At 48.9% G+C, this 115,343-nt stretch carries 110 protein-coding genes, 2 pseudogenes and 1 other annotated feature (2 of these 113 running past the window's edge); of the genes and pseudogenes, 66 read left to right on the top strand and 46 right to left on the bottom strand.

Annotated features, from left to right (window positions below; all coding sequences use genetic code 11):
• The 18 genes and pseudogenes from A8F97_RS07945 to A8F97_RS24975 form a co-directional block, all read left to right on the top strand.
• Nucleotides 1–188 carry the 3' portion of a hypothetical protein gene (locus tag A8F97_RS07945; RefSeq protein WP_015840528.1) on the top strand. Its footprint begins 133 nt before the window's first position, so 188 of the gene's 321 nt are visible here — the last part of the coding sequence; the start codon falls outside the window, past its left edge; its stop codon occupies nucleotides 186–188.
• The gene (locus A8F97_RS07940; protein WP_033071439.1) at nucleotides 185–427 is read left to right on the top strand and encodes a hypothetical protein; all 243 of its coding nucleotides are present in this window, start codon (nucleotides 185–187) and stop codon (nucleotides 425–427) included. Before A8F97_RS07945 ends, A8F97_RS07940 begins: the two co-directional genes overlap by 4 nt.
• An 84-nt stretch (nucleotides 428–511) precedes the next feature.
• Nucleotides 512–1,054 carry a hypothetical protein gene (locus A8F97_RS07935; protein ID WP_082218618.1) on the top strand — a complete coding sequence of 181 codons (543 nt, stop codon included), beginning with the start codon at nucleotides 512–514 and terminating at the stop codon, nucleotides 1,052–1,054.
• A 116-nt stretch (nucleotides 1,055–1,170) separates the two neighbouring features.
• Nucleotides 1,171–1,491 (top strand): hypothetical protein, encoded by a 321-nt coding sequence (locus tag A8F97_RS07930; RefSeq protein WP_033071440.1) that lies wholly within the window; start codon nucleotides 1,171–1,173, stop codon nucleotides 1,489–1,491.
• A gap of 71 nt (nucleotides 1,492–1,562) precedes the next feature.
• Nucleotides 1,563–1,925: pseudogene (locus tag A8F97_RS07925) on the top strand (Gp49 family protein); the annotation flags it as partial.
• A 270-nt stretch (nucleotides 1,926–2,195) separates the two neighbouring features.
• Nucleotides 2,196–2,453 (top strand): RyR domain-containing protein, encoded by a 258-nt coding sequence (locus tag A8F97_RS23105; RefSeq protein ID WP_082218651.1) that lies wholly within the window; start codon nucleotides 2,196–2,198, stop codon nucleotides 2,451–2,453.
• Nucleotides 2,454–2,517: 64 nt separating this feature from the next.
• A complete protein-coding gene (locus A8F97_RS07920) occupies nucleotides 2,518–3,387 on the top strand; it encodes a hypothetical protein (protein WP_033071441.1) in 870 nt (289 codons plus the stop codon).
• 47 nt (nucleotides 3,388–3,434) lie between these two features.
• A complete protein-coding gene (locus tag A8F97_RS07915; protein ID WP_033072021.1) occupies nucleotides 3,435–5,099 on the top strand; it encodes a terminase in 1,665 nt (554 codons plus the stop codon).
• The gene (locus tag A8F97_RS07910) at nucleotides 5,099–7,231 is read left to right on the top strand and encodes a portal protein (RefSeq protein ID WP_050512653.1); all 2,133 of its coding nucleotides are present in this window, start codon (nucleotides 5,099–5,101) and stop codon (nucleotides 7,229–7,231) included. The genes A8F97_RS07915 and A8F97_RS07910 overlap by 1 nt, the downstream gene beginning before the upstream one ends.
• Before the next feature lie 27 nt (nucleotides 7,232–7,258).
• A complete protein-coding gene (locus A8F97_RS07905) occupies nucleotides 7,259–8,086 on the top strand; it encodes a DUF2971 domain-containing protein (protein ID WP_050512654.1) in 828 nt (275 codons plus the stop codon).
• A gap of 228 nt (nucleotides 8,087–8,314) precedes the next feature.
• Nucleotides 8,315–9,364, top strand: a complete 1,050-nt coding sequence (locus A8F97_RS07900) for a hypothetical protein (protein ID WP_033071442.1) — start codon at nucleotides 8,315–8,317, stop codon at nucleotides 9,362–9,364.
• A gap of 60 nt (nucleotides 9,365–9,424) precedes the next feature.
• Nucleotides 9,425–10,648, top strand: coding sequence for a N4-gp56 family major capsid protein (locus A8F97_RS07895; RefSeq protein WP_033071443.1), 1,224 nt, complete (start codon nucleotides 9,425–9,427; stop codon nucleotides 10,646–10,648).
• 61 nt (nucleotides 10,649–10,709) lie between these two features.
• Complete coding sequence (locus A8F97_RS07890; RefSeq protein WP_033071444.1) at nucleotides 10,710–11,093, top strand: hypothetical protein; 384 nt, start codon at nucleotides 10,710–10,712, stop codon at nucleotides 11,091–11,093.
• Nucleotides 11,094–11,149: 56 nt separating this feature from the next.
• The gene (locus A8F97_RS07885) at nucleotides 11,150–11,587 is read left to right on the top strand and encodes a hypothetical protein (RefSeq protein ID WP_033071445.1); all 438 of its coding nucleotides are present in this window, start codon (nucleotides 11,150–11,152) and stop codon (nucleotides 11,585–11,587) included.
• Nucleotides 11,587–12,168 (top strand): hypothetical protein, encoded by a 582-nt coding sequence (locus A8F97_RS07880; protein ID WP_033071446.1) that lies wholly within the window; start codon nucleotides 11,587–11,589, stop codon nucleotides 12,166–12,168. Before A8F97_RS07885 ends, A8F97_RS07880 begins: the two co-directional genes overlap by 1 nt.
• On the top strand, nucleotides 12,168–12,830 hold the full coding sequence (locus tag A8F97_RS07875; RefSeq protein ID WP_033071447.1) for a phage adaptor protein: 663 nt from the start codon (nucleotides 12,168–12,170) through the stop codon (nucleotides 12,828–12,830). Before A8F97_RS07880 ends, A8F97_RS07875 begins: the two co-directional genes overlap by 1 nt.
• Entirely contained in the window at nucleotides 12,827–15,139 is a 2,313-nt protein-coding gene (locus A8F97_RS07870) for a phage tail fiber protein (RefSeq protein ID WP_050512655.1), read from the top strand. The genes A8F97_RS07875 and A8F97_RS07870 overlap by 4 nt, the downstream gene beginning before the upstream one ends.
• Before the next feature lie 146 nt (nucleotides 15,140–15,285).
• On the top strand, nucleotides 15,286–16,614 hold the full coding sequence (locus tag A8F97_RS24975) for a colicin-like pore-forming protein (protein ID WP_269150521.1): 1,329 nt from the start codon (nucleotides 15,286–15,288) through the stop codon (nucleotides 16,612–16,614).
• Nucleotides 16,615–16,685: 71 nt separating this feature from the next.
• On the opposite strand, the gene cui is transcribed toward A8F97_RS24975, so the two are convergent.
• Nucleotides 16,686–17,195, bottom strand: a complete 510-nt coding sequence (cui, locus tag A8F97_RS07860; protein WP_033071448.1) for a colicin immunity protein Cui — start codon at nucleotides 17,193–17,195, stop codon at nucleotides 16,686–16,688.
• Between the two features lie 305 nt (nucleotides 17,196–17,500).
• On the opposite strand from cui, the gene A8F97_RS07855 reads away from it, so the two are divergent.
• From A8F97_RS07855 to A8F97_RS07825, 7 genes are read left to right on the top strand one after another with little or no spacing between them, the layout of a single operon-like run.
• A complete protein-coding gene (locus tag A8F97_RS07855) occupies nucleotides 17,501–19,126 on the top strand; it encodes a hypothetical protein (protein WP_033071449.1) in 1,626 nt (541 codons plus the stop codon).
• A complete protein-coding gene (locus tag A8F97_RS07850) occupies nucleotides 19,123–20,787 on the top strand; it encodes a phage tail tip fiber protein (RefSeq protein WP_050512656.1) in 1,665 nt (554 codons plus the stop codon). Before A8F97_RS07855 ends, A8F97_RS07850 begins: the two co-directional genes overlap by 4 nt.
• A 21-nt stretch (nucleotides 20,788–20,808) precedes the next feature.
• Nucleotides 20,809–21,180 (top strand): hypothetical protein, encoded by a 372-nt coding sequence (locus A8F97_RS07845; RefSeq protein ID WP_033071450.1) that lies wholly within the window; start codon nucleotides 20,809–20,811, stop codon nucleotides 21,178–21,180.
• An 8-nt stretch (nucleotides 21,181–21,188) separates the two neighbouring features.
• Nucleotides 21,189–21,857, top strand: coding sequence for a hypothetical protein (locus A8F97_RS07840; RefSeq protein ID WP_033071451.1), 669 nt, complete (start codon nucleotides 21,189–21,191; stop codon nucleotides 21,855–21,857).
• Nucleotide 21,858: 1 nt separating this feature from the next.
• Nucleotides 21,859–22,239, top strand: coding sequence for a hypothetical protein (locus A8F97_RS07835; RefSeq protein ID WP_033071452.1), 381 nt, complete (start codon nucleotides 21,859–21,861; stop codon nucleotides 22,237–22,239).
• Nucleotides 22,239–22,514, top strand: a complete 276-nt coding sequence (locus A8F97_RS07830) for a hypothetical protein (RefSeq protein WP_033071453.1) — start codon at nucleotides 22,239–22,241, stop codon at nucleotides 22,512–22,514. The genes A8F97_RS07835 and A8F97_RS07830 overlap by 1 nt, the downstream gene beginning before the upstream one ends.
• A gap of 12 nt (nucleotides 22,515–22,526) precedes the next feature.
• The gene (locus A8F97_RS07825; RefSeq protein ID WP_183042261.1) at nucleotides 22,527–23,867 is read left to right on the top strand and encodes a hypothetical protein; all 1,341 of its coding nucleotides are present in this window, start codon (nucleotides 22,527–22,529) and stop codon (nucleotides 23,865–23,867) included.
• A 42-nt stretch (nucleotides 23,868–23,909) separates the two neighbouring features.
• Here the strand turns inward: A8F97_RS07825 and A8F97_RS07820 are convergent, their stop codons facing one another.
• Both A8F97_RS07820 and A8F97_RS07815 read right to left on the bottom strand, forming a co-directional pair.
• Complete coding sequence (locus A8F97_RS07820) at nucleotides 23,910–24,245, bottom strand: hypothetical protein (protein ID WP_127087902.1); 336 nt, start codon at nucleotides 24,243–24,245, stop codon at nucleotides 23,910–23,912.
• Nucleotides 24,246–24,264: 19 nt separating this feature from the next.
• Nucleotides 24,265–24,687, bottom strand: coding sequence for a hypothetical protein (locus A8F97_RS07815; RefSeq protein WP_033071455.1), 423 nt, complete (start codon nucleotides 24,685–24,687; stop codon nucleotides 24,265–24,267).
• 236 nt (nucleotides 24,688–24,923) lie between these two features.
• Here A8F97_RS07815 and A8F97_RS07810 point away from each other — a divergent pair, with 236 nt between their 5' ends.
• Nucleotides 24,924–32,228 (top strand): LPD38 domain-containing protein, encoded by a 7,305-nt coding sequence (locus tag A8F97_RS07810; RefSeq protein WP_050512657.1) that lies wholly within the window; start codon nucleotides 24,924–24,926, stop codon nucleotides 32,226–32,228.
• Nucleotides 32,229–32,233: 5 nt separating this feature from the next.
• On the opposite strand, the gene A8F97_RS07805 is transcribed toward A8F97_RS07810, so the two are convergent.
• A complete protein-coding gene (locus tag A8F97_RS07805; RefSeq protein ID WP_069704173.1) occupies nucleotides 32,234–32,446 on the bottom strand; it encodes a hypothetical protein in 213 nt (70 codons plus the stop codon).
• A 174-nt stretch (nucleotides 32,447–32,620) separates the two neighbouring features.
• Between A8F97_RS07805 and A8F97_RS23095 the strand changes: the two are divergent.
• Nucleotides 32,621–32,800, top strand: a pseudogene (locus A8F97_RS23095) (NADP-dependent isocitrate dehydrogenase); the annotation flags it as partial.
• A 121-nt stretch (nucleotides 32,801–32,921) separates the two neighbouring features.
• On the opposite strand, the gene A8F97_RS07795 reads toward A8F97_RS23095, so the two are convergent.
• The 3 genes from A8F97_RS07795 to A8F97_RS07785 all read right to left on the bottom strand — a co-directional run bounded on the left by A8F97_RS07795 (nucleotide 32,922) and on the right by A8F97_RS07785 (nucleotide 36,075).
• The gene (locus tag A8F97_RS07795) at nucleotides 32,922–34,028 is read right to left on the bottom strand and encodes a 4Fe-4S binding protein (protein WP_033071457.1); all 1,107 of its coding nucleotides are present in this window, start codon (nucleotides 34,026–34,028) and stop codon (nucleotides 32,922–32,924) included.
• A gap of 470 nt (nucleotides 34,029–34,498) precedes the next feature.
• Nucleotides 34,499–34,849, bottom strand: coding sequence for a Mor transcription activator family protein (locus tag A8F97_RS07790; RefSeq protein ID WP_033071458.1), 351 nt, complete (start codon nucleotides 34,847–34,849; stop codon nucleotides 34,499–34,501).
• A gap of 491 nt (nucleotides 34,850–35,340) precedes the next feature.
• Entirely contained in the window at nucleotides 35,341–36,075 is a 735-nt protein-coding gene (locus tag A8F97_RS07785; protein WP_005968919.1) for an XRE family transcriptional regulator, read from the bottom strand.
• Between the two features lie 395 nt (nucleotides 36,076–36,470).
• On the opposite strand from A8F97_RS07785, the gene A8F97_RS07780 reads away from it, so the two are divergent.
• From A8F97_RS07780 to ihfA, 20 genes are all read left to right on the top strand, one after another.
• Nucleotides 36,471–36,728, top strand: coding sequence for a hypothetical protein (locus A8F97_RS07780; RefSeq protein ID WP_014699806.1), 258 nt, complete (start codon nucleotides 36,471–36,473; stop codon nucleotides 36,726–36,728).
• Between the two features lie 383 nt (nucleotides 36,729–37,111).
• Nucleotides 37,112–39,280: a sensor domain-containing phosphodiesterase gene (locus tag A8F97_RS07770; RefSeq protein ID WP_015730407.1), complete on the top strand. Its 2,169-nt coding sequence runs from the start codon at nucleotides 37,112–37,114 to the stop codon at nucleotides 39,278–39,280.
• A 149-nt stretch (nucleotides 39,281–39,429) separates the two neighbouring features.
• The gene (locus A8F97_RS07765; RefSeq protein WP_033071459.1) at nucleotides 39,430–41,175 is read left to right on the top strand and encodes a sensor histidine kinase; all 1,746 of its coding nucleotides are present in this window, start codon (nucleotides 39,430–39,432) and stop codon (nucleotides 41,173–41,175) included.
• Nucleotides 41,172–41,921 (top strand): LytR/AlgR family response regulator transcription factor, encoded by a 750-nt coding sequence (locus tag A8F97_RS07760; RefSeq protein WP_015730408.1) that lies wholly within the window; start codon nucleotides 41,172–41,174, stop codon nucleotides 41,919–41,921. Before A8F97_RS07765 ends, A8F97_RS07760 begins: the two co-directional genes overlap by 4 nt.
• Before the next feature lie 184 nt (nucleotides 41,922–42,105).
• Nucleotides 42,106–43,329: an L-lactate MFS transporter gene (locus tag A8F97_RS07755; RefSeq protein ID WP_033071460.1), complete on the top strand. Its 1,224-nt coding sequence runs from the start codon at nucleotides 42,106–42,108 to the stop codon at nucleotides 43,327–43,329.
• Nucleotides 43,330–43,608: 279 nt separating this feature from the next.
• Complete coding sequence (gene ugpB, locus A8F97_RS07750) at nucleotides 43,609–44,946, top strand: sn-glycerol-3-phosphate ABC transporter substrate-binding protein UgpB (protein WP_082218622.1); 1,338 nt, start codon at nucleotides 43,609–43,611, stop codon at nucleotides 44,944–44,946.
• 30 nt (nucleotides 44,947–44,976) lie between these two features.
• Nucleotides 44,977–45,825, top strand: coding sequence for a glycerophosphodiester phosphodiesterase family protein (locus A8F97_RS07745; RefSeq protein ID WP_033071461.1), 849 nt, complete (start codon nucleotides 44,977–44,979; stop codon nucleotides 45,823–45,825).
• A gap of 163 nt (nucleotides 45,826–45,988) precedes the next feature.
• Nucleotides 45,989–46,870, top strand: coding sequence for a protease HtpX (gene htpX, locus A8F97_RS07740; RefSeq protein ID WP_014699813.1), 882 nt, complete (start codon nucleotides 45,989–45,991; stop codon nucleotides 46,868–46,870).
• A 341-nt stretch (nucleotides 46,871–47,211) separates the two neighbouring features.
• On the top strand, nucleotides 47,212–48,378 hold the full coding sequence (ogl, locus tag A8F97_RS07735; protein WP_005968909.1) for an oligogalacturonate lyase: 1,167 nt from the start codon (nucleotides 47,212–47,214) through the stop codon (nucleotides 48,376–48,378).
• A 215-nt stretch (nucleotides 48,379–48,593) separates the two neighbouring features.
• A complete protein-coding gene (kdgR, locus tag A8F97_RS07730; RefSeq protein ID WP_014699814.1) occupies nucleotides 48,594–49,385 on the top strand; it encodes a DNA-binding transcriptional regulator KdgR in 792 nt (263 codons plus the stop codon).
• Nucleotides 49,386–49,634: 249 nt separating this feature from the next.
• Complete coding sequence (locus A8F97_RS07725) at nucleotides 49,635–49,898, top strand: YebO family protein (RefSeq protein WP_014699815.1); 264 nt, start codon at nucleotides 49,635–49,637, stop codon at nucleotides 49,896–49,898.
• Between the two features lie 122 nt (nucleotides 49,899–50,020).
• Complete coding sequence (locus A8F97_RS07720) at nucleotides 50,021–51,412, top strand: amino acid permease (protein WP_014699816.1); 1,392 nt, start codon at nucleotides 50,021–50,023, stop codon at nucleotides 51,410–51,412.
• Between the two features lie 264 nt (nucleotides 51,413–51,676).
• The gene (gene thrS / locus A8F97_RS07715; protein ID WP_033071462.1) at nucleotides 51,677–53,605 is read left to right on the top strand and encodes a threonine--tRNA ligase; all 1,929 of its coding nucleotides are present in this window, start codon (nucleotides 51,677–51,679) and stop codon (nucleotides 53,603–53,605) included.
• A gap of 2 nt (nucleotides 53,606–53,607) precedes the next feature.
• Nucleotides 53,608–54,150 (top strand): translation initiation factor IF-3, encoded by a 543-nt coding sequence (gene infC / locus A8F97_RS23090; protein ID WP_011093973.1) that lies wholly within the window; start codon nucleotides 53,608–53,610, stop codon nucleotides 54,148–54,150.
• Between the two features lie 113 nt (nucleotides 54,151–54,263).
• Nucleotides 54,264–54,461, top strand: a complete 198-nt coding sequence (rpmI, locus tag A8F97_RS07705; RefSeq protein ID WP_005968897.1) for a 50S ribosomal protein L35 — start codon at nucleotides 54,264–54,266, stop codon at nucleotides 54,459–54,461.
• Nucleotides 54,462–54,504: 43 nt separating this feature from the next.
• Nucleotides 54,505–54,861 (top strand): 50S ribosomal protein L20, encoded by a 357-nt coding sequence (gene rplT / locus A8F97_RS07700; RefSeq protein WP_005968887.1) that lies wholly within the window; start codon nucleotides 54,505–54,507, stop codon nucleotides 54,859–54,861.
• 116 nt (nucleotides 54,862–54,977) lie between these two features.
• Nucleotides 54,978–55,100, top strand: a sequence feature (Phe leader region).
• A complete protein-coding gene (pheM, locus tag A8F97_RS24340) occupies nucleotides 54,983–55,027 on the top strand; it encodes a pheST operon leader peptide PheM (protein WP_106120997.1) in 45 nt (14 codons plus the stop codon). It overlaps the preceding feature by 45 nt.
• 89 nt (nucleotides 55,101–55,189) lie before the next feature.
• A complete protein-coding gene (pheS, locus tag A8F97_RS07695) occupies nucleotides 55,190–56,173 on the top strand; it encodes a phenylalanine--tRNA ligase subunit alpha (protein ID WP_005968885.1) in 984 nt (327 codons plus the stop codon).
• A 14-nt stretch (nucleotides 56,174–56,187) separates the two neighbouring features.
• Nucleotides 56,188–58,575, top strand: coding sequence for a phenylalanine--tRNA ligase subunit beta (gene pheT, locus A8F97_RS07690; protein WP_033071463.1), 2,388 nt, complete (start codon nucleotides 56,188–56,190; stop codon nucleotides 58,573–58,575).
• A gap of 4 nt (nucleotides 58,576–58,579) precedes the next feature.
• Nucleotides 58,580–58,876, top strand: a complete 297-nt coding sequence (gene ihfA / locus A8F97_RS07685; RefSeq protein ID WP_005968881.1) for an integration host factor subunit alpha — start codon at nucleotides 58,580–58,582, stop codon at nucleotides 58,874–58,876.
• A gap of 67 nt (nucleotides 58,877–58,943) precedes the next feature.
• On the opposite strand, the gene A8F97_RS07680 is transcribed toward ihfA, so the two are convergent.
• The 5 genes from A8F97_RS07680 to nadE form a co-directional block, all read right to left on the bottom strand.
• Nucleotides 58,944–59,405: a GNAT family N-acetyltransferase gene (locus A8F97_RS07680; RefSeq protein ID WP_050512658.1), complete on the bottom strand. Its 462-nt coding sequence runs from the start codon at nucleotides 59,403–59,405 to the stop codon at nucleotides 58,944–58,946.
• 32 nt (nucleotides 59,406–59,437) lie between these two features.
• Complete coding sequence (locus A8F97_RS23085) at nucleotides 59,438–59,815, bottom strand: nitrous oxide-stimulated promoter family protein (RefSeq protein ID WP_014699821.1); 378 nt, start codon at nucleotides 59,813–59,815, stop codon at nucleotides 59,438–59,440.
• Between the two features lie 136 nt (nucleotides 59,816–59,951).
• Nucleotides 59,952–61,670: an ABC transporter ATP-binding protein gene (locus A8F97_RS07670; protein WP_014699822.1), complete on the bottom strand. Its 1,719-nt coding sequence runs from the start codon at nucleotides 61,668–61,670 to the stop codon at nucleotides 59,952–59,954.
• Between the two features lie 35 nt (nucleotides 61,671–61,705).
• A complete protein-coding gene (yddG, locus tag A8F97_RS07665) occupies nucleotides 61,706–62,602 on the bottom strand; it encodes an aromatic amino acid DMT transporter YddG (RefSeq protein WP_033071466.1) in 897 nt (298 codons plus the stop codon).
• 217 nt (nucleotides 62,603–62,819) lie between these two features.
• On the bottom strand, nucleotides 62,820–63,644 hold the full coding sequence (gene nadE / locus A8F97_RS07660) for an ammonia-dependent NAD(+) synthetase (RefSeq protein ID WP_014699824.1): 825 nt from the start codon (nucleotides 63,642–63,644) through the stop codon (nucleotides 62,820–62,822).
• A gap of 225 nt (nucleotides 63,645–63,869) precedes the next feature.
• Here nadE and osmE point away from each other — a divergent pair, with 225 nt between their 5' ends.
• Entirely contained in the window at nucleotides 63,870–64,202 is a 333-nt protein-coding gene (gene osmE, locus A8F97_RS07655) for an osmotically-inducible lipoprotein OsmE (RefSeq protein WP_025919037.1), read from the top strand.
• Between the two features lie 190 nt (nucleotides 64,203–64,392).
• On the opposite strand, the gene A8F97_RS07650 is transcribed toward osmE, so the two are convergent.
• The 11 genes from A8F97_RS07650 to kduI all read right to left on the bottom strand — a co-directional run bounded on the left by A8F97_RS07650 (nucleotide 64,393) and on the right by kduI (nucleotide 76,753).
• Nucleotides 64,393–65,787: an L-cystine transporter gene (locus A8F97_RS07650; RefSeq protein ID WP_014699826.1), complete on the bottom strand. Its 1,395-nt coding sequence runs from the start codon at nucleotides 65,785–65,787 to the stop codon at nucleotides 64,393–64,395.
• A gap of 177 nt (nucleotides 65,788–65,964) precedes the next feature.
• Nucleotides 65,965–66,540, bottom strand: coding sequence for a metal-dependent hydrolase (locus tag A8F97_RS07645; RefSeq protein ID WP_015730415.1), 576 nt, complete (start codon nucleotides 66,538–66,540; stop codon nucleotides 65,965–65,967).
• 99 nt (nucleotides 66,541–66,639) lie between these two features.
• Nucleotides 66,640–67,596 (bottom strand): pectin acetylesterase PaeX, encoded by a 957-nt coding sequence (gene paeX / locus A8F97_RS07640; RefSeq protein WP_014699828.1) that lies wholly within the window; start codon nucleotides 67,594–67,596, stop codon nucleotides 66,640–66,642.
• Between the two features lie 332 nt (nucleotides 67,597–67,928).
• On the bottom strand, nucleotides 67,929–68,633 hold the full coding sequence (locus tag A8F97_RS07635; protein WP_033071467.1) for an oligogalacturonate-specific porin KdgM family protein: 705 nt from the start codon (nucleotides 68,631–68,633) through the stop codon (nucleotides 67,929–67,931).
• Between the two features lie 256 nt (nucleotides 68,634–68,889).
• Nucleotides 68,890–70,179 (bottom strand): ABC transporter substrate-binding protein, encoded by a 1,290-nt coding sequence (locus tag A8F97_RS07630; RefSeq protein WP_014699831.1) that lies wholly within the window; start codon nucleotides 70,177–70,179, stop codon nucleotides 68,890–68,892.
• Nucleotides 70,180–70,194: 15 nt separating this feature from the next.
• Nucleotides 70,195–71,322, bottom strand: coding sequence for an ABC transporter ATP-binding protein (locus A8F97_RS07625; protein WP_014699832.1), 1,128 nt, complete (start codon nucleotides 71,320–71,322; stop codon nucleotides 70,195–70,197).
• Nucleotides 71,323–71,335: 13 nt separating this feature from the next.
• Nucleotides 71,336–72,241: a carbohydrate ABC transporter permease gene (locus tag A8F97_RS07620; RefSeq protein WP_005968856.1), complete on the bottom strand. Its 906-nt coding sequence runs from the start codon at nucleotides 72,239–72,241 to the stop codon at nucleotides 71,336–71,338.
• Nucleotides 72,234–73,124: a carbohydrate ABC transporter permease gene (locus A8F97_RS07615; RefSeq protein WP_014699833.1), complete on the bottom strand. Its 891-nt coding sequence runs from the start codon at nucleotides 73,122–73,124 to the stop codon at nucleotides 72,234–72,236. The genes A8F97_RS07620 and A8F97_RS07615 overlap by 8 nt, the downstream gene beginning before the upstream one ends.
• 45 nt (nucleotides 73,125–73,169) lie before the next feature.
• Nucleotides 73,170–74,801 (bottom strand): pectate disaccharide-lyase PelW, encoded by a 1,632-nt coding sequence (pelW, locus tag A8F97_RS07610; RefSeq protein ID WP_015730418.1) that lies wholly within the window; start codon nucleotides 74,799–74,801, stop codon nucleotides 73,170–73,172.
• A 272-nt stretch (nucleotides 74,802–75,073) separates the two neighbouring features.
• Nucleotides 75,074–75,835, bottom strand: a complete 762-nt coding sequence (gene kduD / locus A8F97_RS07605; RefSeq protein ID WP_005968850.1) for a 2-dehydro-3-deoxy-D-gluconate 5-dehydrogenase KduD — start codon at nucleotides 75,833–75,835, stop codon at nucleotides 75,074–75,076.
• A gap of 81 nt (nucleotides 75,836–75,916) precedes the next feature.
• On the bottom strand, nucleotides 75,917–76,753 hold the full coding sequence (gene kduI, locus A8F97_RS07600) for a 5-dehydro-4-deoxy-D-glucuronate isomerase (RefSeq protein ID WP_015730419.1): 837 nt from the start codon (nucleotides 76,751–76,753) through the stop codon (nucleotides 75,917–75,919).
• A 366-nt stretch (nucleotides 76,754–77,119) separates the two neighbouring features.
• Here kduI and A8F97_RS07595 point away from each other — a divergent pair, with 366 nt between their 5' ends.
• Nucleotides 77,120–77,452, top strand: coding sequence for a cupin domain-containing protein (locus A8F97_RS07595; protein WP_005968848.1), 333 nt, complete (start codon nucleotides 77,120–77,122; stop codon nucleotides 77,450–77,452).
• 86 nt (nucleotides 77,453–77,538) lie between these two features.
• Here A8F97_RS07595 and hxpB read toward each other — a convergent pair whose 3' ends face one another.
• On the bottom strand, nucleotides 77,539–78,204 hold the full coding sequence (gene hxpB, locus A8F97_RS07590) for a hexitol phosphatase HxpB (RefSeq protein ID WP_014699836.1): 666 nt from the start codon (nucleotides 78,202–78,204) through the stop codon (nucleotides 77,539–77,541).
• Between the two features lie 286 nt (nucleotides 78,205–78,490).
• Here hxpB and A8F97_RS07585 point away from each other — a divergent pair, with 286 nt between their 5' ends.
• A complete protein-coding gene (locus tag A8F97_RS07585; protein WP_014699837.1) occupies nucleotides 78,491–79,039 on the top strand; it encodes a YniB family protein in 549 nt (182 codons plus the stop codon).
• A 70-nt stretch (nucleotides 79,040–79,109) separates the two neighbouring features.
• Here the strand turns inward: A8F97_RS07585 and A8F97_RS07580 are convergent, their stop codons facing one another.
• The 5 genes from A8F97_RS07580 to A8F97_RS07560 all read right to left on the bottom strand — a co-directional run bounded on the left by A8F97_RS07580 (nucleotide 79,110) and on the right by A8F97_RS07560 (nucleotide 83,730).
• Entirely contained in the window at nucleotides 79,110–79,970 is an 861-nt protein-coding gene (locus A8F97_RS07580) for a fructosamine kinase family protein (RefSeq protein WP_014699838.1), read from the bottom strand.
• A 241-nt stretch (nucleotides 79,971–80,211) separates the two neighbouring features.
• Nucleotides 80,212–81,069 carry a metal ABC transporter permease gene (locus A8F97_RS07575; RefSeq protein WP_014699839.1) on the bottom strand — a complete coding sequence of 286 codons (858 nt, stop codon included), beginning with the start codon at nucleotides 81,067–81,069 and terminating at the stop codon, nucleotides 80,212–80,214.
• Complete coding sequence (locus A8F97_RS07570; protein ID WP_014699840.1) at nucleotides 81,066–81,929, bottom strand: metal ABC transporter permease; 864 nt, start codon at nucleotides 81,927–81,929, stop codon at nucleotides 81,066–81,068. Before A8F97_RS07570 ends, A8F97_RS07575 begins: the two co-directional genes overlap by 4 nt.
• Nucleotides 81,929–82,819: a manganese/iron ABC transporter ATP-binding protein gene (locus A8F97_RS07565; RefSeq protein WP_015730421.1), complete on the bottom strand. Its 891-nt coding sequence runs from the start codon at nucleotides 82,817–82,819 to the stop codon at nucleotides 81,929–81,931. Before A8F97_RS07565 ends, A8F97_RS07570 begins: the two co-directional genes overlap by 1 nt.
• Nucleotides 82,816–83,730 (bottom strand): metal ABC transporter substrate-binding protein, encoded by a 915-nt coding sequence (locus tag A8F97_RS07560; RefSeq protein WP_005968833.1) that lies wholly within the window; start codon nucleotides 83,728–83,730, stop codon nucleotides 82,816–82,818. Before A8F97_RS07560 ends, A8F97_RS07565 begins: the two co-directional genes overlap by 4 nt.
• A 945-nt stretch (nucleotides 83,731–84,675) precedes the next feature.
• Between A8F97_RS07560 and A8F97_RS23840 the strand changes: the two genes are divergently transcribed.
• From A8F97_RS23840 to rlmA, 3 genes are all read left to right on the top strand, one after another.
• The gene (locus A8F97_RS23840) at nucleotides 84,676–84,792 is read left to right on the top strand and encodes a DUF2627 domain-containing protein (protein ID WP_015730422.1); all 117 of its coding nucleotides are present in this window, start codon (nucleotides 84,676–84,678) and stop codon (nucleotides 84,790–84,792) included.
• Between the two features lie 41 nt (nucleotides 84,793–84,833).
• Nucleotides 84,834–85,043 (top strand): transcription antiterminator/RNA stability regulator CspE, encoded by a 210-nt coding sequence (gene cspE, locus A8F97_RS07555; RefSeq protein WP_005968829.1) that lies wholly within the window; start codon nucleotides 84,834–84,836, stop codon nucleotides 85,041–85,043.
• 107 nt (nucleotides 85,044–85,150) lie between these two features.
• On the top strand, nucleotides 85,151–85,981 hold the full coding sequence (gene rlmA, locus A8F97_RS07550) for a 23S rRNA (guanine(745)-N(1))-methyltransferase (RefSeq protein ID WP_033071468.1): 831 nt from the start codon (nucleotides 85,151–85,153) through the stop codon (nucleotides 85,979–85,981).
• Between the two features lie 60 nt (nucleotides 85,982–86,041).
• Here the strand turns inward: rlmA and mntP are convergent, their stop codons facing one another.
• The 5 genes from mntP to manX form a co-directional block, all read right to left on the bottom strand.
• Complete coding sequence (gene mntP, locus A8F97_RS07545) at nucleotides 86,042–86,614, bottom strand: manganese efflux pump MntP (protein ID WP_014699844.1); 573 nt, start codon at nucleotides 86,612–86,614, stop codon at nucleotides 86,042–86,044.
• Nucleotides 86,615–87,028: 414 nt separating this feature from the next.
• On the bottom strand, nucleotides 87,029–87,487 hold the full coding sequence (locus A8F97_RS07540; protein WP_033071469.1) for a DUF986 family protein: 459 nt from the start codon (nucleotides 87,485–87,487) through the stop codon (nucleotides 87,029–87,031).
• A 73-nt stretch (nucleotides 87,488–87,560) separates the two neighbouring features.
• A complete protein-coding gene (locus A8F97_RS07535; protein ID WP_014699846.1) occupies nucleotides 87,561–88,403 on the bottom strand; it encodes a PTS mannose transporter subunit IID in 843 nt (280 codons plus the stop codon).
• 14 nt (nucleotides 88,404–88,417) lie between these two features.
• A complete protein-coding gene (locus A8F97_RS07530) occupies nucleotides 88,418–89,215 on the bottom strand; it encodes a PTS mannose/fructose/sorbose transporter subunit IIC (protein ID WP_014699847.1) in 798 nt (265 codons plus the stop codon).
• A 176-nt stretch (nucleotides 89,216–89,391) separates the two neighbouring features.
• Nucleotides 89,392–90,360 (bottom strand): PTS mannose transporter subunit IIAB, encoded by a 969-nt coding sequence (manX, locus tag A8F97_RS07525; protein ID WP_014699848.1) that lies wholly within the window; start codon nucleotides 90,358–90,360, stop codon nucleotides 89,392–89,394.
• 692 nt (nucleotides 90,361–91,052) lie between these two features.
• Between manX and A8F97_RS07520 the strand changes: the two genes are divergently transcribed.
• Nucleotides 91,053–92,609 carry a TerC family protein gene (locus A8F97_RS07520; protein WP_015730425.1) on the top strand — a complete coding sequence of 519 codons (1,557 nt, stop codon included), beginning with the start codon at nucleotides 91,053–91,055 and terminating at the stop codon, nucleotides 92,607–92,609.
• Nucleotides 92,610–92,719: 110 nt separating this feature from the next.
• Here A8F97_RS07520 and sdaA read toward each other — a convergent pair whose 3' ends face one another.
• The 3 genes from sdaA to pabB form a co-directional block, all read right to left on the bottom strand.
• Nucleotides 92,720–94,084, bottom strand: a complete 1,365-nt coding sequence (gene sdaA, locus A8F97_RS07515; RefSeq protein ID WP_033071470.1) for an L-serine ammonia-lyase — start codon at nucleotides 94,082–94,084, stop codon at nucleotides 92,720–92,722.
• A gap of 341 nt (nucleotides 94,085–94,425) precedes the next feature.
• Nucleotides 94,426–95,019: a CoA pyrophosphatase gene (locus tag A8F97_RS07510; RefSeq protein ID WP_014699851.1), complete on the bottom strand. Its 594-nt coding sequence runs from the start codon at nucleotides 95,017–95,019 to the stop codon at nucleotides 94,426–94,428.
• Nucleotides 95,016–96,446, bottom strand: coding sequence for an aminodeoxychorismate synthase component 1 (pabB, locus tag A8F97_RS07505; RefSeq protein ID WP_033071471.1), 1,431 nt, complete (start codon nucleotides 96,444–96,446; stop codon nucleotides 95,016–95,018). Before pabB ends, A8F97_RS07510 begins: the two co-directional genes overlap by 4 nt.
• A gap of 130 nt (nucleotides 96,447–96,576) precedes the next feature.
• Between pabB and A8F97_RS07500 the strand changes: the two genes are divergently transcribed.
• Nucleotides 96,577–96,819: a YoaH family protein gene (locus A8F97_RS07500; protein ID WP_014699854.1), complete on the top strand. Its 243-nt coding sequence runs from the start codon at nucleotides 96,577–96,579 to the stop codon at nucleotides 96,817–96,819.
• 29 nt (nucleotides 96,820–96,848) lie between these two features.
• Here A8F97_RS07500 and A8F97_RS07495 read toward each other — a convergent pair whose 3' ends face one another.
• On the bottom strand, nucleotides 96,849–97,193 hold the full coding sequence (locus A8F97_RS07495; RefSeq protein ID WP_015730429.1) for a RidA family protein: 345 nt from the start codon (nucleotides 97,191–97,193) through the stop codon (nucleotides 96,849–96,851).
• Between the two features lie 184 nt (nucleotides 97,194–97,377).
• On the opposite strand from A8F97_RS07495, the gene A8F97_RS07490 reads away from it, so the two are divergent.
• From A8F97_RS07490 to rnd, 5 genes are all read left to right on the top strand, one after another.
• Entirely contained in the window at nucleotides 97,378–99,297 is a 1,920-nt protein-coding gene (locus tag A8F97_RS07490) for an ATP-dependent DNA helicase (RefSeq protein WP_014699856.1), read from the top strand.
• Between the two features lie 114 nt (nucleotides 99,298–99,411).
• Complete coding sequence (tsaB, locus tag A8F97_RS07485) at nucleotides 99,412–100,113, top strand: tRNA (adenosine(37)-N6)-threonylcarbamoyltransferase complex dimerization subunit type 1 TsaB (RefSeq protein ID WP_014699857.1); 702 nt, start codon at nucleotides 99,412–99,414, stop codon at nucleotides 100,111–100,113.
• Nucleotides 100,114–100,210: 97 nt separating this feature from the next.
• Nucleotides 100,211–100,834, top strand: coding sequence for a Slp family lipoprotein (locus A8F97_RS07480; protein WP_015730430.1), 624 nt, complete (start codon nucleotides 100,211–100,213; stop codon nucleotides 100,832–100,834).
• A 246-nt stretch (nucleotides 100,835–101,080) separates the two neighbouring features.
• Nucleotides 101,081–102,766 (top strand): long-chain-fatty-acid--CoA ligase FadD, encoded by a 1,686-nt coding sequence (gene fadD, locus A8F97_RS07475; protein ID WP_025919047.1) that lies wholly within the window; start codon nucleotides 101,081–101,083, stop codon nucleotides 102,764–102,766.
• A 210-nt stretch (nucleotides 102,767–102,976) separates the two neighbouring features.
• Entirely contained in the window at nucleotides 102,977–104,101 is a 1,125-nt protein-coding gene (gene rnd / locus A8F97_RS07470) for a ribonuclease D (protein WP_033071472.1), read from the top strand.
• 613 nt (nucleotides 104,102–104,714) lie between these two features.
• On the opposite strand, the gene minE is transcribed toward rnd, so the two are convergent.
• The 3 genes from minE to minC are packed head-to-tail and all read right to left on the bottom strand — an operon-like array spanning nucleotide 104,715 to nucleotide 106,507.
• Complete coding sequence (gene minE, locus A8F97_RS07460) at nucleotides 104,715–104,984, bottom strand: cell division topological specificity factor MinE (RefSeq protein ID WP_005968801.1); 270 nt, start codon at nucleotides 104,982–104,984, stop codon at nucleotides 104,715–104,717.
• Between the two features lie 3 nt (nucleotides 104,985–104,987).
• On the bottom strand, nucleotides 104,988–105,800 hold the full coding sequence (gene minD, locus A8F97_RS07455; RefSeq protein ID WP_014699862.1) for a septum site-determining protein MinD: 813 nt from the start codon (nucleotides 105,798–105,800) through the stop codon (nucleotides 104,988–104,990).
• A gap of 20 nt (nucleotides 105,801–105,820) precedes the next feature.
• Nucleotides 105,821–106,507, bottom strand: a complete 687-nt coding sequence (gene minC / locus A8F97_RS07450) for a septum site-determining protein MinC (protein WP_014699863.1) — start codon at nucleotides 106,505–106,507, stop codon at nucleotides 105,821–105,823.
• A 136-nt stretch (nucleotides 106,508–106,643) separates the two neighbouring features.
• Here minC and A8F97_RS07445 point away from each other — a divergent pair, with 136 nt between their 5' ends.
• The 3 genes from A8F97_RS07445 to A8F97_RS07435 all read left to right on the top strand — a co-directional run bounded on the left by A8F97_RS07445 (nucleotide 106,644) and on the right by A8F97_RS07435 (nucleotide 108,455).
• Entirely contained in the window at nucleotides 106,644–106,901 is a 258-nt protein-coding gene (locus A8F97_RS07445) for a YcgL domain-containing protein (RefSeq protein WP_014699864.1), read from the top strand.
• A gap of 343 nt (nucleotides 106,902–107,244) precedes the next feature.
• On the top strand, nucleotides 107,245–107,901 hold the full coding sequence (locus tag A8F97_RS07440) for a fumarylacetoacetate hydrolase family protein (RefSeq protein ID WP_014699865.1): 657 nt from the start codon (nucleotides 107,245–107,247) through the stop codon (nucleotides 107,899–107,901).
• A 107-nt stretch (nucleotides 107,902–108,008) separates the two neighbouring features.
• Complete coding sequence (locus tag A8F97_RS07435) at nucleotides 108,009–108,455, top strand: YcgN family cysteine cluster protein (protein WP_010275477.1); 447 nt, start codon at nucleotides 108,009–108,011, stop codon at nucleotides 108,453–108,455.
• A gap of 118 nt (nucleotides 108,456–108,573) precedes the next feature.
• Here A8F97_RS07435 and mgtS read toward each other — a convergent pair whose 3' ends face one another.
• Nucleotides 108,574–108,669, bottom strand: coding sequence for a protein MgtS (mgtS, locus tag A8F97_RS24065; RefSeq protein WP_014699867.1), 96 nt, complete (start codon nucleotides 108,667–108,669; stop codon nucleotides 108,574–108,576).
• 101 nt (nucleotides 108,670–108,770) lie between these two features.
• Between mgtS and A8F97_RS24335 the strand changes: the two genes are divergently transcribed.
• Complete coding sequence (locus tag A8F97_RS24335; RefSeq protein WP_154665130.1) at nucleotides 108,771–108,929, top strand: hypothetical protein; 159 nt, start codon at nucleotides 108,771–108,773, stop codon at nucleotides 108,927–108,929.
• A 55-nt stretch (nucleotides 108,930–108,984) separates the two neighbouring features.
• Nucleotides 108,985–109,182 carry a DNA polymerase III subunit theta gene (locus tag A8F97_RS07430; RefSeq protein WP_010275471.1) on the top strand — a complete coding sequence of 66 codons (198 nt, stop codon included), beginning with the start codon at nucleotides 108,985–108,987 and terminating at the stop codon, nucleotides 109,180–109,182.
• A 222-nt stretch (nucleotides 109,183–109,404) separates the two neighbouring features.
• On the opposite strand, the gene dsbB is transcribed toward A8F97_RS07430, so the two are convergent.
• Nucleotides 109,405–109,935: a disulfide bond formation protein DsbB gene (dsbB, locus tag A8F97_RS07425; RefSeq protein WP_014699868.1), complete on the bottom strand. Its 531-nt coding sequence runs from the start codon at nucleotides 109,933–109,935 to the stop codon at nucleotides 109,405–109,407.
• 195 nt (nucleotides 109,936–110,130) lie between these two features.
• A complete protein-coding gene (gene nhaB, locus A8F97_RS07420; protein WP_033071474.1) occupies nucleotides 110,131–111,711 on the bottom strand; it encodes a sodium/proton antiporter NhaB in 1,581 nt (526 codons plus the stop codon).
• A gap of 230 nt (nucleotides 111,712–111,941) precedes the next feature.
• Between nhaB and fadR the strand changes: the two genes are divergently transcribed.
• On the top strand, nucleotides 111,942–112,661 hold the full coding sequence (fadR, locus tag A8F97_RS07415; RefSeq protein WP_033071475.1) for a fatty acid metabolism transcriptional regulator FadR: 720 nt from the start codon (nucleotides 111,942–111,944) through the stop codon (nucleotides 112,659–112,661).
• A gap of 100 nt (nucleotides 112,662–112,761) precedes the next feature.
• Here the strand turns inward: fadR and A8F97_RS07410 are convergent, their stop codons facing one another.
• Both A8F97_RS07410 and A8F97_RS07405 read right to left on the bottom strand, forming a co-directional pair.
• Nucleotides 112,762–114,303, bottom strand: coding sequence for a SpoVR family protein (locus A8F97_RS07410; protein WP_025919051.1), 1,542 nt, complete (start codon nucleotides 114,301–114,303; stop codon nucleotides 112,762–112,764).
• A gap of 240 nt (nucleotides 114,304–114,543) precedes the next feature.
• Nucleotides 114,544–115,343, bottom strand: partial view of a tagatose-bisphosphate aldolase gene (locus A8F97_RS07405; RefSeq protein WP_033071476.1) — the 3' portion only. The gene runs 100 nt beyond the window's last position; the window shows 800 of its 900 coding nt (coding positions 101–900); its start codon lies off the right edge, out of view; it ends in the stop codon at nucleotides 114,544–114,546.

Here is a 115,343-nt window from a genome sequence, read left to right as displayed (position 1 = left end):
GCGCCTGCGCCCACTACCTGACAGGCATTGTTGGCGATTATTTCAATATCAATCCTTCGTCGGCTGGCGGCATTGGCTTTCTTCTGGGGGCGTTCGGCGGTTCGCTGATTGCTGCCGTTATCAAGGCCATTGAAGCTGCCGATCTGTGGGGGCTTATCCGATCCCGATTTGGTGGAGGTGCCCAATGATTTTCACCATCGCCTACGTCACCATTCTTCTGTGGGCTGGGTGGTGCGTGTTCAGTGATCACGTTAAAGATGGGGTAATCGGCAAACTCATGTATTCGGCACTTTCTATTTCGTGCATGGGGGCGCTGATTGGTGGAAGTGGATCAGATAGACAGGCCGATAGCATTATTTTGCTATGTATTGCGATGGTAGGCATTCGGCACTTTGTCCTAAAACAGCTTAATTTGTCTAAAAAATAGTCTTTCTGATGCCGTTTTGGCAACGCTACGTGAAATCTGAATTCCTCCCCTTCATCAATCTGTCCACTTTCTAACAGAGAAACCATGTTAACCACGAAAATGAAAGCGCTGCTGTTATACGGCGGGTTGGCTGCTGCGTTCGGCGCAGGTTGGTATGTGCAGGGATTGCGGTGGGATACGGATATTGCGCAGCGGGATAAGCAGCAATCGAAAGATATCAGCGCCAGCCAGCAAGCGGTTATCGCCGGACAGTCGCTTCAGTTTCATCACTACAACGAAATCGCCAGGCAGGCGAATCAGTATGCCATCACCATCAAGGGTAAATCCGATGAAAAACAGATTATTTACCGAACAGTTATCAAACATCATCCTGCTAGTCGTGAGTGTGTGCCTGATGATGTCGCTACTGGGCTGCTCGACTACGCGCACAGTCTACGTGCCAGCGCAATGCGTGCCACTGCCGGCGGAGCTGACACAACCGGTTCTGGTGCCGCTACCACCGAGTGCAGACTAACGTATGGGCAGGCGGTATATTGGATTGATCCGTTGCTGGCGACACTAGACAGAGCGCTAAATCAGTTGGCGGGGATACGGGAAATAGACTCCCAAAAAGATGATAATAAATAACACATTACTGAGCGTTAAATTTATTTTCTCGGAAAAGACACTTTTTTTGCTGAAACACTTCGGCCTCTTTTTTCATGTGGTAGCGTAGTTATATACCAACTAACAAAGAGACTGATATGACAACAAAACTTTCTGCATCACAAAAAATTATCGAAATGGATGATAAATATACCGCTTCAGTGGCCTTATGCGCCGTTGGTATTTATGCAGCAATTAAAACTTATGAAAATGAATCTTATGTAGCATGTGCACTGGTAATCCTTTGTACAGTGATTCGCGCCTGTGCTTTGGGCCATGTAGTAATTGCCGATTTACAGAGCTTTGTGCCAAAAAGCAGCTCGTGGTATCAAAATATTCAGTTGTTGTTGATGCTTCTTGTGACTGAATTCGGCTTGATACTTGCCTTTGGCCTTGCTTTTACTGGATTATTTAAATAAGACTTTTGATATTCAATATATAGCCTCAGCATCCGCTGGGGCTTTTTTTCGTCCTAACAAAAGGTAATCCCATGACACAAGTCACTGATCAACACATTGAGAAAGAGATTCAGGCGAAGGGCTTAACCGCGCCGCGTGTTACACCTGACCACATTGAAGGCATTATTGTTGCTGAGCACTTTTTTTCAGCAGCAGAAGGGTTGGGGGGCGCTTGTGATGGTCACAAACTCCTTAACCCGATTAACGGAAATCTTCACCTGCTGACCTTCTGCGTCCTGGTATTGCGTAATGGCTTTACCGTCACTGGCGAATCAGCCTGCGCATCACCTGAAAACTTCGACCCTGAGATTGGCCGTAAGATTGCACGCCAGAATGCGGTTAACAAAATCTGGCAGTTGGAAGGCTATTTGCTTAAACAGCGCCTTTATGAGCAATCGCTTTCGGAGCCGTTGCCCGATGATGTTGAATCTACCACCTTGCCTCGTGACCAGTGCGTGAAAATCAATGGTATCCCGTTTTCCCTGCTGGAGGAGGTTAAGGCAATTACAGGTAAAGGCGGAACAGCACTGGCGTTTGAAAATCTGCCGGGTGTCGGTGTGGGTAATTCCGAGGCCGAAGACAGAGGATATAGCATTGACCTGATTGCCAGAATATCTCACGAAATCAACCGCGCCTACTGCGCAGCCCTAGGAGATGGTAGTCAAATGTCGTGGGACGATGCACCAGATTGGCAGAAAGATAGTGCTCGCCTCGGCGTAGAATTCCATCTCAATGGTGAGCACGGCCCAGAAGCGTCACATAATAGTTGGTTGGCTCAGAAACAGGCTGAAGGTTGGGTATATGGGCCAGTGAAAGACGCCGAGAAGAAAGAACACCCGTGCTTTGTCCCGTATGACCAGCTTCCTAAAGAGCAGCAGGTGAAAGATTACCTGTTTCGCGCTGTAGTCCACGCATTCAAGTGATTCATCAGGCATTCCAGAGTCACTTCCCAGAGGTGGCTCGATAATGCTTACTCAGTAGGACGCTATGGCAAAGTACGATTGGAAAAAGCTACTGGCCGATTATGCCGCTGCATATTTAGCAACGGGAATCTCCCCAGTAGAGTGGTGCGCTCAGAATGACGTACCGTATAGCTCTGCGAAGCGTCACATCACGATAAAGGCTGCGACGGATTTTATTAAACAGAATTCGCAAACTCTCTGTTCGCAAGAAAGTGATTCGCACATTCGCAAAGAGAAAAGCGCGAATCGCAAAAGCGAGAAAAAGCGCGGTAATTCTGGTGATAATGACACTCAGGAATCAGCAAACACAGATGCTACCAGCAGCGAGGCCTCAGCACACGAAACGAAAAGGCACGGCAGGGATTCCAGTGGTCGCTTTACTGAGGGAAACCCCGGCAATACGGGCGTGCCGACAAACGCATTTCCGCGCGGTAATCAATTCGCCAGAACACATGGTGCTTATGCTAAATATCTGGATGCCGATGAACTGTTCGATGCAGCTAAGGATTCCGATCTGCGGGATGAGCTGATTTTCACCCGCGCGCGTGCATTATCAGTGACGAAAACGCTGAACAAAATCATGGAGGATTTGCAGAACGCGGAATCGGTCGAAGCGCGTATCGAGCTTTACGATAAGTTCATCAAGGCCGAGCAAGGGCTTGATCGCAACATTGCCCGGATTGAGTCGATCGAGAACAGCCTGAGTAAATTACAGCTGGATGCGGTGAATATTCCGCGCCTGAGTGCTGACACGCTGCGTATTAAGGCGGCTACCGCCAAGCTGAAAGCGGAGACAGAGAAGTTAACGGCGGAAAGCAAGGATGTGACGACGCCGCTAACCGATGTGGTGCGTGATATTCATGCTATGCCGGATGATGGAATGCTGGCGCAATGACGACACCGCACTATGATGCCAGTCTCGCAGAAGACGAGCTGGACGGAATGACCGAGGCGCAGCAGCGCCTTTTTATTTTGTCAAAATTGAGCAATCCGTGGTGGCGGCTCAACAATCTGTACAAGATCGAGAATGAAAAAGGCCAATTGGTCACGTTTCGGATGCGTCCGGCACAGCGTCGTTTGTTCAAGCACATGCATTACCGCAACATCATTCTTAAGGCGCGTCAGCTCGGTTTCTCCACTGCGATTGATATCTACCTGCTCGATCAGGCGCTATTCAACAAGAACATCAAGTGCGGGATCATTGCGCAGGATAAGACCGCCGCGGGCGAAATCTTCCGTACCAAGATATCGATACCGTTCGACAATCTACCTGGCTGGTTACGTTCATCTTTCAAGATTACCGAGCGACGCAGCGGGGCGAATGGCGGCTATATCCTGTTTTCTCACGGCTCCAGCATTCAGGTAGCCACGTCTTTCCGCTCAGGTACGGTTCAGCGTCTGCACATTTCTGAGCATGGAAAAATCTGCGCCAAGTATCCGGCGAAAGCCAAAGAGGTGCGAACCGGTACGCTGAACGCGGTGCATGACGGCTGCATCGTGTTTGACGAATCCACGGCGGAAGGTGTGGGCGGCGACTTCCATACCATGAGCACGAGGGCGCTTGAACTGGCGCAATCCGGCGTTGATCTGACGATGCAGGATTACAAGTTTCATTTCTATCCGTGGTTTGACGATCCGAAATACGTTGCACCCGTTCCGGCCGGAGGTCTGCGCCTGAGTAAATATCATCAGGAATATTTTGCTGCAGTGGAAGCGGCAACGCGTGCCACGCTGAGTGCTGAGCAAAAGCAGTGGTATATCCGCAAAGAGGTCGAGCAGGGTGAGGAAATGAAACAGGAATTTCCTTCCACGCCGCAGGAAGCCTTCTTAACCTCTGGCCGCCGTGTGTTCCCTGCGATCAATGTGATGTATGCCGAAGGGCGTTGTAGCCCACCGCTGATTGTCTATGACGTAGAGCCGGAAACCGGTAAGCGCACAAAGGTGCAGGCACTGCGTGGCGGCGATAAAGAAGAACTTCAGCGCACGTTGCAAAATCATCTACTAGTCTGGGAATTGCCGGATCCCGATGAAGATTACGCTATCGGTGCGGATATCGCCGAAGGACTGGAAAACGGTGACCGATCTTCATTTGATGTCGTGAAGAAATCGACAGGCGAACAGGTAGCGCATTGGTTCGGTCATCTGGATGCTGAATTGTTCGCGCAACTGCTGGCGCACATCGGCAAGTGGTACAACACCGCCTACATCGGACCAGAACGAAATAACCACGGTCATGCGGTATTGCAGAAGTTGCGTGATATTTACCCCGTCCGCGCTATTTATGCCGAGCAGCACCTCGATCGCGATAACGACGATGAAACGCCGAAGCTGGGCTGGCTGACGACCAAGCAGAGTAAGCCGGTGGTAACTGAGGGGCTGAAAACGTTACTGCGTGAAAAGGCCAGCGGCATTCGTTGGATCGGCACAATCAATGAACTGAATACCTATGTCTATGACGCTAAAGGCAGCATGGGCGCACAAACCGGTTGTTTCGATGACCAGGTGATGAGCTATGCCATTGCGCAGGAAATGCGTGCTCGTATGCCAGCCAGACCGAAACTGAAACCTATCGACCGTTCTAAACCTACTCACTGGATGTCACATTAATGAACACAGCCGCTATTGAAGCTGAGGCCAAGCCACAGCAGCAGGATAATCGCGATCGTTTTACGCAGCGTCAATTACTGGATATTTCATCGGATATTGACGCGCAACCGGACTGGCGTACTACGGCAAATACCGCCTGTGCGTATTACGACGGCGATCAGCTTGCACCGGAAGTGGTGGCGAAGCTGCGCGAGCGCGGCCAGCCGCTGACTATGCACAATCTTATCGCGCCAACCATCGATGGCGTATTGGGCATGGAGGCGAAGACACGCACGGATTTAATGGTTATCGCTGACGATCCCGATGAGGAAATGGAACAACTGGCCGATGCGGTCAATGCGGAGTTTTCTGACGTCTGTCGCTTGTCGAATATAAATAAGGCGCGTTCTGATGCTTACGCTGAGCAGATCAAGGCGGGGTTGTCGTGGGTTGAGGTGCGTCGCAATAGCGATCTGTTTGGTTCGCGTTACAAGGTCGGGACCGTTCACCGCAATGAAGTGTTTTGGGACTGGCATAGTCGCGAGGCCGACATGAGTGATTGCCGTTGGCTGATGCGCAAGCGCTGGTTGGACGTGGATGAAGTGAAAGCGACCTTTCCTAATATGTCACAGGTTATCGACTACTCGATCAATGAGTGGCGCGGGTTTGTGGATACTGATATTGCCGAAGGGCAAGAGTCCGCCTTAATCAGTGCTTATGACGAATATCAGCAGTGGAGCCGCAAGGATACGGAATGGGTATCCGCAAACCGTAAGCGCGTTATGTTGCAGGTGATCTACTATCGCACATACCAGCGGGTGCCGGTGCTTGAACTGTCCAATGGTCGCGTTATCCAATTTGATAAAAACAATGTGATGCACGCCGTGGCGCTGGCGACTGGACGTGTGTCGGTGGTGATGTCTCGCGTTAGTCGGATTCGCGAAGCGTGGTTTGTCGGGCCGCACTTTCTGGGTGACCGCTTGTGTTCCGCGCCACAAGGCATGTTCCCGTTAGTGCCGTTCTGGGGCTATCGTAAGGACAAAACGGGTGCACCGTATGGTCTAGCCTGCCGTGCGATCCCTGCTCAGGATGAAGTGAACTTCCGCCGTATCAAATTAACCTGGCTGCTACAGGCCAAGCGCATCATCAAGGATGCTGATGCGACAAATATGACAGATAAGCAGTTGGCTGAAGAAGTTGAACGCCCGGATGGCGTGATTAACCTCAATCCTAACAGGCACAATAAAACGACCGCCGCCGATGCGCTGAATATTCAGCAAGATTTTCAGGTAGCGCAGCAGCAGTTCCAGGTCATGCAGGAAAGTATGAAACTGATTCAGGATGGCATGGGGGTGTACTCAGCATTTCTGGGGCAGGATACCAGTGCTTCTTCTGGTGTGGCGATCAGTAATCTGGTCGAGCAAGGCGCTACAACACTGGCGGAAATCAACGATAACTATCAGTTTGCCTGCCAGCAGGTTGGGCAATTGCTGCTGTCGTATTTGCTGGAGGATCTGACGCGCCGGCGGAATTATTCCGTTGTGGTGAACCGTGACGATCCTCGTCGCCGCAAGTCCGTCACCATCAATGAAGAATCCGAGGTCGATGGCGGCATGACTAACGATATTTCCCGCCTGCGTGCGCATATTGCGCTTGCGCCGATCCAGCAAACCCCAGCCTATAAATCGCAACTGGCCGAGCGTATGTCGCAAGTCATCACCGGCTTGCCGCCGCAGGTACAAGCCACGGTGCTGGATATGTGGGTCGAGTTGTTAGACGTGCCGAAGAAAGCCGAGTTTATCGAACGTATCCGCAGTGCGCTGGGTACGCCGAAAGCGCCGGATGAAATGACACCTGAAGAACAGCAGGCGGCTCAGCAGCAACAGCAGTTGCAGGCGCAGCAGCAAGACCTGGCGATGCGTGAGATAGCAGGGAAGGTGGCAAAACTGGAGGCCGAGGCGCAACGTATTGCGGCGGCGGCTCAGCGTGAGCAAATCTTAACAAGCAGCCAGCGCTTTGATGATGCGAAAACGCAGGCAGAAACGGGTCGCATTCTTCAGGATATGGAGAACACGACGCGGGAGGTTGAGGTATTGAATACGCAGATGATGCAGACCATTCAGGGACAGATTGATTCAATTCCGATAGACTAAATTAGTCTAATGAATAAGGAGATTTTTGTGGGTATTATTTACCATTATTGCAGCCCTGAAGCATTTATTAGTATTGCCAAGAATAAAAAATTGTGGTTAAGCGCTACTAATAATATGAATGATTCGGCAGAGGGGGTGTGGTTGATAGAGACATTAAAAAAAGTATTATCTATCAATGTCAATTCAATTAATCGTTCTTCTCGTGATTATATTTACAACCATTTGTTCTTAAACAATAACATAAAGTTCATTTCGTGCTTCTCTAAAGAAAATGATCTGCTAAGTCAGTGGAGAGCGTATGCCCAAGACGGAGAAGGTGTTGCTATAGGATTCGATGAAGATAAGTTTGAATTGTCTTCTGGGTTTGCATCTAATCATCCAGACCCAAAGGAAAGCATAAAGATAAATGATGTTTTATATTTAAATAATGTCGAGCTAGAGGCCGCGATTATTCAGATATTAAGAAAACACGGCATTATCCTCAGTGATGGGAAAGATGAAATCTCATCAGAGATGTTAGTCAAACTAAGCGCTGAATTAAGTTTTTTATCCACAATAGTTAAAAATGTATCATTTAAAGAAGAAAAAGAAAAAAGAATTACATATTCAACCTTAGTAATGGGGAATGGTGAGGACAATAGTACAGTAATACTCTATCCATTCGGTGAGATGCATTATCGTATATCCGGTTCTTTTCTAACTTCATATTTTGAATTTGGTTTTAAAAATGATGCGATTGTTGAAACAATTCGCGGGCCTAAAAATAAATTCTCTCAGTATGATATTGAAACTTTTATGGGATTAAATGGATTAGGATTGGCACGAGCTCATAGAAGTACTGCAACCTACAGGTAGAGGTTGCTTTGAGCATGAATACGCGCTAAATTCGCGAAAGATACCGGAGTATGCCTTAAAAAGCTGCTCCGGTTTTTTTATACCACAAAATCAGTATCGGCCACCTTCGGGTGGTTTTTTTGTTTGTGCAGATAAGCACTTTAGCAATAGAGCGCTTATTCGCATGGGCAGCGATACGCCTTTTCCCTTTCGGATCTATCCGACAAATAGACATGCAGGAGTAATGACGTGAGTGTTGATATTAATAATTTAACGGGTGAAGAGACAGCGGAAGAGCTGGAAGCATTGCTGAATGGCTTGGGTGATGTGGATATTTCTGATGATACGGTGGGGGAGGTAACCATTACCGGACAAACCACCGCCGATGATCTGAATAAGCAGCAGGAAAATAAGGGCGATACCATCACGCTGACGCCGGGCGTAGCTGCGCAACCACAGACAACCACAACTCAACAGCCAGCCGTTGCTGATGAAGGTAATGGCTCTGCGAAAAGTATTATCAGCCGCGATGGAAAACACACCATTCCTTATGGCGTGCTGGAAGCAGAACGTGCCGAAAAGCAACGACTGTCTGAAGCAAATCAGCGAGCGTCTACGGAACTGGCTGAAGCTCGGCGGCAACTGGAAGTCTTTACGCGCCAGATTAACGCCGCTGGTTTACAGCCTGCTCAACTGCCGGAGAAAGCGCAGATTACACCAGAGCAGATCGCGACAGTTCGCGAGAGCTTCCCCGAGGTGGCGAATGTGCTTGATGCGCTGACGCAGAAAGTGGAATACCTGCAATCTGCTCAGCCAACCCCGGTAGTTCCTCAATCTGTTAATGACAACCCCGTGATGGCGGCACTGGATGCTACGGCAGAACTGAAAAGCTGGCAAAGCAGCGATCCAGACCGTTTCACACTGGCGGTACATATCGATGAAACACTCAAACTTGATCCCGCATGGAAAGATAAACCGTTAGCTGAACGATTCAGTGAAGTCGAGAAGCGAACCCGCGCTGCTTATGGCGAGACTGTGGAGAGTGCACCTCAACAGCCTACACAAGCCGCGCAACAGCAACCGACCACCGCAGAACTTCAGCAAAAAGCAGCAGACCTGCTGGCGAAAGCGAATGCCTCGTCACAACTGCCTGCATCACCGTCCGATGTCGGCTCAACAACGCAACACAGTGCATCGCCACTGGAGCAGGCGGCTAATGCCGATCCTGATCAATTGCAGGCGATGTTTGCTGGCATGACTGATGCGCAGATTGAGGCGCTGTTAGAACAAGCCATCTGACGTTACTTACTCACATCATCCAACCCGCAGTGTGCGGGTTTTTCTTTTTAGGGAATCAACATGACTACCATTACCTCCGCCCAGGCGAATAAGTTGATGCAGGTTGCGCTGTTTACCGCAGCCAACCGCAACCGCTCATTCGTTAACATCATGACGGAACAGCAGGAAGCGCCAAAGGCGGTAACGCCGGATAAAAAAGGCGTGAAGCAAACCAGCTATACCGCGCCAGTAGTGCGCATTACCGATCTGCAAAAATCCAAGGGCGATGAAGTGGATATGCAGATCGTCCACAAGCTCAGCAAGCGCCCGACGATGGGCGATGCGAAGCTGGAAGGGCGCGGTGAAAACCTCGCGTTCGCGGATTTCTCGCTTAAGATCAATCAGGGCCGCCACCTGGTTGATGCGGGCGGGAAAATGTCAGAACAGCGTTATAAGCACAATCTGAACAAAACCGGGCGCACCTTGCTGGGCACGTACTTTAATGACCTGCAAGATCAGTGCGCAACGGTGCATCTGGCGGGCGCACGCGGTGATTTTATCGCCGATGACACCATTCTGCCGCTGGCAGGACACAGTGAGTTCGGCAAAATCATGATCAACGACGTGCTGCCGCCAACCTACGATCGCCATTTTTATGCCGGTGACGCAACCAGCTTTGAAGGTCTGGATGCTGCCGATCTGTTTACGCTGGGCGTGGTCGATAATCTCTCTCTGTTTATCGATGAAATGGCGCATCCACTCCAGCCCGTCAAAATGTCGAAAGACGACATGGCGAACGACGATCCGTATTACGTCCTGAACGTGACGCCACGCCAGTGGAACGACTGGTATACGTCCACCTCTGGTAAAGACTGGCAGGCGATGCTGTCTCGCGTTATGCAGCGATCTAAAGGCTTCGACCATCCGTTGTTCAAAGGTGAGTGTGCGATGTGGCGTAACATCCTGGTGCGTAAATACACCGGGATGCCGATTCGCTTCAACACAGGTTCTCAGGTCGCGGTTTCCAATAACGATCTGGCTGCGACGGTAGCGCAGAAGGAAGCGAAAACCACCATTGACCGCGCCATCTTGCTGGGCGGTCAGGCGCTGGCGAACGCTTACGGTACGGGCGAAGGCGGCGGCCACTTCGGCTACCACGAAGAGAAGGTGGATCATGGTAACGGCACAGAGATTTCAGTTCGTTGGATTAACGGCCTGAAGAAAATCCGCTTCCAGCAGAAAGATGGCCGTATGAGTGACCACGGCATCATCGTCGTCGATTCCGCGATCTCTACGGGTCGTTAATCTATCCCTCTCATAACAGCAGGCTTCGGCCTGCTGCTTTGCTTTATCAGGAGAAAATTTTATGGCAACGATTCAAGCGCCGTCCATGCGTGATGCGGTGTACCAAGGTCCACAGGGCAACCTGTCTTTGGCAGAAAGCCAGATTGTGCTGGCTGCCGCAGCCGTCGGCGATATTGTCGAACTGCTGGAAATGCCGATCGGTATGCGTATCTGTTCCATTGATGTGGTCAGTGAAGCGTTGGGCGCGGGCGTAACAGTGGAAGTAAAAAGCGGTACACATACGCTTATCGCGGCGGCCAGCCATGCCGATGCGGTGGCGAAATCTGTACCTGTAGTACCGTATAGCACGGCGGCCAGCGGTGAGAAAATTACCGCCATGATTGCCGGAGGTGCCGCAACGGGGCGTCTGGTCATCAATGTGAAATATGTCGCGGTAGGCTATTAAGCCACTTCCAACATTATCCAGCCCACTTCGGTGGGCTTTTTTATAAGGATTCAAAGATGGCAGAGATTTCTGTTGTGTACATTGGTGATAAAGATAAAAAGCGCGATACCGTAACAGGTAGCCGCTTGATCTTTCCTCGGCTTAAACCTGTCAGTGTTGAAAGTGGGGTTGCGCATCAACTGCTGGAGTTTCCTACCGTGTGGGTACGTGAAGATCTAGTGAAATCGGTCTTGGCACAATCGGAGGAGGACGAGGCATTAAAAGTTCAACTGGCGGCGGAAGCGTTGGCACGCCAGCAGGCTGAAGCGGCGGCAAATAGCTGGGTAGTCAAAATCGGTAACGATGATGTTGATTTGGCAAAATTGACTTCCGTCCAACTGGCGACGCTGGTTGAAGCGGAGGACCTGGCAGATCTGAAACAAGGTGCTCAGGAAAAAGTTGATGATTTCCGTGCACGCGTGCGTGAAGCTATCAAAGTAAAGGGCGCTGAATAATGGCATCGCTTGACGCATTTCTGCCAGCGATCCGTAAGCATATTAGCGGTCCGCTAGACTTCATGATGCGGCAATCGGTACTGGAAGCTGCTATCACGTTTTGCCGCGAGTCGTTGTTTTGCCGTGAATCACTGGCGCTGGCAGAGATTGAAGCTGGTGTAACGCTCACGCTGACGGAGAGTTTGGAAGTGAAGTGCGTCAAGCGTTTGCGGGTCACCGATACCAGCAACCCTGATGATCCGTCCACACTGGTTGCGGGTGTAGATTTTACCGTGATTTCAGCGAATCACATCGCGTTTACGCGCCCGTTTGGCCACATCATCATTCTCTTTGCTGTGGAGCCCCGGCGTACTGCGGATGCGGTGCCGGATGCGTTGGCTGATGATTACACGGATGTGATTGCTGCCGGTGCGTTAGAAGACCTCTACTTGATGCCGGGCAAACCGTGGAGCGATCCGCAACGAGCCGCCTATTTTAGATCTATCTTCACCGACGGCTATCGACGAGCCTATCGTGATTCGCTTGATAACTCTCCGATAACCGGCTTCCACAACCCCGTCCGTAAACACGAATTCTACTAATGACAACGATTAACGACATTATCGGCAGAGCAAACTCGCAACTGCTGGATTCGCTGTGGCTGCGCTGGCCTAAATCCGAACTTCTGGATTATTACAATGATGCGATTAACGCTGTCATCATCATTCGGCCAGATGCCGGGGCGTCAATTGAGACATTCGATTGCGTGCCGGGTACGCGGCAACATTTGCCTGATGGTGCAATACGGTTGCTGGAAATTACGCGAGTCATCGGAGAACGTGCTATTCAGCCGTTTCCGCGTGACGCGCTCGATTATCAGTATCCCGATTGGCACAGCATTACGGGTCCGATTGAACGCTATTGTTACGACGAGCAGACGCCTAAAAGCTTCTTTGTATTCCCCGGCGCATTGGCGGGTGCCCAGTTGGAAATCAACGTAGCGCGTTTGCCTTCTCCTGCCAATATTGCCGATCTGTCGCCGCAGAACGCCCGGTCATTCCCTCTTGATGAACTATATTTTAACCCTGTTCTTGAATTCATCCTGTTTCGCGCCTACGGCAAAGACGCAGAAAACGGCAATAACGCGATGTTGTCATCCCAGCACTATCAAACCTTTGTCGATCTGCTGGGCGTTAAATCACAAACTGATACCGCTGCCGGGCAGAAAAAGCAGGCGCAATATAACGGGAGTTCGCAAGCGTGAGTGTATTAATCAGTGGCGTGTTAATGAATCCGGCAGGTGTACCTGTTTCCGGTGCTGAAGTTACCTTTAGTGCACTGACCAACGGGCCCTCGGTATTGAACGGTTTCTCTGCATCCGTCATGACCGATCAGGATGGTAATTACTCTATTCCGTTGGAGATCTGCGAGTACGCCATTTCAATCCAGAGCGATGGTTACAATTCGGTCTATGGTTCGGTTTCTATTAATGAGAAGTCGACACCGGCGACGATCAATGAATTATTAAAACTGGCAGCGATGGAACAAACCGTTACGCCAGCGATCATTGTCTATTTCCGCGAAATCCAAACCGACGTTGCCGCGAAGTTGGCTACGATACAGACGTTGGGTACTAATGCGGCAGATGCTGCGAGTACCGCCATTGCAGCCAAAAATGAGGCAGTTCAGTACGCCCAGGCTCTCAGCGCGGCGGTAGCTCAGGCACAGCAAGCCAGCGCGTCAGCGACTGCTTCAGCCAATACAGCTACGGCTGCTAAAAATTCGGCTGAGACGGCGGCGGGAAATGCTCAGGCAACATTTGCTGGTGCAATGAAGAAATCCGCCAACGGGGCTGATATTGTTAACCCTGCCGCGTTTCGTGAAAACATTGGCCTGAGTAATGCAATGCTGAAGGGGGAATTCGGCTGGGGCGGTAGTACGCCAAGCATCACTGCACCGACGTTAAATGATTTTTTCGTCATTAATAAAGCTGCCAGTGGTTTATACAGCGCTGACCCCGCCGTTGTTGCGGGGCTCCCGCCGGGCTACGGACCGTGCATTCTCACGTGGACTTCAGGAACCCTAGGGGCGTACGGCGAGTTAACGGCGGTCGATGTGACCAATAGCAACCATCGAGCCGCAAGAAACGTGCTCACCGCTGAGGTTTGGCAGGGCTGGGATTACATTCCGCAATATAAAAACGATGACCCCGGATTTGTTCGCAATGCACTCGCCAATGAATACCAAACTGAATCAGATTTTATGTATTCATTACGTCTTCAGCAAAACATAGGCAGCAGCTTAGTTAACGGGGATAACTGGAGATCGTTCGTAAATGTCAGGCACCGAGGGGGCCAAGGCACTGATAGTCCCGACTGGGGGTATGCAATTATCGATGAGAATATGACTCAGGGGAATTATAACTCGTTCAAATTGTGGAAGACCCAAGCCGGGGTGTGGCTACCACCAGTAGTTTTATGGCATACAGGGAATTTGGCACCGTTTACGCTTGACACTGATCAGGATATAACAGGGGTGAAATACTTTCGAAGAGATGGCAACGCTTTCAATTTGAGGCCGTCGCCAAACCATTCATCTTATATTTTTTGCCAGGACACCGCCGACAAAAATAAATGGTATATAGGGACAGGTGCAGACAACAGCAACAATGCCGAGTTTTACAATTATATTGGTAGAACAGGTATAGAATTGACTGCGTTTGGTGATGTTAATCTTGTGGCTCCCAGCAATGCTCTCATTAACAATAATATTGTGTGGCATGAGGGGAATCTTCAGAAACCCGCAAACCTAAACACTAGTCAGACCTTTACTGGAGATAAAGTATTCACAACACAGACATCAGTACGCGGGGCTTGGCCTTCATTTTTATTTTTCAATTCAGATATTCCGCCAACAACAGTCGGACATTTAACACGCATTGAAATCAGCATAGACGGAGCTATTACACTAATAAGTAGGAACGCAACAGACACTATCGGGCAGAGGGTTATAACATTCCCGAAAATAACTGGCGGAAACGTTCTAGTCACGGGCAATAACGTGGTAGCTGATTCGGGCGGATTCTATAAAACCGCATCTCCCGTCATCAACATCTACGCCGACGGTTCATTTACTACTACACATGAAGCGATTGGCGTTAATGTCGAACGGTTGAGCGAGGGGGTTTATAAAATCACCGGCTGTCAGGGTATGCACTCGGATGCGGCGTGGAATGGTATAGACGGCGGCGTCAGCAATCCGAAATGCCGGAACGACAAAGCGCTGCTGTGGAACAATTATGAGGTCGCTGAGGACGGTTCCGTCACTGTCTACACGTTCCACCGAGTTCACCCTGATGCGATGCCGTTTGCGCAAAACCGTTTGACGCTGGATAAACAGCCATTTGACGCTAAAAAGGGACACAAACTCGAAGAAACATGGCCGGATCAGTCGCCTATTGATGTTCCACGCGGCGCATTCATTCAAGTCCGCGTGAACATGCCAGGGCGCATCGAGCCGTATCACGCAATCAGCCACAGCAACGTTTACTGCAATACTATATTCCTCGCTTAGTAATGAAAATTAGTTTTTTTAATTAATGGGATAAGAAAGACGTCCATCAATTGACATCAACGGGAATATTACATACAGTTTTTACTGTATGTATGTACAGTGAAATTGTTTTTAATTTCCATTTGACTAATCAAGGATATATTATCATGACACAACCTTCATATTACAAAGATGGCGTTCCCTTTGATTCTACTGGGCAGGTAATTATTACGATCACAGGGGGGCCGACAGGTTCTTATCTAAATCCGTCATCAAATCCTAATGCATCAAGACCGGTATATGTAAACTGGCCAGGAATTAATGTTCCACATGGAGGCGGTGGGATTGTGAATTATAATCCTCGTAATCTACCTTTTTCCGGTTTATATTCCCTCCGAGAAGGGCAGAAGAAAATTAATCAATTTTTGGAGCAAGCTAGAAATGCCTACCCGAAAAATGTTGAGCAAGTAAAAGAAGAAGCAAACACGCTATTAAAAAACTTAAGAGAATCAGGGCTTATTGGTAACTCTGAAATTAATTTAGCCGCAAACTCTCTACAGGAATCTGTCGACTCCTTGCAGGTAAATATTGAGTTAACCAAGTCGGGGGAGCTGCTAGTTAATAGTAAAACAAATGAGACTGAAAAAACTTTCATTGATTTTATGAATAACAATAAACTTTCGAATTTTATCGGAAAACCTGACGATATGATTGATTTGGCTATAGCGACTACCGGCCAATGGTTTCATCGGTTATGGGATAGAACTGTACCACCAACGTTCGTTGAGGAAATTAAAGAAAAAAATAATCTTGTGACTTATCTTGATCGAGTGAAAATCGTAAATGATGATGTGTTAGATAAAAAAGAAAAATTAAATAACATTAAAAATTCATTTGAGGTCGAAAATGAGGTGCTTACAAAAACCAGTGAATTAATTGTAGGGATGGGGCAGGAAGTTGGTAGTCATTTAGGTGATAAGTATAAAGCTATCGCGGATGAAATAGCTGGTGATATCAGAAATTTTCAGGGAAAGAAAATCAGAAGTTTTGATGATGCGATGAAATCATTAGATAAAATCACATCAAATCCAGAAATGAAAATCAATAAATCCGATAGGGACGCACTTATTAATGCATGGAAACATGTTGATGCCCAAGATATGGCAAATAAACTTGGCAACCTTGGCAAGGCGTTCAAGGTAGCAGACGTGGTGATAAAAATCGGAAAGGTTAGAGAAAAAAGCATTGAGGGCTATGAGACTGGCAACTGGAGCCCATTAATGTTAGAGGTGGAATCTTGGGTGTTGAGTGGGGTTGCATCTGGTGTTGCGTTGGGGATCCTTGCTTACGTAGCTCCAGCTATTGCAATGACTGTAGGATTGCCTGTGTCCGCGATAATGATAGCAGGGATTATAGGGATTGGTTTGGTAGCATCATTTATAGATGACAAATTTGCTGATAAATTAAATAATGAACTAATTCGCCCTGTGCATTAAACATTGTGGCAGGTGGCTGACACCTGCCATTTAACATTATCAATGTTTAACTATGACTTTTGTTATCTTTATCACTTTCCTTTGAAAAAAGAAATAATAAAACTAAGATAATATACGGTAAAAATATAACAAACTGAAAATATTGAAATATAGAAAAATGTAAGTAGATAGTCATTTTCCGATATTACCTTTAGCCAGTTCCTTGAATCATTAAGTTCCTTGTTGTGAGCTAGTAATAAAATTGTGATTGTGAAGTACAAAACTGAAAATAAAATAAATACCCAGACTAATTTTTGGGTTGTCATTATTTTCTTGAATTCAAAGTGGCGGTATGATACTGCTATGAATAACAACGCCAGTAATGGTGATGCTTTGCAGTAAATATCCATGGCCTTACTCATTAGCAGGCTTTTATTGGATGTGATTGTTGGGAGGTTTTTGAAAGTTGCAGCGAATTCATTAAGGATTAGAGCATCGGGGTTGTTTAAATGAATGATGAGGATTATGAATAAAGGTATTATTCCAATAATCAGTAAAAAAAACATTCTTTTCTCAATGCTATCGGTTCCTTGTTTACTCATTTTTTAATCCCTCCAAGTATGTAAAGTTTGATGCATGGTTTTTAACTATGAAGAAATAGGATACTATTTTTAGTAAAAAGAAGTAAATTTGAATAATCTCAATGTTTGCATTTCTGATTAAATCTATGGTGCTGCTTGTGATTCATGAAGCAATTGAGCACTTATGCTAACAGGGGAGCACAGAATATGAGTTTATTTAGTGGCTGTTAAGCCTTGCCACAGTGAGTTATACGCGCTAAATTCCCCAAAGATACCAAGCCTCGCCTTAAAAGCGGGGCTTTTTTGTTTTCTGTTTCAGGATACCCATGGCGACCATCGATATCACCACAATGCGCGGAACTATGCCACGCGTTGCTGAACACCTTTTGCCTGAATCTAACGCGACGGTAGCGGAGAACTGTCACTTTCGGCATGGCGTTATCACTCCTATGCTGGATGATACCGACCAGGGCAAGACCTTCACCTTCAAGCCCAAAACGATATTCCACTATCGAGATAGTTTTTGGTTTGCCTGGAGCAAGATCGTTGACGCGATCCGCAGTCCGGTCGCCAATGATGATTATGGGCGCGTTTACTATACCGACGATGAATTTCCAAAGGTTACCTCTGCGCAGGTCGCGACGGGCGGCAACGGCAATTATCCCGCCGCTTTTTTCCGTCTTGGCGTCCCGGTCCCAGCTAACGCGATCGTCATTGGCACAATCACGCCACCGGCTGACGTTAAAGAAGATGATCCTACTGATGATGAAACGCGTTTCTACACTGAAACCTATGTCACGGCATATGGTGAAGAGGGTCCGCCGGGGCCCGCCTCTGCGGAGCTGACGATAAAGTATTCTGGTAGTTCGATAGAACTACATTTGCAGCCGCCCGGACAGCAGAACAACAATATAACCAAACGCCGGATTTATCGTTCGGCGACCAGCAGTCAAGCGGCTGATTTCTTATTGGTGGCTGAACTGGACATTGCCGTTGGCGTATTTGTTGACGGTCTGTCAGATGCTCAGCTTAGCGCTTCACTGGAGACTTACGATTATTACATGCCGCCGGATGGCATGATCGGCTTGTGCATGATGTCTAACGGCATTGCTGCTGGTTTTAAAGGCAATCAGGTGATGTTCAGTGAAGCCTATTTGCCTTACGCATGGAAAGACAGCAACAAGCAGACCACGCAGGATGATGTTGTCGCGATCGCGCCAATAGGCACAACGTTGGTCGTCGGTACGAAAGGCATTCCCTATATTTTTTCAGGCATTACGCCGTCGAATATCACATCAACGCATTCCCTGATCGCGCTGTCCTGCGTCTCACGCCAATCGATGGTAACGATGGATGGCTTTGCTTTGTATGCCTCACCGAATGGTCTTGTTTCTATCAGTGCCGATGGCGCGGCAGCGATTGCCACGGCGAATATCATTGAGGCTAAGCAGTGGCGGAAAGATTTTAATCCGACAACTCTCCGAGCTTGGCGCGTGGAAAATGAATATCTGGCGTTGTATGACACAGATAACGGCGTGGCTGGGTTTATCTTCGATCCTGCCAGCATGGATATTCGCCACATCACGACATCGTTTGATACAGCCTATAACGATCCATCTGGTGACACGCTCTATATCGTGAAAGGGCGGCAGCTATATACGTTTAATGATGGCGCTTTCAACCTGAATATGCGCTGGCGGTCAAAGCAATATCTGGCTCCGGCGAATACGGCCTTTTCCTGCCTGCGAGTGATGAGTAATGCGTTATCGCACGTCGGCGTCATTCTGCATGTCGATGGTCGCGCAGCGTTGCATTTGCCGCCGGGCAGCCTGCGAGAGTCGTTAGTTAAGCTGCCTCCGATTCGTGGTAAACGCTGGCAGGTTGAAGTCTACGGCAGCGTGCAGGTTGACCGGATTACGTTAACTACATCGATGCAGGAAATGACAGCATGACGGCAAAGTTTAGAGCAGGTAAAGATCAGACGGCGGTTTTAGAGAATGTTGAAACGCTGACAGGCCAGCGTGGTGACGGACGCAATCGTGCGGTGACGTATGGTGATTTGGCAACGCTTGGTCTGGCTAATTTGCGTCAGCTCGGGGGTGGAAAGGTTGCTTTGACGCACGGTAATGGTTCGGGTGGTTCAAATGCAGGCGGCGGCGTGCAGAAGCCATCTAAACCTACTAATTTCAAAGCGACAGGCGGCTTCGCTTACGTGTTGCTTGAGTGGGACATGCCTAATTATCGCGGTCGGTCGCTGACGGAAATCTATCGTTCTCCTGAAGACAACCTGGCAAATGCTGTGCTGATCGCCAGCTCTGCGGCTGGTGTTTACGGCGACCCCGTAGATCCCGATTGGAAAGGGTACTACTGGATACGGCATGTTAATTCATTGGGCGATCCGGGACCGTTCAATGATTCAAAAGGTACTTTTGCACAAACACATCCCGATCCGGCGGCCATCATTGATGTTATTAAGGAGCAGTTAAATAAATCGCCACTGATTTCCAATCTTACTGAGAAGCTGGAAACAAATATAAAAAATATTGGCACGGTTGATTCAAACGTAAAAATATTGTCTGAGTCTGTTAACAAACAAAACAGTGCTATGGCAAAGCGGGTAACCGATGTTGAAACGTCATCACAAACCAATGCGTCAGCAGTAAGGGAGTTATCGCAGTCGGTATCTGAACGGTTTTCATCATCAGCAGAACGTGTTGAAAAGGTAGAAGCTGCAACGAGAGAAAATAATGCAGTGGTGCAGACAAACGCAAAAGCCATCACTGAAATAGATAAAAATGGCTCAGCGTCATATCGGGCGATGTGGAGTGCGAAAGCGCAAGCCGGAGATGTGACGGCAGGAATTGGTATTGTGGCCGGTCGTGATGCAAACGGTAATACCATTAGCCAGGTCGCGGTAGCTGCCAATCAATTCTTTATCTTCGACCCTAATCATCCCAACGATAAAACCACCTATGCGATCCCCTTTGCCGTCGTGGATGGCAAAGTGGTTATTGATGAATTGATCGCCAAAGATGCCGTAATTAAAATATTGGCTGCGCAAACTATTATTGCTGACAGCGTGAAGGCAGGAATTGAAATAGTTTCTCCGTTCATCAAAACAGCGCGGATTGAGAGCGGTAATTTCACCGTTGATCAGAACGGTAATATGACAGCTAAAAATGCCAAGATTGAAGGTGAGATAACTGCAACATCGGGTTCATTTACAGGTACGGTAAATGCAAAAGACGGTGTGTTTCGCGGAACGGTTTATGCAACAGATGGAGAATTTAGCGGAACGGTTTATGCAAATAAGATTGTAGGCGATGTCGTTAAGCCCATAATTCATGCAATCGGCTCAACAACGATTATACCGGCTGAGCCCTTTATAAGGCGGATTTTTTCATCTCCTGTAGTTCTGGCGACCAACGCCCCAAATGGTACTGTAAACATTTACTTTAATGGTAATAACGTTATGTCTGCATCTGCTGGCGGCGGAAGGTATAACAATGCGATAGCGATAGGTGTAATTTCTGCTAATGAGGAATTTAAAATAACAAGCGATCGCTGGGGCGAATCTCCACCGCAGGTTGTGTTTACAGTAATGAAATTTTAATGGCTAAATTGAATTTAAATTATGACAGAAATTGTGAAACAACTAATTAGTCGCGTCTCAATAGACAGCCGAGAGCCCAACTTAATCACCAACATCCAAAACGCCTGCCGTAAAAAGCAGGCGTTTTGCTTTGGTACGGATGATACGCGGATTGTTCTGCGGCCACTGAGTTACTACGGAATCCCATACGTGGTTGTGTGGCTGGGTGTCAGCACAAGAAAAGATGCACTGACCTACTGGCTGCCTCATGTTCAAGAGTTAACGCGTATGGCAGGTGGACGTTGGGCTGAGTTCTACACGGCAAGAAAGGGGTTCATTCGGGTAGCGCGGCGTCTTGGATTTGAGCGTCTTCCTGATGAGTTCGGGTTAATGAAATTCAAGATATCAGTATGAGGTGATATGTGGGAAAAGGTGGCGGTGGCAGTACAGAGGTTAAGGAAACATCCCAGCAAGCGGCGGCGGCTGGTGTCGCGCGGCAACAATGGGATCTCTACCAGAACGAGCTGAAACCCTATGAAAACTTGTTCATGGATAAGGTAGAAGGGCTTAACGATCAGCAGAAGTACGACGGCATTGCTGGCGATGTCAATCTGGGCTATCAACAACAGTTTGGTCAGGCCAGACGGCAAGCGGCCGATGGCCTTGCATCGATAGGTGTCGATCCCAGCAGCGGTAAGTTCCAGTCAACGCTTAAGGATGTGGCGACCGATCAAGTAGCTGGCTCAATTGATGCGACGAACCGTTCCCAGACCGACCAGCAGAATAAGTATGTTGCCGGTTTGCAAGATGTTCAGGCAATGGGCGCGGGGCAAAAAGCGGAGGCGATGCAAGGCTATCAGGGGATCGCGGCAGCGTCGCAGCAGAAAGCGATTTCGGATGCACAGAGTTCCCTTTCCAAACAGCAGGCTAGTAAAGGGTTGATTGGAACCATTGGTGGTGCGCTGGTTAGTCAGGGGCTATCTAGCTTACCAAAGAGTACGCCAACGCCAACAGGTGGCAGCTCCAGCGGTGTATTTGGGGTTTCTGATACGCCATTTATGAGTACAAATTTTAGAAATATTGGGGGATAGGATGGGCTACGCATCGGATACGTTCGCTGACGTTACGCGCAAACAATATGCCGACTGGCAGCAGCGATACTTCCCAAAGCTACAAGGCCTGATGGATTTATCAACCAGTGGGCAACTGATGAACAACCAGTTGGTTCGGGCAGATGCGACGCAGCAACAGGCGCTGAATACGGCAACCGTCGGTTCTGCTAATCAGCAGGCTCGTTATGGGGCAACTCAACAAATAAATCAAAATGATAACAGCCTTGGACTTAAATCTGCACTCGCCGCCGCAGGGGCGAAAAACGGTATTCGTGATGCAGAAACGGATCGGCAGATGAGCATCTTGACCGGCGGTTCTACTGGGCTGCGCGAACTTCTCAAAATTGGGAGTGAAACATAATGGGATACGGCCTAATTGATATTGCTGCGCAGACGCGCCAGCAGGGTTTACAGGGTATGCAGCAGGCGGCAGAGCTGGAGCAGCAACGTGAGTCGGCTAACGAACAGCTTAAGACCCAACAGAAGCAGGCCGCCAACCAGATGAAAGGTACGATGGCCGGAATGGGGGCGATGGGTGGCGCTGCGATGGGGGCCTCTTATGGTGCATGGGGGGGACCAATCGGTGCAGGGATTGGCGCGGCGGTGGGTTTAGTCGCGGGTTCATTGTTTTCATAATTAGGGGGCACTATGGCAGATGTAAGAGGACTAGCAGACGGCTTTCTTGCCGGATTCAACACGATGGACAATGCATTACAGCGACGTGAAGAGTCAGAGCTACGGCGCTTGCAGGTTCAGCAACAGCAGCAAAATGAAGATCGGCGTTTTGGATTGGCACAGGCGCAGTTTGATTACGGTAAAGAAACTGGACTGCGTGATCATCAACGTCAGCTTGGGCGGGATAAGAAGCAGGATGAGCAGTGGGGATTAAGCCATGCTCTAAATGCGAAAAATGCCGATCGGTCATACGCTCTGCAAGCGCAGAGTAATAATCTGGCGCAACAGCGATTTAATTTTCAGGTGAATGAGCAGAAGCGGCAACAGCGTATTCAAGATGAAATGCCTGTTATCAAAATGTTTGCGGAACAGTTGGATAAGACTGGGGATGTTGATCCCGAATTGCTTAAGCAAATATCATCCGATAATCCATTACACCCTAAGCGATTTATTGGTGATAAAGCGATTAAGAACGTGACGGAAATCAATCGCATCATGCCAGCCGTTCTCAATGGCGATATGGACTATAACGATCCGGCGGCTATCCGCGTGATGAATGGCGTATTATCCGCTCGTATACAACGTGGCATTGGTGATAAGGACGTGGAGACGGGTAAGACGATTACATCCAAAGAACTTGCCCACATTGGATTAACGGAAGATGGTCGGGGCGTCATTCCAACCTTAAAAGTGACGTATAACGATGGCTCTACCGCGCTAAAACCCATGACCCGTTTTGGTTCGACAGACCCTAACGACACCATTGCACCAATTGCACTGCCTCGTCTAATGGAAGAGTTTAGAGGCTACAGTCAGATGGTCGGTCAGCTAAATTATGGCGGCCGGGCGAAGTTTCTTAACGAAATGGTTAACCCGCCAGATAAGGCGGCAGTTCGTGAAGAAGCCCGTGGGATGCGTAAAGACTTGCTGGATGTTGGCAAGGCGAGAGCAAAAGCATTGTCCGATCCAATGGCGCAAGATCCGCAGACTGCCGCGGGGATTAATGCGCAGTTTGATCAGTTGGAACAGCAGGTGAAAGATTCATATGGGCAGTCTCAGCAGCAACCGAAAGCACAAGGTAGCAGTGGGGTGCAGCAATGGGCTGGTGGCGATCCAGATAAGCAGGCATTTGCCCAAGCTGCGCTTGCTTCTGGTCAGTTGAATGGAGATGTAACAAACAAAGAGTTGGATGACAACTATGCTATCGCCAAAAAAGCGCAGGCTCAGCAACAGAATAGCCAAACTGCCCAGCAGCTACGTAAACGTAATCAGGCGGATCCTCCAGCATATCCGCCGTATTATACTGGGAAGTAAATGGTGAATGCCCCGACCTGTGATTAGTTTCGGGGCTTTTGATTATTTCAACCACGGATTATTTTTGTTGTCATCATGGTTACTGGCTTGTAACTCTGACACGCTTTCCCCTTTTTTATCCTGCTTTATTGTGCAATAAAAAACGTATGCAGCGAGAAATGCAAATGTGAAGTTTGGCGTTGTATGCACGGCTAAAAATGGTTGCCATTCAATAAAATGAACGGTGAAAAATAAATTAGGAATGGCAACGATAGTGGAAAGGATGATGGATAAAACCAACCCAGCGCCGTTGTTTTTTTTGAAAAGAATTTTCTTTATTAGTGTGCCGGAAATAGCAATGAAAAATATCACGATAAAATAGTTAATAAGGTTTAGCATCGTGTTCTCAACCCCTAAGTTATTCACAAATTTCTTTACTAAAGAATAGTGAGTGAATTTCTCCATCCTTATCCATTGCTACTAAGTTAATCGTACCCTTGTTATCGTATAGGATAGATTTGTTATCTGAACTACAGTATTCAACTTTAAGGCCATCACGCAACGTGTTTTTCATATCACGATAGGAGTCAAATAACTCTGAGAATGATGAGCGGAATATGTAAAACTTAGATATAACCCTATATTGAGGTTCAACAACAGTCTTCAGGGAAATAAACGGGCCATAATCTTTTGGTAAGATTTTATTGTTCATTTCAACTATTATTTTTAATTGATAAGATTCCCAGAATTTATTTATTGACTGCTCATCAAGAGATGATGCAGTTGCTGTAAATGAAAAAAGCAGCATTGATAATGCGGCAGCACATTTTACCATTCCCATTAACGACAATCCTTTTTTGTCTATTCTTTATCAAATTTATTATTTTTTCAGTGTGGTGCGGGTGACATCTAAGATCGCTAAGTCAGATGACACTTGTGAATTCATCTTAACATAATCTCAGTGCTTGCAGGTAAGAACACTTCCCATAAGGGAACTTACGCGCTAAATTCCCCAAAGATACCAAGCCTCGCCTTAAAAAGCGGGGCTTTTTTTTGCCCTAAATTCTGGAGTCCGTGATGGTTTACGATCCACAACAGCAGCGCCCCGAACAGCAATTGACGAATAGCAACCGCCAGGCCCTCAATATTCAGCAGCCGGATGAACAGCAGCAATCTGCGGCAGCAGCCAATCCATATCAGCAGTTTTTCGCATCAGGTGGGTGGAACAAGCCGGTTGTCGAACCAAAATCGACTTGGGGTGATGATCTCAAGGCGCTGGCGGCAGCCCCTTTTAACATGGTAGCGAGTGTGGGGCAGTTATTCAAAGCAGACAAACAGGCGTTGGAAGATAGAGAGGTGGAGTTCAGAAGAGACGCAATGGCTAGAGGGATGAAACTCCCGTTCAGTGAGGATGAAGAAAAGTTCATACGGGAGTGGGGTGGCAATCCTCTTGATACTATAGGAACAAAGGTGATTATAGGTGCTGGCGATCTGGCTGAAAGTGCCGCCAAATCTATTTTGGACTCTCGAACCGAAGGTGCAAAGCAGGCGGCGGCTTTGGATTTTGCAACACTTGATCGAGACAGTAACGGCAATGTCACGGGTGCCAGCGTGGGTGAAGGGACATTCAATGCTAGCTCATGGATGCAAAATGCAATTCCTAGTATAGCGACTATGATGACATCCGGTTTGTTATCAAAAATGTCAGCCAAAGCTGCTACGAAAATTGCAGAGCGGGCGACCTTCAACCGCCTTAGTAAAACCATGCCAGAAGAGGCCGCCCGGCAGATTGCCAAAGAAACCGCCGATCGTGCCGCAGTCGTTGCAGGGAAAACGACATTTGTTGGCGCTATGTCAGCAACCGCACAGGGTCAGGGCGGTATCGACATGCGGGAGCAGATCAACAACCTGCCATTCAATGAGTTGATGGAAAGCCCCACGTTTCAATCTGCATTCAGTGCCGTCGATGCCAGCCCCAGCAATGCCCATATGTCCGATACCCAAAAATTAGAATTAGCTCGCAGTCAGGTAGCCGAACAGGCCGCAAGTGCTGTAACTGCCGATCCCCGTCTGTTAGCTGTCAATATTGCTGCATCAATACTGGGTGACCATATCTTGTTGAAGCTGTTAACTCAGAAAAGCGCATCAGGGATTTTATCTGGCATGGCGACAGGGGCTGTGGCTGAAGGCGTTACTGAATTTGCTCAGGGTGCGACGCAACGGTATGCACAGAATGAACAATTGATTGACACTGCAGGGCAAAAAATCGATCCGATGAAAGATGTCTTAGAGATCGGCCTTAATAATGCAGTGGTTGGCGCTGGCATGGGGAGCTCTATCGGTGCTGTCGGCGGTATGCGCGGTCGTAATAACCACTCAACATCGGAACCGAATCCGAACATCGATACCAATCCGGCAACAGAGCAGCAATCGTCAACGCAGGTCGATGTACCCGAATGGCAGTCTTCAGAACAACCCTCTTCCGATGGCTCTGGTTCGTCTATTCCTGTCGTGAAAATGGGAGAAGATTCACCACCTCCAGGTTATGATGGCGAGTGGCGTGATGGCGGTCCCGTGATATCTGTTACTCAGGGGGCTGATAACTCACAATTCAATCCTGAAAATGTTGCTGGCACGCCGCAAAGTCGTATCGATGAGTTTCGTGATACACCAGCCTACCTCCGGCAAGATCCACGTGTTCAGGGGTTTGCTGAAGACAGTGATGTGCAACAAGCCTTATCTGAGCAGCAACCAGCCCCAACCGCAGAGCAACTGATTCGCCAGCAGATTGAGCAGGGCGATCAGGGGTATTCGCCGCAAGAGTTGGAGGCATTGGAGCAGGCTGAAAGCATTATCGCCGCGCGTCGTCCACGCCTTCCCGCACCCGGTCAAACTTCGGTGATTGCTATGCCCGGCGACGTTCGCGCCCCCATTGGTGATGATGCGCAAGCAGGAATTGGCCCACAATTTGATGCAGGGCAGCAGGTGCGCGGGCAAGAATTCATTCCTGCTGAGCGGCCACCGGCTATCAATGAGGTTGGCCGTGCCAGTCAGACATATGACAGTGAGGCTGTGCCAATCAACGCCATTGAGAATAAAAATATTATTTTCTCTGGTTCGCCGACTATCGACGAAGGCCAGACGGCACAGTCGCCGCAGTTTACTGAAGGGGAAACACACAGCCAGCGGCAGGCACGGGAATTTAGTGATGCGATGGGCGTTAACGATCAGGCCGCATTGCCCGATCAGAGCCATCGCGTCGGCGGTGTGCCCGTTGATGCGCAAACGGAAGCCTACGCGCGAGGGGAGCCGGTAGGAGAGTTGGAACTGTTTGCTCCGGGCAGGCCCTATTCCAGCGAACGAGTGGCCAAGGCCAGTAAATGGGGGAAGATGCCAGGCGCAGAAATTGAGTCGGTTGGGGAGGGTTACGGTGTGCGTTTGCCGTCAAAACCTAAAGGTGATGGACAGCCTGCCAGTCAGCGTACAGATCTCGTGGCCAGCGAACCTGAAGCGGCGCTCGGAGAATTGAAACTCTACGCGCCCGACAAACCTTACTCCAGTGAAAGAGTGGCAAAAGCCTCTCGCTGGGGAAAAATGCCTGGCGCCACGATTGAAAAAGTTGACGGTGGCTATGCGGTGCGGTTACCTGCACCCAGGCAATCAAAACCGTATTATTCTCGACAGGTAAATCGCAATGATGGACTTACCGTTCCTGAGACCCGCCGCATTGCCGATGATTTTGTGCGCGAGTACAATGGCAATATTCCATTAGATATTCGGGTATATGCCCGACAGGAGGATGCTTATGGCCCGCAAGCAACGCGAGAAAACGTCGGCAGAATCAAGGGTGCGTATCATGCCGCCGGAGAAGGAAGGATCGTACTTAACGCTGCCAGCATTCGTGACGCGGGCGACGGGAGAAGAACACTCCGTCACGAAGTGCTTGGCCACTATGGGCTCAACACCTTTAAGCCAGCGGATAAAAGACTGGTTCTTGATGCGATTCTTAAAGCACGGCAAGACCCAAAATTCCGAACGCTCTGGGAACAAATAGACAAACATTACAGCGATAAATCTGATTCTGTTCAGGCCGAAGAAGTCTTTGCTCATGCTGCTGAACTTGAGCGTGGCGAACGAGGTTCCCGTACTCGCCGCCGCGTTATCCCTGCCTCTGTTTTACACGCTTTCCAGATGGCGCTGCGCCATAGTGGTTTGGTTAAAGGGCCGATGAAAATCAGCGAGCTTTACGATGCAGTGGATGCGGTCGCTGATGGTATTCGTAATGGCCGACGAAAGCAGCAGACCTTTCCTAAAACCGATCAGGATCAGTTCCGACGGGACAATAAACACAAGCAAAACGCCTCCAAATCTGGGGGCGTTTCTGTTTCTGGTGCTGATATCGGCGGCGGCAACATCATTTACGATGGTAGCTTTAGCCGTGATGGCAGTAAGCCAGAAAGCGGTATGTCGCGCGACCGCGTACAGTTGGCCGCCGATGGGTTTGTCTCCCACCTTAACGGAGCGGCCAAAATTAAAGTGAAAGCGGTGCAGACGCAGGCCGAAGCCGCCGCGATGATGCCTAACGGCATTTCTGCGGAATTCGGCACAGTTCATGCCATTTACCAGCCAGAGTTGAGCCGTGTGATTGTCATCGCGGACAACATCGCAAACGCCCGTGAACTACGTGCCAAGTTGCGTCATGAAGTGATTGCGCACCATGGCTTAGCGTCAGTGATTGGCGATGTGGAATACGACCGCATCATGCGTGTGCTACACCAGACGCGGGACAGCCAGAATAAAACCATTCAGGATGTTTGGCAGCAGGTTGAGCAATCCTATGGGCAAGAGTCACTAGAAACGCAGGCGAATGAGTTTTTGGCGCACATGGCGGAGCGTACCGAGCTAACGAAGTTGGGTGGTGTGTGGGATCGTTTCGTTACGCTGTTGACCAATGCGCTGCGCAAAGCTGGTGTGCTTAACCCTATGGATATCACGCCAGCGGAGATCAGCAACATTCTGCGCACCATCACCGGCCGCTTCCAGAAAACGGCGATGTATGCCAACGAGCAGCCAGGCACCCGCGAGTTCGATAACACTTTCTCGCGCACCGATGCGCTGTACTCAAAAGCGGATGAGGATGTTGACCCTCTGCGGCCATTATCGCAGGAGGCGGAACAGTACCGCGCCGATCTTGACCGAGCTATGCGGTCGTTGAAGTCTGGTGAGATTAATATTGGATTGGGTCGAACCCCCGCCGTATTGCTTGCAACGGGAGCACCAGATTTGCCTATGGCTATATCACGAGATGTCGTGAGGAAAGCAAGTAATGGCATCAAACATGATGTACCGATGGATGTTATTTCACGATTACCAGAGCTTCTCCACGATCCAGAGGCTGTGTTCGAGTCGAAGACTCAGAACAATGGAGCTGCTGTATTACTAAACGCTAAAGATAGCTCAGGGCGGCAGGTGATGGCCGCAGTTCATATGCAGGTGCAATCAGGACGTTTAATTATTAACCGCATTGCCAGTGTGTATGGACGGGATGCTAAACAGTACCAAGGCTGGATCGAGGAAGGGTTGCTGCGTTATCGAAGGGTGAAAAAGAAAAACCCTGATAACCCTCATTCACAGGGGCTCCAATTGCCCAAGGAGGAGCGTTCTTATCAGGGTTCTAAACCCGAATCCGGTACGACCCAAGGGCTGCAATTGCCCCAGCGTGGTTCTCCGGATCAAGGTTCAAGTAAAAATATACTCTCTTCTGCCGACATCCGCAAGAATAAGACGCTGTACTCCCGCTCTGGCAATCCAGCACTGGACGCCGAAACCAGCCGCAAAATGGGCTTCAACGTCGAAAAAGGCTGGTTTGATAAAGCCAAAGACTTCTACCAGATGGCTGCCGACAGCGATCGGACGGAACTGAAGCAGTGGTGGCAAGAAACCTTCCGTAAGCTGAACACCAAGACCTTTGACGGGCTTGCCCCATTAAAATATGCCGAAGATGCGGTGGGTAAATCTGATGCGATGGTTTCCGGCTACACGGCGGCGCGTATGTCAGCAGGTGCAGGCTCGGTGACATCGGCAGTTCTTGAACATGGCCTGGTGCGCTATAACAAGAAAGAGGGGATTACTGAACGCATTCCGGGTACAGGTAAGGCTGATTCTTTGATGGGCATTCTGGACGGGCTCGGTAACCACCGTGAAAACTTCCTCAAGTGGATCGCCGGCCACCGCTCTGAGCGCCTCATGTCCGAGGGCAAAGAGAATAATTTTACCGCTGATGAGGTTGCCTACATGAAATCGCTGAACCATGGGAATGAGCAACTGTTTGCCGATCAAAAGATAAAATACGATGCGTTTATCAAGTCCATCATCGATCTACAGCAGGACATGGGGTTGATTGATGCGAATAGCCGAGCGACATGGGAGGATGCCTGGTATCTGCCGTATTACCGTGAAGCAGAAAACGGCGAAACACACGGCCCGTGGACGACACGCGGCATTGCCAACCAGAGCAGCACCATCCGTAAACTGAAAGGCTCCGACCTCACTATCAAAGACCCGATTGAAAACCTGTTCAACTACGTTGCTAAGTCGGTTGATGCGTCGATGAAGAACGAGGCTATGCGCCGTTCTGTCACGAATCTGGCCGATACTGGGGTCATCGATATTATCGATAGCCCCAACGAGATGGATTACCAACGCCTAAAGAAAGACACAGTGAAGGTATTTGTTGATGGCAAAGAGCAACTGGCTCGCGTCAATGATCCCGACCTTTATCGCGCTTTCACTATGATTGATCTGGAACGTAGCAATTCTCTGTTCATGCGAGCTGCACGGCAGGCCAAGCGCGTGTTGACCATCGGCACCACATCTATGCCTGATTTCATTATTCGCAACTTCATGCGTGATGCCGTCCATTCATGGGCGATCAATAAAGATGGCTTCAAGTCCGCGATTTCCTCATGGCAGGGGCTGAAAAAGGCGATGCGCACAGATGATACGCTGGTTGATATGATGTTTGCCGGCGCTACGTTTGGTGGTGGCTATTCCAATGTTTACGATCCGGCGGGTACAGCTTCCAGCATCCGTAAGGTGCTGCGGCGTAAAGGTTATCACGACAGCCAGATCCGAGAATTTGAATCATCGATTGTGCGCAATAGCAAAGAGGTGATGGATAAAATCGGAGCTGGGCTGAGCAAATATCAGAAGGTTAGTGAAGGGGCAGAGAATGCGAACCGTATCGCGACTTACGATGCGGCGCTAAAGGCAGGAAAGAGCAAGGCACAGGCTGCCTTTGAATCTCGCGATCTGATGGATTTCAGTATGCAGGGATCGAGCAGTGTTGTTATCGCGCTATCTGATATGGTTCCCTTCTTCAATGCACGCTTGCAGGGTATGAGCAAACTTGGGCGCGCCATTAAAGCCGATCCGCGTGAAGTGTTGAAACGTGGTGGTTACATAGCGGGTTTATCACTGGCGTTGCTGGCGATGAACTGGGGCGATGAACGCTATGAAGAGCTACCTGATTGGGATAAAGACGCCTACTGGCATGCATGGATTGGCGATCAGCATTTTCGCATCCCTAAACCGTTTGAGATCGGTTTGATGTTCGGCACTCTGCCAGAGCGTTTTACTCGAGCGCTCGGCGGTGAGGACACTCCTGGGAAATTTGGGAAAGTGGTAGCACGTAACTTCTTTGAAACGATGGCATTCAACCCGATACCGCAGGTGACGCGCCCCATTCTGGAAGCGTTCGTGAATTACGACTTCTTCAAAGGTGGCCCGATTGAGAACATGGCTGATAGCAACGTCATTGCCGGAGCGCGTTATAACGACCAAACCACGCTGTTGATGCGCGAAATAGGCGGTGCGATGAATCTTTCTCCTAAAATGATGGATCACATCATTACCGGATATACCGGCACGCTAGGTTCATACATTCTCGGCGCGACGAATATTATCATGCGTAACATGGGTGATAACGGTGCGTCGCCGTCGATGCGGCTGGATGAAATGCCTGTCATCAAGGCGTTCGCCCGTGGGGCCGATCCGGCGAAATCCACCCAGTTCACTGAGGACTTCTACCGCATGATGACGGAAGCCAACCAGATAAACAGCACGATTAATGATTATCGGAAGCAGGGGAAACTGGGTGAGGCTAATGAGTTGCTGCAAGACAACCGTGAAAAACTATCGCAGCGCAAGGTATTCACGGCAACACAAAAGCAGGTGAAGCAACTCAACGACCAAATCGAGCTAACCCGGATTGATCGCATCTTAACGGCAGACCAGAAGCGAGAGCGTATTGATCGCCTGATGGGTAAGCGGAATAAACTGGTTCAGCAGACCGTGAAGCGGATACATCCGTATTTTGACTAATCAGATTACCTCAGCCAACTCCTGATGCACATAATGAGTGTCAGGAGTAACAGAAAGCCGGTAATACCGATAATGATGCTGGTCGTGCTATCCAGGTGCATGCGAGATTTGCTGGTTATCAGGCACGCGCCAATGATAAATGGCACTGAGAAAGCGGGATACACCAGCACCATAACGGCAGCAAGGATCAGGAAAATAATGAAGGCAGTAGATGGCATGCTATTAGTCCGTTAAATTTGTTAAGAGGTGAAATTGCAGGCAATTTCTGGGGGAAGGTATTCAGTAAAATACAAAGTAGCTCACTGTTTTCTATCGATATTTATCTTAACGAAAACGATGCTACCCAATGCGCTATTTTGTATTTTTCTTTATATGATTCATTATGTTGTGGTTTATCTTTCAATCTACTGCTGCGTCACCTGCAATGGTTCGAAGCGGCTGACCTGATTGTTAAGGGCGTTGAAGGCGCGATCAAGAACAAGACCGTGACTTACGATTTCGAACGTCTGATGGAAGGCGCTAAGCTGCGGAAATGTAGCGAGTTTGCGCAGGACATCATTGATAACATGTAATCTGCTGTTCAGTGTAGATTAACAATAGGGGCCAGATTCGGCCCCTTATTTTTGTGCTAAAAATCTTTCCCCAAAACTCTCCTGTTTTGTATTAATCCCCGTTGACCCTATCCGCCATTTATTAATGGCTAATGTTCTGTGAATCGGGAATGAGTCGGAAATACATATGCTCGGGAATCGGGCTGTCCCAGCCGCCGGTATACATCGCAAAGCCGATCATGCCGAAAAGGATACCGAGTACCAGTACGGTCATCGTAATACCGGACAACGCGGTTTGTCGCCATAGCGGTTTGGCTGTGGAACTGTCTTTTTCCTGCGATCCTGATGGTTTCATCAGTGAGAAGTGGAGCGTCGATGTCACCGGGCAGGATTCGACGCAGGTCATGCAGGCTGTGCATTCTGCGGTTCTTACCTGAATCAGTTTATCCACTGGGATGTTAGACGGGCAGGCCTTAGCACACTTGCCACAGTCAATACAGCTAGTGGCATTACGACGAATTTTGAAGGGAGACAGCAGCGAAAATACGCCTAAAAGTGCGCCGTAGGGACAAAGGTAGCGGCACCAGAAATGGCGAATAAACAGGCTGGCAAACATAAAAAGAAAGACACAGGCCAGCGTAATGGTGCCGACATTGCGGAAGAAGCCGAGCATTTTAACGTCAGCGATCAAACCGTAGGGTGACATCAGGAACATATAAATGCCCTGTGCTGGCATTGATAACGCAATGTAGAGAAAAAAACTTAATAATAGATATTTCAGGCTACGCAACGGAATGTCTAGCCACTTCGGAAGAATGAAGTGGCGGCCAAACAGTTTTTTCCCCAGTATACCGACCCACTCGGATAACGTACCGATAGGGCACAGCCAAGAACAAAATGATTTCTTCAGTAACAGGCTGGTGAGAATAAAGGCGAGAAGTAACAGCATTGATGCAAGGTGGATAGGGGGAAGATTGCCCGTTTCCCATGTGAACTTAACGTTCATTAATCCTGCAATCGGTAGCCAGCCCTCAATACCGCCAGGTCTCGATATATAAAGACTTGTGCCGCCAGTTTCAAAGTAGCGTACCCAAAAATAAAAAGTGATGCCGATATAGATGTTGATCGCCAGCAGCAGAAATTGTATTGCTCTGCGCCAGGTCAGGGCGTTGCGCCAGTCGTTCCAAGGGAGTTTGCCGCCAGTTGTTCCGGGGCGACGTTGCCACCGTTTCCTTGCTTTCTCACTCATTGCTCTCAATTGCCCCTATTTATTTTTTCACTCGGTGCTTTCAACACACCGAAGGGATCGTGGGGCAACGTTATCATGCTCTCAGTGGTTAAAAATTGATTTGTGCATTGTAAATGCATGTTTCTGGTTTTTTTAGCTGATTGATTTACATAAGGAGATGGGAAGTCGTGTGCTTGTCATAGCCTGATTGAATATCGTACTAAAAGAGGGGGGGATTAAGGTTAAAGGTGGTAATAGGATGAGTACAAAATGCACTCATCCTATTAATTACCTTCCGGTATTGTCTTTGAGTATATATTTAATATTTCAAACAGCGTGTGTTGGCTGGTGTTAGCGCATCGAAATCTCTTGCTGCATTTGCCTCAATTCGGATTGATATAAGTTATATTTTATTAAAATAAGAAATTATTATTGTTATTAAATTATCTGCTTTTATTATCTCCTGAGTTTTTAATTTATGGCCTTTTGCATTACTCCTGCATTTGTTGTTTTGCCTGCAACTCATCTTTTCTCATGGTCCTGACAATTTTATAAATCCATTGCAGCGAGACATTATATTTCTTCGCCAGAGCGCTATGATTGCGGCCATCAAATTCTTCATAGATTTGAAGATCGCGTTGAGAGGCACGCCAGGAAATTCCCATCGGGAAATAAACGTTTTGTCCACCCCATACGCTCATCATATGTTTGGCAACGGCATTACCGACCAGTTCGGCGGTTTGTAGATCCAACTCTGTGACGTTTTTGACCGTATCGGCAACGTGTTGGGAAAGCTCGACCAGAAGTTCGGGACCTTTACTGCGAAATTGTGGCTCAGTCATAAATCACCTTATCCTTAAAGAAAATAATTACTGCTTATGTGAGAGTTCGAGTATTGGTATCTTGAGGGATAACAACCGCGCTATGTGTTCATTTAAAACTATAGTTGTTGTTGTGTCAACATCTTTAGTTTTAATTTGGGTTGTTTTTGGTTGTAAAGCGAAATGGCGGTCTGCGGGCTATACACTAAAAAAGTTCGATGAAGGGGTAAAAAAATCCCGCCATAGGGCGGGAAAGCAACACATAGACAGGAGGAATAACACAACATCAACAAGGGGTGATGAAACAATAGCACGATGATTGTATAAAACTGTGACGTGTGGGTAAGGTTATCTGGGTGAGGGTAAACGTTTTTTAGTGGTAAAATTTTTATTGGTAGGGCTGTTATTGATAAGACGGCTATCAATAAAATGAGGCCGGCATCTGTATCAATCAACCGGCTTTGGGGAGAGGAAAAGAACGCGCTATGGCGTGGGATACCGCCAGTATCGGGTTATAACAGGACCGAATACCAGAATACGCGACCAATGATTTCGACCTCTGATTCGTCGGTCTCTTCATCGGTATCTCGATTAAAACTGTGAATGACGAGAAGGCCGCCTGGTTTGCGGTAAAGTTGTTTGATTCGCTTGAGCTTATCGTTACCGCCTCCTTCCTGAGCGATGGCGTACAGTTTTCCATCAATGATGCGCTTGTTGTTGGTATCAACGGCGACGGTGGTGCCATCCGGGATGATGGGCTCCATGCTGTCACCCGCTGCCGGGAAACAAAGAACACCTGAACCATCGGTATTGGCACCGACTTTGCGCAGTGTAGCTTTGGAAAAACGGAGCTTAAAGCCGTTATAATCCTCGCTTTGAATGCGCCCATCGCCGCAGGCAAACTCAATATCTTTTAAAAAAGGCACTTCAACCTCGTCCTTTGATAGTTCTGTCGTGCTGTCCCAAGCTGATACAGTGCCCCATTCTGATGTTGGTGGAATGCTCGATTCCTGAAGTGATCGAACCACCCTGTCGCTACGCATCGGGCCTTCGCCATTTGCCAGCCATTCAGGGCGAATATGGAGGGCATTGGAAAGCTCAACAATTTTAGTTGTCTGTGACGCTTTTCCCCCCTCTATCTTCTGTATGGCGGCCTGAGAGACGCCAACCATGTCGCCAAGTGCTTTTTGACTAAGCCCTTGTGAAGTTCTGACTGTTTTTAATCGTTCTGCAAGTGTCGTTTTCATTTGGTCAATGTACAACCTTAGTTGTCGTTTATCAAGTGAGTATTAATCTGTTTTAAAAAAACCAAAGTAATGTCGCGTTGAGGCACGTGTGATGTGATCGCAAATACAACCATGGAACAATTAAAGTTGTTGTTTCACAAAAGGAGTCCACGTGAATGTGTGGGATAACATCAAAATAAACGCTATCGTCTGATCATCAAAAATCCTAATAAATGTCAGGCGGTCATAGTATTGTCTTATTCTATCCTCTGATTTGACTTAAACCTGTGTGTCATTTGATCTAAATCACAATCTGGCCGTAACCATTTTGCTCTTATGGAAATCCCGCTGTGGGAAATATAACCAATGAAATCGTTTTATTAAGCATGCGCATGACTGCGTGTCGCGGAGGATGTATGTCTGTAATTCGCACGTGTTTAAGTCTGTTTGGTGGTGATACGGTAATTGTCCGGTGTGCTAATACGTTTGAAGTCAAAATGAGCAATAGTGAGCAGGAAACAATGACGGAAGATAATAACGATATGCAGGGGGCTATTTGCCGTTATGCTGAAGGTGAAGTGTATTTAACTGTCCCTTACACAGGGGTTTGGGATGTCGTTATTAGAGCAAAGAATGACACCCCTGAGCATTCAATAACCTATTTTCCCGCTTGATGATTCTTTGGTTGGTTATATTCTGTTAATAACTTGATACCATATTGTCGCTATTCGGTAATGAGTATTTGAATATGCCAACCTTCATCTGTCTTTTTTGTCCTCATCACTCTACGTTGTGAGTACATCGATATTTTTCTATTTCGCTTTTCATCTATCATCTTAATTGATGCTTCTACTTGTTATTATTAATGATTTGAAGGGATGATCGAGTTCGGATCTTTTGCCATACTCAACACTCAGGCACTACTTGGCGAGAGAAAGGGTCTTGGTTTACTCACGTTGGCCTGGTTGCTCTTATCGTGCTCATTGCTGCAACATTTTGGATTTACAGCTAACCTTTTTTCTAACCTGAACATGAATACGATGGGAGGGGGGAACCCATGAGTCGTGCCCCAATAAGCAAAGATGAAGATAAACGTCTTGCTGCTCTTCGTGAGTATGGAATTAAGAACGCACTATTCGATCCGAGTCTGAGCAACCTGATTAGTCTGGCTGCCAACATTTTTAACGCGCCCATCGTTTTAGTCTCGTTGGTGGAAGCTGAGCGCCAATTGTTTGCCGCCAGCGTAGGGGTTCCTTTTTGCGAAACACCACGCGATATCTCCTTTTGCGCCCATACGATCTTGAAGAAAAAGATCATGGTGGTGCCTGATGCACTCAAGGATGTGCGATTCAAAAATAATCCGCTGGTTGTGGGAATTCCCTATATCCGTTTTTATGCCGGGATACCCTTAATTACCTCGTCTGGGCATGCCATTGGCACGTTATGTATTATTGATTTGAAGCCTAGAGCAGCATTCACCAAGCGTGATGAGCACAATTTGCAGGATCTGGCATCACTGGTCATGGACAAGCTGGAAATGCGGCGTCTGGAATTGGCGCGTAAGGCCAGTCAGGTGCGTTTTGAAAATATCGCTAATACCTCGCCAGATACGATTTTATGCGTTAACGAGAAGGGAATGATTACCTTCTGGAATGCAGCCGCAGAGAAGATGCTGGAATACCGCGACGATGAAATTATCGGCCAAAATATTAATCGCATCGTACCTGATGCCTTTATCGTGCAGCTTAACCATCTGGTCACTGACCGTGATTCCCTGATGAAAGGGGTGACGCTGGAGCTGAACGTACAAGCCAAAAGCGGTAGCCTGGTTCCGGTTGAATTGTCGGTTTCTATGTGGGAAGACAACGACAATGTTAGCTATGGCGCGATATTGCGCGACATTACCGAGCGTCGCCGCAACGAAGAGCGGCTGTTTTTACTGGCGCACATGGACCCACTGACGGGGTTGGCAAACCGGACATTATTAACATCAAATCTGGAAACCGCGCTCAAGAATGAGCCTGCAGTCTGCATCATGATGGTCGATCTGGACGGATTTAAAGATGTTAATGACAGTCTGGGGCACTCTAGCGGCGATGATATTTTGGTGCACGTTGCCAAAAAAATAAAAGCGACGGTTCGTTCCGGTGATGTAGTCGCGAGAATGGGCGGAGATGAATTTGCGCTGCTGTTTCCGGGTCTGAGTGATAAAAAAGTTGCAGGTAAAATTGCCGAACAAATTATCCATGAAATTTCGCAGGCAATGATTATTGACGATCACCAAATCAATATTAGTGCCAGCATTGGTGCTGTGCTGTACCCGGAATATGGCGTCACTGTGCAGGATCTTTTGACCAGTGCAGATTTAGCTCTGTATCAGGCGAAATCTGAAGGTCGGAACTGTTATCGTTTTTTCACGCGCGAACTACTTGAAGTCTTTCAGGCTAAGCATGCCTTCCAGTTAGAGTTTGTACGAGCTTATGAGCAACATGAATTTGAAATGTTCTATCAACCACAGGTAAAACTGGCAACAAATGAGATTGTTGGTGCGGAGGCATTGTTACGCTGGCGTCACCCAGAGAGAGGGCTACTTGGGCCTGCAGCATTTCTTACCGCACTGGAAAATGGCCCGTGGGCGGAACGAGTAGGGGATTGGATCGTAGAAACGGCCTGTCGGCAAGCGGCAGAGTGGTGTCAGGTTAGCAACAGCTATTTTCGTATCAGCATTAATCTTTTCAGCGCGCAGTTTCGTACAGGCATGTTGGCGCAAAAGATTATGGGTGCCCTCGCTCGTACCGGGTTACAGCCAAGCTCGCTGGAACTGGAGATCACGGAAAATATCATTCTGCGTTACGATGAAAATATGTTACAGCCATTGAAAACGCTGCGTGATGCGGGGATCGGGATTGCCTTTGATGACTATGGGACGGGCTATGCGTCTCTCAGTATGCTGAAAAATTACCCGGTGACTCGGCTTAAGATCGATCAAACCTTTGTCAGGACCATGTGTGAGTCTCCGCCGGATGCGGCGATTGTCAGAGCAATTCTCTATCTTGGGAAAAGTTTCGGTCTCGGCGTGATTGCAGAAGGGGTTGAGACTTTGGAGCAGAGTGAACGACTGCGAGGCAAAGGGTGTGAAGAAGCACAGGGATATCTGTTCGGGCATCCGATGCCCGCAGAAGAGTTTACCCAGCTACTAAAATTGAATAAGCCAATAGACGTGTAAATTGTTGTGCTACAGCCATCTTTCCTAAAAGCCAGCGTTTGCTGGCTTTTATACGTTTACACATAGTCGAGTGGTTAACAGACTAAAAAGTGGAATATAGATCACATTTTTCCTATAGTGCAGGCTCGTAACCCAGTACCGGATGTCCCGTGCACGAAATATTTGAGATGCTCCTCGCAGTCTTTGACCGCGCCGCCTTGATGCTGATTTGCCTGTTCTTCCTCACTAGGACGCGCCAGTTCCGGCAATTGCTGCAAAAAGAGCAACATTCGCCGAGAGAGCGGGTGACGGTGACGGCCATCTTTTCACTGTTTGCGCTGTTCGGCACGTATTCTGGCATTAATGTTGAAGGATCGCTCGTCAACGTGCGCGTGATTGCGGTGATGTCCGGCGGAATCCTTTTTGGCCCTTGGGTCGGTATCGCGACTGGCATCATTGCGGGAGCGCACCGTTATTTAATTGATATTGACGGCATTACCTCAATACCTTGCCTGATTACCAGCATCATCGCGGGTATCACTTCCGGCTACATCAATAAGAAAGTCAAAAAAGAGCAGCAATGGAGCATCGGGATTCTGGGCGGAATGCTGTGTGAGTCGTTAACGATGCTGCTGGTTGTGGCGTGGGCGACGCCGATCGAACTAGGGTTGGATATTGTTTCAAAAATTGCGGTGCCGATGATTCTTGGCTCTGTGTGTATTGGCCTGATCGTGTTACTAGTACAGAGTGTGGCGAATGAAAAAGAGGTGATTGCCGCCAGACAAGCCAAACTCGCGCTGGATATTGCACACAAGACACTGCCGTATTTCCGCAACATTAACAGTGATTCACTGACGGCCATTTGTAGAATTATTCGTACTGAAATTAATGCGGACGCGGTGGCAATAACAAACACGCAGCACATTCAGGCTTACGTGGGGATTGGGGAAGATAAATATAATATCGGCCACGACATTATTAGCCCGATGACACAGCAGGCGATTCATGATGGGAAAATCATCATTAAAAATAATGATGAGCAGCATCTAACGCCGGAAATCCATTCGATGATTGTCATCCCGCTATGGGAGCACGGGCAAGTGACGGGCACATTGAAAATCTATTACCGCCACGCCCATAAAATAACCTATTCGTTACGTGTGATGGCCGTCGGTTTATCACAAATTATGTCAACGCAAATTGAAGTCTCCCGCACAGAACAACTGCGTGATATGGCAAATAAAGCGGAACTGAGGGCGTTGCAAAGCAAGATCAATCCGCACTTTCTTTTTAATGCACTAAATGCGATCTCCTCATCTATTCGTATTAATCCTGATACGGCGCGCCAGTTGGTGATCAATCTGTCCCGCTATTTGCGCTATAACCTCGAACTCAACGATGATGCGCTGATCGATATAAAGAAAGAGCTATACCAAATTCAAGATTATATCGCGATTGAGCAGGCGCGATTTGGTGACAAGTTAACAGTGATTTACGATATTGACGACGATTTAGCGTATAAAATTCCTAGCTTATTAATTCAGCCTCTGGTGGAAAACGCGATTGTTCATGGTATTCAGCCTTGCCGAGGCAAAGGAACCGTGGTGCTGTCCGTGAAGGAACAGGGCGACAAACTGCTCGTCGCGGTAAAAGACACCGGGCATGGCATTAGTCAGGAAACGATGGATCGTGTTGCGCGCAACGAGCTGCCGGGGAATAAGATTGGCCTGCTGAATGTCCATCATCGGGTGCGTTTGCTTTATGGTGATGGTCTGCGTATTCGCCGTTTGGAACCCGGAACCGAGATTTATTTCTACATCCCGCGAGCAGATAAAACACCGTCGGCATTGCCAGATAGCATTCAGGTGCCAGCCTCGACCTATTCTGCTGCTGAACACCGAGGAGGAAACCCATGAAAGCCATTATTGTTGAAGATGAGTTCCTCGCGCAGCAGGAGCTGAGTTACCTCATCAAACAGCACAGTAATATTACGATTGAGGCGACATTTGATGACGGGTTGGATGTCCTGAAGTATCTGCAACATAACGACGTCGATGCGATCTTTTTGGATATCAATATTCCGTCGTTAGACGGCGTTTGGTTGGCGCAAAATATCAGCAAATTCGCACACAAGCCTTACATCATTTTTATTACGGCGTACAAAGAACATGCGGTCGAAGCTTTTGAAGTCGAGGCCTTCGATTACATTCTCAAGCCGTATCATGAATCTCGCATCATCACGATGTTGCGTAAGCTGGAAGCGACCTGGCAACAGCGGCAAATTGCACCGACTGCTGAAACAGGCGCGCATATGGGGGCACCCAGAGGCGCACAGCAAACGATTAATTTAATGAAAGACGAGCGGATTATTGTCACGGATATTAATAATATCTACTACGCTGCCGCACAGGAAAAGGTCACGCTGGTGTATACCCGGCGTGAGGAATTCATCATGCCGATGAATATTACGGAGTTTTGTAGCCGCCTGCCGGAAGACTATTTCTTCCGCTGTCATCGCTCTTACTGTGTCAACCTGACGAAAATCCGTGAAATTGTGCCCTGGTTTAACAATACCTATATCCTGCGATTGAACGATCTGGATTTTGAAGTTCCGGTCAGCCGGAGCAAGATAAAGGATTTCAGGTCATTGATGCGCCTTTAAAGGCATTTCATTCCGCATTTCAGGCATCTCATTCCCCATTCGATCAACCACTGTCAGCCCGCTTGTATACTGGCTTCAGCCCATAAGCTGACAGTGTTTTTGATGGATTTTTTCTTCTCCACATCAGCTTATATTTTTAGCGTGCCGAGTGAATCGGACCCATTTTTGATGTAGGGGAAAGCCCATGAATACTAAACCTGTTAATCGGGGATTGATTGTCCTCGGTACGATTATTACCCAAATGGGACTCGGTACGATTTACACCTGGAGCCTATTCAACCAGCCGCTGGTGGACAAATTCGGCTGGGCACTAAGTTCCGTGGCGACAACGTTTTCAATTACCAGTTTCTGTCTGGCATTTGCAACACTGTTTGCCGGTAAGTTTCAGGAGCGTATTGGCCTGCGCCGCTTGACCATGATCGCAGGTATCGCGCTGGGTGCGGGTCTGATGGCGAGCGCGGTTAGCCCATCGCTGACGCTGATTTATCTGCTAATGGGTGTTGTTGTCGGTTTTGCTGATGGCACAGCTTACATCACGACGCTATCCAATTTGATTAAATGGTTCCCTAACCGCAAAGGGCTGATCGCGGGTATTTCGGTTGGCGCATTCGGTACAGGAAGCCTGTTGTTCAAATATGTAAACAGCTTTTTGATTGCCGAAGTGGGCGTGTCTGAAGCCTTTTTCTACTGGGGAATTATCGTTATGGCGATGATTCTGGTCGGGAGTTCCTTGCTGAAAGAGCCTGCTCCAGTGCCAGTACAGCAGGCTGCGCTTCAGGGGCAGGCGCGTGATTTCTCGCTGGCCGAGATGTTAGCAACCAAAGAATCGTATTTGCTGTTTATTATCTTCTTCACCGCATGCATGAGCGGTCTGTATTTGATCGGTATTGTGAAAGATATTGGTGTGCAGATGGCCGGAATGGATATGGCGACGGCGGCGAATGCGGTGTCTGCGATTGCGATTTTTAATACCGTTGGGCGTATTGTGCTTGGGGCGCTTTCCGATAATGTCGGACGTATGCGAGTGATTAGCTTTACGCTGTTTGTGACTATTCTTGCCGTGTCCGTGATGACCTTTCTGCCGCTTAGTCCAATTCTGTTCTTTACCTGTGTCAGCGCGATAGCCTTCTGCTTTGGTGGCAATATCACGGTATTCCCAGCGATTGTCGGCGACTTCTTTGGCCTGAAAAATCACAGCAAAAACTACGGTGTAATTTATCAGGGATTCGGTATCGGCGCGTTGTCTGGCTCGTTTATCGCCGCACAACTCGGGGGCTTCCATGCCACATTTATGGCAATCATCATTATGTCTATTATCTCGCTGCTGATTACCCTGTGGGTCAAACCTCCTAAGCATCAGCCTGTTGCTGCCTCAATGCATGCGGACATGGCACATGCACAAAGTTAATAAAATCCCACGCTAACAGAATATCGCGCTGGGCGACCACACACCGCTCAGCGTAACGTGTTTCCTCTTTCTTGCCACATAACTCCTTTTATTTACCGGCCGAAATATCGCGATACAGTTCACTACCTTCACCGTCATCCACGTGTCACAGGCGAACCCTAGCGTCGTTATCGGTACGTCTTTTTCTGAAGCGGGCTTCCTTAAAAGCAACTGTTCTTAAAAATAACTTTCCTTAAAAACGACTTTCCTTAAAAACAAAGAGTAACCGGAGAAAACACCATGATGATTCGGTTTAGGTTCATATCTGTTTTTTTGATGTTGTTGAGTATGGTTTTGCTCGTCCCTCTGTCTGCCAGAGCGGCGGTTGAACTGACATTCTGGCATGGCATGGATAGCAACCTGAACACGGAATTAATACGGCTGGTTAATCGGTTTAATGAATCTCAGACGACGTATCATGTTGAACCTATCTACAAAGGCAGCTATGAGCAGACGCTGGCTGCGGGTATTGCCGCTTATCGTACTGGTAACGCGCCGGATATTTTGCAAGTTTATGATGTCGGTACGCCGAATATGATACACAGCGGGGCGATTGTCCCAGTGTATGATTTGTTTAAGCAGGTCGGTATCGACAATGATGAAAAGGCCTTTCTGCCTGCGGTGGCGCTGTTTTATAGCGACAGCCAAACCGGGCATCTGATTTCCCAGCCGTTCAACAGTTCAACCCCCGTTCTCTACTATAACAAAGATGCTTTTATCAAAGCGGGGCTCGATCCCGATAAGCCACCCCGAACGTGGAATGAGCTGGCGTATGATGCGGCGCGACTACGTCAAAGTGGGATGACATGTGGCTATACGAATGCGGGGCAGCAGGGCTGGATATTGCTGGAAGCGTTTAGCGTGTGGAACGGACTGCCGATCGCGACAAAAAACAATGGGTTCGACGGTGTCGATACACATTTGCTGGTGAACGGCCCGTTGCAGGTCGCACATATCAACCAGCTTGCGGAGATGATGAAGAAGAAGGAATTCAGCTATTTCGGTCGCAATGATGAAGGGACTACACGTTTTTATAACGGCGATTGCGGCATATTGACGACCTCATCGGGTGGGCTACGAAAGATTCAAAACTATGCCAAATTTCATTACGGTGTAGGCATGTTGCCTTACAGCGAAGAAGCTAAGGGGGCACCGCAAAATACGTTTATCGGAGGGGCGAGTCTCTGGGTTATGAAAGGGAAAACGGCATCGCATTATCAAGGGATTGCTGAATTCTTGCATTTCCTGACGCTGCCGGAAAATGCCGCCGAATGGCATCAGATGACGGGCTATCTGCCAGTGACACAAGCTGCTTACGATCTGACGCGCGGGCAGGGGTTTTATGCCCGATATCCCGGCAGTGATGTTGCCATGAAACAGATAACCAATAAGCCACCATTGCCTTATACACGCGGATTTCGATTAGGCAATATGCCGCAAATTCGCACTATCATGGACGAAGAGTTAGAGAAGGTCTGGGCTGAGCAGGAAACGCCGCAGCAGGCGTTAGACAATGTCGTTTCGCGTGGCGACCTTCTGTTGCAGCATTTTGCGCAGTCGGTTGCCCGTCATTCGTGATATTTCCCGTCTATGTGGAGTTTTCGACTGATGACAAAGCAAAGTAAAGGCCTGACTCAGGAATTGATTGCAGCGCAAAACATGACGGTCCTGACAGTAGCACATCGCGGTGTCTGGGCATCGGCGCCGGAAAATTCACTGCTGGCGCTGCGCGAAGCCATTCGATTGGGTGTTGATATCGTGGAGATGGATGCGCAATTAACGGCTGATAGCCACGTTGTCGTGATTCATGATGATACACTCGATCGCACAAGCAATATGAGGGGCGAGGTTAGCAAAATGACGCTGGCGGATATTCGCCAGGCTCGTCTACGTGGGAGTGACGGCAGCTCTGCATGGCCGTTAAGTAACGAAAAAGTCCCTCTGCTGTACGAGGTTCTTGAAGAGGCGCGTGGGCGCATTGTTATTAATGTGGATGTTAAACATGAGCGCGAATTTGGTGTTATTGCCCGCGATATTCGCGATAAAGGTCTCAGTGCGGGCGCGATCATGAAAAGCCCGGTTAATCTCGCTTCTGCCTGTTTTCCGCTTGTTTCTCCGTCGCCGGATCCCCTGATACCGTACATGCCGTTGATCCAACTCCAACGGGGAGAAACCGTCGATATTCTGCGGCAGATTGACGACTTTGGTGTTGCCATAGTGGAGGCCAATTTTGATCATATTGATACATTGATGGAGGCGCATGTCGAATTTCAACGGCTTGGCGTGCGGATCTGGGTGAACACGCTAGATTGCGCACATCCGCTTGATTACAGCGATACGCGCGCCTTAGTCGATCCTGATGCCGTATGGGGAGCACTCATTCGGGCTGGTGTCGGCGCGATTCAGGTCGATCACGCCGCAGCATTTATCGATTTTCGATCAACGCTATTGCGCTGATCTATCAGGGTTACCAGCAGGCAGGATGCCGCTTTCCTTTTGAAAAATGTAAAGTTATGTGGATTTAGTAACTGAAAAGTTAAGAATACTTGAAAATACCACGACAACCCATACGATGTAGGTGTTGCAACTTTATTTTTCTGCGAGAGGAAATCAGACCGTTATGATGCGTATTGCGCTTTTCCTGATCACCAACCTGGCGGTGATGTTGGTTTTCGGGCTGGTACTCAGCCTGACGGGAATTCAGTCCAGCAGTGTCCAGAGCTTAATGATCATGGCTGGGCTGTTTGGCTTTGGCGGTGCGTTTGTTTCACTGCTGATGTCTAAATGGATGGCGTTGCGGTCCGTTGGCGGCGAGGTCATTGAACAACCACGTAACGAAACTGAACGGTGGTTGGTGGAAACGGTCCGTTTACAGTCACAGCAGGCTGGGATCGCGATGCCACAGGTGGCTATTTACCATGCGCCAGACATCAATGCGTTCGCGACGGGAGCTCGTCGTGATGCTTCGCTGGTGGCGGTGAGCACCGGTTTGCTGCAAAACATGAGTCGTGATGAGGCTGAAGCGGTTATCGCGCATGAAATTAGCCATATCGCGAATGGTGACATGGTGACAATGACGCTGGTTCAGGGAGTAGTAAACACCTTCGTTATTTTTATCTCTCGCCTGATCGCTCAGGTTGTTTCTGGCTTCCTGTCCGGTAGCCGCGATGAAGGGGAAAGCAGCAGTGGCAACCTACTGGTTTATTTTGCAGTCGCCACTGTGCTGGAACTGGTGTTTGGTATTCTTGCCAGCATTATCACCATGTGGTTCTCACGCTATCGTGAATTCCATGCGGATGCCGGTTCTGCCAAGCTGGTGGGGCGTGAAAAAATGATCGCCGCACTGCAACGCTTGAAGACCAGCTACGAACCGCAGGAGGAAGGTAGCATGATGGCTTTCTGCATTAACGGAAAATCGAAATCCTTCAGCGAACTATTCATGTCACACCCGCCGTTGGATAAGCGTATCGAAGCGCTGCGTTCCGGTGAGTACCTGAAGTAATTCACGATATTTTCCTTCCAAAGGCCCATTCGGGCCTTTGTTATTTCTGCGTTTCTTGATTCATTGTTCCTGTGCTTTCTCTGCCTGAGTATTTTCATTAGATCTGAAACAGGTGGCGAAAATAGGAAGAATGTTTTATAAAATAAAACCACGATCACGGAAAAATGAAACATTGTTTCTATAATGCCGATATAACAGGCGTCTCGCGTGAGATTGGTGGCCTGATTTTTGAACAACCGGTGTCGGAGTAATCGGCTAGCTGGGCGAGCGGAATATCAGGTTATCGGAGAGTATGCGCGTGTGGCGTCAGATTCTTCATGATAAGTTCTAAGGATTTACGGATGGCCAAAGGTAACAAGATTCCCCTAACGTTTCATACCTATCAGGATTCAGCAACTGGCACCGAAGTTGTGCGTTTAACCCCGCCCGATGTTATCTGCCACCGCAACTATTTCTACCAGAAATGTTTCTTCAATGACGGCAGCAAACTGCTGTTTGGTGCGGCATTTGATGGTCCATGGAATTACTATCTACTGGATTTAAAAGCGCAGAATGCCACGCAGTTGACGGAAGGCAAAGGCGACAATACTTTCGGTGGTTTCCTGTCCCCGAATGACGATGCGCTGTATTACGTTAAAAATACCCGTAATCTGATGCGTGTCGATCTGGCTACGTTGGAAGAGAAAACCATTTATCAGGTGCCTGACGATTGGGTCGGTTACGGTACGTGGGTTGCCAATTCCGATTGCACTAAGATGGTCGGTATTGAGATCAAAAAAGAAGACTGGAAACCACTGACTGATTGGAAAAAATTCCAGGAGTTCTATTTCACTAATCCTTGCTGCCGCCTGATTCGCGTCGATTTGGTAACAGGCGAAGCGGAGACGATCCTTCAGGAGAATCAGTGGCTGGGTCACCCAATCTACCGTCCGGGTGATGACAACACGGTCGCTTTCTGCCACGAAGGCCCGCACGATCTGGTTGATGCCCGTATGTGGTTCATCAACGAAGACGGTACCAACATGCGTAAAGTGAAAGAGCATGCTGAAGGCGAAAGCTGTACCCACGAATTCTGGGTACCAGATGGTTCCGCGATGATTTACGTCTCTTACCTTAAAGACGATACTAACCGCTACATCCGCAGTATCGATCCCGTGACGCTGGAAGATCGTCAATTGCGCATCATGCCACCGTGTTCTCACCTGATGAGTAACTATGATGGCACGCTGTTGGTTGGTGACGGTTCCGATGCACCAGTCGACGTGCAGGATGATGGTGGCTACAAGATTGAGAACGATCCGTTCCTGTATGTTTTCAACCTGAAAACTGGCAAAGAACACCGTATTGCACAGCACAATACATCCTGGGAAGTGTTGGAAGGCGACCGTCAGGTTACTCACCCACACCCTTCTTTCACGCCGGATAATAAACAAGTCCTGTTTACTTCTGACGTAGATGGAAAGCCTGCGCTGTATCTGGCGAAGGTTCCTGATTCAGTCTGGAACTAATAATACGAATAAGTCCGCGTCACATTTTATGACGCGGATTATTTTAAAATATTTACTTACATATTATTTTATTAAGTCTCTGACGCGGTTATTTCTCAAACTTAACTTGATTATCGTTATTGCTCCATTGCCATAATCAAAGCGTTCCCTTTATACTAAAACCATTGTTCTATTTTTTTTAAAACAAAAAAAACCTGAGTAGGGTAACCACAAAAATGGCTATTGCAGATTTAGATAAACAACCCGATTCCGTGTCGTCCGTTTTAAAGGTTTTTGGTATTTTGCAGGCATTAGGTGAAGAGAGAGAAATTGGTATTACCGAGCTTTCTCAGCGCGTGATGATGTCCAAGAGTACCGTTTACCGCTTCTTGCAGACGATGAAATCCCTGGGCTATGTTGCGCAGGAAGGTGAATCGGAGAAATATTCGCTGACGCTCAAGTTGTTTGAACTTGGTGCAAAAGCATTGCAGAACGTAGATTTAATCCGCAGTGCGGATATACAGATGCGAGAGTTGTCTGCGCTAACGAGGGAAACGATCCACCTCGGCGCGTTGGATGAAGACGGCATCGTTTATATCCACAAAATTGACTCGATGTATAACCTACGCATGTATTCGCGTATTGGTCGTCGTAACCCGCTGCACAGCACTGCAATTGGTAAAGTGCTATTAGCATGGCGCGATCGTGGTGAAGTAGAAGAAGTCCTGTCGACCGTCGAATTCACTCGTAGTACACCGCATACGCTGTGTTCTGCTGAAGATCTTCTTAATCAATTGGATATCGTACGTGAGCAAGGCTTCGGTGAAGATAACGAAGAACAGGAAGAAGGGCTACGTTGTATCGCTGTGCCGGTATTCGACCGCTTCGGTGTTGTGATTGCTGGGCTCAGTATTTCTTTCCCAACCATTCGTTTTTCAGAAGACAATAAACACGAATATGTGGCTACGCTGCACACCGCAGCCAGAAATATTTCTGAGCAGATGGGTTACCACGATTACCCTTTCTGATATTTTCTATCTCTTGCTAAGCCTGTCCTTGTCGACAGGCTTTTTTATTGCGAGCCATCTCTGACCGCTACCCTGTGGGCCGTCGCAAGCGACGTTGAAAAACGTTCCCCACTTTTTTTGCACCAATACGATAGCGATGTGCAGCAACATGCTGTGGATAACGGACGGCGCCGGGTATCGAATTTGGCTACGCCCTGATGTTAAGATAGCCCATAGATATTTGTCTACGTAGTGATAAGTGGAGTCGTTGTGAACATACTAGAAGTCGTTTTTGTCTTGCTGGTTGTGCTACTGGCCGCGCTGGTCTGGTTTTTTGTCAATCGGGCGAGCGTCAGAGCAAATGAACAAGTGAAATTGCTGCAAGAGATCGCAGAGCAGCAACGTCAGCAGTTAGCGTTATTGAAAAAATTATTGCCCCAGAGTGTAGAGAAGAGTGAGCCTGAAACGCTTGTCGCTGAGCTCGATCGTGATGATGTGGAGTTAACGTTTAAAAATGTCATTCCCGAACGTTGATAGCCCAATCACCGTGTAGTACTTAAATACACTTCTTTTGCCTGTCTGCACCTGCTTTCATGCTGATGCTGCAAGCATAGTTATAAAAATGAAGAAGGCTTTACAGGAAGCATAAAAATAATATGGCAAATGCTCAAAACAACATGGCAAACGATCACCAGGAACTGGTTTTAAAACGAGGGTTGAAAAATCGACATATTCAGTTGATAGCGCTGGGTGGTGCTATCGGTACTGGATTGTTTTTAGGGATATCGCAGACCATCCAAATGGCTGGTCCGTCCGTCTTATTGGGCTATGCGATCGCCGGCATGATTGCATTTCTGATTATGCGGCAACTGGGTGAGATGGTCGTTGAAGAGCCGGTAGCGGGGTCATTCAGCCATTTTGCTTTTAAATACTGGGGCGATTTTGCGGGTTTCCTCGCGGGTTGGAACTACTGGGCGATGTTTATTCTGGTAGGGATGGCAGAGTTGACCGCCGTGGGTATTTATATCCAATACTGGTGGCCTGAGACGCCAACCTGGTTGTCTGCGGCGATCTTCTTTGTACTGATCAACCTGATTAATCTGGTTAATGTGCGGATGTTTGGGGAAACGGAATTTTGGTTCGCCATTATCAAAGTACTTGCCATTGTCGGGATGATTGTCTTTGGCAGTTGGCTGTTGCTGAGTGGCAATGGTGGCGAGACCGCGACGGTGCGTAATTTATGGATCCATGGCGGATTCATGCCGAATGGTGCAAGCGGCTTGATCATGGCGATGGCGGTGATCATGTTTTCATTCGGCGGCCTAGAGTTGGTAGGTATTACAGCCGCAGAAGCAGCCGATCCGAAACGTTCTATCCCTCAGGCGACCAATCAGGTGGTATACCGCATCCTGATTTTCTATATCGGCGCGTTGTCTATTTTATTATCGCTCTATCCATGGGGGAATGTGGTCAGCGGTGGTAGTCCATTTGTCCTTATTTTCCAGGCGCTTAACAGTAATATCGTGGCGAATGTGCTCAACGTGGTGGTTCTGACGGCGGCGCTATCCGTGTATAACAGCGGCGTATACTGCAATAGCCGGATGCTGTACGGTTTGGCAAAACAGGGAAATGCGCCGAAGTCTTTGGCGAAGGTTAACGCACGCGGTGTGCCCGTTCGGTCTATCGCGCTGTCGGCGTTAGCGACATCACTCGGTGTAGCGATTAACTACCTGATGCCAGGCAAAGCCTTTGAGCTGCTGATGGCGCTGGTGGTGTCTACGCTGGTGATTAACTGGATTATGATCTGTTTTGCCCACCTGCGTTTTCGTCAGGCGATGATAGAGAAGGGCGTGGTGCCCGCCTTTAAAGCGTTCTGGTATCCGTGGGGTAACTATCTGTGCTTGGTGTTTCTGGCGGGGATTCTGGTGATTATGCTGCTATCACCGGAGATTCGCATATCGGTCGTGTTAATTCCGTTCTGGATCGCTGTTATTTGGCTTGGTTTCCGTTTCTCCCGCAAAAATAACGCAGCACTGAAGTCGGCATAGATACAGTAAACTTTCTGGCCTGCTTATTGCGATACAACGATGAGCAGGCTACCCATCCGGCTTTAACACACCGGTTATAAGGTGTATTATCGCCCTGACGTTATTCATGTCACGCTAGTGCGTACCTGTCGTGTTCGCATCATGTGTATATATTTCACAGAGTACAGAGAAATAGCATGGATAACACTTTTGATTTTCAATTGAAATGCGATTTTTTGCATGTGAGCTTTCGTGTGGCTCACCACTGTAAATAAGGGAATTATAATGCCAGTTATCACCCTTCCTGATGGAAGTCAGCGTCACTACGACCACGCCGTTTCTCCCCTGGATGTTGCACTTGATATCGGTCCCGGTCTGGCGAAAGCCTGCATCGCCGGACGCGTCGATGGCGAGTTGGTTGACGCCAGCGATAAAATTGACACCGATGCACAGTTAGCCATCATCACTGCCAAAGATGAAGCGGGTCTGGAGATTATTCGCCACTCTTGCGCGCATCTGTTGGGTCACGCGATCAAGCAACTGTGGCCAGATACCAAAATGGCGATTGGTCCGGTTATCGATAACGGTTTCTACTATGACGTTGACATTGACCGCACTCTGACTCAGGAAGACATTGAGCTGCTCGAAAAGCGTATGCATGAGCTCGCTGACACTGACTATGACGTAATCAAGAAAAAAGTCAGTTGGCAGGAAGCGCGTGACGCGTTCGCTGCACGCGGTGAGACCTACAAAATGGCGATTCTGGATGAAAACATCAGCCACGACGATCGTCCGGGTCTTTATCATCATGAAGAATACGTCGATATGTGCCGTGGTCCGCACGTACCGAATATGCGTTTCTGCCATCATTTCAAATTGCAGAAAACCTCCGGTGCTTACTGGCGTGGCGACAGCAAAAACAAAATGCTGCAGCGCATCTACGGCACCGCATGGGCGGATAAAAAGCAGTTGGCTTCTTACCTGCAACGTCTTGAAGAAGCGTCTAAGCGTGACCATCGCAAGATCGGCAAACAGCTTGACCTGTATCACATGCAGGAAGAAGCGCCAGGTATGGTGTTCTGGCACAACGACGGCTGGACGATCTTCCGTGAGTTGGAAGCGTTTGTACGGATGAAGCTGAAGTCGTACCAGTATCAGGAAGTAAAAGGTCCATTCATGATGGATCGTGTGATGTGGGAAAAAACCGGCCACTGGGAAAACTACAAAGAAGCGATGTTCACGACGTCGTCAGAAAATCGTGAATATTGCATCAAGCCGATGAACTGCCCAGGCCATGTACAGATTTTCAATCAGGGATTGAAATCCTATCGCGATCTGCCGCTGCGTATGGCTGAGTTCGGTAGCTGCCACCGTAATGAACCGTCAGGCTCTCTGCATGGTTTAATGCGTGTGCGCGGCTTCACTCAGGATGATGCACACATCTTCTGTACGGAAGAGCAGGTTCGTGATGAAGTGAATAGCTGCATCAAGATGGTGTATGACATGTATAGCACCTTCGGTTTTGAAAAAATCGTGGTGAAACTGTCTACGCGTCCTGAAAAACGCATTGGTAGCGATGATATGTGGGATCGCGCTGAAGCCGATTTGGCAGCGGCGTTGACTGAAAATAACATCGAATTTGCCTATCAGCCGGGTGAAGGGGCATTCTATGGCCCAAAAATTGAATTTACCTTGCATGACTGTTTGGATCGTGCGTGGCAGTGTGGTACGGTGCAGCTCGACTTTTCATTGCCGGGTCGTCTGAACGCATCCTACGTTGGTGAAAGCAACGAGCGTCAGGTACCGGTTATGATTCACCGGGCTATTTTGGGATCAATGGAGCGTTTCATCGGTATTTTGACCGAAGAATTCGCAGGCTTTTTCCCAACCTGGTTAGCGCCGGTTCAAGTGGTGATTATGAATATCACCGATAGTCAGGCTGATTATGTCAACGAATTGACCCAAAAATTGCAAGAAGCGGGCATTCGTGTGAAAGCAGACTTGAGAAATGAGAAAATAGGCTTTAAAATCCGCGAACACACTTTACGACGCGTTCCCTATATGCTGGTTTGTGGCGACAAAGAGGTCGAGGCAGGAAAAGTTGCTGTCCGCACTCGTCGTGGTAAAGACCTAGGGAGCTTGGATGTCAGTGAAGTTATCAGCAAGCTGCTGCAAGAGATTCGCAGCCGTAGTCTTCATCAATTGGAGGTATAGGTATTAAAGGCGGAAAACGAGTTCAACCGGCGCGTCCTAATCGCATCAACAGAGAGATTCGCGCAAATGAGGTACGCCTGACAGGCGTCGAAGGCGAACAGCTTGGCATCGTAAGTCTAAATGAAGCATTAGAAAAAGCCGAAGAAGCAGGTGTTGATTTAGTTGAAATCAGTCCGAACGCCGAGCCTCCGGTTTGCCGAATTATGGATTACGGCAAGTTCCTTTATGAGAAGAGTAAGGCCACAAAGGAACAGAAGAAAAAACAAAAAGTTATTCAGGTCAAGGAAATCAAATTCCGACCTGGTACCGATGATGGCGACTATCAGGTCAAACTACGCAACCTGATTCGCTTTCTTGAAGATGGTGACAAAGCTAAAATCACATTGCGTTTTCGCGGTCGTGAAATGGCACACCAACAGATTGGTATCGAAGTGCTTAACCGCGTTCGTGACGATCTGAGTGAACTGGCAGTGGTCGAATCCTTCCCATCGAAGATCGAAGGCCGTCAGATGATCATGGTGTTAGCACCGAAGAAGAAACAGTAAGGCATTCAAGTAGCGGAACCGCACTGCTTTTATTTTGCGTTAAGCGATAAATTCGTGTGGTTTTGTTCGCCTTATCTGATTCGTTTTATTAACAATGCGAAGTGGAAATAACAATGCCAAAGATTAAAACAGTACGTGGCGCCGCTAAACGCTTTAAAAAAACCGCCGGCGGTGGTTTCAAGCGTAAGCATGCTAACCTGCGTCATATTCTGACTAAAAAGTCGACTAAGCGTAAACGTCACCTGCGTCCAAAAGGTATGGTCTCCAAAGGGGATCTGGGCCTTGTTATCGCATGTCTGCCATACGCATAAGTAACCTTTTTTTAATTCAGAATAAGACTTTAGGAGAGAGCATATGGCTCGCGTAAAACGTGGTGTAGTTGCCCGTGCACGTCACAAGAAAATATTGAAACAAGCGAAAGGTTACTACGGTGCCCGTTCGCGCGTTTATCGTGTTGCCTTCCAGGCAGTAATCAAAGCTGGTCAGTACGCTTACCGCGACCGTCGTCAACGTAAACGTCAATTCCGCCAGTTGTGGATTGCACGTATCAATGCAGCAGCCCGTCAAAACGGCTTGTCTTACAGCAAATTCATCAACGGCTTGAAAAAAGCCTCTGTTGAAATTGACCGTAAGATTCTGGCTGATATCGCGGTATTCGATAAGTTAGCGTTCAGCGCGCTGGTCGAAAAAGCGAAAGCAGCACTGGCGTAAGTCAGTTGAGAGAGGGAGCTTTGGCTCCCTCTTTTCGTCAAGCACTAGAGTTTTTGTTATTTACAATGCGATTTGTTATTCACGCATTTTTTCGTGGTTCTCAACACAAGGTAACGCAAGTATGAACGCTGCTATTTTCCGTTTCTTTTTTTACTTTAGCGCCTGAATTCAGGGGGCTTGCGCGTAAGAAAAGAAACGAAAAGTAGCGCTTAAGCCTCCCTAAGGGAGGCTTTTTTATTTATAATTATCGGTTTTTACTATCGTTTTTAGTGAAACGACATTCTTCAATCATGACCGTTGGCCGCATAGGCAGAAAAAGAGGAACACAATGCCACATCTCGCAGAACTGGTTGCCAAAGCCAGAACAGCTATAGAAGAGGCCCAGGATGTTGCCGCACTGGAAAATGTGCGTGTCGAATATCTGGGTAAAAAAGGTCACTTAACCCTTCAGATGACCTCGCTGCGCGAGTTGCCGGCTGAAGAACGCCCTGCTGCTGGTGCCGTTATTAACCAGGCTAAGCAAGACGTCCAGGACGCGCTGAATGCCCGTAAGCAAGTGCTGGAGTCCGCTGAGTTAAATGCGCGTCTGGCGCAAGAAACCATCGATGTGTCCTTACCGGGTCGCACTATTGAGAATGGTGGTCTGCATCCTGTAACACGGACTATCGATCGCATCGAAACCTTTTTCGGCGAGCTGGGTTTTTCGGTGGTTACCGGGCCAGAAATCGAAGACGATTACCACAACTTTGATGCGTTAAATATTCCAGGGCATCACCCCGCACGTGCTGACCACGACACGTTCTGGTTCGATGCTACGCGTCTGCTGCGTACACAGACTTCAGGTGTTCAGATCCGTACCATGGAAAAGCAGCAACCGCCTATCCGTATCATCGCGCCGGGCCGCGTTTATCGTAACGATTACGATCAGACCCACACGCCGATGTTTCATCAGATGGAAGGGTTGATCGTCGATAAAGACATCAGCTTCACCAATCTGAAGGGCACGCTGCATGATTTCCTGCGTAATTTCTTTGAGGAAGATTTGCAGGTTCGTTTCCGCCCGTCTTATTTCCCGTTTACCGAGCCGTCCGCAGAAGTGGATGTCATGGGTAAAAACGGAAAATGGCTAGAAGTGTTGGGTTGCGGCATGGTGCATCCGAACGTCCTGCGTAATGTTGGCATCGATCCCGAAGTGTATTCCGGTTTCGCATTTGGTATGGGTATGGAGCGTCTAACGATGCTGCGCTATGGCGTGACCGATCTGCGTGCGTTCTTCGAAAACGATCTGCGTTTCCTCAAACAGTTTAAGTAAGGCGGGTATACATCATGAAATTCAGTGAACTCTGGTTACGCGAGTGGGTAAACCCGGCGGTCGATAGCGAAACGCTATCCGAACAAATCACGATGGCTGGCCTGGAAGTGGATGGCGTTGAACCTGTTGCTGGCGCATTCCACGGTGTGGTTGTCGGTGAAGTGGTTGAATGTGGGCAGCACCCGAATGCAGATAAACTGCGTGTGACAAAAGTGAATGTTGGTGGCGATCGCCTGCTGGACATCGTTTGCGGTGCGCCGAACTGCCGTCATGGTCTGAAAGTAGCGGTGGCGACGGTAGGTGCCGTGTTGCCAGGCGACTTCAAAATCAAAGCCGCCAAACTGCGTGGCGAACCATCTGAAGGCATGCTGTGCTCATTTTCCGAATTGGGCATTTCCGACGATCACGATGGCATCATTGAACTGCCAGCAGATGCACCGATCGGTACGGATATTCGTGACTATTTGAAGTTAGATGATAACGCGATTGAAATCAGCGTGACGCCAAACCGTGCGGATTGCTTAGGCATTATCGGCGTGGCGCGTGACGTGGCGGTGTTGAACCAACTGACGTTGAATGAACCGACTATTGAGCCGGTTGCCGCGACAATTCAGGATACCTTCCCGATTCGGGTTGATGCGCCGCAGGCATGTCCACGTTATTTAGGCCGTGTAGTGAAAGGTATCAACGTTAAGGCAGCAACGCCGCTGTGGATGCGTGAAAAACTGCGCCGTTGCGGCATTCGCTCTATCGATCCCGTGGTTGATGTGACCAACTATGTTCTGCTGGAACTTGGCCAGCCGATGCACGCATTCGATCTTGACCGTCTCAACGGCGGCATTATCGTGCGTATGGCAGAAGAGGGCGAAACGCTGACGCTGTTGGATGGTAACGAAGCGAAGCTGAACGCTGATACGCTGGTTATTGCTGACCAACAGAATGCGCTGGCGATGGGTGGCATCTTTGGCGGCGAGCATTCTGGCGTTAACGACGAAACACAAAACGTTCTGCTGGAATGTGCCTATTTCAACCCGCTGTCGATTACCGGACGCGCACGTCGCCACGGTTTGCACACCGATGCTTCTCACCGTTACGAGCGTGGCGTGGATCCAGCGTTGCAACATAACGCTATTGAGCGCGCGACGCGCCTGTTGATTGACATTTGTGGCGGTGACGCCGGTCCGGTAGTGGATGTCACCAGCAAAGCTGATTTGCCGACACGTGCAACAATTACGCTGCGTCGTGAGAAGCTGGATCGTCTGATTGGTCATGTAATTGCCGATGAGCAGGTGATCGATATCCTGCGACGTCTGGGCTGTAACGTAGCGAAAATTGACGCAGGCTGGCAGGCGACGGCTCCGAGTTGGCGCTTCGACATGGAAATTGAAGAAGATCTGGTTGAAGAAGTCGCGCGTATTTACGGCTACAACAACATTCCGAATATTCCTACTCAGGCTCCGTTGATCATGACCGCGCATCGCGAAGCGTCATTGTCATTGAAGCGTGTGAAGACATTATTAGTCGATCACGGTTATCAGGAAGCAATTACTTACAGTTTTGTTGACCCGAAAATTCAAGGATTAATCCACCCTGATGAAGCCTCACTGAGCCTGCCGAGCCCGATTTCAGCAGAGATGTCAGTGATGCGTTTATCGCTGTGGAGCGGCTTGTTGAGCGCTGCTGTGTATAACCAAAATCGCCAGCAAAGCCGTCTGCGCCTGTTTGAAAGCGGCCTGCGTTTTGTGCCGGACACCAGTGCTGACCTGGGCATTCGTCAGGATCTGATGCTAGCGGGTGTGATGACTGGCACGCGTTATGAAGAGCATTGGGATCTGGCGCGTCAGGCCGTTGACTTCTATGATTTAAAAGGTGATTTGGAAGCGGTACTGGCATTGACGGGCAAATTCTCTGAGGTTGAATTCAGGGCTGAAAATAATCCGGCATTGCATCCGGGGCAAAGTGCTGCTATTTATCTGTGCGGAGAACGCATTGGATTTATTGGCGTTATTCACCCAGAACTGGAGCGCAAGTTGGATCTTAACGGGCGCACCGTTGTGTTCGAATTGTTGTGGGATAAGGTCGCAGACCGCGTATTGCCTGATGCGAACGAAATTTCCCGTTTCCCAGCGAACCGTCGTGATATTGCCGTTGTGGTAGCCGAAAATGTCCCTGCGGGTGATATTTTGGCCGAGTGTAAGAAAGTTGGCGCAAATCAGTTAGTTGGCGTAAACTTATTCGATGTGTACCGAGGGAAGGGCGTAGCGGAAGGTTATAAGAGTCTGGCTATCAGCCTGACCCTGCAAGATACCACGCGTACACTGGCAGAAGAGGAAATTGCCGCTACCGTTGCTGAGTGCGTAGCAGCATTAAAACAGCGATTCCAAGCATCCTTGAGGGATTGAACCTATGGCGCTTACTAAAGCTGAAATGTCAGAATACCTGTTTGAGAAGCTCGGGCTGAGCAAACGGGATGCCAAAGACCTGGTCGAGCTATTTTTTGAAGAAGTTCGTCGTGCTTTGGAAAATGGCGAGCAGGTCAAGTTGTCAGGTTTTGGCAATTTTGATTTGCGAGACAAGAACCAACGTCCTGGACGTAACCCAAAAACTGGCGAAGATATTCCGATTACGGCGCGCCGCGTGGTCACGTTCCGCCCGGGGCAAAAGCTGAAAAGCAGGGTAGAGAACGCCTCTCCCAAAGAGTAACTGTGTCACTCAAAAAGGCCGCGCAAGCGGCCTTTTCCTCTTTGAGCCTTGACTGATAACACGCTTTTTATGAGAAAGTTTGTTGTTCCATGTGAATAATGGGAAAAGGCTTGCCATAGGAATCTTGCGCCGAACGGTGCTTGGCGATAAATCCCATTTTTTCGTAAAATTTTCTGGCTCTTTCATTTTGCTCGTTAACATCAACTTTTGTTATCGGAAAGTGTGTGAGCACGAACGTTACCAGTTCACTACCAACGCCACTACCGCTCCAGTGAGGCGCTACAAATAGCATCTCGATAGTGTCGTCCGAGAGACCGATAAAGCCCTTTATTTCACGTTCATTTGCTCGTATAACCCACACATTCAATGCGGGTAGATAATCGTTCAGAATGCGCGGACGAAAAAAATGGATATCCTCTTCACCGAGAAAAGTATGTGTGGCGCGAACGGATGACTCCCAGAGCGCGGCTAATGCGGGAAAGTCTGTTGGCGTGACTGACTCGATCATGTTCATGGATAATAATTGCATTCTCGGTTGCTAGATTAATGTGTCTGAATAGGTTATTCAGCGACTTTTTTACTATTTTCCGATGTTACGCTCTTTGGTCGAGGACAGTCCGGCACGGGCCGATGATCGTCAATTAAGTGACGTATTGCCAAAATAGGGTGGCGTAGCAGCATCCGTGGCCCAGACCAGCGCATAATTGCTTTAATCGCTTCACGTCTGGCTGGTTGATAGCAGTGAATAGGACAATGCTTACACGCGGGCTTATCTTCACCGAACTGGCAACGCTCCAGACGTTTGATGGCGTAGCTGAACAAATCTTTATACTGCGCGCTGTCGTCGGTTTCTGGGTGGTACTTTTCATACAATTCGATCATCAACCCGACGGTACGGATCTCCCGCTGTCGGTATTTTCCCAGGGGTTTTCTCGCCATATGCGTCATGTCCTGATGAAATCATAATAGATGCATTTTAAATGCAATTTATTGCAAGGGAAACCTCTTAGGTCACATCAATGTGTAAAAGGCAGATAGAAAAGGCGAGGAGCACCCTCGCCGAAGAAAAAAGGTATCAAGCCTGACCGAACTGTGCCTGATGCAACGTCGCATAAATACCACTTTGTTCCAGCAACGTTTGATGGCTGCCTTGCTCAATGATACTGCCGTTATCCACTACCACAATACGTCCTGCGTTCTGTATGGTTGCTAGTCGATGCGCGATAACCAGCGTGGTGCGTCCAGTGGATAGTTCGCTAAGTGATTGCTGTATTGCCTGCTCCGTCGCTGTATCCAGTGCGGATGTCGCTTCGTCAAGAATTAGGATCGGCGGATTTTTCAGGAATATCCGCGCGATAGACAAACGCTGTTTTTGCCCACCCGACAGCTTAACGCCGCGTTCGCCAACTACGGTATCTAGACCCTCAGGCAGGGTTTCGATCAGCTCATCTAATCTGGCACGCCGTGCGGCTTCCATGATTTCGTCATCGCTGGCCCCCAGTTTGCCGTAGGCGATGTTTTCTCGAATGGTGCCGCCAAACAGGAAAACATCCTGCTGTACGATGCCGATTTGGCTGCGTAACGACGCCTGCATCATCTGGCGAATATCCATGCCGTCAATGGTGATGCTCCCGTTGGTTAAATCGTAGAAGCGGGGCAACAGGGAACAAAGCGTGGTTTTACCCGCGCCGGACGGGCCAACAAACGCTACAGTTTCTCCCGCGCGAATTGATAGGTCGATATTGCGCAGAATTGGGCGATCGGCAGAATAACCAAAGCCTACCTGTTTGAACTCGATATTACCTTTCAGAGGCCCTACATCATGTGCATCAGGGGCATCGGCGATTTCGGGAACCGTATCGATCAGTTGAGTAAAACGCTTGAATCCCGCAATGCCCTTGGGATAACTCTCCAGCACAGAGGTAATTTTAGCAACAGGACGGAAGAAAACCTCAATCAGCAGCAGGAAACCGATAAAACCGCCGTAGGTGAGTTCGCCCTGAATGACATACCAGATGCCCGCCAGCATCACGATAAGCTGTATCAGGCGCGTGCTGAGGTAGCTGAGCGTCATGCTGGCAGTCATGATGCGGTAGGCCTGTAATTTGGTGCGGCGGTAGTTTTCGTTATCGTTAGAGAACAGTTTCTTCTCATGAGCTTCATTAGCAAAAGCTTTAACGACACGGATACCACCCACGCTCTCTTCAATGCGGGCGTTGAAGTTGCCTACCTGACCAAAGAGTTGGCGCCAGGTTTCCGTCATGCGTGCGCCATAACGGCTGACGAGATATCCCATGAACGGTACGATAATAATCGTCAGCAGCGCCAGGTTGAGGTGAACCGTCGCCATCAGAATAAATGCGCCAATAAACGTCATGATAGCGAGGAACAGGTCTTCCGGGCCGTGGTGGGCGATTTCACCCACTTCTTCCAGATCTTTGGTGACGTGGGTGATGATATGCCCGGTCTTCATATTGTCGTAGTAACGGAACGGCAAATTTTGCAGGTGTTCAAATGCCTGCCGCCGCATATCAGTTTCAATCCCTACGCCCAGCGCATGTCCCCAATAGTTGACGATGGCCATCAGCGCCGTATTCAACAGGTATACGGCTAATAGCGCCACCGACGCTAACAGGATCAGTGACCAGTCTTGAGCCGGTAATAGCTTGTCGATGAATGCCTTAATCGCCATCGGGAAACCGAGCTCAAGCAGGCCAGCGATAATGGCGCAGCCAAAATCGAGGATGAATAATCCTTTATAGGGAGAATAGTACGAAAAGAAACGGCTTAACATGTGTGGCTTTTTTAGGTAACGAAATGTGGCAGATACTATAACAGGTTATCGCGGCAGGGGCGCGTTGCGTACCAGCAGAGCAGCGAGCCTATTGTGACCATTGCGACGCCTTGCCAGAATGAAATTGCGGGCGTGATGTTAAGCCAGATTGCCGCCAGTAATGTGGAAAGCACGGGCGTAAAGTAAGACGCGGTTGCCAGCAACGTCAGGTTGCCATACTGAATACCCGCATTCCATGCCGAATAGGCCAATGCGGCTGAGGCACCCATAAACAGCAATTCCAGCAAACTCGGCAACGTCAATGAAATCGGCCCTTCGGCACTGAAGGAATACTGGATCCATAGCACGAGTGACGCGATGAAAAAGAACAGCGATACGCCACTTTTTCCTTGCCCATAGCGCTTGGTGATATTGCAGTATAGCGCCCAGGTCAAGGCCGCAGAAAACGCCAGACTGTAGGCCAGCGGGTTAGCAAGAATGTTGTTCCACAGGAGTTCTGGCGTCCAGTCGCTTTCCCCTTTCATAATCCACACGATACCGCCTAGTGAGAGCGTGAGACCGGGCCAGAGCAGCAAACGGCTTTTCTGCTGATTGATAAAAAGAGAAAAGAGTATGGTTAAACTGGGCCACAGATAGTTAATCATCCCGATTTCCATCGCCTGCATACGGCTATCGGCTAATCCGATGGAAAGCGATAAAAATATTTCATAGCTGACAAACAGCGCACCGCCTGCAAATAAATAGATTCTGGGGAGCGTTTTAATGCGTGGCAGGCCATAAAAGGCCAGCAGGCATAGTGTGCTGGTGGAATAAATCATTGCCGCGCCCCCGATGGGGCCGAGCGCTTCTGTCAGGCTACGGATAAGCCCAACGGATGTGCTCCATAGAATGATGGCCAGTAAGCCCGTGAGCGTGGCGCGCTGTGGCGTCATATTTATTCCTATTATTCTGTAAATTGCCCGTGCGTTAGTTGCATTACCCGCTCCTTGCATGCCCATTGCCCTGATGGGAAAACGCTTCAGGTTGTTAAAAACGCTAACGTTTTACCCTGGCATTCGAATGAGTGAGGATGCCGTAAAGCGCGTGCAGAAAGAATCAAGAGCGAACCGGACGCCGTTGTCCGCGTCCGGTGATGTTCATCGCGATAGTTTACTGCCAGAAGTCATCAAATACGGTAATGGGGGGACGACGCTTGTGCTCCGTTTTACGATACCAGTTCTCGATCGTGGCCGCGTCGTTCGCTTCGATCTGCTTGCCTTCCAGATAATCATCGATCTTTTCATAGGTCACGCCCAGCGCGACTTCATCGGGAAGGGAGGGACGATCTTCTTCCAGATCGGCCGTTGGGGCTTTCGTATAAAGATGAGCGGGGCAGCCTAGTTCGCGTAACAGCGCTTTGCCCTGACGCTTATTCAGTCGGAAAATGGGGTTGATATCAGTACCGCCATCTCCGTATTTGGTGAAAAAGCCCGTTACCGCTTCTGCCGCATGATCGGTGCCAACGACAAGTCCTGCATTCATACCCGCGATGCTGTACTGTGCTTTCATGCGTTCCCGGGCTTTTTCATTGCCTTTGACAAAATCAGAAAGGTCCACGCCAATGGCGTGTAATGTGGCTTCACTGGCTTCGATAGCCGGCTTGATGTTTACGGTGAGTACGCGATCGGGTTGGATAAAGGCAATGGCATCCTGACAGTCAGCTTCATCAGCCTGTACGCCGTATGGTAACCGGACAGCGATGAACTGATAGCGAGAATTTCCCGTTTCGTTGCGCAATTCCGTGATAGCCGTCTGGCACAGTTTGCCTGTCAGCGTAGAATCCTGACCGCCGCTGATGCCCAACACTAACGACGTAACAAACGGGTGAGCATTCAGATAATTCTTTAAAAAATCAACGCTAACACGGATTTCCTGTGCTGGATCGACGCTGCTTTTCACTCCCAACGCCGTGATAATGTCGTTTTGTAATGACATGCCATCTCCCTCCTGAACTTATTGATACTGCAAAAGAATTATTACGATTGCCTGAGTGTAAAACGAATTGGCGTGAAGAAAAAGAGCAAGCTGTTAGGTAGTCATTTTCCCTATAGCTAACCGATTTTTAACTATCGGCCAATAGGTTACTACCTGCATTTTGATTTGAAAAAGAGGTCGCCGCCGACTAGCCTTAGTGTGACCCATTAATAATGAGGTGGTGAGATGAAGAATAACAGATTCCTGATGTGTATTGCGGCAGCGGGTGCTGTCATGTTGGCGGGATGTTCGGCTTACAACAAGGCAGAAAGCTATGTTAATGAGCCTGTGGTGAAAGATGTGAAGGTGGGAATGACGAAGCAGCAGGTCCACCAGATTGCGGGGAGTGGCGGCACCGAAAAACGGCTGGTGAATGCCAAGGGCTCCTGTAGTGATTATCTGCTGAAAAACCGCGATGGCACCGCGCAGAACTATTTTGTGAGCTATAGCGATACGGGACATGTTCTCAATAAAGGTTTCCAGAGTTGCCAGGCTTATGACACAAATCCACAGCGTTAAGTAACCTGGTTGCACTGCATTGTTATAAAAAAACATTGTTATAAAAAAACATTGTTATAAAAAAACGTAGGGAACGTTTTTCAACGTTGCGCAGCAACGGCCCGCAGGGTGACGGACAAGGATATCCGTCATAAAAAAACGCCGACAGCCTCAGCCGTTGGCGTTTTTTTATGCAGCAGTATGGCTTAGCTTAGCGGTGTGTTAACTCTGCGTCATCCTGTGCGTTGAAAACTGTCTTATCCGTCTGCTTCATCAACTGGCTGGTGACAGTTCCTGCCGTCATCGATCCGCTAACGTTGAGCGCGGTACGTCCCATATCAATAAGCGGTTCAATGGAGATCAGCAGAGCAACGAGCGTCACTGGCAACCCCATCGCGGGCAGGACGATGAGTGCGGCAAAGGTGGCCCCGCCGCCTACACCTGCGACACCCGCAGAGCTGATGGTGACAATGCCGACCAACGTTGCGATCCAGACAGGATCCAGAGGGTTAATTCCCACCGTTGGTGCGACCATTACGGCTAGCATCGCTGGGTAAAGCCCTGCACAGCCGTTTTGACCGATTGTCGTACCGAAAGACGCCGCGAAACTAGCGATAGATTGCGGCACCCCGATGCGGCGCGTTTGCGCTTCGATGCTGAGAGGAATGGTTGCCGCACTGGAGCGACTGGTAAACGCGAATGTCAGTACCGGCCAGACTTTGCGATAAAAACGGGCCGGATTGATGCCGGTGAAAGACAAAATCAGCGCATGGACGCCAAACATTATTGCCAGCCCTAAATAGGATGCAATCACGAAGCTACCCAGTTTGAGGATGTCTTGCAGGTTAGAGCTAGCAACCATTTTGGTCATTAGCGCCATGACGCCGTAAGGGGTTAGCTTCATCACCAGACGAACGAGTTTCATTACCCAGGATTGCAGCGTGTCAATCGCGGTTAACACACGCTCACCTTTTACTGCATCATCTTTTAGTAGTTGTAACGCCGCAACGCCAAGGAAAGCCGCGAAGACGACGACGCTGATGATGGACGTGGGGTTAGCGCCGGTCAGTTCGGCAAACGGGTTTTTAGGAATGAATGACAGGATAAGCTGAGGAACGTTAAGATCAGCGACTTTGCCTGCGTAGTTGCTTTCAATTGCCGTTAATCGTGCGGTTTCTTGAGCCCCCTGTACCAGCCCGGTTGCCGTCAGGCCAAAAAGATTGGTGACAAACACGCCGACCAGTGCAGAAATCAGCGTGGTGATCAGCAAGGTAGACAGCGTCAAGACGCTGATTTTCCCCAATGATGAAGCATTATGCAGTTTGGCAACGGAATTAAGGATGGAGATAAACACCAGCGGCATCACGATCATCTGTAACAGTTGCACATAGCCATTACCGACGATGTTAAACCATGAGATGGACTGCTTAACGACCGGGTTGTCGCCGCCATAAATCAGATGTAGTGCCAGACCAAATAGCACCCCGACAACCAAACCCAGCAACACTTTCTTTGCCAGACTCCAGGATGGATTGCGGCTGGTGTAGCCTAATCCGAGCAGCAATGCGACAAATAGCAGAATATTTATAAGTAGCGGAAAATTCATCCGACCTTTCTCCCGATTAGTTAATCGCGTTACATCACACAGGCCATAAACTCACACGGCAACGGTGTGGTTTGATGGTAAAGAATGATTTTTCGCGATAAGAAATAACAAACGCGCACAGAATAGCAGTTCTTTTGCCATGATGTTACTCAGACAAGGCCGTAGCAAATAACACTGCTATTTCACGTACTGAAAAAGGTAGGTCTGCGCGGACTGCAAAAAGCGAAATGACTGTTCGTAGGTACAGCAATCCAAATTTTTTTGCGGTTGATACAGCGAAAAGCCGATACAAGCAAGGCACAGGAAGCGCTCTAATTGATTACCTTTTTGGCTGTTTAAAATCGGCAGGCGGAAACGCCAGCGGCAGGGCCAGAGTAGGGGAACGCCGGAGGGAGTCAACATGTCGGCGAGAATATGGCTAAGATAACCGACGATCATGGCATGGTAGGCATCAGTCGGAATCGGCCAACTCGGTGGTAAGCGCGTCTGAATAAAGAAAATACCCGTAGCGATAGCAAGGAGGCTGTGAGTAAATCCCCGATGACCAAAAAGCCGTGCAATAGGTGTAGAAAGCCATTTCAGGCGTTGTCCAAGAACGGATTTTGGGTGATCGATATCGGGCAGCAGCGCGGTAAGGAGTGCTCCAGGGATAATGTGCCACCAGTCTCCGGTAGCCAGCGCTGGCGATAGCTCAACTTTTTTAGCCAGAATCGCGCAGGCAACAGAAAAAAGCAGGTGTCCTTCCGCAGTCATGAAACATCTCAAATGAAACTGTTATTTTATACAGTATAAGAGATTATCTCTGTCTGCGGAAGCGGTGACGGCGTAACGATTTATTACGCTATGTCTCTATTATTGCGCGGCTTTAGGCTGTTCTACGGGCAAAGCTTGCAACCAATTGTCCAGTAGTTGAGGCCATGTCGCTGCGGGAAGCCCTTTGGTACCACGTAGACCGAAGCCGTGTTTACCTTTCTCAAAGAGATGCATTTCAACCGGAATTTTCTCCCCTCGCAGTGCGCTAAACATCACCAGACTGTTATCAACCGACACTGACGGATCGTCAACGGCATGTACCAGAAACGTAGGAGGCGTTTGAGCCGTAACCTGTTTCTCTGGAGAATAGCGGGTCACCTGCGCTTCCGTTGGCTGTTCGCCGATTAATTGTTTACGCGAACCTGCGTGCGCAATATCGGCTTGCATTGAAATAACGGGGTACATTAACACCATGAAGTCAGGACGTGCGCTAACGCTGTCAATGGCATCCATCGCGGGGTAAACGGACTGTGAGAACCGGGTTCCGAGGCTAGCGGCAACGTGACCACCGGCAGAGAACCCCATAATACCGATGCGCTGCGGGTTAATGTGCCACTTCTCAGCATTGGCTCTCAGTGTTCTTATTGCTCGTTGGGCATCGGCCAGCGGGGCATCAGCGCCTTCTTTATGGCCCTCGCCGGGCATACGATAGGTCATCACGAAAAGGGTATAGCCCTGCTGATTAAAGAACGGTGCCAGATCGCTGCCTTCCTTATCCAATACGACGCGCTGATAAGAACCACCGGGTGTAATGAGCAACGCCATACCATTGGGTTTCTCTGCCTGATAAACGGTAATTTCGGGGCTGCGGATGCCCATTGCTGCTCGGTCAGGGAGAGCGGCGTCTTTACTTCGTTCGACCATTTGCGGCTGTGCCGTTGAAGAAGAGGCTCCCGGTGCATCACCGTGTGGCCAGATAGGAAAAACAGGTTGAGCGTAACTTAATCCACTTACAGACATCATAATGGCTCCGACAAGCAGAGAACGAACAATCATGATAGATCACCTGGCAAAGGGAAAGGGGGGATGGTAAAAAATAGGGTAGCCATTACATCGGAGAAAAAATGACTACCCTGAACCGCAAAACTTAATAAAGAAGTAACATTCATACACGAAGAGGGTAAATCAGACACAGCAATTGCAACAGCTAAAACGCATGCAACTAAAAAACATTAACTCGATCGTATGTAACAAAGAAACGTAACCAACTTGCTTAACCAACAACAGATATCGTAATCAAGGGATGTTAATGATAAAAGAAAAATCAAATAAACAATTAACATCCCTTTTGCCAACTAATAACGCTTATTTAAATAACAAGGCCGTTATTAGAAGTTGTATTGCACACCAACACGGTAACGAGTCTGACGTTCATCAGTGAGTTTATCAGCGGCAATGTTTCCGACTTCTACATAAGGAGTCCAGTTTTTATCCCACTTGTAAGACAGTTTGACGTTGTGATTAATTAACCATGTTTCATTATCGGCCTGGTAGTTATTAGCTCTGTTTGATTTTTTATAATCAGTTTCATAACTGATGCCAAAATCTTTCAGGAATTTATAACTTAATGTACCCGTGAGGTTATATCCATTCTCGGATGTATTAGCCTTGCCAATGTTCCCGCTTGTACGGGCATAGTAAGGGCGATAACGTAATGAGTAAGACAAATCTTTAATAATGTTAACTTTACCGGTTATGTATGGCTTGTAGGTGCTGCTCGTGTTGTTTGACTCAAACGTTAAACCTGGTTCAACAGAGAATGTGTCATTGATTTTGTAGGCATAGCTAGCTTTTACTTCTGTGCCGTTACTTACTGGCTCATTAAGCGGTTTATCTGGTGTTTTGTCACCATTTTTCCATTTAGCTTCGACGGAAAGACCAAAGCCATTATCAAAACGGTGAGACATTGAAAGACGATCTTTATGATCACCTTTAGCAGTGTCTTGCATTTCATGACGGTAATCGATAGTTACGGCCATTGCATTTACACTGATTAATGAGGTCACTGCCAGAGCTAGTAATTTAAATTTCATTGTTATATTCCCTACTGGTTAGGATGTCGCTTAATACTTTAATTCGAAAGGCGCATTATGCTTTTTGGGACAAGTTCTATTCTATTTATTATTAAATTACGTTCTGTGATCGAGATCGTCTTGGGTAACAAAAAGTAAAATAGGGTTTCAAAATGTGAGGGAGATCGAATTGAATATAGAGGATGTTTTAATTTAAATGAAAAATCCCTGCCGACGATGCGGCAGGGATGAATTACAGAATAAATCGAGTGCTACATTATTTCATTGCGCGTTTCAGAATACGCTCAGATTGACGCTGGAAGTATTTCGCTGCGTCTTCAACAGATTTCTGACCGTAATCGATAGACTGGATGGTATCACCAAACAGAGAAACGATTTGCGGATCGTCGAAATAAGGAGAAACAGCAACGTCATGCGGCAGAGACAGCGCCAGCTTCAACCCGGCAACCGCTGGTGCATCATCTTTGATGACGCCGTCAGCAGTTAACTGAGCCACAGCGGCTTTACTTAACGGTACACCACGCTCCAGACCCAGTGCTTGAGCACCTTCTTTGCTGTTCAGCAGGAAGTTGATCAACTGAGCAGACTCTTTAGGATGCTTGCTTGACTTACCGATAGACAGCATCTGTGCAGGTTTGAAGAACAAACCAGCATCTTTCGCACTAGGCAGCATTGGATAGTTACCCAACGCCAGTTTTGCTGGTGGTTGCAGGTTGTCAGAGTACTTGGTGATGGTGGAGTTCCACATGTAAGTACCAGACCACTCGCCATTGATCCATGGCTTCATCTCATACATGTTGCTCTTACCGAAAGAAGCATAGTATTTCGCATCAGGCATGACATGGCTGTCGATCAATTTCTTATACATGCCAAAGAATTCAACCCATTGTGCATCGGTATAGGCGAATTTCTGACTTTTTACATCAATAGCAGGAATGTTGTATTTCTGAACCATGTAAGAGTTCAGTAGCGCCAGAGAATCCTGGTGTTCCAACACGATAGGGTAGTATTGGTCGCCCAGTTTTTCTTTGAACACTTTACCGGCATTCAGCAGCTCGTCCCACGTTTTCGGGTATTCCAGACCTGCTTTTGCCCAGCTTTCGGTGTTGAAGTAGAACACACGAGCGGTAACAGAGATTGGAATACCGTTCAGCTTGCCGTTGACCGTGGTGTTTTGCAGTTCTTTTGCATCGAACTGTGTCAGATCCAGAGAATCTTTCACTTTGTTCAGATCGTAAAAACCATCGCCGTTTTTGGAGAAAATCGGCAGCCAGTTCCAGTTGGTCTGCATCACATCTGGCTCAGTGTTACCGGCAATCTGTGTTGTCAGACGAGACAGGTGACCATCCCAACCGGTGTATTCCGCTTTCACGGTAATATCTGGGTGCTGCTTGTGGAACTCTTCAATGGCCTTGAGCGTCTGTTGGTGACGGCTGTTGCCGCCCCACCAGGACATTCTCAATTCAACCTGATCGGCTGCCAGAGATGGCATTGCAACTAATGCCAAGGATGAAGCTATTAACGTGTGTAGGATCGCTTTTTTCATCGGTTACTACTCCTGTTAAAGAGAGATATTTTTTTCTGTTTTTGCATCAAAAATATGGCATTTTTCCATGTCGAACTGGAAATATACCGGACGATGCAGTCCCTTCTCGATAATCAGCCGACCTTCGTCATAAGGAATACGGCTGGTTAATTCAAAGCCATCGACTTTAATGTACATAAAGAATTCGTGACCCATGTTTTCTACGCGAACCAGTTCACCCTGTGAGTGGCTGCCTTCAAATGGCGTATCTGACACGGAAACATAGTCTGGGCGAACGCCGAAGAATACATCTTGTCCGACATAGCTGCGCACTTTATCTTGTTTTTCAGCATTTAACACCAGCGCGTTATTACCCACAACAACGCCAATCTGACCGTCTTTCTCGACCAGTTTGCACGGCTTAATGTTCATTTCTGGTGAGCCAATGAAGCCAGCAACGAACATGTTGACAGGGAAGTGGTACAGGTTATCCGGCGTATCGACCTGCATGATGTGACCGAGTTTCATCACGCAGATACGGTCACCCATGGTCATTGCTTCAGTCTGGTCGTGAGTAACATATACCGTTGTTGCTGCTTTACCGCTTTTCTTCAACTGCTTATGCAGGTCAGAAATACGGATACGCATGGAAGCACGCAGTTTGGCATCCAGGTTAGACAACGGTTCGTCAAACAGGAACACATCTGGTTTTTTAACGATGGCGCGGCCTACGGCTACACGCTGTGCCTGACCACCAGACAGTTGGCGTGGCAGACGATCCATCAGGTCTTCCAGCTCCAGAATTTTGGATGCTTCAGCGACCTGCGCTTCAATTTGCTCTTTAGGCAATTTGCTCAGCTTCAGACCAAACGCCAGGTTCTCTTTTACCGTCATGTGAGGGTAGAGCGCATAGTTCTGGAACACCATGGCAATCCCGCGATCTTTCGGTGCCAGATTGTTAACAACGCGCTCACCGATACGTACTTCACCGCCGCTGATGGTTTCCAGACCCGCCAGCATACGCAGCGTCGTTGATTTCGCACAGCCAGACGGGCCGACGATAACCATGAATTCACCGTCTTTAATCGTCAGGTCGATGCCGTGAACGGCTTTGAAACCGTTGGAGTATACTTTTTCCAGTTTATTGAAAATAACTTCAGCCATGATAAATCCTCTATTAACCTTTAATTCCGCTGCTGGTCACGCCTTGTACGAAGTAACGCTGTGCCAGGAAGAAAACAATAATGGATGGCAGAATGGAGATGCTGGACATGGCCAGAATTTCATTCCACGGAGCGCCTTCAGTAACGTCGATAGACATTTTCAGCGCCAGCGCAATCGGATATTTATCCACGCTATAGACATAAATCAGCGGACCGATGAAGTCGTTCATTGACCACATGAACTGGAACAGCGCAACAGAGATGATGGCTGGTTTCAAAATCGGTACGACCACATACCACAGAACCTGGAAGGAGTTACAGCCATCGATCTGAGCGGCTTCTTCCATATCACGTGGTACACCACGCAGGAACTGGATCAGCATGAACACAAAGAACCCTTGTGTTGCAAACGCCAGCGGTAAGTACAGCGGCAGATAGCTGTTCAGCATGCCCATTTCGCGGAACATAAGGTACTGCGGAATCAACAGTACGGTGCTTGGCAATAGCATGGTGGTGATCAGTGTCGCGAACCAGAAGCCCTTCCACGGAATGTCAAAGCGAGCGAAGCCATAAGCCACAATCACCGAGGAAATAACGGTCAGAGCCACTTTCGGAATCACGTACTGGAAAGTGTTAATCATGTAGTGACCGAAATTGTATTCCGTACCGGTTTTCCAACCGTTAACGAAACCGTCCCATGTGGCGTGTTCTGGCCACAGGCCCAGTGTCGTGAAGATCTCATGGTTCGGTTTGAACGAGGCTGAGAACATCCACGCCAGTGGGTAAAGCATCAGTAAACCAACGAACAGCAGTATCACGTAACGGATAACGGCACTGAGTTTCTCTTTACGCAGCGTGCGGCGTACTTCTGCAGCAGCAATTTCTTGTGCTGTAGTCAGGTTTGAATGCATGTCAGCCATTTTTTCCTCCTTTATCAGCGGAGTAGAACACCCAGTATTTCGACGACTTAAAGGAGATCGACGCAAATACTGCAACAACCAGGAACAGAACCCATGCTAACGCAGCACCATAGCCCATATCGAAATACTTGAACGCCGTATCATAGATATAGAGCGAGAACAGGTAGGTGTAGTGCGTTGGACCGCCGCCGGTAATGACGTAAGGTGCCGTAAACTCCTGAAATGCCTGAGTGGTCTGCATGATAAAGTTAAAGAAAATAACGGGCGTAATTAGCGGTACTGTTACTTTCAGGAACATTTGCCATTTGGATGCACCGTCGATCATGGCGGCTTCATACTGTGATTGCGGAACGTTCTGCAATGCAGCCAGGAAGATAACCATCGCGGAACCGAACTGCCATACGCGCAGCAAGGTTACCGACATCAGTGCCAGAGAAGGTTCGCCCAGCCAGTTGATAGCGTCAAAGCCAAACACGGCGAGGAAGCTGTTTAACAAACCATCGATGGCGAACAGTGCACGCCACAAAACGGCGATTGCCACGCTGCTGCCCAGAATAGAAGGCACATAGTAAGCAGTACGGAAGAAACCGATACCACGTAATTTGAAATTAAGTACAAACGCAATTAACAGCGCGAAGATTAATTTCAGTGGAATGGTCAGAAATACATAGGCAAAGGTGACGCCCATTGATTTCCAAAAGAGATCATCCTCCAGGAACATGCGGTGATAGTTTTCTAACCCCGTAAATTCAGGTGGATTTATCAAATCATACTCAGTAAAACTGAGGATAAATGACGAAACAAAGGGGAAAGCGGTAAAAACTATCAGCCCTATAATATAGGGGGAGATATAGGCTAACCCCAGCATTCTGTTTTCATTCATAATGCTTACCTATTTGTAATTGTGAATCATTAAAAAAATATAAAATTAAGCCGTTAATAACTCTGGATAAATTAACTCCACGTCATAAACAATTCTATTTTCCCCGTTAACGCAAAAATCACCGTGAACATATCCACCTTGCGTCAAGAACGGTGGAATAGCGTTTAATTTGTTGCGACAAGCGGCAACGAAAGTCAGTAGAGCCAGCGGATAAGTATCATCCAGACGAACATAACGATGCTGTGCAGAGCGAACAAACAAACCATGATGGAAGTGTTGTTCAAACAGAATGCCCGCCAACTGTGCGGCGTAATGTGCCCAGGATTCTGATTGTTTGTGATCGGCTAGCTCAATAACGGTCAACAGAAGCATTGGGCTGGCGATGTCCTGAATATTTTCTTTATTCAGTCGCGTCAGCATCGTGTTAACCAGCGCATACAGATCCTCATCGCCGCTCAGGCGATAGGCACGAACCAGTGGTAATAGATAATCGCCTTCTAATGCAAACGGTTTTAATTCTGTTCCCGCTTTGCCGTAATACCCATCGCGTTGAAAACGGTAGCCTGTCATATCTTGACCGTTATTCCACATTGGCCGCAGCGTATTGCTGGTGACATCGTAGGCATACTGATAATAATTTTTTAATCCAGAGATCACCCAATCCAGCATTTCAGCATCAGGCTGAGTGCGGAGGATATCCAGCATGGCCAGTGGGTTATCAATCAGCAGTGGGCGCATATCGCGGAACAGCACATTGGCTTCACGCGCAATTTTGCCGAACTCAGGGCCAAACTGGCGTTGAGCACGATCGCCAAACCAGGATTGCGTCTGGTTATCATCCTCTGGTACAGGCTGGCGCTGCTGTGGTGAGCTGAACTGATACACCGGCATGCCGGTTTCTGGGTTGCGAGCCAGAACATATTGGCGATAAAGGTGCTTACCCCAAGCCGCTGCATGGCTATCACCCGTGTATTCTGCATATTTGAATGCAGCGTAAATCAGGTCCGTGCCAGCATTAACAAACGTCAATCCTTTCGTTAATGGCAGGGTAGGCCACTGTGCTGGATCGACAACATCATGACGGTTATGCAGGAACACATTGGGATCGCGTTTTTTGCTGTAATCGCCATGGCGACCCAAGTCCAATGATTCCCAGTTTTCAACGTGCGCGTTCCAGAAACCCTGAAAGAAATTCAGCGTCTTTTCCGCATTAACGCGATGTAACAGCGAATAATAAGGCAGGTGATGCTTTAATTCATGCACCTGCGCTTTGGATTCTGGGCCTTCGCCTTCTAACGTATCCAGATTAATAAAGCGGTGGCCGCCCCAGTAGAATAGGCCACTATTATTATCAACAAAGTGTTCCAGAAAATATTCGCTTTGTGCAATAGCGTATTGTTGGTAACTATCATCATCGGTAACGGCGCTCATGGCACACAGTGTTCTTAGCCAATTTTGCTGGCTGGCAAAATTAGAAATAGGTGCGCTATGTCCATCAGGGAATTGCCATACTACAGGCGCATAATTTTCCACATCAAAGCCATCAGCCAGCAATGGCGTAGGTTGACTCTGGCTGCGACCTTTATCCTGTACGCAAGCGATGTGGCTATCAAGCGCGGCAACCCATTCGTCGAGCTGCGATTTCCTGCTGGTGTATAAATTTTCAAAAATACTCATGGAGTACCTTCTTATGGAACCGTGGAACAGTTCCTTATAAATAGAAACACTGTTTTGATTGATTATATTGCGCTATTAACCTTGTCGTCATGCACGCAATCTCGAAAGTGTGATCAAAGTCGGAACGTTGTTTTGATTTTTTTTAAGAAAGGATTTTGGCAGGAGAAAGAATGATGAGAAACAAAATAACAAATTGAAAAATAAATAAAAAGCACAACCGGAATTGTGCTTTTTATCGCAGATTGGCGAAATGCCGCTAAGAACAATTACGCTTAGCGAGCCAACCAGCCACCGTCAACGGCAATAGTGTAGCCATTGATGTAGTCAGATGCGCTGGATGCCAGGAAGACGGATGGGCCCATCAGGTCCTGTGGTAAACCCCAACGGCCAGCGGGGATACGATCCAGAATTTCTTTGCTACGATCTTCATCAGCGCGCAGTTGCTGAGTATTGTTGGTGGCCATGTACCCTGGAGCAATCGCGTTGACGTTGATGCCGTGTTTTGCCCACTCGTTAGCCAGCAGACGGGTTACACCCATAACGGCGCTTTTTGATGCAGTGTAAGAAGGCACGCGGATACCGCCCTGGAAGGACAGCATAGAAGCGATGTTGATGATCTTGCCGCCTTTACCTTGTTTGATGAACTGGCGCGCAACGGTCTGAGACATAAAGAAAACGCTCTTAATGTTCAGGTTCATGACGTCGTCCCAGTTTTTCTCGCTGAACTCGATGGCATCTTCACGACGAATGATACCGGCGTTGTTGACCAGAATGTCAACGTGGCCAAATTCAGCAACGGCTTTTTCTACCAGTTCGGCATGACCAGATACATTGCTCATGTCAGCGGTCAGGCTGAGAAAACGGCGTCCCAGTGCGGTGACTTTTTCGATGGTGTCTTTTGGTTCAACGATGTTGACGCCGACGATATCACAGCCGGCTTGCGCCAAACCGATAGCCATACCCTGACCCAAACCGGTATCACAACCAGTGATAAGAGCAACTTTACCTTGCAAATCAAAAGAATTTAAAATCATATCTATAATCTCTCTGTAAGCGACAATACTTAGTCGTTAGCTGTTACTGTAGGGAACGCCGGTAATTCCGGTTGAAAGCGATTAACGCAACTCGCTAACCTTGACGTGATCCATGTCATCGAAAACTTGATTCTCGCCAACCATGCCCCAGATAAAGGTGTAGCGTCTGGTGCCAACACCGGAATGAATTGACCAGCTCGGTGAAATCACCGCCTGCTCGTTTTTTATAACTATGTGACGGGTTTCTTGCGGCTGACCCATCATGTGGAAAACGGCCGTTTCTTCATCCATATCAAAATAGAAATAGACTTCCATCCGGCGCTCATGCGTATGACAAGGCATGGTGTTCCACAGGCTGCCTTCAGCCAGCTTGGTTAATCCCATCGTGAGCTGGCAGGTTGGCAATACATCGGGAACAATGTATTTGTTAATTGTGCGACGATTACAGCTAGCATCCTCTCCCACGGTTTGTGGCGAGGCGTCAGCTTGAGTAATCTTGCGGGTAGGGTATGCAGTATGTGCTGGCGCGCTGTTGTAGTAGAACTTGGCTGGGTTAGCCGCATCGACGCTGGTAAACTGCACGTCTTTCACGCCCATACCTACATAGATGGCTTCTTCATTACCCACGTCATAGCGCACGCCATCGATAGTCACGATGCCTGCACCACCAATGTTGATGGCGCCGAGTTCGCGACGTTCTAGGAAATAGCTGACGCCGAGTTGTTTACCTACTTCAGCGCCAATTGCTACAGCACTGTGTACAGGCATGATGCCACCGACGATGATTCGGTCGATGTGGCTATAGGTCATCGTGTAGGCATCGGCAGAAAAAATCTGTTCGATAAGAAATTCACGACGCAGGCCAGCGGTATCTAGCTGCTTCGCATGATCGCTGTGAATGCTTTGACGAACTTGCATTTCTTAGCCTCTCTTTCAGAGAAAAACAAAAATCAGGCGTTGTTCCTGAAACAGGAATCATTCCTGGCGAAAGCGCCGGGCGAAACAGATGATGTCGCGTGGCAGTGACAACGTCACCTATTCCTCAACGTGCCCGATTCTTTCTTGTTATGCCGGATGATAGTTTGGATGGGATGTGAATTCAATAAAAATGAAATAATGTTTTATTTATTTCTTGAGGGCCGTCATGGTTTTACTTATTTTATGTTTCTTCTGGTACTGATGTGGCTAAAATGTCGCAATCCATAATCATACACTCGTTGTCGTGCACAGTTTGTTGACGCAATAGAAGGTATGGGCAATAAAAGCGTTAGAGGAGAGATGATAATGAGAAGATACTTTATTGATGATGAAACGCCATGGGAAGAACTGGGCGGTGGCATTAAACGTAAAATCATGACGTGGAGCGATGAGCTGATGATGGTTTACGTGCACTTTGATAAAGGTGCGATTGGTACGCCGCACTTCCATGAGATTCACGATCAGATTGCTTATGTTGCCGCTGGCAGTTTTGAAGTGGAGATCGAAGGTGATAAACGTATCCTGAAAGCAGGCGATGCCTATCTGGCGGTGAAACCTGAGATGCATGGCGTAGTTGCGCTGGAAGACGGCAGCGTTCTGATCGATGCTTTCTCACCTAAGCGAGCTGATTTCCTGTAATGCCTCAAAGCGTGGTCGACATATCGTCGGCCACGCTTTCACAATATCCTGCGATGTCTGTTTTCTCTCTTTCCGCTTCTTTATTCTTACATCAAATGCTCAGCAGTCAGTTGATTCAGTGAGTCCAGCTTATAGTCGGCCAGTGCCCAGCGTGCGTCAGCACGACATTCAGTCTGTGGAATAACGATGGAGCGCATACGCGCTGCTTTGGTTGCAATCATGCCATTCACCGAATCTTCCAGCGTAACGCACTGCGCAGGAGAAACACCGAGTCCGTTTGCTGCATTTAAATACACTTCGGGATGAGGTTTGCTATACGGCAATGTCTCGGCTGACATCAGGACATCAAAGTAGCGATCCAGGTTAAACATGCGCAGCACCTGCTGTTGCATGTGGAGTGGTGAAGCGGAAGCCAGTCCAATTTTAAGATTCTGCTCACGGCACAGTTGCAGTGCATATTCTACGCCGGGCAGGAGAGGACGCCGCTCGGCAACGAGTTCGATAGCGCGTTCTATAATACGGCGAACAACTTCATCTCTACCTGGTGCAGTCCAAGGAGAACATTGATACCAGAGTTCGACCACCATATCGATGCGTAAGCCCAGCGTATCTTTCATGGATTCCCGTAGTGAAATATCAATGCCTAGCGAAGCGATCACTTCCAGCTCGGCCTTATCCCACAGGGGCTCGGAATCAATCAGCAGGCCATCCATATCAAAAATTGCCGCTCGTATAGAGGAATCAAAGGACATACCACGGGCTCCGTCAGCAAAGGAAAAGAATGTTTAGTGGTAAACTATACCCTAATCAGTCGAGTTGCAGGATAAAACGCTAGCATTTTGAGTAATACATGGTCTATGCAAGAGCTGAGTCATAGCCAACACTCAGGCAACCTGAAGCAGGATGGTGGCAAGTGGTCATTGTGGCTTATCAGGCGGTGTGGGAGATAAAGTGTTGACTGCACGTAAACTTACAGTAGGCTACCCGTCGTACTAAAACGATATATTATCGATGTTGCGTCGCTAAGAAGGGGTTCTCATGACGTATCAACAGGCTGGCCGTATTGCCGTGGTTAAACGCCTTGCTGGATGGATACTTTTTATCCCCGCGCTGCTTTCAACCTTCGTCTCGCTGGCTAACTATCTCTACGCCTATACCCAGAAAAAGCAGGGTATTGATGCTGTACTTCTGGATTTTGTGCATTTGATGGTCGACATGGTGCGCTTTAATACGCCTTTCCTGAACGTTTTTTGGTACAACTCACCCGTACCGGATTTCACGCGTTTTTTCAGTGCGGCGACGCTGATGTTTTGGCTGATCTACATCCTGATTTTTATTGGCCTTGCGTTGCAGGTTTCGGGTGCCCGCATGTCTCGTCAGGCGAAGGTAATTAAGGAAGGTATTGAAGATCAAGTCATTCTGGAAAAGATGAAAGGTGAGGGGGGGAGTACGCGAGAGATGCTGGAATCGCGTGTCATTGTCCCAGCGCATACGATCTTTGTGCAATTCTTTCCGCTATATATTCTGCCGGTAATTATCGCGGGTATCGGCTACCTGGTGTTGCGCTTATTAGGGCTACCAGTCTGAGTAACGGTCTGGCGCAGTGGTTGCGCCAGACGCTGAAACATCCTTCTTACCTGAGATAAAGCGCCTCGCATTAGAGCAAAAATTGCTGCTCGATCAGGTGGTGCGCCTCAACAATATGCTTGCCCCCGAAAAGATTGGCGCGGTTAAGCAGATAGTAAATCTGATAAATGGGTTGGCGATCGATAAAGCCTTTATCCAGCGGCCACACACTCTGATAGCCATCATAAATCTGCGCGGGTAGGGCCGGATAGCGAGGCAGCATGGCTAAATCGCATTCTCGGTCCCCCCAATAGCAGGCCGGGTCGAACAAATAACTGCCATCCTGACTATTTGCACAATTATCTGGCCACAGGTCACCGTGTAAGAGTGACGGTTGCGGCTGATGCCCGGCGAGACGTTCCTCAACGCGCGCAATCAGCGTTTCAATGTGGCCAAAGTGCATCCCCTTTTCCGCCGCTAGCTGTAGTTGCCACCCAATACGCTGTTCGGCAAAAAAGGTCGCCCAACGCCGTTGCCAGCTATTGGGTTGTGGCGTTGTCGAGAGGTCGTTATCGAAATCCAGCCCAAATTGTGGCTGATCGCTCCATTGGTGCAAGCGTGCTAGCTGTTCGCCCAGACACCACGCGCTGTGGGCATCCAACGGTTTTACGGGCAGATATTGGAGAAGCAGGAAGCTGTGATCGCGTGAACTGCCGACACCATAGACTTTAGGTACTCGCACGGTATTACTGCGGCTCAGTAAGTGAAGCTGATCGGCTTCAGCAGTGAACTTGGCTAGCATTTCACGGCGATCGCACTTTACGAAGACGTCATGTTCGCCGTAGCGGATGTACCAGGCCGGATGTATTTCACCGCCGGACAATTCGCGGTGCTCCTGAATGTCCGCAGTACCGTGATGCTCTTCCAAAAGTCGGCTGATAGCTTGCCACATAAGGTCATCCTCCCGTTGATGTTACCCGATACCCTGCTGTTCACTGGGTGATTCGTTTACGGTAACCCATTGAGCGCAGTAAAAATGGAATCTATAGCACAGTGATAACCGATAGATAGCGAGAGACAAGTATAGTCGCAATTGAAAATAACGGCGTTAGGATGCCGCTCAATCCGTTAGATAATGACGCAACCGGCAGTGATGTTCCGGTTACGTCATGTTGAGGCAGAGAGGTGAAGTACTACAGCGCGTCGCTGGCAATCTGAGATGCTGCTTGACGACGCAGTTTAAGCTGGTGGTAAATCAGGGCTAACGTGAAGAACAGTGCCTGAACAATCACGATACAAGGGCCCGTCGCACCATCGATATAAAAACTGATCAGGGTGCCAGCAATACAGGAAATGACGGAAACTAGCGTGGCGACAAGCACCATACGCTCGAAACGTTTACAGACCATAAAAGCAATGATCCCTGGCGCAATCAGCATCGCGATCACCAAAATAACGCCGACGGCCTGTAATGATGCCACGATGGTCATTGCCAGTAGGCTCAGTAATCCGTAGTGCAGCAGCTTAACGGGCAGGCCAATGATGCGGGCATGATTGGGATCGAAGCAATACAACATGAAATCTCGCCGTTTTAACAAAATGACGGCCAATGTCACTCCCGCAATCAGCAATATTTGCGTCAGTTCTTGCCGGGTGATGCCTAGCACGTTACCAAACAGAATATGGTTCAGGTGCTGATCGGTATCGATGCGTGCAAACATGACGAGCCCCAGCGCAAACATGCCGGAAAATATGATCCCCATTACCGTATCTTCTTTGACCCGGCTGTGCTCTTTCACATATCCCGTTGCTATCGCACAAAAAATACCGGAAACAAAAGCGCCAATGACCAGCGGAATTCCCAGTAGAAACGCGACAACGATACCGGGCAATACGGCATGAGAAATGGCATCGCCCATTAGCGACCAGCCTTTCAGCACCAGATAGCAGGACAGTACCGCGCAAACCGTACCCGTGACGACGGCGGCGAGTAATGCTCGCTGCATGAATGGATAAGACAGGGGATCGGTTAGCCAGCTAATTAGCATCATAAAGCATCTCCTGATTGATCGCGCAATCGCAGCCGGCGTGATGCCAGTAATCCATGCTTGGGGGCGAAGACAAATGCCAACAGGAAGACAACGGTTTGCAACGTGACAATCACGCCGCCAGTCGCACCATCAAGGAAAAAGCTCAGATAGGCTCCCACCGCACTGGTTAGTGCACCAAGCACAATGGAAATCACAACCAGGCGACCAAACCGGTCGGTAAGCAGGTAAGCCGTGGCTCCCGGCGTGATCACCATCGCGATCACCAAAATCGCGCCGACGGTTTGCAATGCCGCGACAGTACAGGCGCTCAGCAGCGTAAAGAACAGAATTTTCAGCTTCAGCGGAGAAAGGCCAATCGAACGAGCATGGTTCTCATCAAAAAACACGGCCAGCAGATCCTTCCACAGCAGACAGAGGATCACGAACGTCACGCCGATGATGATCTCAACTTGCAGGATATCTTCGTCGGCAATACCCAAAATATTGCCGAAAATGATGGATTGCACGTTAACCGATGTTGGGTTGAGCGAAATAATCAGCAGGCCGACAGCAAAAAACGTTGAGAAAATAAAACCGATAATCGCATCTTCGCGCAATCGGGTAATGTGACGGATGAGGGTCATCGCCAGCGCAGCGAGCATACCAGTAAAAAATGCGCCGGCTGCGTAGGGTAGGCCCAATGCATAGGCCCCCGCAACGCCGGGAACGACGGAGTGTGAGAGCGCATCACCCATCAGCGACCAACCTTTCAGCATTAGGTACGCGGAAAGAAAAGCGCATACGCCACCGACAATCGCGCTGACCCAGATCGCCTTGACCATGTAGTTATAGTTGAATGGCTGCAGCAGGATATCGATCATCAGGGTTTCTTCTCCTCCGGTATCGTGCGTGACGCAGGAGGGTCGCTTTTAGTCGAACCATAGAACACCGCAGGACGTTCATCGTCGGTTAATACCGTCACCGAGCGAACGTCGTCGTCGTCGTGAAGATGTGCTCCCCCGAGGTTGATGTGTCGCAGGACGCCCCCGAACGTTTTCTCCAAATTACTTTGGGTAAAGGTACTGTGTGTCGGCCCAGCGGCTAACACGGTGCGATTGACCAAAATAACATTGTCGCAAAACTCGGGAACGCTGCCGAGGTTGTGGGTTGCTACCAGAATCAAATGCCCTTCGTCGCGCAAGGTGCGAAGTAGCTCGATGATGGCATTCTCCGTTTTGACGTCGACCCCCGTAAAAGGCTCATCCAACAGCAGAACGCTGCCTTGTTGCGCTAACGCACGGGCCAGAAAGACGCGCTTTTTCTGGCCTCCGGACAGTTCCCCAATTTGGCGATGTTGCAGCGTCGACAGCCCGACGCGCTCCAATGATTCGGCTACAATCGCGCGGTCTTGTTTACTGGGGATACGCAGGAAGTTCATCCGCCCGTAGCGGCCCATCATGACCACGTCGGCAACCAGAACGGGAAAATTCCAGTCCACATCCTCTGTTTGTGGAACGTAGGCAACCAGATTCTGTTTCAACGCCTGGTAGATGGGGTGCTGATTGAGCAGTACCTGCCCTGAGGTTGGCTTGACTAACCCCATGATGCTTTTGAATAACGTGGATTTTCCGCTACCATTTACGCCGACCAGAGCGCAAATCGTACCGCCAGCCAGAGAAAAAGAGGCGTGGCGAATAGCCTGATGTCCGTTGCTGTAAGTAACCGAAACATCATTGACTTCTAGTGACTGCTTTGTTCGATCACGACTCATTGATTAAATCCTTTCGCGATGGTTTCCACCGTCACTTGTAACAGGTCGATATAGGTCGGCACGGGGCCTTTTTCCGTAGACAGAGAATCAACATACAGCACGCCACCATATTTCGCCCCTGTTTCTTTGCTGACCTGTTTTGCGGGCTTATCGGAAATGGTGCTTTCACTAAACACCACAGGGATTGCCTTTTCACGCACGGTATCAATCACCCGACGTACCTGCTGCGGTGAACCTTGTTCGTCGGCATTGATTGGCCAGAGATAGACTTCATTGAATTGATAATCCTTCGCCAGATAGCTAAATGCGCCTTCACTGGTGACCAACCAACGTTGCTGCTCTGGAATGCGGGAGAGGCGCTCACGCAGTGGTGCATCAAGTGCCTTAATTTTTTCCGCATAGGCCTTGGCGTTACGGTTATAGGTCTCTGCATTAGCAGGATCGGCTTGAACCAAACCTTTGCGAATGTTTTCAATATAAATTAACGCATTGGAAGGGGACATCCAGGCATGCGGATTCGGATTGCCATTATAGGCACCTTCGCGAATAGGGAGCGGCGTAATGCCTTCCGTCACCACGACGGCGGGCACATTTTTGACATTTTCAAAAAAGCGCGTAAACCAGCGCTCAAGGTTCATACCGTTCCACAGCACCAGTTGTGCAGATTGTGTTTTAACGATGTCGCGCGGTGTTGGTTGATAATCATGAATCTCTGCACCCGGTTTGGTTATGGACTCAACCGTTGCAGCATCGCCAGCGATGTTTTGGGCGATATCCTGAATAATGGTAAAGGTGGTGATAACTTTTAGTTTTTCAGTTGCCTGAACGGATGTGCTGGCTAAAAGCAGCAAGGCGCACGATAGCGCAATACGGCGGAACAAGGCAGATAAAAGGGTGTGAAAACCAATCATGCGGATATCCTTACAAACCGTGAAATATTATTTGAGAATAATTATCAATATCATTTAAGTCAATAGGTAGAAAAGCGCAGGGGGTTGTTGTTGGAGGGGATTTAATGACACAAGCAATCACTGTTCGCAGGCTTGTTGTACGCACTTGCATGGCTAAGGAACGCATCATGCTCCTTTCGTAACAAAAATATTGCTTTAATTTAATGAATCGTACTTAAGGTTACAACGAAAGTCTAACGGTAACGAAGGTGAACTGTCGTGCGGCTTCTGCATTGCGATACGGATGGTGAAATTTACACCAAAAAAAGGAAAAATCGGAGGTAACCTTAAAAAAATTCTGGAGACTGCCGATAAACCATAAAGTATGTGAGAGATGTCTCTATTTTATACAAAAGGATTGTAAGTGATATGAGCACAAAATCAGAACGACGTTGGAAGTTGGCAAGTGTAGTTTTATTGACTTTCTTGGCTGTATTATTAGTTCTGCTGGTTCAAACAAGTTAATTTCCCGCGTAACGAAAGGTTAGATTATAAATAATTTCTATTATGCAACGTATTAATGCAAGAGATAGAGATAGCATAAAAGTGATAATCGTTTTTAAATATTGATATAAGCGTGGTCGCGGTCGACACGCTTCCATTAATGCTCAATATCTCATGATAGTAGAACGCTAATTATAGCTTTTTGTTATGATTGCAAGTGTAGCTGTGTCAGAAATGCGACATTTGTCGCGTATTTTTTTGCATAATAAAATCTGAAATGCACTTATTGTGTAATGTCAGATACGGCTTGTGAATATAGGCGTCAGCGTGCGCTATCGTGTATTAATGAATCAGTGATGATGTGAATTTGTGCGGCGTGTCCATGACTGATAAAAAAGGCCTTGCCATCGTTTGCATAGTGTGTAATAACGCTTCTGGGTAAAACGAGGTACAGTTCTGTATATGAATGGCATTTTCAGTAAAGAAGACTTAGGTACAACCTTTAGCGTTGCATGCTACTTCTCTGCCGATCCTTATCTTAGTGCCTCAAGCAGTAACGACTTTGGTTTGTCTGTATAACGCCTTTTGGGCGGTTTAAACAATTAAAGGAAATATTTGAAATGGCAAAGATTAAAGGTCAGGTTAAGTGGTTCAACGAGTCTAAAGGCTTTGGTTTCATCACTCCTGCTGACGGCAGCAAAGATGTATTCGTACACTTCTCTGCAATTCAAGGCAACGGCTTCAAAACTCTGGCTGAAGGCCAGAACGTAGAATTCGAAATTCAGGATGGCCAGAAAGGTCCTTCTGCAGTAAACGTCACTGCGCTGTAATTTTACAGTTCTGTTGCAAAACCCGCCATGGTGCGGGTTTTTTGTTGTCTGCGTTTTATCTGCACCCGTGATGCAATGAAGACGTGCTTAATGAGGAATATGTGCCGATGAGTTATCAGTGTCCGCTATGCCAGTTACCTCTGGAGCGACACCCGCGGCAATGGACGTGTGGTAAACATAGCTTTGATTGTGCGAAAGAAGGGTACGTTAACCTGTTGCCGGTACAGTTTAAGCGCTCAAAGCAGCCCGGCGATAGTGCTGAAATGATGCAGGCCCGGCGCAGTTTTCTTGAAGCTGGTCATTATCAACCGCTACGCGATGCGGTGGCGCAACATATTGATAATATTGTGGCGGATGACGCAACCGCACTGCTGGATATCGGCTGCGGTGAAGGGTATTACACCGCAAAGTTGGCCCATCGTCTCACATCGCGCAAGGCGATGGCGATATACGGACTAGATGTTTCCAAAGCAGCGATTCAACGTGCGGCAAAGCGGTATGATAACGTGGAGTTTTGCGTTGCATCCAGCCAGAGGCTGCCTTTTCGCGATGCATCCCTTGATGCAGTGGTAAAAATCTATGCGCCGTGTAATGACGCAGAACTACAGCGCACGGTTAAGGTTGGCGGTTGGGTGGTGACGGTGTCCCCGGGGCCACGTCATCTGTATCAACTGAAGGCTGAAGTTTACGAGGAGGTGTTATTACATCCAAGTAAAGACGAAATGCTTGCCGGCTTTCAGCTTATGGAACAGCAGGTGCTCGCGTATCCCATGCAGTTATCTGGGAACGAAGCGGCGGCTCTATTGCAAATGACCCCCTTCGCCTGGCGGGCAACGCCAGAAGTCAGCCAACGGTTACAGACAACCACCCAGTTTAGTTGTGAAACGGATTTCATTATCCGACTACATCAGCGTGTTGATATTGATGTTATAGATTGATCGAGAAGAATGAAAACGGGCAGCGCGATAGCCGGCTGCCCGTTGATGTAGATGTGTTTATCAGGCTGTGTAGCCGATATGTTCATACAGGATATTACAGCCGATACCAATCAGCACCAGCCCACCAATAATCTCCGCTTTTTTACCGAAAATCGGGCCGATATAGCGGCCAATCATCATACCAAGCGTGACCATAATCATGGTGGCGCAGCCAATAACCATCGCAGTATGGAGAATATTGACCTGGAGGAAAGCCAAACCAACACCAATCGCCATGGCATCCAGGCTGGTGGCAATCGCGGTGCAGATTAACAGTGCCAGACTATGATTTTTGACCTTTTCGCAGCGGCAGTCTGAAGAGCCTTTGAATCCTTCAATGACCATGCGGCCACCGAGGATCAATAACAGCGTAAAGGCAACCCAATGATCCCATTCGAGAATATATTGGCTGGCAAAAAAACCAAGCGCCCAACCGATGAGTGGGGTAATCGCTTCGATAACGCCAAAAATGAGACCCGTCCAGATCGCATCACGGAAACGGGGGTTATGCAGGACGGCACCTTTACCGATTGACGCGGCGAAGGCATCCATTGACATACCAAATGCTAGGATAAGTGTTGCTGACATATTCATTGTAAAATAGCCTCGGCTGGACGATTAACCATATACACGCAGATCATCCCCAACCCGAATGATGATACTACGTGTCTATGGTCTCGCCTTCCAATCGTGCTTGGCCGCCCGCACCACGTTTTATACTCCAATAATATGGAGATAGAACGAGTATGTTGATACGAGCATTTCTGAAAATTGACTAATCAGAAACCGGCTACTCCCCAATGACGGCGCAACCTTACCATATTATTTATGTTGCAAACAACACCAAAAGTTTTAAGTGTTAATAATGCAATTGATAATTATTTTCATTTGGTTCTTTGCGACAAAATGTTGTGTGAAATAACACCAGATTTATTGAGGTTAAAATACCATCGAAATGGAAGGTGTATATCTCAGGCTATTTTAAATAATTTGAATGGAAAACTGAATTCATTGATTATCAACCATAAATTTATATATTTTTTCTAAATCGTCGAGCTGAGTAACCTGTATCAATAAACGACGTTTCTCAAGATCGATAACTAATACGCCATCCTCAGATAAATTCATATTCTTAATTCTGGTATAAGGAATGAATAAATTTGCATAAAAGAAACCGGCTGATTTAAAAATTAGTTTTGGGCGACGAATATAAGCCAGATAGCACGCCATGAAGGCCAGTGAAATCAAAAGATAAGTTGTGATAATGGCACCATTACTCATCACATTTTGATAAATAAGAATACCCACTAAGCCGATGAAAATCAGGGTGTCGAGTCGATTAATCCTCTTCAGGGGGATGATCAGTTGTGTTTTCCCTTTGAGTTTATCCATGATGAATTCGTCATAGAGGGCATAAACCAGTGCTAAAACAATCAACCCCATCAGCGTGATGTCTGTCATCGTCATCCGTATTATCCTTATCCGTTACATCTCAGAGAATAAAGCCTAGCCAGGCACATTTGTGCCTGGCTAGTAAACATTACACGCCGAGCAGGCCAATCCAATATCCGAAGATACCAATGGCGAAGAAGCCCATAATCAACCACAGCGCGTTCACCTTGCGCCGTAATAGCCACATACAGCCGAACGTCAGCAGTAGGGGAACGAGCCCCGGCATGAGTTGGTCAAGGATGGATTGAACCGTGGTGACGGTGGTTTCTCCATTCTGATTCGTCACCGTCGACACCACCATCGGAATGTTGACGTGAGTCCATTTATTGACCAATGCCCCCATAACGAACAAACCGAGGATAGACGCAGCTTCGGTCATTTTTTGCAGGAAACCGCCACCCATATCACTGACGATATCGATCCCTTTACGGTAGCCGTAGGCGACGCCATAATAACGCACTAATAGGCGAACCAGATTAAACAAGACGAAGAAGAGGACGGGTCCCAACAAGCTGCCGCTCATGGCAATCCCCGCGCCTAACGCCGCGAATACTGGGCGCGCGGTGCCCCAGAATATCGGATCGCCAACGCCCGCCAATGGCCCCATTAACCCGACTTTCAGGCCGTTTATCGCCGCGTCGTCAATCGGTGCGCCGTTTGCGCGTTGCTCTTCCATCGCCATCGTTACGCCGAGTACCGGCGCAGCAACAAAAGGCTGCGTATTGAAGAACTCAAGATGGCGTTTAATCGCTTGTTTACGCTCTTCCGAATTTTCAGGATAAAGACGGCGAATCACTGGCACCATGGAAAAACAGAAGCCGAGTGCCTGCATACGTTCAAAGTTCCAGGAGCCTTGAAACAGGTTGGAACGGATAAACACCGCGCGGATGTCGCTGTCAGTGAGTTTTTTGACATTCGTATTTTCGACCATTTCTCTCACTCCTGTTAATCCAGTTCATTATCAAGACCGTTATTGCCTGATGTAACAGACTGGCCTTGAACCTTGTTATATTTCGGGCTGAGCTGGATATACAGCACTGCCATCACAATACCGATTACGCCCAGCGCCACCAGGTTGAACTCTGTGAACGCCGCGGTAACGAAGCCAAGATAGAAGAACGGCATCAGGTAGCCCGCGCGCATCATGTTGATGACCATCGCGTAACCGACGACGACAATCATCCCACCCGCGATATTCAAGCCGTTGGTGACAACGTCCGGGATGGAGTTCAGCAGGGCGTGAACGGCGTCAGTACCGACAGAGACCGCGACAATAACCGCCGGGATGGCGATACGCATGGCTTGAAGCAGCAGAGCGGATACGTGAATCCAACTGATGGCCGTCAGGTTACCTCGCTCAGCCGCGCTGTCTGCCGCATGCTGGAATGCCACCGTGATGGTACGGACAATAATGGTTAAGACCTGGCCAGCAGCGGCGAGCGGGATCGCCAGAGCAATCCCTGCACCGATTCCCTGACCACCGGCAATTACCAGAATGGTTGAAATAATGGAAGCTAGCGCTGCATCGGGTGCCACTGCCGCACCGATGTTCATCCAGCCTAATGCGATCATTTCCAGCGTACCGCCAATAATGATCCCGGTTTTTAAATCACCTAATACTGCACCAATTAGCGTACAAGCGACGAGTGGACGGTGGAACTGGAATTCATCGAGAATCGAACCCATCCCCGAAACACATGCGACGAGAAATATCAGCACAATTTGAAGTGTGGTGATCTCCATCGTACTTCTCCTATAAAATGTGTCTGAGTAAAATAAATCGCCATCCCCATTGATTTTCTATGTCGACGTAAAGCGTATCAATATCGATATAAAGGCATATCTTGAAAATCGTCAGGTCTATAAAACTATTATTGATGGTGATGTTAGCGTTAATAACCTTCACATCGTGACGGGTATCAACGCGGCATTTTGTTAATCAAGTCCATCATTTTAATTCGGGAGTCGGTTGATACTTTCCGAACTTCCAGTTCAATCCCGCGTTTATCTAATTCACGGAATGCTGCAATATCCTTTTCATCGATAGAGACAGCATTATTTACCTGCGTTTTCCCCTGTTTGAATGCCATCCCGCCAATATTGACTGAGGGGATTTTTACGCCATTTTCGATCAGCGTTAATACATCGGTTGGATTGGTGAACAGCAACATTACGCGATCGGCGGCATATTTCGGGTTGTCATAGACACGAACGGCTTTTGCCACATCCACGACGTGTGCGGTAACGCCCGGTGGCGCAACCTGAGTCAGCAACGTTTTACGCACGTGATCGGCAGCGACTTCATCGCTGACAACAATAATGCGCGAAACATTGGTTTCTTTCGTCCAGCGGGTGGCGACTTGGCCATGAATCAGACGGTCGTCGATACGTGCCAACCCGATCTTCATATGTTCACCGGACCCTATCGGTGTGGGGACGGTGTTGGCTTTGGAGGGAGGTGGAGGAGAAGGGGGGACTGTTTTGGGTTTTTCCTGGTGCTTCAGCGCTTTTACGCCATCCCTGCCAGCTTCTAGTGCAATAGCAACCAAATCGGAGAAGGACGGATTATCATCCCGAGCCATAAAGGTTTCCGCCAGCATGGGGATATTTACGCCAGCGATAACATCATGGTTTTCCTTGTCGGTGACGAGGCGACTGGCGGCGTTGAACGGGCTGCCGCCCCAGGTATCAACGAGAAACAGCACGCCCTGCGATGTGTCTAATTGCGTGAGTTTTTCCTGATATTTTTCTATCAAAGTTTCGGCGTTTTCTCCAGGGACGAAATCGATCCAGGCGACATTACTTTGTTCGCCAAGAATCATTTCTGCTGTCTTTAACAGCGGTCCCGCAGTGGCGCCGTGAGTGCATAACATAATGGCAATACTCACTTGCTACCTCCTCACGTTCACGATCAAAAAGAGTCAATGTGTCAGGAAACAGGGTTAACGTCGGAGCTACTGAGCGTTAACCGTCGCGGTATTTTCGCGTCATACTTCAAGTTGCTTGTGCGTTGGCTTACTCGTTCACCTCAGTCACTTACCTATGTAAGCTTCCGAGGATTCACTGTGTTGCCGCCTCCCTGCAACTCGAATTATTTAGCGTATAGTATGGCTGCAAGAAAAAATTTTACCGTGGATTCATGACATTTCACCGTGTTCCTCCAGGTTGTCAGGCGAGAAATCGTGGCTGACAGATTTATTTTAGTTATCGAAAAAATAAATAGTGTGATGATGCTCTAATGCTGACCAGTTAAGCAGGGGACTAAAAGGGGGCAAAACGGGAAAATTTGAGCGCCTTATCAATGCGAAGCCAGTCTAAGAAATTCTTTGTGAAAAATGGTAACAACCTGTTAAAGTAAACGTCCCTTAAATTGCTTAGGAGCACCGGGCATCAGCCCTTCCCATGGACTGTCACCGACAAAACGTTCTCTGTTTTCCCGCTAATGCTGGCGGTTTTCTGTACCCAGTTGGTCACTCAGACCACATTCAGAATCTCTCTGATTCACACCAACTCTTTTTATTACCATTCAATGCGGCTCATGCATTGATGTCATCTGCTCGTTCATTTTCTGGAGTCTGACATGGAATTTTTGCTAGATCCTTCAATCTGGGCAGGCCTATTGACGTTGGTGGTACTGGAAATTGTTCTTGGTATCGACAATTTGGTGTTTATCGCCATTTTGGCAGATAAATTACCCCCCAAGCAGCGAGATAAGGCCCGCATTATCGGTTTAAGCCTGGCGTTGTTCATGCGTCTGGGCCTGTTGTCTTTGATTTCCTGGATGGTCACACTGACGCGCCCACTGTTTAGCGTTGGTGACTTCAGCTTCTCGGGTCGTGACCTGATTTTGCTGTTCGGCGGTGTATTCCTGCTGTTTAAAGCCACGATGGAGTTGCATGAACGGCTAGAAAATAAGACGCATGAAGGCAATGGCAATCGCGCTCATGCTAATTTCTGGGCCGTCGTTGCGCAGATCGTCGTGTTGGATGCCGTGTTCTCGCTGGATGCTGTGATTACCGCAGTAGGGATGGTGAATCACCTGGGCGTCATGATGACGGCGGTGATTATCGCGATGGGCGTTATGCTGGTTGCGTCTAAGCCGCTGACCAACTTCGTCAACGCGCACCCCACGGTGGTGGTTCTGTGCCTCAGCTTCTTGTTGATGATTGGTCTGAGCCTGATGGCGGAAGGCTTTGGCTTTCACATTCCGAAAGGTTACCTGTATGCCGCAATTGGTTTCTCTATCCTGATCGAACTGTTTAACCAAATTGCCCGTCATAACTTTATGAAGCATCAGTCGCACCGTCCTTTGCGTGAACGTACCGCAGAGGCCATTCTGCGCCTGATGGGCTCACGGAAAAATACGGACGATGTGGAGGCGGGTGAACCACAGAAGAAACTCACGAAAGAGGAATTCGCCGAAGAAGAGCGCAATATGATCAGCGGTGTGCTGACGTTAGCCTCACGTTCGCTGCGTAGCGTGATGACACCACGTACCGAAATTTCCTGGGTGGATAGCGCCAGTTCGGTCGAACAAATCCGTATGCAATTGCTGGATACGCCTCATAGCCTGTTCCCAATATGTCGCGGTTCTCTGGATGAAATTATCGGCGTCGTCCGTGCTAAAGATCTGCTGGTGGCGCTGGAAACACAAACCGATGTGGAAAATTTTGCCGCCGCTAATCCGCCGATTGTCGTACCGGAGACGCTGGATGTGATTAATCTGCTGCCGGTTCTGCGCCGCGCGAAAGGCAGCCTGGTCATCATCGCCAACGAATTTGGCGTGGTGCAAGGGTTGGTGACCCCGTTGGACGTGCTGGAAGCCATCGCGGGTGAGTTCCCGGATGAAGACGAAACGCTGGATATTATCCCAGACGGTGAAGGCTGGCTGGTGAAAGGCGGAACAGATCTGCACGCGTTACAACAGGTAGTGGATAGCAGCGATTTGGTTGATCCAAAGGAAGAGTATGCGTCATTGGCAGGCATGCTGCTGGCGCACAGCGATGAATTCCCGAAAGTCGGCGAGGTCATCGAGTTGTACCACTTGCGCTTCCAGATCATTGACGTCTCCGAATACCGGATTGAACTGGTGCGAGTAGAACGCATTGTCGATCGGGAAGAGGATGAAGACGCGTAATTAGCGCTTTGTGAGTTGATGGTAAAATGAAGCCCCGCCAATGTGGTGGGGCTTTTTTATGATGGAAGTAATCCGGATCGGGGTGAAAACGGATTAATCACTCTGCACTGTTAATCACACTGTACTTTGATCGCCAGCCCGCCTCGTGAAGTTTCGCGGTATTTGGCGTTCATGTCTTTCCCCGTTTCATACATAGTTTCAATCACCTTATCCAGCGAGACGCGTGGTTCACTGGTGCGGCGGGTGGCCATACGTGCAGCGTTAATCGCCTTAACGGAAGCTATCGCGTTACGTTCGATGCACGGAACTTGTACCTGACCCGCAACAGGATCGCAGGTTAAGCCTAAGTTGTGTTCCATACCGATCTCGGCGGCGATACAAACCTGTTCTGGGCTCGCGCCCATTAGCTCTGCCAGTCCAGCCGCGGCCATGGAGCAGGCCACGCCCACTTCACCTTGACAACCCACCTCGGCACCGGAGATGGAGGCGTTCATTTTGTACAGAATGCCGACCGCGCCAGCCGCGAGAAAATAACGAATATAAATGGTCGGGCTAACCGGCTCGATGAAGTGATCGTAATAGGCAAGAACAGCAGGAACGATACCGCAAGCGCCATTTGTTGGTGCGGTAACCACGCGGCCACCTGCGGCGTTTTCTTCGTTCACCGCCAGCGCGAACATATTAACCCAGTCCACTACGTTCATCGGGTCGTTGGACAATTTATCGGAAGACACCAGCATACGACGTAACGGAGATGCACGGCGTGGTACGCGCAGTGGCCCAGGCAACACGCCTTCGGTGTTCATGCCGCGATCGATACAAGCACGCATCGTTTGCCAGATATCGGCAAAATACGCCTCAATCTCCTGCTGGCTGTGCAATGCCAGCTCGTTACGCATCACCATTCCGGAAAGTGACAGGCCGCTCTGTTTGCAGTGTTCCAACATCTCTTTGGCAGAATGGAAGGTATAGGGAACGGATACGTCAGTGGTGGCGTCTTTGCCAAAATTCTCGGCATCAACGATGAATCCCCCCCCGATGGAGTAATAGGTTTTGCTATAAATTTCTTTATTGCTGGCAAAAGCGGTGATCGTCATGCCGTTTTCGTGCAGCGGTAAATTCTCGCTGCGGAAAACCATACCGCCTTCGCGGGGGAAATCCACCTCGTGCTGCCCGTTAGCCAGCAGCAGGCGTTCGTGTTGTTCAACATCGCGGATAAAGCCAGGAATGGCATCAATATCAACGGTATCAGGCATGTTGCCCGCCAGACCCATGATGATAGCGATATCCGTGTGGTGGCCTTTACCCGTCAGCGACAGCGATCCATAAACGTCGACGGCAATACGCGTGGTCGCGTTCAGTAAATTTTGGTTGATCAATTCATCGACAAATTGCTTGCCGGCTTTCATCGGTCCAACCGTATGAGAGCTAGAGGGGCCAATACCGATCTTAAACATGTCGAAAACACTTATCACACCAAACTCCTCTGAGACTCAGAGCCGTACCCGCTATTTTCTGGCCGCCAGTTTTCGCTTCTGGCGAGACATGACCTGAATTGTAGTGGAGATATGCCCAAATATTAGAATAAAACTCGTTAAAACGCGCTATTGTAGTGTGGAATATGTTGCGTGGCTTTCTTTTTCGCATGAAATAAACTTATGCCAATGCATAATTTAACTTATCTCAAACACGACGTAAGCCATTGTATATAATATGAATGAATGATTTTTGAGCGAAGGGCCAGTTTTTAACGTAAGGATATTTGGTGAAGGAAAAGAAGTGACGCGTTAAAAAGCCGCCGAGCACGGCCTTGAGCTTAGGGCCTGTCGGAAATCTGTAACGCAAGCTGGTGGATGATGGCGGCAGTCAGTCCCCAGACAAACTGCTGCTGATACCAGGAGAGATAAACTCGGTGCCGTTGCTGCTTGCGCTCAATATCCAGCGGGTAGTAGCGCGTCAGCGCGAAAGCTTCATCCAGTGGCATTTCAAACAGCTCGGCGACTTCATCTTCATTGGGGTGGAAGCGAGTCTGTGCGGCGATCAGCCCGACGACAGGCGTGACCTGAAAGCCACTGACGCTGTCCAACGGCGGTAAGATGCCCAACACCTGAACATTCTCCGGTGGGATTGCCACTTCTTCCTGCGCTTCACGCAGCGCGGTTTCGATGATCGAACGATCCGTTTTATCTGCCGCACCGCCGGGGAACGCCACTTGCCCGGCATGCTTACGCAGGTCGGTAGACCGCCGGGTCAAGAGCAGCGTGGGGGTAGGGTGACAGATAATCGGCACCAGAACCGCCGCCTGACGTTGTTGATGCACTGGCCGCAGCGGTGGAGGAAGCTGTAACTGAAAGCGCGTAATAAAGTCATTCAGCGCAAACGACGCTGGCGGCAAGGCGATCTCACTCATTTATTTAGTACCTGAATTATCTGGGAATCCTCCAGCAGGGGAAGAATACGGCCCACTTTATCAAACGTTTCCTGATATTCCGCCTGTTCCTGACTGTCGGCAACAATACCGCCACCCGCCCAGCAGTAGATTCTGCCGCGTTCGGTTAATAACGTCCTGATGGTGATATTGGTGTCCATGGTTCCGCACAGGCTAATGTAGCCAATGCTGCCGCAGTAGGCATTCCGACGCTGAGGTTCCAACTCTTCAATAATCTGCATGGCACGGATTTTTGGTGCGCCAGTGATCGACCCGCCGGGGAAACAGGCGCGTAGCAGCGTGGTCGCAGGGCAATTTTCTGGTAGCTGTGCTTCAATCGTGCTGACCAGATGGTGTACTGCGGGAAAAGGCTCAACGACAAACAGTTCTGGCACGCGAACGCTACCCGGAACCGCAACGCGACCGATATCGTTACGCAGGAGATCGACAATCATCAGGTTTTCTGCACGATCTTTCTCTGAACGGGCGAGCCGGTCCGCCTGTTGCTTATCTGCATCCGGGTCTGGGAGTCGCGGTAATGTGCCTTTAATCGGGCGCGTTTGGATGCGGTTATTTTCCAGCCAGAGAAAGCGTTCCGGCGACACGCTGATCACGGTATTTTCCGGCAGGCACAGAAAAGCAGAAAAGGGGGCTTTATTTCCTGCGGACAAGCGTAAAAACGCCTGCCATTCATCGCCAGCGTAAGCCGCAGAAAAACGCTGTGCCAAATTGACCTGATAGCAATCGCCCGCCAGAAGATAGTCCTGTATTTTGCGGAATTTTTCGCCGTATTCGGCGCGTGACATATTTGGCTGCCAGTTGCTGTTCAGGCTGAAATTGACTTGCGTCTCGTTGACTGGCGAGGTTGCTAACCAATCGAGTCGCGCCTGAAGGGAATGATGTACGATCAGCGTTAATGTTTGCCTGTGGTGGTCGGCAATCAGCGCCCAATCGTATAAACCAATCGCCATATCCGGCAGGTCAATATCCTGGTCGGCCTGAGTGGGCAACGTTTCAATCTGACGTCCCAAATCATAACCGAACAGACCTAATGCGCCGCCCTGAAAGGGAAAATCAGGATGTGCTTCGACGGGTAATGACAGCGTATCAAGCTGCTGTTGCAGCAGGATAAATGGGTCACCCTCTACGGTGTTCGTTACGCCGTCACTTATGATTTCGGTCTCGCTTCCGCGGGTACACAGCGTGACGCGCGGGTCAGCGACCATGATGTCAAAACGATTGTGCGGATGATCGGCAAACCCAGAATGCAGCAACATAGCCCACGGCTGTTGGGAAAAGGGGGCAAAGCGATCGAGCAGAACATTCGGGTAATATGGCAGCGCGTGATAGACAACGGCGGAGCCCGAATCGCTGGTATTGGTCACGTGAATCGTGTTGGCGGCAGTCATGTTTTCGTGTGGTGTCTATAAAGTATCGTGTCGATTTTACTGGCTACAGCGTACCACAAAGCAGAAATAGTGGTGTATCTCAAAGCGGGCGTGCGATGATACGCAAGAATTTATCAACCAGGAAATTATCATGATTGCAGGTATGCCCGCGCTGACACATAAACAGCAGCAAGATGCGGTAGAGCGCATTCAGGAACTGATGTCTGAGGGCATGAGCAGCGGTCAGGCGATCGCGCTCGTCGCGGCGGAAATTCGCGAAAACCATAAGGGTGGCAGCGTTGCGATGATGTTTGACGAAGACGATGATGACATGGTTAATGACGGTGATGATGAATATCATTTTGACGATGGTGAAGAGGAGGAAGAGCAGTAAGCGCGCTTCCCCTGTAAAAAGCTGGCGGTTTATATCGCCGCGATTGCTTTTATTTCGACTTTAAATTTCGGATGCATCAGCTTCGCTTGCACGGTGCAGCGTACTGGTGCGCTGCCAGCCACGACCCAGGCATCCCACGCGGCGTTCATCGCGGCGAAATCATCGGCATCGGCGAGAAAAATCGTCACGTCCAGCAACTTGCTCTTATCCGTTCCCGCCTGTTGCAGGATCGCATCTAACGCCCCCAGTGCGTTTTCCGTCTGCGACTGCGCGTCGTCATCCAGATTCTCTGGCACGCTGGTGTAGTAGAGTGTGTTGTTATAGATAACGGCGTCTGACCAGCGTGCTTCTGGATTAATTCGTGTGATTGCCATGGGTGAAGTTCCTCCTAACGTAATAAAAGCGAATCGCCAAGCCTAACACAGCAGGCATCGACCCGCTTTCCCGATTTAAGGTGGTAGCGCCGAGTGACTCTTGGCATAATCAGCGCGATATTTTTGCCGCAGCCTGAAACGGTTAGGGGCTTATAGCTTTAATTCCTTTGAAAAGAGAGCAGGCGTGACGAACGATCGGGTAATCGATGATTTTGCTAATGACGGCGCGCTGGCGAAGGCGATCACGGGCTTCAGGCCTCGTGAACCACAGCGGCAGATGGCGCAGGCCGTCATGCGGGCTATCGACGATAAAACGGCGCTAGTGGTGGAAGCGGGAACCGGAACCGGCAAAACCTATGCTTACCTTGCGCCAGCCTTGCGTTCGGATAAAAAAGTCATCATCTCGACCGGTTCGAAAGCGCTACAGGATCAGCTCTATAGCCGCGATTTACCGACGGTTGCGCAGGCGCTGAAGTACAAAGGCAAGTTAGCGCTGCTGAAAGGCCGTTCTAACTATCTCTGTCTGGAACGGCTTGAACAGCAATCGCTGGGGGGCGGTGATTTACCCGGCGAAACGCTGAGCGAGCTGGTCAGGCTACGCGGCTGGTCGTCGGAAACGACAGAAGGCGATGTCACGACCTGTGCAGGCGTGGCGGAAGACAGTACGATCTGGCCACTCGTGACCAGTACCAACGATAACTGTCTGGGCAGCGATTGCCCGCATTATAAAGAGTGCTTCGTGGTGAAGGCACGGCGCAAAGCGATGGATGCCGATATTGTGGTGGTTAACCATCATCTTTATTTGGCTGATATGGTGGTGAAGGAAACGGGTTTTGCGGAGCTGATCCCGGAAAGCGACGTCGTGATTTTCGATGAGGCCCACCAGATCCCCGATATCGCCAGCCAATATTTTGGTCAGCAGCTTTCCAGCCGCCAACTGCTGGATCTGGCAAAAGACATCATCATTGCTTACCGCACCGAAGTGCGCGATGCCTCTCAGCTACAGAAAAGTGCCGATCGCCTGACGCAAAGTACGCAGGATTTTCGGTTGGCGCTGGGCGATCCGGGGTTTCGCGGTAACTTACGCGATGTGCTCGAACAGCCGCCGCTTCAGCGTGCGCTGCTGTTGCTGGATGACGCGCTGGAACTGTGCTACGACGTCGCAAAACTGTCGCTGGGGCGTTCAGCATTGCTGGATGTGGCCTTTGAACGCGCCACACTTTACCGCAACCGACTAAAACGGCTGAAAGACGTCCAGTTGCCGGGATATAGCTATTGGTATGAATGTAATTCTCGTCATTTTGTGTTGGCGCTGACACCGTTGTCCGTCGCCGATCGCTTTCGCGAATTGATAAAGGAGAAGCCTGCGGCCTGGGTGTTTACCTCCGCCACCCTGTCTGTTAACGATCAACTTTTCCACTTCACCGATAGGCTGGGGTTGGATAATGCAAATACGCTCTTGTTACCCAGCCCGTTTGATTATGCCAATCAGGCGCTGCTCTGTGTCCCTCGCAACTTGCCGGAAACCAATCGCCCCGGTGCGGCGAAAAGGCTGGCAGCGATGCTACGGCCGTTGATTGAAGCGAATCAAGGGCGCTGCTTTATGCTGTGTACCTCTCATCAGATGATGCGTGATTTAGCCGCCGAGTTCCGTGCTACGCTGACGCTACCGGTGCTGTTACAGGGCGAAACTGGCAAGGCGCAGTTGCTGTCGCAGTTTGTCTCGGCGGGTAATGCCTTGCTGGTGGCGACCAGCAGCTTCTGGGAAGGTGTGGATGTGCGCGGTGATACGTTATCCTGCGTCATTATCGATAAATTGCCGTTTACTTCGCCGGACGATCCGCTGCTGAAGGCGCGTATAGAAGATTGTCGTCTGCGCGGCGGCGAGCCGTTCGACGATGTGCAAGTCCCTGATGCGGTAATTACCCTGAAACAAGGAGTAGGACGCCTCATCCGTGACGTCGAGGATCGTGGTGTGATTGTGATTTGCGATAATCGACTGGTGATGCGGCCATATGGTGCGGTGTTTCTTAACAGTTTGCCGCCGACACCGCGTACGCGTGATATTCAGCAAGCGATTACCTTCCTGACGCGTAGCACGTAATCCCAATTGGCGATTGCCGTATGGCCTGACCAACGGCGGGAATGGCTGCGGCACGACAGGGGCTTATGCTATGATGCCGGTTATTAAGATTTATTTATCCTGCCTGAGGTTGGCATGTCTACGCGAATTCTAGCGCTTGATACCGCAACGGAAGCCTGTTCCGTCGCACTATGGAATGAAGGTGAAATTCATTCTCTGTTCGAAATTTGTCCCCGTGAACATACACAACGTATCCTGCCGATGGTTCAGCGGGTGCTGGCCGACAGCGGCCTGACGCTCAAGGATCTTGATGCGCTGGCCTTTGGTCAGGGGCCGGGAAGTTTTACCGGTGTGCGGATTGGTATCGGCATTGCGCAAGGGTTGGCGCTGGGTGCAGATTTACCGTTGCTTGGTGTATCGTCACTGGCGGCGATGGCGGAGGGTGCTTTCCGCCAGAGGCAGGCGACGCAAGTGCTGGCTGCCATCGATGCGCGGATGGGAGAAGTCTACTGGGGCTGTTATCAGCGCGATGCTGACGGCGGCTGGCAGGGGGAATCTGAAGAAGCGGTATTGAAACCTGAACAGGTGCAGGCGTTAACGGTTGCGCTGTCAGGCGAATGGACCACGGTCGGAACTGGATGGGAAACCTATCCAGAATTGGTCAAGCATCCATCGTTGGTATTAACGACGGGTGACATGCTGCTGCCGCAGGCGCAGGATATGCTACCGCTGGCCTGTCGGCTCTGGCAGGCAGGAAAAGCGGTCAGCGTTGAGAATGCGCAACCGCGCTACCTGCGCAATGAAGTGACCTGGAAAAAGCTACCCGGCCGCGAGTAGTAGAGCGCACATTCGGCGTGATGTATCGCGGGAATAAACAGCAACTTATTCGATGCTGAGCAGTCTAACTGTCAGATATCTGAGAGGAGGTTGTGCCATGTTTGTACAAATAAAAAGTATGCGCATGAAGAGAATGCATCTGAATCGAAAAAGCGCACGCCTTTCTATGATAGCTGCGGCAGCGCTGTTGCTTTCAGGTTGTGTCACGGTGCCGGATGCCATCAAAGGCACGTCGCCAACGCCACAAGACGACTTGGTACGAGTGATGAATGCGCCGCAGATTTATGTCGGTCAGGAGTCTCGTTTTGGCGGGCGAGTGGTCAGCATCCGCAATGAAGCGAATAAAACCCGTCTGGAAATTGCCAGTATGCCGCTGGATAGCGGGGCGAAACCGCTGTTGGATATGCCGTCAGAAGGGCGCTTTATCGCCTATGTGAATCGCTTTCTCGAACCGGTCGATTTTAAAGACCAACTGGTGACCGTTGTTGGCCCGATTGTTGGCACAGAACAGGGCGCTATCGGTGATAAACCTTATCGCTATGTCGTGATCGATGCGCAAGGTTACAAACGCTGGAATGTCGTGCAGCGTCTGATGGTGCCGCCTGGCGGCTATGGCCCGTGGGGATGGCGTGCAGGTTACGGTTATGGCTGGGGGCCAGGATGGGGGTTTGACGGCGGTTGGCCTGGCCCGGCCCGGATTGAGAATATCGTGACAGAATAAGAATAGGGCTATTTTACTTGTCATTTTGAACCTGGGTAGGTTCTAAAATTATTTCGTTCGACGTAAAGAGATCAGGCGACGCAGGTCGCCTGATTTTTTTTGAATAAAGAATAAATTAGTGATCGTTCTCGCAACCTTAACATTGTTTGTTAGCTAACTGGTAGGCTGAGTTAAAATAATGTTAATAACTATATGCCTATGAGGGCGACGACGATGCCACTAAAAAAATATCTCGGGAGTGACGTCTTGGAAAAAATTTGGTTATCACGTTATCCGGCAGACGTTCCGGCGGAAATTGATCCCGATCGCTATTCGTCGTTGATTGACATGTTTGAAAATAACGTAAGGCGTTACGCCGATCGACCTGCATTCATCAACATGGGTGAAGTGATGACGTTTCGCAAGTTGGAAGAGCGGAGCCGGGCGTTTGCGGCCTATCTGCAAAACCAGCTTAAATTGCAGAAAGGCGATCGCGTAGCGTTGATGATGCCCAACCTGTTGCAATACCCTGTTGCGCTGTTTGGTGTGCTGCGTGCGGGTATGGTGGTCGTCAACGTTAACCCGCTGTACACGCCGCGTGAACTGGAACACCAGCTAAAAGACAGCGGTGCCAGCACGATTGTTATTGTGTCTAACTTCGCGCATACGCTGGAAAAAGTTGTTCATAATACGGCAGTGAAGCACGTTATCCTGACCCGTATGGGCGACCAGCTATCCACGGCAAAAGGCACGTTGGTTAACTTTGTAGTGAAATACATTAAGCGACTGGTGCCCAAATATCATTTACCGGATGCCATCTCGTTTCGTCGTGTGTTGCAAGAAGGGCGGCGTCAGCAGTATGTTCGGCCTGACATCATCAATAGCGATCTTGCCTTTCTGCAATATACTGGCGGTACGACGGGCGTTGCCAAAGGCGCGATGCTCACGCACCGCAATATGCAGGCGAATGTGGCACAGTGTCTTGCGGCTTATGGCCCGGTGTTGAGGGAAGGGAATGAATGGGTGGTCACGGCGTTACCGCTGTACCACATTTTTGCTTTGACGGCTAACTGTCTGCTTTTCTTTGAACTGGGCGGACAGAATCTGTTGATCACCAATCCCCGAGATATTCCCGCGGTAGTAAAAGAACTGAAGCAATATCCTTTCACTGCGATTACGGGCGTCAATACGCTGTTTAATGCGTTGCTCAATAATAAAGAGTTCCATGAGCTTGATTTCTCGACACTGCGGTTATCCGTTGGCGGAGGTGCGTCAGTGCAACGGGCTGTGGCGGAACGCTGGGAGAAACTCACGGGCAAACATCTGCTTGAAGGATATGGCTTAACCGAAAGTTCCCCTCTGGTGGCTGTGAACCCCTACGATCTCAAGCACTATAGCGGCAGTATCGGACTGCCAGTAGCATCAACAGATGTCAGAATTATCGACGATAACGGCAACGATGTGGGGCCGGGCGAGTCCGGTGAATTGTGGGTGCATGGGCCACAGATAATGTTAGGGTACTGGCAGCAGCCTGCCGCGACGGATGAGGTACTGAAAGACGGTTGGTTGGCAACGGGTGACATTGTCACTTCTGATGATGAAGGATTCCTGCGGGTAATCGATCGTAAGAAAGACATGATTCTGGTTTCCGGCTTTAACGTCTACCCGACGGAAATTGAAGATGTGATCAGCCGTCACCCCAAAGTGTCCGAATCGGCGGTGGTTGGGGTAGAAAGTGAGGTCTCCGGTGAGGCAGTAAAAGCCTTTGTGGTAAGGCGTGATAACTCGTTAACGAAAGAGGAGCTCGTTACCCACTGTCGCCGTAATCTTACGGGCTATAAAGTGCCGAAAGAGATCGAATTTTGTGAGGATTTACCGAAATCCAACGTCGGGAAAATTCTGCGCCGCGAATTACGTGAAGATAAGAAGGCGAAGAAAGACGCTGCCGCCTGACGATTTTCCACGAAAACGACTGCCAGAGAGAGGCAGGACGCGATATGATGTTTTCACGCCGGTTTATCCGGCGTTCTTTTTTATGACGGACGAACAGCCGTCACCCTATGGGCCGTCGCTTGCGACGTTAAAAATTTCCGCCGGGAATTTTTTACGGCGATACGGATTTGACCCAGAACCGTAAAGTAAAACAACCAAGAGAATGACGTTTTGAATTATCAGTTGATCACTTCCGACATCGGGTTACAACAGATCTGCGCCCAGGCGCAACGCTTTCCGCAGGTGGCATTGGACACGGAGTTCGTCAGAACTCGCACGTATTACCCGCAATTAGGGTTGATTCAATTGTATGACGGTGAACAGCTTTCGCTTATCGATCCGTTAACGATTACCGACTGGGCTCCTTTTCAGGCGTTGCTGCGTGACGAGCAGGTCACTAAATTTCTGCATGCAGGCAGCGAGGATCTGGAAGTGTTTCTCAATACGTTTGGAACACTGCCGACGCCTTTCATTGATACACAGATTCTGGCCGCATTTTTAGGCAAGCCACTTTCTTATGGCTTTGCTGCGCTGGTGGCCGACTACATGGGCGTGACGCTGGATAAAAGCGAGTCGAGAACGGACTGGCTCGCCCGTCCGCTGAGCGAAAAACAGTGTGATTACGCGGCCGCTGATGTGTTCTACCTGCTGCCGATGGCCATTCAACTGGTGACGGATACCGACGCTGCGGGGTGGATGAACGCCGCGTTGGACGAGTGTCTCCTGCTTTGTCAGCGTAAACAGGATATTTTAGCCCCGGCATTGGCCTATCGTGAATTTGGCAACGCCTGGCAGCTACGTGGCCGGAATTTGGCGTGTCTCCAACGTCTGGCTGAGTGGCGTTTGCGCAAAGCGCGTGAGCGGGACAGCGCGGTGAATTTTGTCGTGCGTGAAGAGAATCTTTTGCAAGTGGCGCGTTGCCTGCCGTCTTCGCTGGGGGAGCTGAGTTCTCTGGGGCTAAGCGGCCCGGAGATCCGCTACCACGGAAAAACGCTGCTGGACTGTGTGGCACAAACGGACGGCATTGCTGACGTGGATTGCCCACCGCCAGTGATTAATCTGATCGACCATCCCGGTTATAAAAAAGCGTTTAAAGATATCAAGGCGTTGGTACAGCGGGCGAGTGAACAGAGCGGCTTATCCGCCGAATTATTGGCATCACGTCGTCAAATTAATCGCCTGCTGAACTGGCACTGGAAATTAGCGGCGCAAGACGGGAACACACCGGAAATGTTGTCCGGCTGGCGTGGCCAGATATATGGCGATGAACTGCGTGACATCGTACAGGGCTATTAATTACCTGCAAATGAGTATTCTCAATACGCCTTATTTGTTGCTGCGGTTCAATTCTGGAAAAAGCAGCAGATGGGGCGAAGGGAAAGCGGTAGAGAACCGCCGTAGAAATAAAAACTGCGTCTTCCCCTGTTGTGGCGGGAGACCCAGAGACAACACCGAATTCAATAATTACCAGCCGACGGCTCTCCCACAATCGACGCTGTTATCTTCACAACCTCTGTTTCGGATCTTCTCCATACGTCTGTCTATTATTAAATTTCCTTTATCGTTAACTTTATATTGAGGTCTGGAGTGGCTTGTTGTGGATTTCTTCTCTTGATCTGCATCGTAATCGTATTGAGCACAGGATGCGAGGATCGTAGAGAGTAGTACCGGAAGCAGCGACTGTAAATTCATCATGTTAACTCCGCATTAACGTTGGTCTATGTGAACCGAGCATATTAACGATGCTAACATATTTTCAGATTGAAGGAGATAAAGACGGAGGCGGTTGAATGTTTGTTTATGTCTGTCGTTCAAGGATTGGGTGAGTGATAAAGCCAACGAACATAAAATTTGAAGGCTGAAGAATGGTATCCCCTGCATAAAAGCAGGGGATACTAAAGCAGAAAAATCATTTAGGCGTTTCTTCCGCTTCCGGTAATGTAACGTTCAACTCAAGTACGGAAATATCATCTCCTTTTTGCTCAAGTTGAACCGTTACCATCTCAGGATCAATCTGTACATATCTACAGATAACCTCAAGAATGTCTCGCTTTAATTGCGGCAGATAATGGGGTTCGCTATCTCCCCGGCGTCGCTCCGCGACAATAATTTGCAGCCGTTCCTTGGCAATATTGGCTGTCGTTTTTTTGCGGGACAGAAAGAAGTCCAGTAAAGCCATAATTTATCCCCCAAAAAGTCGTTTAAGGAAACCCTTCTTCTCTTCTTCAATAAAACGGAAAGGACGCTCTTCGCCAAGCAAGCGATCAACGGTATCCGCGTAGGCTTTACCCGCGTCGGCTTCAGCATCCAGAATCACTGGTTCGCCTTGGTTAGAGGCGCGCAGTACGGATTGGTCTTCAGGAATAACGCCAACCAGCGGGATCCGCAGGATTTCAAGGACGTCTTCCATACTCAGCATGTCGCCACGGCTTACCCGGCCTGGGTTATAGCGCGTCAACAGCAGATGTTCTTTGATAGGGTCTTCAGAACGCTCAGCACGGCGTGATTTTGAGGACAAAATGCCCAAAATACGGTCAGAATCGCGAACGGAAGAGACTTCCGGGTTCGTGGTGATAATCGCTTCGTCAGCAAAATAGAGCGCCATCAACGCACCGGTTTCAATCCCGGCTGGCGAATCACACACGATAAAATCGAACGCCATATCGCCCAGATCGTTGAGTATTTTTTCCACGCCCTCATGCGTTAACGCATCCTTATCGCGCGTTTGTGATGCAGGCAAAATATAGAGGTTGTCCGTTCTCTTATCTTTGATCAGCGCCTGATTCAGCGTGGCATCACCCTGAATCACGTTCACGAAGTCATACACCACGCGACGCTCACATCCCATGATGAGGTCGAGGTTACGCAGACCGATGTCAAAATCGATGACAACCGTCTTTTTTCCTTTCTGGGCTAAACCGGTAGCAATGGCCGCGCTTGATGTGGTCTTGCCAACGCCCCCTTTACCCGATGTAACAACAATGATGCGTGCCATAAATGTTTCCTTGGGAGATTCTAGTCTAGAGGTTTTATCGTTAACACATTGTCCAGCAGGTTCAGGTTGATCCGTGCTGGCTGCCCAAAATACGCTTCAGGTATCTGGTCGCTCAGCCAGTAACGTCCGGCGATAGAGACCAGTTCTGCGGCCAGATGCGTACAGAATATCTGGCTTTGAACATCGCCAGAAACGCCCGCGAGGGCTCGGCCACGCATCATGCCGTAAATATGAATATTGCCATCAGCAATCACCTCTGCCCCTGCGCTGACGCTGCTCATGACGATTAAGTCACTGTTCCGGGCATAAATCTGTTGGCCGGAGCGAACAGGTGTGTTGATGATTTTTGTTTTCACTACAGCAGGAACGGCAGCAACGGGTTCAACGGCCCGCCGTTGTGCTTTGCCTTCACTCAAAAGAGGAAGTCCTGCCTGCGCAATGGCTTGTTTTAATACGTCGTCGCTGCATCCGCTGACGCCGACGACATGCAGGCCGGTTGATGAAATGGCCTGCTGCAATTTTATCCAGTCGGTTTCCGCAGTTAATGCAGCAACATTAATGACAACGGGGGCATTTTTCAGGAAAGCAGGCGCTTGCTCTATTTTTTCCTGTAGTGCCTGGTAAATTACCTCAGGTTGGGGATCATGCAAATGAACAACCGATAAGGTAAAGCTGCTGCCTTTTAGCTCTATTGGCGTTTGTGACATCTATCTTGACTCAGTTTCAGCATCTTTTAATCCCTAGAGTAACATTTAAGGCACGATATTCCAGAGCGCTGTAAGCATGTTATAGTTACAATTATATACAGGCAAGATGGCATTCCCATCAAATAGAGTAAAAAAAATGTTTTGTGTGATTTATCGAAGTGTGAAACGCGATCAGACCTATCTTTATGTTGAAAAAAAAGACGATTTCTCACGCGTGCCTGAAGAATTAATGAAAAGTTTTGGCGCACCGCAGTTAGCCATGGTTTTACCGCTGGATAAGCGTAAAAAACTGGCGAATGCCGATATAGAAAAAGTGAAATTTGCGCTACAGGAGCAGGGGTTTTATCTGCAGGTTCCGCCACCTGTTGAAAGCTTATTAACCACGCCAGTGTAAGTGTAAAAAAATAATACCAAGGCGCACTTTCAGATAAAGCCGCACACATAATTTGGCGTGGAATATTTTGATTGTTTGCATGATATTCCGCGCGATAAATATTCACATTTTGAGTTTTCCCCCTGCCATCATTTAATTGTTTCTATTCTTGATTGGTTATGAAGCCTTCTTCAGGCTACGCGATCGGTAACCTTGCGTTCCTGAAATCTGTTGGGGTAACCCCTGTTACGATGATATAACGATGGTTTTGCACCATCGTGTTCTTATATAGCGGCTTTCCTTTTGGGCGAGAACGGTGCCATGAAAGCAGCGATAATCCAACAGACAGGGCAGGAGAATACCCATGTATCAACACAGAGACTGGCAGGGCGCGCTGCTTGATTTTCCGGTAAATAAAGTGGTTTGTGTCGGGAGCAACTACTCAGAACACATCAAAGAGATGGGAAGTGCGACCCCGAGCGAGCCGGTTTTATTCATCAAACCTGAAACCGCACTGTGTGATTTACGTCAGCCCGTCGCCATTCCGAAAAACCTGGGCTCGGTTCACCATGAAGTCGAACTGGCAGTGCTGATTGGTACGCCGTTAAAGCAAGCGAATGAAGAACGCGTCGCTCGTGCAATCGCGGGTTATGGTGTGGCGCTGGACTTGACGTTGCGTGATTTGCAGTCTGAATTCAAAAAAGTGGGCCAGCCGTGGGAAAAAGCCAAAGCGTTTGATGGCTCCTGCCCGATCTCCGGTTTTATTCCGGTTGCCGAGTTTGGCGATCCGCAGCAAACCGAGTTGGGTGTAAAAGTGAATGATGAAGTGCGCCAGCAGGGCAACACGCGTGATATGATTACGCCGATTCTGCCGCTGATTGCTTACATGAGCCGTTTCTTTACGCTGCGCGCGGGCGATATTATTTTAACGGGTACCCCAAAAGGGGTCGGTCCGATCCTGTCTGGCGATATGCTGACGATTACGGTAAATGACCGGACGCTGAGCACACGTATTATTTAACGCTCTGGCTGCCCGTGTTGAACGACGGGCAGCAATATTTCCCCGCAGTGCCTGCCAGAATCACGCATCTTTATTTACAACGCTATAGATTTACAACAGGAAGAAACATGACTGAACGCCCTTTTTGGCAGCAAAAAACGTTGTCTGAGATGTCTGACGATGAATGGGAGTCGCTGTGCGATGGCTGCGGTCAGTGCTGTTTGCATAAATTGATTGATGAGGATACGGAGGAGATCTACTTTACCAACGTCGCCTGTAATCAACTGAATATTAAAAGCTGCCAGTGTCGTAACTATGAAAAACGCTTCGAGTACGAACCGGACTGCATCAAACTAACGCGAGAAAACCTGTTGACGTTTAACTGGCTACCGGCGACCTGTGCTTATCGTCTGATCCATGAACGTGAAGATCTACCGCAGTGGCATCCGCTGGTTTGTGGTACCAAGACGGCAATGCACCGCGAACGTATCTCAGTCCGTCATATTGCCGTGCGTGAGAGCGAGGTGGTGGACTGGCAAGATCATATATTGAACAAACCGGAATGGGCGCGGTAGTTTTTGTTCGATGCGGGTTGTTGCGTGACGAAAACAAGTTACATGCCTAAAACAAGAAGCCCCTCAATCTGAATCTCTCAGAAGAGGGGCTTTTTATCGGGGGGAGCGTCAGTATTCATTAGTCATCCCATTTAGGACTCAGGTACGCAGCCAGAAAGCTAAGAAAAATGATGCCGCCCAACACGGCGATGAAAATATTGATATTGCCTAACATGATTGTTTCTCCTGAATAAATTAATTGCGATAGAAATACCTCATAGGGTGATAAGTCGTCGTCGACCAGCGATATGTACTATAGGCATAAGGAGAGTGCTAGTGAAGAAAAAACGCTCAGAAAGAGCGGGTGGTTTACATCTCGTTGAAGTAAAAAACGCCACATCTCACGGTTGGAATCGAAACGCTCATCCGCTTTTTGCCTACTACTTCACATTTTCCTTTTTCCTTGTGCGAATCATGCTGTCGTCTCCGGCATAAATCGTGGCGTGTTGTATAATTTTAGAGCAACCAAACCAGCAGAGGGGGAGAGCATGTGATTAACTTTGAGAAAATCATTCTTGAATACAGCGAGCAGTACACCGACTTTGCTGCCTCCACGATTGCTTTCATGGAAAGTCAGGAAAAAAAGATCGACGCAGATGAAATATCACGCAGAATTCCGCAGGAAAAGAGACCTTTTTTCAACGAGCGATTAGGCCACTATCGCGATATCTACAGGCCACAGCAGTGACGGTTGGCGCGAGCCTGTGAAGCGTAGAGGTAGAAACGGTTACCAGAAGCCCGACATATCGTCGGGCTTTTCGGCCTATACCCGTCATACTTCAAGTTGCATGTGCGTTGGCTGCGTTCAAATACTCGGCCCGTCGTGGGCCTCGCCCTGAAGAGCCAACGCTTTGCGTTGTTCAAAACGTTAACGTTTTGTCCTGAAACTTGAATTATTTAGGGTATATCATTAACGGCTGAAGAGGTCGCGGCGTTTGGGACGGAAAGGCTGAGCGATCAGCACCAGCACCGAAATCAGCAGATAAGCAACAAAGATACCTAGCAGCCATTGTGGCATTTCCATCGAGAGGAATGACCACTGACGCTCAGAACAATCACCTGTCGCATTGAAAATGGCGGGAAGCCATTTGTCTAAAGGCAGCCATGATGGGAAGCTGACAAAGAAATCACAGGTGTTAAACGGCGACGGATTCAACAAGATATCGGTGTGTTTCCATGCTAATCGAACCCCTTCATACGAGCTGTATATCCAGAGCGCGATAGCCGGATAACGCAATAGACTTGACGGAGCCATAGCACCGACAATACCTGCTGCGAACACACCCCATAGCGCACTGCGCTGATAGATACACAGCACGCACGGTTTTAATAGCATAACGTGCTGAAAATAGAGCGCGGTCAATTCTAATGCTAAAGCAGTAAACGCCAGCAGCAGCCACGCACCACGTCCGCGTGAGCAACGATTAAGAAATCGCAACATAAAAATATTCCATGCTAAACATGACTAAAGCAGCAGTGTAAACCGTTCTGGCTTCACTGCCATCATTTCACTGTGCAAAACGTAACGATATGTTTATTTGATGCTTTTCTGTCATTTTTTCGGCGATAACGTCCCTGTTGATAACATCATCAGCAGGGAAATTGTCGTCACCGTAATGACTATACACGATCGTGATTATGAGTGACTGCCCGATACGGTCAAATTTGGCAAAGAAATCCAGTGATTATTCATTAAAAATTCCGTAAACGGCACCAGCGTGAATTCGATGCAAAGCAACCCGACCAACGTCATCACAATGGTATAAGGCAGCGCCATGATCACCATCCGTCCGTAGGAGAGGCGGATAAGTGGTGCCAGCGCGGACGTCAGCAAGAACAGAAACGCAGCTTGCCCATTCGGCGTAGCGACGGAAGGCAGGTTGGTGCCGGTATTGATCGCCACAGCGAGCAGCTCAAACTGAGGTAAGGAGATTTTTCCGCTCTCAAACGCGTTGCGGGCTTCGTTAATGTAAACCGATCCTACAAAGACATTATCCGATATCGATGATAGCAGGCCATTGAACAGATAAAACTGTGTCAACTGGGCGCTGTCAGAAGATTGCAAGACGTAATGGATAATCGGTGAGAACAGGTGCTGATCGATAATCACTGCGACGATGGCAAAGAAGACGGTCAACAGCGCGGTGAACGGCATGGCATCTTGAAACGCTTTACCGATAGCGTGTTCTTCGGTCACGCCGCAAAACGTTGTGGCCATAATAATCACAGAAAGGCCAATCAACCCGACTTCAGCCAGATGAAACGCCAGCGCGACGATGAGCCAGACGCCAATTACCGCCTGCACGAGTAATCGCACGTTATCTTGCGGCGTGCGCTTTTCTGTCATATCCCGATCGTAATCTTCAAGTACACGGCGCACGTTGTCCGGCAGGCTTACGCCATAGCCGAATAGTTTAAAACGTTCGACCAGCACGCAGGTCAGGATACCGCAAATAAACACAGGAACGGTCACCGGTGACATGCGCAGGAAAAAGCTGACGAAATCCCAGCCAGCGCTCTTCGCAATAATCAAGTTTTGAGGTTCGCCGACCATCGTCATCACCCCGCCGAGAGCCGTACCGACGCCTGCGTGCATCATCAAACTACGCAGAAATGCACGGAATTGCTCCAGTGTACGATGATGTTCCTCGCCGTTTAACGCGCTGTCATCGCTGATATCGGCCTCGTCTTCACCTTGCTGAGAGGCAAAGCGGTGGTAAATACCATAAAATCCGATAGCGACGCTGATAACGACAGCAATCACGGTCAACGCGTCTAAGAAAGCGGAGAGAAAGGCGGCAGCCATACAGAAGGCGAGTGAGAGCAGGGGCTTGGAATGGATGCGCAACAATAGTTTGGTAAACACAAACAGCAGCAGTTGCTTCATGAAATAGATACCTGCCACCATAAACACCAACAGCATGAGAACTTCAATATTCCCTGTGACTTCATGCCACACCTGCTGTGGGCTGGTCATGCCGATGACGATTGCCTCTAGCGCCAGCAGGCCACCGGGCTGTAGCGGATAACATTTCAGCGCCATGCCGAGTGTAAAAATAAACTCCACGACCAATAACCAACCGGCCCAGAACGGGCTGACAAAATAGAACAGCAGCGGGTTAATCAGCAAGAAACCAAAAATAGTCAGTTTGTACCAGTCTGGCGCGTATCCCAGAAAATTTCTTAACAGCGCACGATGGAGAGGCATAGCGATCATAATAGGTAGAGAATCCTTATGCGTTAGAATAGCTTGATGGTTTTTATCATATAGTAAAAACTTTACAAACGGTCATAAGTCTACCGTTCTGCGCTGTGAGAGGGCGGTTTGTAGTCACAATTTTTCATTGAAATGGTTCGGGGCCTGAGTACGGCGCTATATCATGATTCTTTCGTCTGGTATTATGATTCGGCTTTTTTCGGCAATCACCGCTACGGATTATCAAACACATGGTTATAAAGGCGCAAAGTCCGGCTGGATTCGCGGAAGAATACATTATCGAAAGTATATGGAATAACCGCTTTCCTCCTGGCTCTATTTTGCCCGCGGAAAGAGAGCTTTCCGAACTGATTGGCGTGACCCGTACTACCCTGCGCGAGGTGCTTCAGCGCTTAGCCCGCGATGGCTGGCTGACGATACAGCACGGGAAACCGACAAAGATTAACAATTTCTGGGAAACCTCTGGACTCAACATTCTGGAAACGTTGGCTCGGCTCGATCACGATAGCGTCCCGCAACTGATCGATAACCTGCTGGCAGTGCGCACCAATATTGCCGCTATCTTTATTCGGACGGCGTTACGGCATAATCCTGAAAAGGTGCGCGATGTGTTAACACAGTCAAGCGCGGTTGACGACAGTGCAGATGCTTTTGCGCAGCTTGACTACAACGTGTTCCGTGGTTTGGCTTTCGCCTCTGGTAACCCGATTTATGGCCTGATCCTAAATGGTCTGAAAGGGTTATATATTCGCGTAGGGCGATATTATTTCTCCAACCCAGAAGCCCGTAAATTGGCGGTGAATTTTTACAGTCGGTTGGAAACGTTGCGCAGCGAAGAGTTGTACGATCAGGTTATGGATGTCGTCAGACATTACGGTAAAGAAAGTGGAGCGATCTGGCACAGTATGCAGAGCGCCATCCCGCGAGATATCGCGGAAGTGCGCCGCTAAATCGTCCTACGCTTCATGGTGAATGCGTGAAAAGGGGATTCAGGTTGCTGCCTGAATCCCCTTTGTCTTTGTCGCTTTGTACTGGTGTAGCCGTGTTCTGCTATGCGGATGCTGCTCCGTTACGCGGCGGACAGCGTTCAATCAGCTCAATGCTGCCATCCGAGTTAGCCTGCTCCAGATAAACGTCAAACCCCCACAGGCGATGGACGTGTTTTAACACTTCCTGACTGCTTTTATCTAAGGGGGCGCGGTTATGCGGAACGTATCGCAGTGTCAGCGCTCGGTTGCCGCGCAAATCCACGTTCCAGACCTGAATATTGGGCTCCAGATGGCTCAGATTGTACTGTGCAGACAGCTCTTGTCGGATCAAACGATAACCTTCTTCGTCGTGAATCGCGGCAATTTCCAGATAGTTGTTTCGGTCATCGTCTAGCACGGTAAATAGCCGGAAGTCGCGCATCAATTTAGGTGATAAGAACTGGCTGATGAAGCTCTCATCCTTGAAATTCTGCATCGCGAAATGCAGCGTATCAAGCCAGTCTTTACCCGCGATATCGGGGAACCAGTAGCGATCTTCCTCTGTCGGCGACTGACAAATACGCTTGATGTCCTGAAACATCGCGAAGCCCAGTGCATACGGATTGATGCCGCTGTAATACGGGCTGTTGTACGGCGGCTGATAAATCACGTTGGTATGGCTGTGCAGGAATTCCAGCATGAATCGCTCGGATACCCGGCCTTCATCATAGAGATGGTTCAGAATGGTGTAGTGCCAGAAGGTGGCCCAGCCTTCATTCATTACCTGCGTCTGTTTCTGCGGATAGAAATACTGGCTGACTTTCCGCACGATGCGTAACACTTCTCTCTGCCAGGGTTCGAGCAGCGGGGCATTCTTCTCCATAAAGTAGAGCAGGTTTTCCTGCGGCTCTTGCGGAAAGCGTCTCGCTTGTTCTGGTGCTGCACCCTGTTCGCGGCGCGGTAAGGTTTTCCAGAGGTCGTTGACCTGGCTTTGCAGATAGGCCTCGCGGCTTTTCTGGCGAGATTTTTCCTCTTCGAGCGAAATTTTCTGCGGACGCTTATAGCGGTCAACGCCGTAATTCATGAGCGCATGGCAAGAGTCTAACAAGTGCTCGACCTCATCCACGCCATAGCGCTCTTCGCATTGCGCAATATACTGCCGGGCAAAGAGCAGATAATCAACGATAGAGCTGGCGTCGGTCCAACTGCGGAACAGATAGTTGCCTTTGAAGAACGAATTATGTCCGTAGCAGGCGTGTGCCATGACGAGCGCCTGCATCGGTAGCGTATTTTCTTCCATCAGGTAAGCGATACAGGGATCGGAGTTAATGACGATTTCATATGCCAACCCCTGCTGCCCGTGCTTGTACCGCTGTTCGGTTTCGATAAATTTTTTCCCGAACGACCAATGGGCATAGTTGATCGGCATACCTATGCTGGAATAGGCATCCATCATTTGTTCTGAGGTGATTACCTCGATCTGATGAGGATAGGTTGCCAGACGATACAGCTTGGCTACCCGATCAATCTCGTCGAGATAAACCCGCAATAACTCAAATGTCCAGTCCGGTCCATCACTCAGGCGAAGTGTTTTTTTTACCTGATTATCCGTCGATATAGCCATCAGCGCGCCCCCTAACATAACAAGCCTGTAGATGAGATCCCGTGTGCTGCCTTCCCGCTGGCTCCTGTCAAAAAATCATCGTGGTTCATTTAGTTATAGCTGAGTTTTGGAGGCGCGGCAATTGACGAATCGACTGTGTTCGATGGATAAAGATCGCCGATGGGATAAAAAAGAACGGTGTTTTGCCGTCTATTAATAGGGAAGTGCGCTCCCCTGAGAGAGCGCAGCATTTCGTCTGAACTAGGGGCGTTGATACCGTTTTAACAGCGCCTGAATATCGTTGAGACGGGAGACGGCAACCGTGGAGAGCTTCTCTTTAGAAACGTTGCGATCGAGCGAGATGCAATCCTTCCAGAGAGAGCGGCCAGCAATGACGCCAGAAGCGCCATTTTTTAACGCGCTCTCTACCTGAGGGAGAAAGGTGGCGTGATCGACGCCCGCAGACAGTACGGCCCAGGGTATTTCACCGCAGAGTGTGGTCACGCGCGCACAGGCTTCATCCGATCCAGGATAAGGAATTTTCAAGACTTTTGCTCCTTGATCGATACAGGCCTGACAGCCCGCCGGAATGAGCTCGGGCAGGCGGAGGGTATAGGCTTCGCGGGATTCATTTTCCAGGGAATAGGTGAGAAATTCGACGACGAGCAGTAAATCTTCCTGTGCAAAGTCCCGAATCACGGCACGAAGTGTTTCAAGATTACGGGTATTAGCGTCTGGGATATCTGGGCGAAGGTAGATCATGATTTTTCCGCCAGTGGCACCCCATTCACGTACTTTACGGGCCGTTACGCCCTCAACCATAGTGGAGATCCGATAGCCTTCCGGGCTCGTTTCCCAGCCAGAAGCATCAAGGCCGATGAGCAGGCCAGTATCGCGAGGCAAAATATTTTCGTCTATCAGGCCCGGTATGGCGCAGATCGGGTCAACCAGCACACAGCCCGCCTCAGCCGCCAGATAGCGAGTGATGTCATATTTTGTTTTTCCTAATGTTTCATTGGTAATCGCAGCCTGCGCATCAGATGTTGGTGCTAATAATGTTC

It is taken from the genome of Pectobacterium parmentieri, from assembly GCF_001742145.1.
Taxonomy (GTDB): domain Bacteria; phylum Pseudomonadota; class Gammaproteobacteria; order Enterobacterales; family Enterobacteriaceae; genus Pectobacterium; species Pectobacterium parmentieri.
This window is presented reverse-complemented; position numbering and strand designations above follow the sequence as displayed.

Bases quoted from the DNA above. Each gene is read 5' to 3' on its own strand.
- A8F97_RS07940 (WP_033071439.1), top strand. From the start codon at position 185: ATGATTTTCACCATCGCCTACGTCACCATTCTTCTGTGGGCTGGGTGG.
- A8F97_RS07935 (WP_082218618.1), top strand. From the start codon at position 512: ATGTTAACCACGAAAATGAAAGCGCTGCTGTTATACGGCGGGTTGGCT.
- A8F97_RS07930 (WP_033071440.1), top strand. From the start codon at position 1,171: ATGACAACAAAACTTTCTGCATCACAAAAAATTATCGAAATGGATGAT.
- A8F97_RS23105 (WP_082218651.1), top strand. From the start codon at position 2,196: ATGTCGTGGGACGATGCACCAGATTGGCAGAAAGATAGTGCTCGCCTC.
- A8F97_RS07920 (WP_033071441.1), top strand. From the start codon at position 2,518: ATGGCAAAGTACGATTGGAAAAAGCTACTGGCCGATTATGCCGCTGCA.
- A8F97_RS07915 (WP_033072021.1), top strand. From the start codon at position 3,435: ATGACCGAGGCGCAGCAGCGCCTTTTTATTTTGTCAAAATTGAGCAAT.
- A8F97_RS07910 (WP_050512653.1), top strand. From the start codon at position 5,099: ATGAACACAGCCGCTATTGAAGCTGAGGCCAAGCCACAGCAGCAGGAT.
- A8F97_RS07895 (WP_033071443.1), top strand. From the start codon at position 9,425: ATGACTACCATTACCTCCGCCCAGGCGAATAAGTTGATGCAGGTTGCG.
- A8F97_RS07890 (WP_033071444.1), top strand. From the start codon at position 10,710: ATGGCAACGATTCAAGCGCCGTCCATGCGTGATGCGGTGTACCAAGGT.
- A8F97_RS07885 (WP_033071445.1), top strand. From the start codon at position 11,150: ATGGCAGAGATTTCTGTTGTGTACATTGGTGATAAAGATAAAAAGCGC.
- A8F97_RS07880 (WP_033071446.1), top strand. From the start codon at position 11,587: ATGGCATCGCTTGACGCATTTCTGCCAGCGATCCGTAAGCATATTAGC.
- A8F97_RS07875 (WP_033071447.1), top strand. From the start codon at position 12,168: ATGACAACGATTAACGACATTATCGGCAGAGCAAACTCGCAACTGCTG.
- A8F97_RS24975 (WP_269150521.1), top strand. From the start codon at position 15,286: ATGACACAACCTTCATATTACAAAGATGGCGTTCCCTTTGATTCTACT.
- cui (WP_033071448.1), bottom strand. From the start codon at position 17,195: ATGAGTAAACAAGGAACCGATAGCATTGAGAAAAGAATGTTTTTTTTA.
- A8F97_RS07855 (WP_033071449.1), top strand. From the start codon at position 17,501: ATGGCGACCATCGATATCACCACAATGCGCGGAACTATGCCACGCGTT.
- A8F97_RS07850 (WP_050512656.1), top strand. From the start codon at position 19,123: ATGACGGCAAAGTTTAGAGCAGGTAAAGATCAGACGGCGGTTTTAGAG.
- A8F97_RS07845 (WP_033071450.1), top strand. From the start codon at position 20,809: ATGACAGAAATTGTGAAACAACTAATTAGTCGCGTCTCAATAGACAGC.
- A8F97_RS07835 (WP_033071452.1), top strand. From the start codon at position 21,859: ATGGGCTACGCATCGGATACGTTCGCTGACGTTACGCGCAAACAATAT.
- A8F97_RS07830 (WP_033071453.1), top strand. From the start codon at position 22,239: ATGGGATACGGCCTAATTGATATTGCTGCGCAGACGCGCCAGCAGGGT.
- A8F97_RS07825 (WP_183042261.1), top strand. From the start codon at position 22,527: ATGGCAGATGTAAGAGGACTAGCAGACGGCTTTCTTGCCGGATTCAAC.
- A8F97_RS07820 (WP_127087902.1), bottom strand. From the start codon at position 24,245: ATGCTAAACCTTATTAACTATTTTATCGTGATATTTTTCATTGCTATT.
- A8F97_RS07815 (WP_033071455.1), bottom strand. From the start codon at position 24,687: ATGGGAATGGTAAAATGTGCTGCCGCATTATCAATGCTGCTTTTTTCA.
- A8F97_RS07810 (WP_050512657.1), top strand. From the start codon at position 24,924: ATGGTTTACGATCCACAACAGCAGCGCCCCGAACAGCAATTGACGAAT.
- A8F97_RS07805 (WP_069704173.1), bottom strand. From the start codon at position 32,446: ATGCCATCTACTGCCTTCATTATTTTCCTGATCCTTGCTGCCGTTATG.
- A8F97_RS07795 (WP_033071457.1), bottom strand. From the start codon at position 34,028: ATGAGTGAGAAAGCAAGGAAACGGTGGCAACGTCGCCCCGGAACAACT.
- A8F97_RS07790 (WP_033071458.1), bottom strand. From the start codon at position 34,849: ATGACTGAGCCACAATTTCGCAGTAAAGGTCCCGAACTTCTGGTCGAG.
- A8F97_RS07785 (WP_005968919.1), bottom strand. From the start codon at position 36,075: ATGAAAACGACACTTGCAGAACGATTAAAAACAGTCAGAACTTCACAA.
- A8F97_RS07780 (WP_014699806.1), top strand. From the start codon at position 36,471: ATGTCTGTAATTCGCACGTGTTTAAGTCTGTTTGGTGGTGATACGGTA.
- A8F97_RS07770 (WP_015730407.1), top strand. From the start codon at position 37,112: ATGAGTCGTGCCCCAATAAGCAAAGATGAAGATAAACGTCTTGCTGCT.
- A8F97_RS07760 (WP_015730408.1), top strand. From the start codon at position 41,172: ATGAAAGCCATTATTGTTGAAGATGAGTTCCTCGCGCAGCAGGAGCTG.
- A8F97_RS07755 (WP_033071460.1), top strand. From the start codon at position 42,106: ATGAATACTAAACCTGTTAATCGGGGATTGATTGTCCTCGGTACGATT.
- ugpB (WP_082218622.1), top strand. From the start codon at position 43,609: ATGATGATTCGGTTTAGGTTCATATCTGTTTTTTTGATGTTGTTGAGT.
- A8F97_RS07745 (WP_033071461.1), top strand. From the start codon at position 44,977: ATGACAAAGCAAAGTAAAGGCCTGACTCAGGAATTGATTGCAGCGCAA.
- htpX (WP_014699813.1), top strand. From the start codon at position 45,989: ATGATGCGTATTGCGCTTTTCCTGATCACCAACCTGGCGGTGATGTTG.
- ogl (WP_005968909.1), top strand. From the start codon at position 47,212: ATGGCCAAAGGTAACAAGATTCCCCTAACGTTTCATACCTATCAGGAT.
- kdgR (WP_014699814.1), top strand. From the start codon at position 48,594: ATGGCTATTGCAGATTTAGATAAACAACCCGATTCCGTGTCGTCCGTT.
- A8F97_RS07720 (WP_014699816.1), top strand. From the start codon at position 50,021: ATGGCAAATGCTCAAAACAACATGGCAAACGATCACCAGGAACTGGTT.
- thrS (WP_033071462.1), top strand. From the start codon at position 51,677: ATGCCAGTTATCACCCTTCCTGATGGAAGTCAGCGTCACTACGACCAC.
- rpmI (WP_005968897.1), top strand. From the start codon at position 54,264: ATGCCAAAGATTAAAACAGTACGTGGCGCCGCTAAACGCTTTAAAAAA.
- rplT (WP_005968887.1), top strand. From the start codon at position 54,505: ATGGCTCGCGTAAAACGTGGTGTAGTTGCCCGTGCACGTCACAAGAAA.
- pheS (WP_005968885.1), top strand. From the start codon at position 55,190: ATGCCACATCTCGCAGAACTGGTTGCCAAAGCCAGAACAGCTATAGAA.
- pheT (WP_033071463.1), top strand. From the start codon at position 56,188: ATGAAATTCAGTGAACTCTGGTTACGCGAGTGGGTAAACCCGGCGGTC.
- ihfA (WP_005968881.1), top strand. From the start codon at position 58,580: ATGGCGCTTACTAAAGCTGAAATGTCAGAATACCTGTTTGAGAAGCTC.
- A8F97_RS07680 (WP_050512658.1), bottom strand. From the start codon at position 59,405: ATGCAATTATTATCCATGAACATGATCGAGTCAGTCACGCCAACAGAC.
- A8F97_RS23085 (WP_014699821.1), bottom strand. From the start codon at position 59,815: ATGGCGAGAAAACCCCTGGGAAAATACCGACAGCGGGAGATCCGTACC.
- A8F97_RS07670 (WP_014699822.1), bottom strand. From the start codon at position 61,670: ATGTTAAGCCGTTTCTTTTCGTACTATTCTCCCTATAAAGGATTATTC.
- yddG (WP_033071466.1), bottom strand. From the start codon at position 62,602: ATGACGCCACAGCGCGCCACGCTCACGGGCTTACTGGCCATCATTCTA.
- nadE (WP_014699824.1), bottom strand. From the start codon at position 63,644: ATGTCATTACAAAACGACATTATCACGGCGTTGGGAGTGAAAAGCAGC.
- osmE (WP_025919037.1), top strand. From the start codon at position 63,870: ATGAAGAATAACAGATTCCTGATGTGTATTGCGGCAGCGGGTGCTGTC.
- A8F97_RS07650 (WP_014699826.1), bottom strand. From the start codon at position 65,787: ATGAATTTTCCGCTACTTATAAATATTCTGCTATTTGTCGCATTGCTG.
- A8F97_RS07645 (WP_015730415.1), bottom strand. From the start codon at position 66,540: ATGACTGCGGAAGGACACCTGCTTTTTTCTGTTGCCTGCGCGATTCTG.
- paeX (WP_014699828.1), bottom strand. From the start codon at position 67,596: ATGATTGTTCGTTCTCTGCTTGTCGGAGCCATTATGATGTCTGTAAGT.
- A8F97_RS07635 (WP_033071467.1), bottom strand. From the start codon at position 68,633: ATGAAATTTAAATTACTAGCTCTGGCAGTGACCTCATTAATCAGTGTA.
- A8F97_RS07630 (WP_014699831.1), bottom strand. From the start codon at position 70,179: ATGAAAAAAGCGATCCTACACACGTTAATAGCTTCATCCTTGGCATTA.
- A8F97_RS07625 (WP_014699832.1), bottom strand. From the start codon at position 71,322: ATGGCTGAAGTTATTTTCAATAAACTGGAAAAAGTATACTCCAACGGT.
- A8F97_RS07620 (WP_005968856.1), bottom strand. From the start codon at position 72,241: ATGGCTGACATGCATTCAAACCTGACTACAGCACAAGAAATTGCTGCT.
- A8F97_RS07615 (WP_014699833.1), bottom strand. From the start codon at position 73,124: ATGAATGAAAACAGAATGCTGGGGTTAGCCTATATCTCCCCCTATATT.
- pelW (WP_015730418.1), bottom strand. From the start codon at position 74,801: ATGAGTATTTTTGAAAATTTATACACCAGCAGGAAATCGCAGCTCGAC.
- kduD (WP_005968850.1), bottom strand. From the start codon at position 75,835: ATGATTTTAAATTCTTTTGATTTGCAAGGTAAAGTTGCTCTTATCACT.
- kduI (WP_015730419.1), bottom strand. From the start codon at position 76,753: ATGCAAGTTCGTCAAAGCATTCACAGCGATCATGCGAAGCAGCTAGAT.
- A8F97_RS07595 (WP_005968848.1), top strand. From the start codon at position 77,120: ATGAGAAGATACTTTATTGATGATGAAACGCCATGGGAAGAACTGGGC.
- hxpB (WP_014699836.1), bottom strand. From the start codon at position 78,204: ATGTCCTTTGATTCCTCTATACGAGCGGCAATTTTTGATATGGATGGC.
- A8F97_RS07585 (WP_014699837.1), top strand. From the start codon at position 78,491: ATGACGTATCAACAGGCTGGCCGTATTGCCGTGGTTAAACGCCTTGCT.
- A8F97_RS07580 (WP_014699838.1), bottom strand. From the start codon at position 79,970: ATGTGGCAAGCTATCAGCCGACTTTTGGAAGAGCATCACGGTACTGCG.
- A8F97_RS07575 (WP_014699839.1), bottom strand. From the start codon at position 81,069: ATGATGCTAATTAGCTGGCTAACCGATCCCCTGTCTTATCCATTCATG.
- A8F97_RS07570 (WP_014699840.1), bottom strand. From the start codon at position 81,929: ATGATCGATATCCTGCTGCAGCCATTCAACTATAACTACATGGTCAAG.
- A8F97_RS07565 (WP_015730421.1), bottom strand. From the start codon at position 82,819: ATGAGTCGTGATCGAACAAAGCAGTCACTAGAAGTCAATGATGTTTCG.
- A8F97_RS07560 (WP_005968833.1), bottom strand. From the start codon at position 83,730: ATGATTGGTTTTCACACCCTTTTATCTGCCTTGTTCCGCCGTATTGCG.
- A8F97_RS23840 (WP_015730422.1), top strand. From the start codon at position 84,676: ATGAATGGCATTTTCAGTAAAGAAGACTTAGGTACAACCTTTAGCGTT.
- cspE (WP_005968829.1), top strand. From the start codon at position 84,834: ATGGCAAAGATTAAAGGTCAGGTTAAGTGGTTCAACGAGTCTAAAGGC.
- rlmA (WP_033071468.1), top strand. From the start codon at position 85,151: ATGAGTTATCAGTGTCCGCTATGCCAGTTACCTCTGGAGCGACACCCG.
- mntP (WP_014699844.1), bottom strand. From the start codon at position 86,614: ATGAATATGTCAGCAACACTTATCCTAGCATTTGGTATGTCAATGGAT.
- A8F97_RS07540 (WP_033071469.1), bottom strand. From the start codon at position 87,487: ATGACGATGACAGACATCACGCTGATGGGGTTGATTGTTTTAGCACTG.
- A8F97_RS07535 (WP_014699846.1), bottom strand. From the start codon at position 88,403: ATGGTCGAAAATACGAATGTCAAAAAACTCACTGACAGCGACATCCGC.
- A8F97_RS07530 (WP_014699847.1), bottom strand. From the start codon at position 89,215: ATGGAGATCACCACACTTCAAATTGTGCTGATATTTCTCGTCGCATGT.
- A8F97_RS07520 (WP_015730425.1), top strand. From the start codon at position 91,053: ATGGAATTTTTGCTAGATCCTTCAATCTGGGCAGGCCTATTGACGTTG.
- A8F97_RS07510 (WP_014699851.1), bottom strand. From the start codon at position 95,019: ATGAGTGAGATCGCCTTGCCGCCAGCGTCGTTTGCGCTGAATGACTTT.
- pabB (WP_033071471.1), bottom strand. From the start codon at position 96,446: ATGACTGCCGCCAACACGATTCACGTGACCAATACCAGCGATTCGGGC.
- A8F97_RS07500 (WP_014699854.1), top strand. From the start codon at position 96,577: ATGATTGCAGGTATGCCCGCGCTGACACATAAACAGCAGCAAGATGCG.
- A8F97_RS07495 (WP_015730429.1), bottom strand. From the start codon at position 97,193: ATGGCAATCACACGAATTAATCCAGAAGCACGCTGGTCAGACGCCGTT.
- tsaB (WP_014699857.1), top strand. From the start codon at position 99,412: ATGTCTACGCGAATTCTAGCGCTTGATACCGCAACGGAAGCCTGTTCC.
- A8F97_RS07480 (WP_015730430.1), top strand. From the start codon at position 100,211: ATGTTTGTACAAATAAAAAGTATGCGCATGAAGAGAATGCATCTGAAT.
- minE (WP_005968801.1), bottom strand. From the start codon at position 104,984: ATGGCTTTACTGGACTTCTTTCTGTCCCGCAAAAAAACGACAGCCAAT.
- minD (WP_014699862.1), bottom strand. From the start codon at position 105,800: ATGGCACGCATCATTGTTGTTACATCGGGTAAAGGGGGCGTTGGCAAG.
- minC (WP_014699863.1), bottom strand. From the start codon at position 106,507: ATGTCACAAACGCCAATAGAGCTAAAAGGCAGCAGCTTTACCTTATCG.
- A8F97_RS07445 (WP_014699864.1), top strand. From the start codon at position 106,644: ATGTTTTGTGTGATTTATCGAAGTGTGAAACGCGATCAGACCTATCTT.
- A8F97_RS07440 (WP_014699865.1), top strand. From the start codon at position 107,245: ATGTATCAACACAGAGACTGGCAGGGCGCGCTGCTTGATTTTCCGGTA.
- A8F97_RS07435 (WP_010275477.1), top strand. From the start codon at position 108,009: ATGACTGAACGCCCTTTTTGGCAGCAAAAAACGTTGTCTGAGATGTCT.
- mgtS (WP_014699867.1), bottom strand. From the start codon at position 108,669: ATGTTAGGCAATATCAATATTTTCATCGCCGTGTTGGGCGGCATCATT.
- dsbB (WP_014699868.1), bottom strand. From the start codon at position 109,935: ATGTTGCGATTTCTTAATCGTTGCTCACGCGGACGTGGTGCGTGGCTG.
- nhaB (WP_033071474.1), bottom strand. From the start codon at position 111,711: ATGATCGCTATGCCTCTCCATCGTGCGCTGTTAAGAAATTTTCTGGGA.
- fadR (WP_033071475.1), top strand. From the start codon at position 111,942: ATGGTTATAAAGGCGCAAAGTCCGGCTGGATTCGCGGAAGAATACATT.
- A8F97_RS07410 (WP_025919051.1), bottom strand. From the start codon at position 114,303: ATGGCTATATCGACGGATAATCAGGTAAAAAAAACACTTCGCCTGAGT.